Source organism: Clostridium weizhouense, assembly GCF_019431045.1.
Classification (GTDB): domain Bacteria; phylum Bacillota; class Clostridia; order Clostridiales; family Clostridiaceae; genus Clostridium; species Clostridium weizhouense.
In genome coordinates, this window is the sequence record NZ_JAHXPT010000003.1 from 1 (window position 1) to 115,343 (window position 115,343).

At 25.2% G+C, this 115,343-nt stretch carries 95 protein-coding genes, 2 other RNA genes, 2 riboswitches and 1 other annotated feature (1 of these 100 running past the window's edge); of the genes, 76 read left to right on the forward strand and 21 right to left on the reverse strand.

Annotated elements, in window-relative coordinates; translation table 11 throughout:
- Positions 1-215: 215 nt before the first annotated feature.
- Entirely contained in the window at positions 216-1,007 is a 792-nt protein-coding gene (locus KYD98_RS04555) for an SDR family NAD(P)-dependent oxidoreductase (protein ID WP_219778417.1), read from the reverse strand.
- 405 nt (positions 1,008-1,412) lie between these two features.
- Here KYD98_RS04555 and KYD98_RS18375 point away from each other — a divergent pair, with 405 nt between their 5' ends.
- From KYD98_RS18375 to KYD98_RS04610, 11 genes are all read left to right on the forward strand, one after another.
- Positions 1,413-2,378: a helix-turn-helix domain-containing protein gene (locus KYD98_RS18375; RefSeq protein ID WP_219778418.1), complete on the forward strand. Its 966-nt coding sequence runs from the start codon at positions 1,413-1,415 to the stop codon at positions 2,376-2,378.
- A 245-nt stretch (positions 2,379-2,623) separates the two neighbouring features.
- Positions 2,624-4,438, forward strand: a complete 1,815-nt coding sequence (locus KYD98_RS04565) for an ABC transporter ATP-binding protein (protein ID WP_219778419.1) — start codon at positions 2,624-2,626, stop codon at positions 4,436-4,438.
- Positions 4,431-6,179: an ABC transporter ATP-binding protein gene (locus KYD98_RS04570; RefSeq protein ID WP_219778420.1), complete on the forward strand. Its 1,749-nt coding sequence runs from the start codon at positions 4,431-4,433 to the stop codon at positions 6,177-6,179. Before KYD98_RS04565 ends, KYD98_RS04570 begins: the two co-directional genes overlap by 8 nt.
- 160 nt (positions 6,180-6,339) lie before the next feature.
- Complete coding sequence (locus KYD98_RS04575; protein ID WP_219778421.1) at positions 6,340-6,924, forward strand: DUF3990 domain-containing protein; 585 nt, start codon at positions 6,340-6,342, stop codon at positions 6,922-6,924.
- A 2-nt stretch (positions 6,925-6,926) separates the two neighbouring features.
- Positions 6,927-7,364 (forward strand): hypothetical protein, encoded by a 438-nt coding sequence (locus KYD98_RS04580; protein ID WP_219778422.1) that lies wholly within the window; start codon positions 6,927-6,929, stop codon positions 7,362-7,364.
- Positions 7,365-7,441: 77 nt separating this feature from the next.
- Complete coding sequence (locus tag KYD98_RS04585; protein ID WP_219778423.1) at positions 7,442-8,359, forward strand: LacI family DNA-binding transcriptional regulator; 918 nt, start codon at positions 7,442-7,444, stop codon at positions 8,357-8,359.
- Between the two features lie 353 nt (positions 8,360-8,712).
- A complete protein-coding gene (locus KYD98_RS04590) occupies positions 8,713-10,050 on the forward strand; it encodes a carbohydrate ABC transporter permease (protein WP_219778424.1) in 1,338 nt (445 codons plus the stop codon).
- A 13-nt stretch (positions 10,051-10,063) separates the two neighbouring features.
- Entirely contained in the window at positions 10,064-10,888 is an 825-nt protein-coding gene (locus KYD98_RS04595; protein WP_219778425.1) for a sugar ABC transporter permease, read from the forward strand.
- Positions 10,889-10,913: 25 nt separating this feature from the next.
- Positions 10,914-12,191, forward strand: a complete 1,278-nt coding sequence (locus KYD98_RS04600; protein WP_219778426.1) for a sugar ABC transporter substrate-binding protein — start codon at positions 10,914-10,916, stop codon at positions 12,189-12,191.
- Between the two features lie 85 nt (positions 12,192-12,276).
- Positions 12,277-14,133 (forward strand): glycoside hydrolase family 13 protein, encoded by a 1,857-nt coding sequence (locus KYD98_RS04605; RefSeq protein WP_219778427.1) that lies wholly within the window; start codon positions 12,277-12,279, stop codon positions 14,131-14,133.
- A gap of 565 nt (positions 14,134-14,698) precedes the next feature.
- Positions 14,699-17,194 (forward strand): MBL fold metallo-hydrolase, encoded by a 2,496-nt coding sequence (locus KYD98_RS04610; protein WP_219778428.1) that lies wholly within the window; start codon positions 14,699-14,701, stop codon positions 17,192-17,194.
- A gap of 145 nt (positions 17,195-17,339) precedes the next feature.
- Here KYD98_RS04610 and ssrS (KYD98_RS04615) read toward each other — a convergent pair.
- Positions 17,340-17,530, reverse strand: a non-coding RNA gene (gene ssrS, locus KYD98_RS04615) — 6S RNA.
- Positions 17,531-17,902: 372 nt separating this feature from the next.
- Between ssrS (KYD98_RS04615) and KYD98_RS04620 the strand changes: the two genes are divergently transcribed.
- Positions 17,903-18,838 carry an exonuclease domain-containing protein gene (locus KYD98_RS04620; protein ID WP_219778429.1) on the forward strand — a complete coding sequence of 312 codons (936 nt, stop codon included), beginning with the start codon at positions 17,903-17,905 and terminating at the stop codon, positions 18,836-18,838.
- A 255-nt stretch (positions 18,839-19,093) separates the two neighbouring features.
- Here the strand turns inward: KYD98_RS04620 and KYD98_RS04625 are convergent, their stop codons facing one another.
- The 6 genes from KYD98_RS04625 to KYD98_RS04650 all read right to left on the reverse strand — a co-directional run bounded on the left by KYD98_RS04625 (position 19,094) and on the right by KYD98_RS04650 (position 23,247).
- Positions 19,094-19,972 carry a metallophosphoesterase family protein gene (locus KYD98_RS04625; protein ID WP_219778430.1) on the reverse strand — a complete coding sequence of 293 codons (879 nt, stop codon included), beginning with the start codon at positions 19,970-19,972 and terminating at the stop codon, positions 19,094-19,096.
- Between the two features lie 44 nt (positions 19,973-20,016).
- A complete protein-coding gene (locus tag KYD98_RS04630; protein WP_258049642.1) occupies positions 20,017-20,517 on the reverse strand; it encodes a hypothetical protein in 501 nt (166 codons plus the stop codon).
- A 281-nt stretch (positions 20,518-20,798) separates the two neighbouring features.
- Positions 20,799-20,989, reverse strand: a non-coding RNA gene (gene ssrS / locus KYD98_RS04635) — 6S RNA.
- Positions 20,990-21,201: 212 nt separating this feature from the next.
- Positions 21,202-21,849, reverse strand: a complete 648-nt coding sequence (locus KYD98_RS04640) for a phosphoribosyltransferase (RefSeq protein ID WP_219778432.1) — start codon at positions 21,847-21,849, stop codon at positions 21,202-21,204.
- 298 nt (positions 21,850-22,147) lie between these two features.
- The gene (locus KYD98_RS04645) at positions 22,148-22,612 is read right to left on the reverse strand and encodes a GreA/GreB family elongation factor (protein WP_219778433.1); all 465 of its coding nucleotides are present in this window, start codon (positions 22,610-22,612) and stop codon (positions 22,148-22,150) included.
- An 89-nt stretch (positions 22,613-22,701) separates the two neighbouring features.
- Positions 22,702-23,247 (reverse strand): hypothetical protein, encoded by a 546-nt coding sequence (locus tag KYD98_RS04650; RefSeq protein WP_219778434.1) that lies wholly within the window; start codon positions 23,245-23,247, stop codon positions 22,702-22,704.
- A gap of 304 nt (positions 23,248-23,551) precedes the next feature.
- On the opposite strand from KYD98_RS04650, the gene KYD98_RS04655 reads away from it, so the two are divergent.
- From KYD98_RS04655 to scpB, 8 genes are all read left to right on the forward strand, one after another.
- Positions 23,552-23,977: a hypothetical protein gene (locus KYD98_RS04655; RefSeq protein WP_219778435.1), complete on the forward strand. Its 426-nt coding sequence runs from the start codon at positions 23,552-23,554 to the stop codon at positions 23,975-23,977.
- Between the two features lie 143 nt (positions 23,978-24,120).
- Positions 24,121-25,743: an alpha-amylase gene (locus KYD98_RS04660; RefSeq protein WP_219778436.1), complete on the forward strand. Its 1,623-nt coding sequence runs from the start codon at positions 24,121-24,123 to the stop codon at positions 25,741-25,743.
- Between the two features lie 264 nt (positions 25,744-26,007).
- Positions 26,008-26,637, forward strand: coding sequence for a stage II sporulation protein M (spoIIM, locus tag KYD98_RS04665; RefSeq protein WP_219778437.1), 630 nt, complete (start codon positions 26,008-26,010; stop codon positions 26,635-26,637).
- 150 nt (positions 26,638-26,787) lie between these two features.
- Entirely contained in the window at positions 26,788-27,666 is an 879-nt protein-coding gene (locus KYD98_RS04670) for a tyrosine-type recombinase/integrase (RefSeq protein ID WP_219778438.1), read from the forward strand.
- A 407-nt stretch (positions 27,667-28,073) separates the two neighbouring features.
- Positions 28,074-29,168 (forward strand): ComEC/Rec2 family competence protein, encoded by a 1,095-nt coding sequence (locus KYD98_RS04675; RefSeq protein WP_219778439.1) that lies wholly within the window; start codon positions 28,074-28,076, stop codon positions 29,166-29,168.
- A 438-nt stretch (positions 29,169-29,606) separates the two neighbouring features.
- A complete protein-coding gene (locus KYD98_RS04680) occupies positions 29,607-30,797 on the forward strand; it encodes a D-alanyl-D-alanine carboxypeptidase family protein (protein ID WP_219778726.1) in 1,191 nt (396 codons plus the stop codon).
- A 267-nt stretch (positions 30,798-31,064) separates the two neighbouring features.
- Complete coding sequence (locus KYD98_RS04685) at positions 31,065-31,817, forward strand: segregation/condensation protein A (RefSeq protein WP_219778440.1); 753 nt, start codon at positions 31,065-31,067, stop codon at positions 31,815-31,817.
- Complete coding sequence (scpB, locus tag KYD98_RS04690) at positions 31,804-32,409, forward strand: SMC-Scp complex subunit ScpB (protein ID WP_219778441.1); 606 nt, start codon at positions 31,804-31,806, stop codon at positions 32,407-32,409. Before KYD98_RS04685 ends, scpB begins: the two co-directional genes overlap by 14 nt.
- A 164-nt stretch (positions 32,410-32,573) precedes the next feature.
- Here the strand turns inward: scpB and ytfJ are convergent, their stop codons facing one another.
- Positions 32,574-33,056, reverse strand: coding sequence for a GerW family sporulation protein (ytfJ, locus tag KYD98_RS04695; protein ID WP_219778442.1), 483 nt, complete (start codon positions 33,054-33,056; stop codon positions 32,574-32,576).
- A gap of 12 nt (positions 33,057-33,068) precedes the next feature.
- Positions 33,069-33,632 carry a DUF2953 domain-containing protein gene (locus KYD98_RS04700; protein ID WP_219778443.1) on the reverse strand — a complete coding sequence of 188 codons (564 nt, stop codon included), beginning with the start codon at positions 33,630-33,632 and terminating at the stop codon, positions 33,069-33,071.
- A gap of 140 nt (positions 33,633-33,772) precedes the next feature.
- On the opposite strand from KYD98_RS04700, the gene KYD98_RS04705 reads away from it, so the two are divergent.
- The gene (locus KYD98_RS04705) at positions 33,773-34,645 is read left to right on the forward strand and encodes a D-alanyl-D-alanine carboxypeptidase family protein (protein WP_219778444.1); all 873 of its coding nucleotides are present in this window, start codon (positions 33,773-33,775) and stop codon (positions 34,643-34,645) included.
- 115 nt (positions 34,646-34,760) lie between these two features.
- Here KYD98_RS04705 and yaaA read toward each other — a convergent pair whose 3' ends face one another.
- Entirely contained in the window at positions 34,761-35,540 is a 780-nt protein-coding gene (gene yaaA, locus KYD98_RS04710) for a peroxide stress protein YaaA (protein ID WP_219778445.1), read from the reverse strand.
- 188 nt (positions 35,541-35,728) lie between these two features.
- Between yaaA and KYD98_RS04715 the strand changes: the two genes are divergently transcribed.
- The 5 genes from KYD98_RS04715 to KYD98_RS04735 all read left to right on the forward strand — a co-directional run bounded on the left by KYD98_RS04715 (position 35,729) and on the right by KYD98_RS04735 (position 42,163).
- Complete coding sequence (locus KYD98_RS04715; protein ID WP_219778446.1) at positions 35,729-36,718, forward strand: sulfide/dihydroorotate dehydrogenase-like FAD/NAD-binding protein; 990 nt, start codon at positions 35,729-35,731, stop codon at positions 36,716-36,718.
- On the forward strand, positions 36,715-37,992 hold the full coding sequence (locus tag KYD98_RS04720) for an FAD-dependent oxidoreductase (protein ID WP_219778447.1): 1,278 nt from the start codon (positions 36,715-36,717) through the stop codon (positions 37,990-37,992). The genes KYD98_RS04715 and KYD98_RS04720 overlap by 4 nt, the downstream gene beginning before the upstream one ends.
- Before the next feature lie 462 nt (positions 37,993-38,454).
- A complete protein-coding gene (locus tag KYD98_RS04725) occupies positions 38,455-39,516 on the forward strand; it encodes a CdaR family transcriptional regulator (protein ID WP_219778448.1) in 1,062 nt (353 codons plus the stop codon).
- A gap of 169 nt (positions 39,517-39,685) precedes the next feature.
- Positions 39,686-40,942, forward strand: a complete 1,257-nt coding sequence (locus tag KYD98_RS04730; RefSeq protein ID WP_219778449.1) for a GntP family permease — start codon at positions 39,686-39,688, stop codon at positions 40,940-40,942.
- 90 nt (positions 40,943-41,032) lie between these two features.
- On the forward strand, positions 41,033-42,163 hold the full coding sequence (locus KYD98_RS04735) for a glycerate kinase family protein (protein ID WP_219778450.1): 1,131 nt from the start codon (positions 41,033-41,035) through the stop codon (positions 42,161-42,163).
- A gap of 94 nt (positions 42,164-42,257) precedes the next feature.
- On the opposite strand, the gene KYD98_RS04740 is transcribed toward KYD98_RS04735, so the two are convergent.
- A complete protein-coding gene (locus tag KYD98_RS04740; protein ID WP_219778451.1) occupies positions 42,258-42,665 on the reverse strand; it encodes a secondary thiamine-phosphate synthase enzyme YjbQ in 408 nt (135 codons plus the stop codon).
- Positions 42,666-43,168: 503 nt separating this feature from the next.
- On the opposite strand from KYD98_RS04740, the gene KYD98_RS04745 reads away from it, so the two are divergent.
- Both KYD98_RS04745 and KYD98_RS04750 read left to right on the forward strand, forming a co-directional pair.
- On the forward strand, positions 43,169-43,885 hold the full coding sequence (locus KYD98_RS04745; protein ID WP_219778452.1) for a DNA alkylation repair protein: 717 nt from the start codon (positions 43,169-43,171) through the stop codon (positions 43,883-43,885).
- A 304-nt stretch (positions 43,886-44,189) separates the two neighbouring features.
- Entirely contained in the window at positions 44,190-44,777 is a 588-nt protein-coding gene (locus KYD98_RS04750) for a sugar O-acetyltransferase (protein WP_308462437.1), read from the forward strand.
- 116 nt (positions 44,778-44,893) lie between these two features.
- Here the strand turns inward: KYD98_RS04750 and KYD98_RS04755 are convergent, their stop codons facing one another.
- Positions 44,894-45,436: a DUF6512 family protein gene (locus tag KYD98_RS04755; RefSeq protein ID WP_219778454.1), complete on the reverse strand. Its 543-nt coding sequence runs from the start codon at positions 45,434-45,436 to the stop codon at positions 44,894-44,896.
- Positions 45,437-45,814: 378 nt separating this feature from the next.
- On the opposite strand from KYD98_RS04755, the gene KYD98_RS04760 reads away from it, so the two are divergent.
- The 5 genes from KYD98_RS04760 to KYD98_RS04780 all read left to right on the forward strand — a co-directional run bounded on the left by KYD98_RS04760 (position 45,815) and on the right by KYD98_RS04780 (position 49,023).
- A complete protein-coding gene (locus KYD98_RS04760) occupies positions 45,815-46,378 on the forward strand; it encodes a hypothetical protein (RefSeq protein ID WP_219778455.1) in 564 nt (187 codons plus the stop codon).
- Complete coding sequence (locus tag KYD98_RS04765) at positions 46,365-46,763, forward strand: GntR family transcriptional regulator (protein ID WP_219778456.1); 399 nt, start codon at positions 46,365-46,367, stop codon at positions 46,761-46,763. Before KYD98_RS04760 ends, KYD98_RS04765 begins: the two co-directional genes overlap by 14 nt.
- Positions 46,747-47,643 carry an ABC transporter ATP-binding protein gene (locus KYD98_RS04770; protein ID WP_219778457.1) on the forward strand — a complete coding sequence of 299 codons (897 nt, stop codon included), beginning with the start codon at positions 46,747-46,749 and terminating at the stop codon, positions 47,641-47,643. The genes KYD98_RS04765 and KYD98_RS04770 overlap by 17 nt, the downstream gene beginning before the upstream one ends.
- Positions 47,624-48,673, forward strand: a complete 1,050-nt coding sequence (locus KYD98_RS04775; RefSeq protein ID WP_219778458.1) for a hypothetical protein — start codon at positions 47,624-47,626, stop codon at positions 48,671-48,673. The genes KYD98_RS04770 and KYD98_RS04775 overlap by 20 nt, the downstream gene beginning before the upstream one ends.
- Positions 48,674-48,780: 107 nt before the next feature.
- Positions 48,781-49,023, forward strand: a complete 243-nt coding sequence (locus KYD98_RS04780; protein WP_219778459.1) for a hypothetical protein — start codon at positions 48,781-48,783, stop codon at positions 49,021-49,023.
- Between the two features lie 180 nt (positions 49,024-49,203).
- Here the strand turns inward: KYD98_RS04780 and KYD98_RS04785 are convergent, their stop codons facing one another.
- Positions 49,204-50,019: a TIM barrel protein gene (locus KYD98_RS04785; protein ID WP_219778460.1), complete on the reverse strand. Its 816-nt coding sequence runs from the start codon at positions 50,017-50,019 to the stop codon at positions 49,204-49,206.
- Between the two features lie 515 nt (positions 50,020-50,534).
- Here KYD98_RS04785 and KYD98_RS04790 point away from each other — a divergent pair.
- The 7 genes from KYD98_RS04790 (at position 50,535) to KYD98_RS04820 (ending at position 59,225) form a co-directional block, all read left to right on the forward strand.
- Complete coding sequence (locus KYD98_RS04790) at positions 50,535-51,245, forward strand: pseudouridine synthase (RefSeq protein WP_219778461.1); 711 nt, start codon at positions 50,535-50,537, stop codon at positions 51,243-51,245.
- A gap of 241 nt (positions 51,246-51,486) precedes the next feature.
- Positions 51,487-52,383 carry a MurR/RpiR family transcriptional regulator gene (locus KYD98_RS04795; protein ID WP_219778462.1) on the forward strand — a complete coding sequence of 299 codons (897 nt, stop codon included), beginning with the start codon at positions 51,487-51,489 and terminating at the stop codon, positions 52,381-52,383.
- 114 nt (positions 52,384-52,497) lie between these two features.
- Positions 52,498-53,838, forward strand: coding sequence for a CCA tRNA nucleotidyltransferase (locus KYD98_RS04800; RefSeq protein WP_219778727.1), 1,341 nt, complete (start codon positions 52,498-52,500; stop codon positions 53,836-53,838).
- 232 nt (positions 53,839-54,070) lie between these two features.
- Positions 54,071-54,352 carry a late competence development ComFB family protein gene (locus KYD98_RS04805; protein ID WP_219778463.1) on the forward strand — a complete coding sequence of 94 codons (282 nt, stop codon included), beginning with the start codon at positions 54,071-54,073 and terminating at the stop codon, positions 54,350-54,352.
- A 442-nt stretch (positions 54,353-54,794) separates the two neighbouring features.
- Positions 54,795-55,487 carry a response regulator transcription factor gene (locus KYD98_RS04810; protein ID WP_219778464.1) on the forward strand — a complete coding sequence of 231 codons (693 nt, stop codon included), beginning with the start codon at positions 54,795-54,797 and terminating at the stop codon, positions 55,485-55,487.
- The gene (locus KYD98_RS04815; RefSeq protein WP_219778465.1) at positions 55,465-57,720 is read left to right on the forward strand and encodes a sensor histidine kinase; all 2,256 of its coding nucleotides are present in this window, start codon (positions 55,465-55,467) and stop codon (positions 57,718-57,720) included. Before KYD98_RS04810 ends, KYD98_RS04815 begins: the two co-directional genes overlap by 23 nt.
- A 542-nt stretch (positions 57,721-58,262) precedes the next feature.
- Positions 58,263-59,225, forward strand: a complete 963-nt coding sequence (locus KYD98_RS04820; protein ID WP_219778466.1) for an alpha/beta hydrolase — start codon at positions 58,263-58,265, stop codon at positions 59,223-59,225.
- Positions 59,226-59,319: 94 nt separating this feature from the next.
- Here KYD98_RS04820 and KYD98_RS04825 read toward each other — a convergent pair whose 3' ends face one another.
- Positions 59,320-59,529, reverse strand: a complete 210-nt coding sequence (locus tag KYD98_RS04825) for a cold-shock protein (protein ID WP_219778467.1) — start codon at positions 59,527-59,529, stop codon at positions 59,320-59,322.
- Between the two features lie 475 nt (positions 59,530-60,004).
- Here KYD98_RS04825 and KYD98_RS04830 point away from each other — a divergent pair, with 475 nt between their 5' ends.
- On the forward strand, positions 60,005-61,714 hold the full coding sequence (locus tag KYD98_RS04830) for a methyl-accepting chemotaxis protein (protein ID WP_219778468.1): 1,710 nt from the start codon (positions 60,005-60,007) through the stop codon (positions 61,712-61,714).
- Between the two features lie 453 nt (positions 61,715-62,167).
- The gene (locus KYD98_RS04835) at positions 62,168-62,698 is read left to right on the forward strand and encodes a hypothetical protein (RefSeq protein ID WP_219778469.1); all 531 of its coding nucleotides are present in this window, start codon (positions 62,168-62,170) and stop codon (positions 62,696-62,698) included.
- A 185-nt stretch (positions 62,699-62,883) separates the two neighbouring features.
- On the opposite strand, the gene KYD98_RS04840 is transcribed toward KYD98_RS04835, so the two are convergent.
- Entirely contained in the window at positions 62,884-63,948 is a 1,065-nt protein-coding gene (locus KYD98_RS04840; RefSeq protein ID WP_308462438.1) for a methyl-accepting chemotaxis protein, read from the reverse strand.
- A gap of 250 nt (positions 63,949-64,198) precedes the next feature.
- Here KYD98_RS04840 and KYD98_RS04845 point away from each other — a divergent pair, with 250 nt between their 5' ends.
- The 9 genes from KYD98_RS04845 to KYD98_RS04885 all read left to right on the forward strand — a co-directional run bounded on the left by KYD98_RS04845 (position 64,199) and on the right by KYD98_RS04885 (position 73,871).
- Positions 64,199-64,936, forward strand: coding sequence for a GntR family transcriptional regulator (locus KYD98_RS04845; RefSeq protein ID WP_219778470.1), 738 nt, complete (start codon positions 64,199-64,201; stop codon positions 64,934-64,936).
- Between the two features lie 35 nt (positions 64,937-64,971).
- The gene (gene nagA / locus KYD98_RS04850; protein ID WP_219778471.1) at positions 64,972-66,108 is read left to right on the forward strand and encodes an N-acetylglucosamine-6-phosphate deacetylase; all 1,137 of its coding nucleotides are present in this window, start codon (positions 64,972-64,974) and stop codon (positions 66,106-66,108) included.
- 13 nt (positions 66,109-66,121) lie between these two features.
- Complete coding sequence (nagB, locus tag KYD98_RS04855; protein ID WP_219778472.1) at positions 66,122-66,871, forward strand: glucosamine-6-phosphate deaminase; 750 nt, start codon at positions 66,122-66,124, stop codon at positions 66,869-66,871.
- Between the two features lie 288 nt (positions 66,872-67,159).
- Complete coding sequence (gene nagE / locus KYD98_RS04860; RefSeq protein ID WP_219778473.1) at positions 67,160-68,599, forward strand: N-acetylglucosamine-specific PTS transporter subunit IIBC; 1,440 nt, start codon at positions 67,160-67,162, stop codon at positions 68,597-68,599.
- A 356-nt stretch (positions 68,600-68,955) separates the two neighbouring features.
- On the forward strand, positions 68,956-69,186 hold the full coding sequence (locus KYD98_RS04865; RefSeq protein WP_219778474.1) for a hypothetical protein: 231 nt from the start codon (positions 68,956-68,958) through the stop codon (positions 69,184-69,186).
- 407 nt (positions 69,187-69,593) lie between these two features.
- Positions 69,594-70,115 (forward strand): metal-dependent hydrolase, encoded by a 522-nt coding sequence (locus KYD98_RS04870; protein ID WP_219778475.1) that lies wholly within the window; start codon positions 69,594-69,596, stop codon positions 70,113-70,115.
- A 194-nt stretch (positions 70,116-70,309) separates the two neighbouring features.
- A complete protein-coding gene (locus tag KYD98_RS04875) occupies positions 70,310-70,690 on the forward strand; it encodes a hypothetical protein (protein WP_219778476.1) in 381 nt (126 codons plus the stop codon).
- A 254-nt stretch (positions 70,691-70,944) separates the two neighbouring features.
- On the forward strand, positions 70,945-73,134 hold the full coding sequence (locus KYD98_RS04880) for a DNA topoisomerase III (protein WP_219778477.1): 2,190 nt from the start codon (positions 70,945-70,947) through the stop codon (positions 73,132-73,134).
- 263 nt (positions 73,135-73,397) lie between these two features.
- Entirely contained in the window at positions 73,398-73,871 is a 474-nt protein-coding gene (locus tag KYD98_RS04885; RefSeq protein ID WP_258049646.1) for a hypothetical protein, read from the forward strand.
- Positions 73,872-74,059: 188 nt separating this feature from the next.
- Here KYD98_RS04885 and KYD98_RS04890 read toward each other — a convergent pair whose 3' ends face one another.
- Entirely contained in the window at positions 74,060-74,434 is a 375-nt protein-coding gene (locus KYD98_RS04890) for a phage holin family protein (RefSeq protein ID WP_219778478.1), read from the reverse strand.
- A 267-nt stretch (positions 74,435-74,701) separates the two neighbouring features.
- Here KYD98_RS04890 and KYD98_RS04895 point away from each other — a divergent pair, with 267 nt between their 5' ends.
- The 6 genes from KYD98_RS04895 (at position 74,702) to KYD98_RS04920 (ending at position 82,836) form a co-directional block, all read left to right on the forward strand.
- Complete coding sequence (locus tag KYD98_RS04895) at positions 74,702-74,890, forward strand: hypothetical protein (protein ID WP_219778479.1); 189 nt, start codon at positions 74,702-74,704, stop codon at positions 74,888-74,890.
- Between the two features lie 165 nt (positions 74,891-75,055).
- Positions 75,056-75,229 (forward strand): hypothetical protein, encoded by a 174-nt coding sequence (locus KYD98_RS04900; protein WP_219778480.1) that lies wholly within the window; start codon positions 75,056-75,058, stop codon positions 75,227-75,229.
- Positions 75,230-75,816: 587 nt separating this feature from the next.
- Positions 75,817-78,744: a helicase C-terminal domain-containing protein gene (locus KYD98_RS04905; protein WP_219778481.1), complete on the forward strand. Its 2,928-nt coding sequence runs from the start codon at positions 75,817-75,819 to the stop codon at positions 78,742-78,744.
- Positions 78,745-78,931: 187 nt separating this feature from the next.
- A riboswitch (purine riboswitch) is annotated at positions 78,932-79,033 on the forward strand.
- Between the two features lie 191 nt (positions 79,034-79,224).
- Positions 79,225-80,583: a uracil-xanthine permease family protein gene (locus tag KYD98_RS04910; protein WP_219778482.1), complete on the forward strand. Its 1,359-nt coding sequence runs from the start codon at positions 79,225-79,227 to the stop codon at positions 80,581-80,583.
- Between the two features lie 4 nt (positions 80,584-80,587).
- Entirely contained in the window at positions 80,588-81,160 is a 573-nt protein-coding gene (locus KYD98_RS04915; protein ID WP_219778483.1) for a xanthine phosphoribosyltransferase, read from the forward strand.
- Positions 81,161-81,462: 302 nt separating this feature from the next.
- Entirely contained in the window at positions 81,463-82,836 is a 1,374-nt protein-coding gene (locus KYD98_RS04920; RefSeq protein WP_219778484.1) for an MATE family efflux transporter, read from the forward strand.
- 116 nt (positions 82,837-82,952) lie between these two features.
- Here KYD98_RS04920 and KYD98_RS04925 read toward each other — a convergent pair whose 3' ends face one another.
- On the reverse strand, positions 82,953-83,393 hold the full coding sequence (locus KYD98_RS04925; protein ID WP_219778485.1) for a hypothetical protein: 441 nt from the start codon (positions 83,391-83,393) through the stop codon (positions 82,953-82,955).
- A 519-nt stretch (positions 83,394-83,912) separates the two neighbouring features.
- On the opposite strand from KYD98_RS04925, the gene KYD98_RS04930 reads away from it, so the two are divergent.
- The 3 genes from KYD98_RS04930 (at position 83,913) to KYD98_RS04940 (ending at position 91,635) form a co-directional block, all read left to right on the forward strand.
- A complete protein-coding gene (locus KYD98_RS04930) occupies positions 83,913-87,353 on the forward strand; it encodes a pyruvate carboxylase (RefSeq protein WP_219778486.1) in 3,441 nt (1,146 codons plus the stop codon).
- Between the two features lie 391 nt (positions 87,354-87,744).
- Positions 87,745-90,750, forward strand: a complete 3,006-nt coding sequence (gene pulA / locus KYD98_RS04935; protein ID WP_219778487.1) for a type I pullulanase — start codon at positions 87,745-87,747, stop codon at positions 90,748-90,750.
- A gap of 405 nt (positions 90,751-91,155) precedes the next feature.
- Positions 91,156-91,635 (forward strand): methylated-DNA--[protein]-cysteine S-methyltransferase, encoded by a 480-nt coding sequence (locus tag KYD98_RS04940; protein ID WP_219778488.1) that lies wholly within the window; start codon positions 91,156-91,158, stop codon positions 91,633-91,635.
- Between the two features lie 41 nt (positions 91,636-91,676).
- On the opposite strand, the gene KYD98_RS04945 is transcribed toward KYD98_RS04940, so the two are convergent.
- On the reverse strand, positions 91,677-92,474 hold the full coding sequence (locus KYD98_RS04945; RefSeq protein WP_219778489.1) for a histidinol-phosphatase HisJ family protein: 798 nt from the start codon (positions 92,472-92,474) through the stop codon (positions 91,677-91,679).
- 221 nt (positions 92,475-92,695) lie between these two features.
- On the opposite strand from KYD98_RS04945, the gene KYD98_RS04950 reads away from it, so the two are divergent.
- The 6 genes from KYD98_RS04950 to KYD98_RS04975 all read left to right on the forward strand — a co-directional run bounded on the left by KYD98_RS04950 (position 92,696) and on the right by KYD98_RS04975 (position 99,314).
- On the forward strand, positions 92,696-92,872 hold the full coding sequence (locus KYD98_RS04950) for a hypothetical protein (RefSeq protein WP_219778490.1): 177 nt from the start codon (positions 92,696-92,698) through the stop codon (positions 92,870-92,872).
- A gap of 285 nt (positions 92,873-93,157) precedes the next feature.
- Entirely contained in the window at positions 93,158-94,453 is a 1,296-nt protein-coding gene (locus KYD98_RS04955; RefSeq protein WP_219778491.1) for an amidohydrolase, read from the forward strand.
- Between the two features lie 118 nt (positions 94,454-94,571).
- Positions 94,572-94,667, forward strand: a riboswitch (purine riboswitch).
- Positions 94,668-94,932: 265 nt separating this feature from the next.
- Positions 94,933-95,190: a binding site (T-box leader), on the forward strand.
- Positions 95,191-95,457: 267 nt separating this feature from the next.
- A complete protein-coding gene (gene tyrS, locus KYD98_RS04960) occupies positions 95,458-96,672 on the forward strand; it encodes a tyrosine--tRNA ligase (protein WP_219778492.1) in 1,215 nt (404 codons plus the stop codon).
- 341 nt (positions 96,673-97,013) lie between these two features.
- Entirely contained in the window at positions 97,014-97,826 is an 813-nt protein-coding gene (locus tag KYD98_RS04965) for a purine-nucleoside phosphorylase (protein WP_219778493.1), read from the forward strand.
- A 283-nt stretch (positions 97,827-98,109) separates the two neighbouring features.
- Positions 98,110-98,865 (forward strand): threonine/serine exporter family protein, encoded by a 756-nt coding sequence (locus KYD98_RS04970; protein ID WP_219778494.1) that lies wholly within the window; start codon positions 98,110-98,112, stop codon positions 98,863-98,865.
- A gap of 5 nt (positions 98,866-98,870) precedes the next feature.
- Entirely contained in the window at positions 98,871-99,314 is a 444-nt protein-coding gene (locus KYD98_RS04975) for a threonine/serine exporter family protein (protein WP_219778495.1), read from the forward strand.
- 259 nt (positions 99,315-99,573) lie between these two features.
- On the opposite strand, the gene KYD98_RS04980 is transcribed toward KYD98_RS04975, so the two are convergent.
- Both KYD98_RS04980 and KYD98_RS04985 read right to left on the reverse strand, forming a co-directional pair.
- On the reverse strand, positions 99,574-101,601 hold the full coding sequence (locus tag KYD98_RS04980) for an S-layer homology domain-containing protein (protein WP_219778496.1): 2,028 nt from the start codon (positions 101,599-101,601) through the stop codon (positions 99,574-99,576).
- Between the two features lie 423 nt (positions 101,602-102,024).
- Entirely contained in the window at positions 102,025-103,374 is a 1,350-nt protein-coding gene (locus KYD98_RS04985) for a [Fe-Fe] hydrogenase large subunit C-terminal domain-containing protein (RefSeq protein WP_219778497.1), read from the reverse strand.
- A gap of 345 nt (positions 103,375-103,719) precedes the next feature.
- Here KYD98_RS04985 and KYD98_RS04990 point away from each other — a divergent pair, with 345 nt between their 5' ends.
- The 10 genes from KYD98_RS04990 to KYD98_RS05035 all read left to right on the forward strand — a co-directional run.
- Positions 103,720-104,514: a MerR family transcriptional regulator gene (locus KYD98_RS04990; RefSeq protein WP_219778498.1), complete on the forward strand. Its 795-nt coding sequence runs from the start codon at positions 103,720-103,722 to the stop codon at positions 104,512-104,514.
- 233 nt (positions 104,515-104,747) lie between these two features.
- Positions 104,748-105,425, forward strand: coding sequence for a GTP pyrophosphokinase (locus tag KYD98_RS04995; RefSeq protein ID WP_219778499.1), 678 nt, complete (start codon positions 104,748-104,750; stop codon positions 105,423-105,425).
- Positions 105,426-105,620: 195 nt separating this feature from the next.
- On the forward strand, positions 105,621-106,610 hold the full coding sequence (gene galE / locus KYD98_RS05000; protein ID WP_219778500.1) for a UDP-glucose 4-epimerase GalE: 990 nt from the start codon (positions 105,621-105,623) through the stop codon (positions 106,608-106,610).
- A 341-nt stretch (positions 106,611-106,951) separates the two neighbouring features.
- Positions 106,952-107,461 (forward strand): QueT transporter family protein, encoded by a 510-nt coding sequence (locus KYD98_RS05005; RefSeq protein ID WP_219778501.1) that lies wholly within the window; start codon positions 106,952-106,954, stop codon positions 107,459-107,461.
- Positions 107,462-107,721: 260 nt separating this feature from the next.
- Positions 107,722-108,228 (forward strand): hypothetical protein, encoded by a 507-nt coding sequence (locus KYD98_RS05010; protein WP_219778502.1) that lies wholly within the window; start codon positions 107,722-107,724, stop codon positions 108,226-108,228.
- 299 nt (positions 108,229-108,527) lie between these two features.
- Positions 108,528-109,994, forward strand: a complete 1,467-nt coding sequence (locus KYD98_RS05015) for a YfdI family membrane protein (RefSeq protein ID WP_308462433.1) — start codon at positions 108,528-108,530, stop codon at positions 109,992-109,994.
- Positions 109,995-110,005: 11 nt separating this feature from the next.
- Complete coding sequence (locus KYD98_RS05020) at positions 110,006-110,851, forward strand: GGDEF domain-containing protein (RefSeq protein ID WP_219778503.1); 846 nt, start codon at positions 110,006-110,008, stop codon at positions 110,849-110,851.
- Entirely contained in the window at positions 110,835-112,208 is a 1,374-nt protein-coding gene (locus tag KYD98_RS05025; RefSeq protein WP_219778504.1) for a DUF2334 domain-containing protein, read from the forward strand. The genes KYD98_RS05020 and KYD98_RS05025 overlap by 17 nt, the downstream gene beginning before the upstream one ends.
- A 12-nt stretch (positions 112,209-112,220) precedes the next feature.
- Positions 112,221-113,471: a glycosyltransferase family 2 protein gene (locus KYD98_RS05030; protein WP_219778505.1), complete on the forward strand. Its 1,251-nt coding sequence runs from the start codon at positions 112,221-112,223 to the stop codon at positions 113,469-113,471.
- A gap of 15 nt (positions 113,472-113,486) precedes the next feature.
- A protein-coding gene (locus tag KYD98_RS05035) for a cellulose biosynthesis cyclic di-GMP-binding regulatory protein BcsB (protein ID WP_219778506.1) crosses the window boundary here: on the forward strand, positions 113,487-115,343 show its 5' portion. The gene runs 351 nt beyond the window's last position; only the first 1,857 of its 2,208 coding nucleotides appear in the window; it begins with the start codon at positions 113,487-113,489; its stop codon lies off the right edge, out of view.

Consider the following 115,343-nt stretch of genomic DNA (forward strand, 5'->3'; position numbering starts at 1 on the left):
GTTCACTAGCTCAGTCGGTAGAGCACATGACTTTTAATCATGGTGTCCCGGGTTCGATTCCCGGGTGAGCCACCAAATTTTAAGCTTAAAGTAGAGATATAGATTTCTACTTTAAGCTTTTTTGATGTTAAGTATTATTAAACAAATAGAATAAAAAATAGGAAAATTTTATTATAATCTAAACTAAAAAATATTTTTTGGATAAAACATATCTATTATTTACCTAAAATTCTTTTAAATTGAATATATGTACCTTGAAAACAAGGCGAAACATACCTATCTTTAACTTTAAGGTCTTCAACAGATTTGATATATTCTTGAACAATAGAACTAGTATTTTTAACTTCAGTTAATTTAAAATATCTAAATTGCTTTCTTTCAAGAGAATTAACATTTGTTTTAAAGTAAGAAGATTTTTTCATCCAAGTAAATTGTTTTGATATATTTTTTTGATTAAATCCAGTTGCATAAGCACCTGGTTCTATTAAGGCTACATCTATATCAGCAGATTTTAATTCCTTAAGTTCTTCTTTTAAAGATGTAGCAATTGCTTCAATAGCAAATTTGGTAGCTGTATATGGTGAAAGAAATGGTAAAGTTATTCTTCCAACTAATGAAGATACAAAAACAATACGTCCAGAACCTCTTTTTATCATATTTTTAAGAACTCTTTGAGTTAATTCAATACTAGAAAACACATTAGTCTCAAATGTTTGTCTATATCTATTAACATCTATTTCACATACAGAGCCAGAATCACCAATAGCTGCATTATTTATTAATACATCTATAGATAAATCATCAACTAAACATCTATCATTATTAGAGAGAATATCTAATTTAAAACTTTTGAGTGGAAGATGATTTTTTTTAGATATTTTATTTAATTTTTCTGCTTGTTCTAAAGTATGAGTAGTTGCATATACATAATGTCCTTTAGAACTTAGTGCGATAGCTGCCTCTTTTCCAATACCTGTACCAGAACCTGTAATCAAAATTTTTTTCATATATTATTACCACCATTAATTTTATAATAATAGTAGTATAGACATATTTATGTAATTTTATTAATAATTTAGATAGTTGATTTATTAGTATATAAGAATACACCACTTAATGTTATTTGTAAATTTAACATTAAATGGTGTATTTTTATCTATTATATTGACAGATTATTACAACAGATATATACTAAAATTATCAATAAATAATGAAAATTATTATCAATAAATTGAACTTATTATGTTAAAAGATTGAATTTATAAATAAAAGGAGATATATAAATGAAAGATTTTAAAATGTAATCTTTATAATATTATTTGTTTTTGACTAGATTTATTGAAAATATAATTTGGATATAAAAACTATTTTAAATTTATTATATGTAATAATAAGAATTTAGATAGAAGTAGGTGATAATTATACAAGCTATTATAGAAAAATATAATTTTTTTAATTTGAACATGGAAATAAATAAAAGAACCAATTTAAAAACTATATGTAATATTAAATGTAGAGATGGATTTGGAGTTATGACATGTTATCATGTTTTCCCTGGAATAGATTTAATTTTCAATGATTTTCACTCTTATCATTGTGAAGAAGCCCATAATCTAAAAAGTGAGCTAATAGAAATTAATTATTGTCATAAAGGAAGATATGAAAGTATATTTGATGGTAAGAAATATGAATATTTAAAAGAAGGAGATTTATCATACAATATTGTTGGATCCAACTATGAATCAAGTGGATTTCCAATGGGATATTATGAAGGTTGTTCAATCTTAATAGATTATTCTATAGCAAAAAATTTTTTCTTATGTAATTATAATGATTTAAACATTGATTTGAGAAAAATGAAAAGATTATTATTTAACAATAATTGGTATTATATTGAAAAATCTAAACCTGAAATTGAAAATATTTTTAAAGATTTATATCATACACCATCAATTAATAAATTATATTTTTATAAATTAAAAGTTTTAGAGGTATTATTATTTTTAAGTAAATATAGAGATGTAAAAGATCAAGAAAAAACTTATTATTATACAAAAGAACAAGTTGATTTAATTAAGGATGTTAGAGATTCAATTTTTCAACATTATAATAAAAAAATGACAGTAAAAGAATTATCGAAAATTTATAATGTAAGTACAACCTTTTTGCAGAACGGATTTAAAGATATTTTAGGTAAAACAGTAGCAGAATATATTAGGGAATTTAGAATATATAAAGCTGCAAAAATGATAAAAGAGACCAATCAAAGTATTATGGAAATTGCATTATGTGTGGGATATGATAATCCAAGCAAGTTTGCCTCTGCATTTAAAAAAGTTATGGGAAGTACTCCACTTAAATATAGAAAAAATTTTTAATTCAAATGGATTATTTTATTTTTTTTGGAGTAGAGAATGAATAGATAGATTAGTAAAATATAAACTGTCTATAGGGATTCTAGATAATTCATATTTTATTATTAATTTATATTTTAAAAAGATGTTTATATAAATACAAACAACAAATATAACTTTAAAATGTAAGTTTTAATGATAAGCGAGAATTAAAAAAGAATATAAGTATCTATTTAAAATGTATAAGGTTATTAAAAGGAGAGGTGAATATGAAAGAAAAAGATGATGAAAAAATTAGTATATTTTCATTTGCAGGTAATTATAAATATTTAACAATATTAGGATGTATCCTGTCAGGTGTCAGTGCAATATTAGCACTTGTACCATATTTATATATATGGAAGGTAGTATATGAGATATTTATGGCATTTCCTAATATTAATAATGCGTCAAATGTTGCATATTATGGGTGGATGGCAGTAGCTTTTTCCGTTGGAGCAATTTTAATATATTTTATAGCTCTTATGTGTACTCATTTATCAGCTTTTCGTGTGGCAAGAAATATGAGAAGTCAAGCACTACATCATATAGTAAAATTACCACTTGGATATTTTACGGAGAATGGAAGTGGTAAGCTTCGTAGAATAATTGATGAAAGTTCAGGGCAAACAGAGACATTTTTAGCGCATCAATTACCAGATTTAATAGGTGCAATTGTAACTCCGATTGCTATGTTAGTACTTTTATTAGCATTTGATTGGAGGTTAGGTATAATTAGCTTAATTCCTATTCTTATATCATTTGTATTTTTAAGTAGAATGATGGGAGAAAAAATGAAATCAGCTATGGCAGAATATCAAAATGCATTAGAGGATATGAATAATGAAGCTGTAGAATATGTAAGAGGAATCCCCGTAGTTAAGACATTTGGACAAAGTATATTTTCATTTAAAAACTTTCATGATGCAATTATGAGATATACAAAATGGACAGTAAATTATACTGTATCACTTAGAATTCCTATGTGTAATTTCACTGTGGCTATTAATGGAATTTTTGCTTTTTTGATTCCAGCTGGTATTTTATTAATTGCAAGTGCAGTAGATTATAAAGCATTTTTATTAAACTTTATATTTTATATTATATTTACTCCAATTATTACAGTTATGATCAATCGTATAATGTTTATGGGAGAAAATACGATGATGGCTAAAGATGCAACCAAACGTGTTTGGAATATATTAAATGAAGAAATATTAAATGAAACAAAAGATCCACAAAAACCCAAAAAATCAACTATTGAATTCAATAATGTTTCTTTTACTTACAAAGATGCAACTAAGCCAGCAGTCAAGAATTTATCATTTAAGATAAATGAAGGATCAACAATAGCATTAGTTGGACCATCAGGAGGTGGTAAAACAACAGTTGCAAGTTTGATTCCAAGATTTTGGGATGTGAATACAGGAAGTATAACAATTGGTGGTGTAGATATAAGAAACATTGATACGAAATATTTAATGAATATGGTATCTTTTGTATTCCAAGAAACAAATTTATTTAAGGACAGCCTTTTTGAAAATATTAGATTATCAAAACCTAATGCTACAAGAGAAGAAGTGCTAAAGGCGGCAAAAGCAGCACAATGTGAAGAGATATTTGAAAAATTCCCGAATGGAATGGATACAATTGTTGGTACTAAAGGAGTATATTTATCAGGAGGAGAAGCTCAACGTATTGCTTTAGCAAGGGCAATTTTAAAAGATGCTCCAATTGTACTTCTTGATGAAGCAACAGCCTTTGCAGATCCGGAGAATGAATATCAAATACAACTTGCTTTTGAAAATTTAACAAAGGGTAAAACTGTACTTATGATTGCACATAGGTTATCAACAATACAAAATTCAGATTGCATTATGGTATTAAAAGATGGAGAAGCTATAGAGAAAGGTACTCATAGTGAGTTGATTAAAAATGATGAAACTTATGCTTCAATGTGGAAAGATTATCAAAGTTCTATTACTTGGAGAGTAGAAAACTCTTATGTTGAAAATAAGAGAGAGGAGGGAGCTTTGAATGGTTAATTATTTGAGATATAAATTTGCATTAAGTGAACAAGGGGCAAAGGATTTAATTAAGGCAAGCATTGCTTGTACTTTAACAAATATAAGTTTAATGTTTCCAATTGGAATTATATATATTCTTTTAAAGGAAATGATAGATCCTATATTAAATGGAGGAACTCCATCGTTTAATTTAGGAAAATATATAGTTCTTTCAATAGTAGTTTTAATTCTTATATTTGTATTTCAATATTTTCAATATAATAAAACATTTTTTGCTTCATATACAGAAAGTGCTAATAAGAGAATATCTTTGGCGGAACAATTAAGAAAATTACCTTTATCATTTTTTGGTAAAAAAGATTTATCAGATTTAACAACAACTATAATGGGAGATTGTGCAGGTCTTGAAACAGCTTTTTCTCATTATATTCCTGAATTAATAGGTGCTGTGTTATCTGTAATTATTGCTTCAATTGGTTTATTTGTTATGGACTATAAATTATCAATAGCACTTTTATGGGTTATACCAGTAGCATTTATAATTGTATGTATTGGTAAAGCGCAACAAGATAAGGTGAATAATATAAATAAACAAATAAAGCTTGATTATAATGATAATATTCAAGAATGTATTGAAACAATTCGTGAACTTAAAGCTAATAATAAAAGTGATAGTTATTTAAAAGAACTAGATAAAAAACTAAAAAAATCTGAAAGTATTCAAATTAAAGCAGAACTTAATACGGCAATGTTTGTTGTTTCAGCACAGATGCTTTTAAAGATTGGGATTGCAACAGTTGTATTAGTTGGAGGGATGAGTTTATTAAAAGGCGAGACGGATTTAATTACTTTTATTATGTTTTTAATTGCTGCATCTAGAATATTTGATCCACTTTCTACATCACTTATTAATCTTGCCGCTATATTTAGTACATTACTTCAAATAAAGCGTATGCAAGATATTGAAAGCCAAAAGATTCAAATAGGAACAGATAATGCAAAATATAGTGGATATGATATTTGCTTTAATAGTGTTGGATTTTCTTATAATGATGATGAACAAGTATTAAATGATGTATCATTTACAGCAAAGCAAGGAGAAATTACTGCATTAGTAGGTCCGAGTGGTGGTGGAAAAAGTACTGCAGCTAAATTAGCAGCAAGATTTTGGGATATTGATAAAGGTAAGATTACTTTAGGTGGTATTGATATTTCACAGGTCGATCCTGAATATTTGCTTAAAAATTATTCTATAGTATTTCAAGATGTAGTTTTGTTTAATAATACGGTTATGGAAAATATTCGTATAGGTAAAAGAAATGCTACAGATGAAGAGGTTATTAAAGCAGCTAAGGCTGCAAGATGTGAGGAATTCATATCTAAAATGCCACAAGGATATAAAACTATTATTGGTGAGAATGGTTGCACATTATCTGGAGGAGAAAGACAAAGATTATCTATTGCAAGAGCCTTATTAAAGGATGCACCAGTTGTATTACTTGATGAAGCAACAGCATCACTTGATGTAGAAAATGAGACAAAGATTCAAGAAGCAATTAGTGAACTTGTTAAAAATAAAACTGTTCTTGTTATTGCTCATAGAATGAGGACAGTAGCAGGAGCTGATAAGATTGTGGTCTTAAGTGATGGACATGTAGCAGAAATGGGATCGCCAAAAGAATTATTAAATAATGATGGAATTTATGCTAATATGGTAAGGTTACAAAAGAAAAGTAGTAAATGGAAGTTGATTAAATAAATATAAATAGTTGTTTTAATAGATTAAAGCACTTACCTAGGTAGGTGCTTTTGTGTTACCATTTTAAATTATAAAATATGATAGGTAATATATATAAACCTTATGTTATAATATTTATATAAAATTTGATTATAACTTTGATATTAAAGGAGAAAAATAAATGATTGTATATCATGGTAGTGAAAAAAAGATAGAAAGACCTATTAATAAAGGAAGTAGAAAAGGAACAGATTTTGGTTCGGGATTTTATTGCACAAAAAGTTTATTAATGGCAAAATCATGGTGTGCTCTTAGAAATGGACAGTATGTAAATAAATATGATTTAAATTTAACGAATTTAAAAGTTAAGGAGTACAATTTAGATTTAGAGTGGTTAATATTTGTTTGTTATAATAGATCAAACATAGATATAAGTATTAAAAATCAAGATTATGATGTGATTATAGGACCAACTGCAGATGATAAACTATATAGAACAGTGCAAAATTTTTTAGATAATGTATATAGCGTTGATGAAACATTAAATATATTAAATTGTATGAAAATTGATAAGCAAATAAATTTAGTGTCTAAAAAAGCATTAGAAAATCTTAAATTCTTAGGTGTAGTTGAATTGACATTAAAAGAGATATTTAATATAAAAGAAAATGAAATGTTAAATTTAAGTACATTAAATAATAAGGTATTTAATGCTAGAAGAACTTCAAATAAAGATGTTTATTATATTGATTTACAGGAGAAATGATTATGTGGAATATATTAAATAAAAATAGATGTGAAACAATGGCAGATATTTTTAAGGATAGTATTAAATTTGAAAAAGAATGGTTAGATGCTATTATAAAAATATTATCTTCAGATTATAAAGATTCATTAGAGGCAGGGGATTTACTTTGTTTATCAAGGGGTAGCTTATACTATATTTCTTGGATAGAGGAAAAAAATAAAATAGAAACAAGAAGATATAATGAAAAAGAAAAAAAGTATTATATGGAAGCAATGGAATGGATAGGCTATTTATTTCAAAGTTGGTATGAAGATTTTGGAATAACGGGAAAAGATTTGGTGAATGAATTAAGTGAAAAAGATTATTACTGGCTTATTGATAATTGGATTGTCCTCCATACACAAGACACAAAATATGTTTTAGAAGAAATGAAGAAAACTAGAAATTTAGAGTTTTAGTATGAAAGTATATTAAATAGTGTATTAGAGTATATAAATGGTATTCATGAAAATAATTATTTAGAAGGAGGCTTTGCATGACTAGTAGGAAAATAACATTAAAAGATATTGCAAAAGAAGCAAATGTTTCACCAGCTACAGTATCTTATGTTTTAAATTATTCAGAAAAAGAAAAAATAAGTCATGAAACAAGATTAAAGGTGTTTGAAGCTGCTAGAAAGTTAAATTATATTCCTAATATGACAGCACGTTCTTTAGCAAGTCAAAGAAGCTATTTAATAGGAGTAATTATTAATTTAAGTGAAAAAAATAGAAAGAGTAAGACTTATCAACAATATAGTTTAGTAAAAGAGATTCAAAAGAGACTTTATTCGATAGGATATGATTTGATTTTTTTACCAACAAAGGAGCTTCAAAAAGATATTCAAATTAGTCAGAAAAGATGTTTAGATGCAGTTTTTATCATAGATATGTCTTCAAATCAGCTAAAAGAGATAGTAAATCATTTTTATGTTCCGGTTATTTTTATTGATAGTTATTTGGAGGATCCTATTTTTTATAAGGTGTTAACAGATTATGAAGCTATATTTAATATGTTAAGTGATAGCTTAGAGGAAGATTTTTATGTAGTGATAGAAGATTATTCTAATGATGAACTTCTTAAAATTGTAAGAAAAAAAGTATTAGAAAAAAATATTTTTATTAATAAATTTGATAATGATTTAATTCAGTTTCTACATAAACATCAAAAGAAAAAAGGGATAATATTTGGAGAAATATTGGGCATGCAGGCAGAAAGAATTGTAGATAATAGAAATTTAGTTGTGGTAATAAACTCGGAAAATGATGTAATGCTTTTGCCAGATACTAAAAGAATTATAGTTAGTAATAAAGAAAAAGCTAAAAAAGCAGTTGAAATTATGGAGAAATTGATCAATTTAGAAAATAATGGAAATATTAAAAAAACATCATATATAAAACCGATAGAGTATTAATTAATGTATATTTGCAAGGTGTAAATAAGAATTTACACTTTTTGTTTTGTGAAAAGTTGTAAATTATTTTAACTTAATAAAAAGTATAGTTTAGAGGTGAAAAAAGATATTTTACTTAAAAAATTAAGTAGAATATCTTTTTTTATATTAAATTTTAAATATAAAAAAAGATATGGAAAAAATGTCATTTAAAAAACACTAGTCATAAAAGGCTGAAATATAAAGGGTTAAGAAGAAATGTAAATAAAAAAGTATATAAAGATAACGATTGCATTGACAAATAAATATAGGGTTGCTATAATAAATTTAACTTAAACGATTAAGTAAACACTGAATGGAAGGAAGAAGAAAGTATGAAAGGTAAAAAGTCACTTCTATTATCTTGCTTTTTATGGGGAAGTGGGCAATTTTTTATTTGCAAACAAAAAATAAAGGGGTTAATATTCTTTGTTATGCAACTACTGTTTATAGGAATTGAATTATATAGTGGGTTTTGGATTGAATGGGGACAAGGATTAGTACCTAATTTTACTATTAGATTACATGGAGGTTTTTTTACCAAAGGAATATGGGGGCTAATAACACTTGGAAAAAAGGTGGGTGGAAAATATGGAGATCATTCATCTATGTTATTAATTAATGGTGTTATAGCAAGTATATTAATTGTAATATTTCTTTTAATTTATATATGGAATTTAAAAGATGCCTATAACACAGGTAAAAATATTGATAAAACTAAAAAATATATAACATCTAAAGAGTTTTTTAAAAATTTATATAATACAAAATTTCCATATATTATACTAACCCCAATTGCTATAGTGTTTATATTTATAGTAGTTATGCCAATACTATTTTCAATCTTAACAGCATTTTTAAATTATAATAGAGATCATCTTCCACCGGGTAATTTATTAAGTTGGGTGGGATTTGAAAATTTCAAAAAATTATTTACTGTTCCAATATGGTCAAAAACATTTTTTAAGGTTTTAATTTGGAATATAATATGGACATTTGTGTCAACCTTTTCAAGTTATTTTTTAGGCGTGTTTCAAGCATTAATATTGAATAGTAAATCAATCAAATATAAAAAAGTATTTCGTACAATTTTAATTTTACCATGGGCAATACCACCTATTATTTCACTTATGGTATTTAGAAATTTATTAAATGGACAATTTGGACCTATAAATGAGATCTTAATCAATATGGGAATTATTTCAGATAAGATACCATTTTTATCAGATCCAACACTAGCAAAAATAATGGTTATAGTAGTTAATTTATGGGTTAGTTTTCCAATGTTTATGGTTATGATATTAGGAGTTATATCTAATATAGATCATAGTATTTATGATGCTGCAGCTATAGATGGTGCAAGTAAAATACAAGTATTTAAGAAAATTACTATGCCACTTATATTTCTTGCAACAACTCCAAATCTTATTATGAGTTTGGCTGGAAATTTTAATGCTTTTGGTGCAATTTATTTCTTAACACAAGGTGGTCCACTGAATTCTGAACTTCAATTTGCTGGAGATACAGATATTTTAATTTCTTGGATATATAAATTAACATTAAATCAACAAATGTATAATATGGCAGCTGTTATGAGTGTATTAATTTTTATATTAATTGGTGGATTTTCTTTTTGGAAATTTAAAAATACTGTAACATTTAAAGAACTATAGGGGGAATGCAGTTATGAAGAAAAAGATTACAACAGTGCTTTTACATTTGGAATTAATAATTATGTCGCTTTTGATATTAATTCCTGTATTTTGGATTGTTAAGTCTTCATTTAATAAAGATGGTGGACTTTCATCAGCATCGTTAATGCAAACTGAATTTACATTAAATAATTATAAGAGATTATTTTCAGAAACAAATTATGCATTATGGTTTTATAATACTTTAAAAATAGCAATTATTAGTTCAGTAGTGTCTGTAATATTAATATTAATAACTGCTTGGATTATATCAAGGTTTAACTTTAGAGGAAAGAAACAAGGTTTATTAACTATTATGATTTTATCAATGTTTCCAACTTTCTTATCTATGACAGCTATATATACTTTATTTTTATCATTAGGTTTGATTGGAAAACCTATATCATTGATTTTGGTATATTCTATTGGTGCTATTCCTTATAATACATGGCTTGTAAAAGGATATTTAGAGGGAATACCAATGTCAATAGATGAGGCTGCATATATAGATGGATGTTCTAAGATTAAAACCTTTTTTAAAATAATACTTCCAATGTCTAAGCCAATTATAACTTATTGTGCAGTATCACAATTTATGTTCCCTTGGATGGATTATATTCTACCAAATATTTTATTATCTAATGATAATACAAGAACGGTAGCAATTGGATTATTTGCTTTAATTAATGGAAAAGAAAGTATTAATTTTACAATGTTTGCAGCAGGATCAGTATTAATAGCTATACCAATTACTATTGTATTTATTATTTTTCAAAGATACTTAGTACAAGGGGTTACAGCAGGAGCTGATAAAGGTTAAGTTTAATAAGTAGTGGAGGAGAATTATGGGAAATAAAATAAAATTAATATTTTTACCATTTTTGATAGTTACATTAATGTTTTCTTTAATATCATGTAGAAATAGAGAAATACCTTTTGATGACGATGATTCACAATTAGAAGAAACATCAGAATTAAAACCAGAAAAAGGTGCAGAATTAGTATATTGGACAGATGATTTAGATTTTGGACAAGCAATAGCTAAGTCTTTTGAAGAAAGATATAAAGTAAAAGTTAATGTTCAAAAGGTTGGATTAGATTCAATGGATAAGATGATGCTAGATGGACCAACAGGTAATGGAGCAGATGTATTTATGGCTGCTAACGATAACTTTTCTAAAGGAAAAGATTCTGGAATTTTTGCTAAGATTAAACCATCAGTAAAAAAACAAGTAGAAGAAGTAACTAATGAAACAGCTTTAAAGACTGTTACTAGTGATGGTCAATTATATGGAATACCAGTTTCAATTGAAAGCTATGCTTTATTATATAACAAAGATTTAGTGAAGGGGAAACCAGCTGAAACATTTGAGCAAATTGAAAAAGAAGCTAATAAGTATAACGATAAAAATAATAATAAATTTTGGTTTTTAACTATTGCTACTGATGGTTATTCAGCTTATCCATTTTTGAGTGTAGATGGATTTAGATTATTTGGAGAAGATGGTAATGATGGAGATCATCCAGGTTTTAATACTAAAGAGTTTGAACAAGGCTTAGAAGCTATATCTAAACTTAAAAACATTATTCCAATTGATTCAGAGGATTTAAAATTACAAGCAAGTACTTTTTTAGAACAGAATTTTAAAAATGGAAAAACAGCCTATTATCCAATAGGGCCAAATGCGATAAAAGAATTAAAGAAATCAGGGGTTAATTTTGGAATTACTAAGTTACCAACTTATAAAGGAAAAGCAATGAGAGCATTTAGTGTTGTACAAAATGCACATGTTTCAGCTTATACAAAATATCCAAATGCATCACAACTTTTTGCACAGTATTTAGTTTCTAAAGAATCAGCAAGTCTTTTATATAGCAAAGCATATAAAATAACTTCAAGAAAAGATACATCAAATATAGATGGTATTAAAGATGATGAATATATGAAAGTATATGCAGATCAATTTAATAATACAGATCCAATACCTTCAACAAAAAGAATATCATATTTTTGGACAATAATGGAAAGTACATTAGGAGCAGTATTTGATGGAAATATAACGCCTAAGGAAGCAACAAAAAAAATACAAAAAGATTTTGATGCACTTGTACAAAGCGAGTAATTTTTGGAATTTTTACAGCAACTTGATTTAGTTTAAAAGTTTTTAATAATAAATAGTTATTTAAAGTAATTTTAGGAGGAATAACATGAACTTATCTTCAATAATACATGAGCCTAAAAGCTCATATTGTTATGCGTATAATAATGATACTATTCATATACGTTTAAAAACTGCAAAAAATGAAATGAAAAAAGTATTACTTTTAGCTGTGGACCCATTTAATTGGGTTCCAAAGAAAGATAACCCTGCAATATATGAATTTGAAATAGATTCTATTTTGAAAAATAAAATGGAGAAAGAGCAAGTTACAGAATTATATGATTGCTGGTTTATAGAAATAAAAGGAATTGAATGGAGAAGGCTTAAATATTGCTTTATTGTAGAAAATAATGATGAAAAATTTATTATTGGAAGTCATGATAGGATTAGGTATGAAGGAAATACAAAAGAACTTTATGATTTAAGTAATTATTTTAATTATCCATATATAAATGAAGAAGATTTATATATATGCCCAGAATGGGTTTCAGAAACAGTATGGTATCAAATTTTCCCAGAAAGATTTGCTAAAGGAAAAACTAATAGTAAAAAAGATTTTATTCCATGGGGAAACAATGAGATAGATGGTGCTGATAAGAAATTTGGTGGAAATCTTAATGGAGTAATAGATAAATTAGATTATATTAAAGAATTTGGATTTACTGGAATCTATTTTAATCCTATTTTTGAATCACCAAGTTCTCATAAATATGATACAACTAATTATTATAAAATAGATCCTGAATTTGGAGATAATGAAACATTTAAAATATTAGTAGAAGAGGCTCATAAAAGAGGAATAAAGGTAATGCTAGATGGAGTCTTTAATCATTGCGGATTTCTTCATCCTTTTTGGCAAGATGTTTGTAAAAATGGAATAAATTCTAAGTATTATGATTGCTTTTATATTTTAGATCCGTCAAAGTCAATAGTTCAAGGGGACTTGAAAAATGGATTACCAGAAGAATGTTCCAAAGAAAAATTAAATTATCGTACATTTGCTTTTACTCAAAGTATGCCAAAGTGGAACACTAAAAATAAAATAGTAAGAGATTATTTAATTGATGTAGGATGTTATTGGGTTAAAAATTATAATATAGATGGATGGAGATTAGATGTTTCAAATGAAGTTTCACATGATTTTTGGAGAGAATTTAGAAAAAAGATAAGAAGTATAAATGAAGATATATATATATTAGGAGAAAATTGGGATAATTCTTATCCTTGGCTTCAAGGTGATCAATTTGATGCGGTTATGAATTATGAATTTACAAGGCCAGTTTGGAATTTTTTTAGAGATGACAGTAATAAAGAAACTAAATACGATTTAGAAAAGTTTAAATCTTCTATTAGTAAGCTTTTAACTGATTATCCAAAGAATATAACTAAAAATATGTTTAATTTATTAGATAGTCATGATACAGCAAGAATTTTTAATATTGTAGGAAAAAATACTGAAATTGCAAAGTTAGCGTATGTTTTTATGATGACTTTTCCAGGATGTCCATGCATTTATTATGGAAGTGAAATTGGATTAGATGGTGATGAGCATTCTAATCGTAAATGTATGATTTGGGATGAAAGTAAACATAATAAAGAGTTATTTACTACTATAAAAAAATTAATTAACCTTAGAAAAAAATATAAGTCTTTTAATACAGAAAATATGAAGTGGATTAATATGAAAGAAAATTTGAATATTATTTTGTATAAGAAGTCAACAGAGAAAGAAATTTTATATGTGGTACTTAATAATTCATCTAATGAAGCTAATTTATCATTACCTGATGAAATAAAACAAACAAAATATATAAATTGTTATTCGGATGAGATATTAGAATTACAACAAAAATTATTGCTAAAGCCATATGAATTTAAATTACTGTTAAAAATAAAAAGATAGTAATATATCAAGGGGTAGTTTATACTATATTTCTTGGATAGAGGAAAAAATAAAATAGAAACAAGAAAATATAAAATTATTAGAAAAATATTAAAGCACTTACTTTGAGATGCTCTTTTTATAGTAGATAGTTAGAGTAATAAAACTGTAACTATCTAGGGAGGATATCTTAGGTAGGTGCTTTTGTGTTACCATTTAAAATTATAAAATATGATAGGTAATATATCTATAAACCTTATGTTATAATATTTATATAAAATTTGATTATAAATTTGGATATTAAAATATATAGTAAGACAATTTAAAAATGAATTAGTTGATAAACCTTTTGCAGGGAAATTAATATTAGAATTTTTGGAATATATATTTAAACCATATGCAAATGAAATATTAGAAGCTAAAGGAACTGACTATAGAGATATAATAAAATGGATATGGATAAGCATATTTTAAAAGAGTTTTTTAAAAGATATTATTATATTTAGAGAGTTAGTTGAGGTTAAAAAATAATAGGGATTTCAAAATCTTTAATTTTATAGTTTATAAAAGAAAGGAAAATGAAAATATGAAGTTGGATTTTTTAGGTGGAGCGTTAGAAGTTGGAGGAAGTTCTATATTATTAAAGATTAATAATAAAAATATACTTTTGGATGCTGGTATTAGACAAAATGCAAATAAAGACAGTATTCCTAATTTCAGGACAATTCAAGATAATGGAGGATTAGATGCTATTATTATAAGTCATGCTCATTTAGATCATATAGGATGTTTACCACTTATAAGTAATGAATATCCTAATGCTAAAATTTTTATGAATAACATGACTAAAGATTTGGTAAGGGTATTATTATATGATAGTTTAAAAATAATGAATAATAGAGAAAGTGAGATACCACTATATAGTGAAAAAGATGTTAAATTTACGCTAGATAGAATTTTTACTATAAACTACTTAGTTAGGTTTCCTATATTTGAGGATTTACATCTTACTTTTTATAATGCTGGACATATTGCAGGTGCAAGTTGTATTTATCTTGAAAGTAGAGAAGGGGCAATGTTTTATTCGGGAGATTTTTCTGTTTTTTCTCAGAAAACTGTTGAAGGTGCAAAACTTCCAAAACTTAGACCAGATGTTGCAATTTTAGAGTCTACTTATGGAGATAAACTTCACTCTAATCGTGAAGTTGAAGAAAAAGCTTTAATAAATATTGTTAATGAATGTATAGAAAATAATGGTAAAATGATAATTCCAGCTTTTGCTTTAGGAAGGGCTCAAGAGGTTATATTAATTTTAAAGAGTGCTATGAATAAAGGAAGTTTAAAAAAAGTAAAAGTATATGTAGATGGAATGGTTAGAGATATAAATAGAGTTTATAAAAATAATCCATTATATTTAAAGAATTCTTTAGGCAAAAAAATATTAAAAGGAATTGAACCTTTTTATGATGAAAATATTATAGAAGTAAAATTAAATGATAATAGAGAAGAAATATTATCAAAAAAAGAGCCTGTAGTAATAATTTCAAGTTCAGGTATGATTACAGGTGGACCCAGTGCTTTCTATGCAGAAAAAATAGCGACTATGGAAAATGGATATATAGTTATTACAGGATACCAAGATGAAGAATCGCCAGGAAAGAAAATTTTAGACTTAGCTAACGAAGAGGAAGAAGAAAGATATTTAAGTATTAATAATTTAAATATACCTGTAAAATGTACAGTTAAAAAAGTGGGTTTATCTGCACATGCTGATAAAAGCGAAATAAAAGGACTTATTGATAGGATATCACCAAGAAATATATTTTTGGTACATGGAAATGAAGAGGTTATAAAAACATTAGCAACAGAGGTATCACGTGATTTTATAGGAAGAACTTTTACACCAGAGTGTGGGGAGAGTATTAAAGTAAACATTAATAATCCTAGAAAACAATTAACAAAAAAAATTCCGTATTTAATGAATAAAGAAAGTAGAATTTCTAAAGAAAATATTAAAGAATTATGGGATTTTATTTCTAAAATTTATGAGGATAGATTGTTTACAATAGAAGAATTATTATATTTATGGAAAGGTAAAGTATCTTTTGATAATGAAGAAATAATTTATTTAAAAAATATAATTATAGATACTGTATATTTTGAAAGTGATAATAGAAGATTATTTTTATTTAAAGCTAAAAAAGAAGAAGATATATTAGAATCCTTAAAGCCAAAGCAAATCAATCAACAAATATTAATTGAAAAAGTAGAAGAGATTTTTAAAGAGTTTGAATATAGGAAGATAAGTATATTACTTCAAAATAAAGAAGTTATTTTAAATTTTGATTTTCCACAAGGGGTTGATAAATCTATAAAAGGATTAATGAAGAATTTTGAAGATGAAACATCATGGAAAATTAATATAAATGAAAAGATAAATAATGGTTCTGCAGAAATACTTATTAAAAAGTCGATTAATCCAAACTATATAAAAAAGATATCTTTTTATCCTGATAAATTTTATGTTGAAGTTTTTTTAAACTGCAAAAATATGTATGGAAAAGAAATATGTGATGATTTTCAAGAAAAAACAGGTTGGAAGCTTCTTATAACAGAAGAGGGAGAGAAAAGTGAAGTAGAAGATAAAAATAAAGTTTATTTTCAAGTTTCTGATTGCCCAATGATGGAACAAAATAATGCATTGCAAGCTATTGATAAAGCATTCGAAGAAGAAATACATAAACCATATAAAAAATGTATAAAAAATAACGAGAATGGAAAATATTTGGAACTTGTATTTATATCACCTAAAATTGGAGAAAAATTTTCAGAAAAATTAGGACATTTATCTAAGGAAACAGGATGGACAATAGCTTTATCAGATAAGGTTAATCAAGCAGAAATTATTAATATTTTAAAATTACTTTGTGATAAATATGATATAAAATTAAAAAAGAATCCATCATATCTTGGAAATATGAACTTTTTGATAACATTAACTGAAGAAATAGAAAATTTTAAAAAGTTAAAAGAAGAATTTGAAAAAGTTTCAGGATGTGTTTTAAATTTAAAATATAATTAATTTATTTTAAATTAGAGTTTGCCTATAAATAAATTTTAGCTAAATTAAGAATATATATGTTAAAATTTAAATCTTAAATAAAATAACATATAACTTAAAAAGCCAATGCTTAGTATTATTAAGCATTGGCTTGAATTTTTTAAAATTTATATCCAAAATACCGATACTCTAATTTTGACACCTATCTCTCGATAGGTGGGTGTTCTCACAGATATTTCAATCATCTTCAATGCCGTAAAAGGACTCACTTGAAAGTACATTTCCGTATCTAAATATTGAACTCCCGAAACTTAGCTGTAGGTTCAAAATAAGAGCCAGCGAATATTCTAGAATGTGTGAAGAAAACTATTTGTAAAACAGTTACTCTTTGTTGTGAGATTATAATAACATATTTAAATTCTATATACAAGAGATATATAGGTGGTAATTTAAAGGCGAAATTCATAATTTATTTATTAAATTGGATAGATTTTTAATAATAATCTATATGTTTACATTAAGTTGTAATTTGTAAGATATTATTTATATTTTAGGCTATGTTTTAAATAGATATTGAAGATCCTATATATTATACTTAAGTCATACATACAGATTTGAAGATAGTATTAAGGAAATAATGATATAATTAACATATAAGTAACTATTACAAAAACTATAAAAATTATTTTTTATAGTTAGAGAGGATTTGAGGAAAGAGGTAAAAAAAGAATGAATTTCGTAGCAATAGATTTTGAAACTGCAAATGAAAAAAGAAATAGTCCATGCTCTATAGGACTTGTTGTTGTAAAAAATGGTGAGATTATAGAAAAAGTACATCATTTAATAAAACCTAAAGAAATGAGATTTATGCCAATAAATATTGGAATTCATGGAATAAGACCACGTACGGTTGAGAATGAATTAGAATTTGATAAAGTATGGGAAAAAATTAAGCATTATTTTAATGATAATTTAGTAATAGCCCATAATGCTTCATTTGATATGTCTGTATTAAGAAAAACTCTTGAACTCTATAATATAGAAACACCAAGTTTTGAATATATATGTACAATGAAACTTTCAAGAAATTTTTATAGTAATCTTGATAATGCAAGGCTTAATACAGTAAATAATTTTTTGGGATATCAATTTAAGCATCATGATGCTTTGGCAGATGCAATGGCATGTAGTAATATTTTATTAAATGTATCAGAAGAATTAAAGTCAAAGGATATTAATGAAATATCAAGATTAGCTGGAGTAACTTTAGGATATGTAAATGAAAGTGGATATAAGCCGTCTTCAACTAAAGGGAGAATTTTTGAAAGATCTAATAAACAACCTTCAAAACAGAATGGAAATATAATGGACAATCTTAATTTTACCGCGTTTAAAGACGAGGTTGTTGTATTTACAGGTGGATTAGCTTCTATGACAAGAGATGAAGCAACAAGATTAGTAAGAAAGCTTAGCGGTACTGTTGGAAGTTCTGTAACAAAGAAAACAACATGTTTAGTGACTAATACAAAGGATATAGAAGATTTACATAGAGAAGAAATGAGTAATAAGCTTAAAAAGGCAGTAGATTTAAAGAAAAAGGGACAAAATATAGAGTTTTTAAATGAAGAAGCATTTTTGAAAAGATGTAAAAAGAATGTGAGTTGAATTTTTAAACGTCATTTCAAAATGTATTTAATAATTTAGAATGAGTAATTTTTATAAATAACTTAAAAAGCCAATGCTTAATGACTTTAAGCATTGGCTTGAAATTTCTTAAATATATATAAAATATCGATACTCTGATTTTGCCACCTATCTCTTGATAGTTGGGTATTCTCACAGATATTTCAATCAATCTTAATGCCGTAAAAGGACTTATGTGAAAGTACATTTTTTTATTTATATATTTAACTCTAAAAATTAATAAGAAGTCTTGTCTATTTTAAATTCATCAAGTTTTTTACCTTTTGAGCTTATAGCACATACTTTTATAGAAGCTGAATATATATCTACGACTAGAAAATGATACACAGCAATAGGGGGTACTATAACTCCTTGTTTACTTTTATATTTATCACGAAGTTTTTCACCGCCACCGCCTGCAATTACTTGAATAACATCTTTTTTATAGGCAAACAATTCATTACTAAATGAATTGTTAATTATTCTTCTAGAATAATTATGTTCATGTCCAGAGAAAACTATATCTATATCATATTTATCAATTATTCTCCAAAAACAATCTCTATCTTCAGGATATAAATCAAGGCAGTGACCTAAATGAGCTCCTGTAGGAAATGCTGGTGAATGTACAAAAACAAATTTATTTTTCTTATATTCTGAGGCTTTTTCTTCAAACCACTTAAATTGTACTTTATCAATTTTGTGTGTTGATCCATAATGAAAGGCATTAAGTACTATAATTCTAGTATCATCAAAATCTATATAATAAACTGTTTTATTATATCCATCAAGAAATTCGCTAGGGTTTAAATCATTATAAACATTACTAAATATTTTTTCAAATTTATCATCTATTGGCTCTATATTAACTTCATGGTTACCTACTACAGGTATTAATGGTTTATCTGGATGATATTTTTCTATTAAGTTTCTTAATTGGTTTAATTGAAAGGTTAGTACTTCTTCTTTACAACTTCCAGCCACAGTATCTCCACACATTACAATAAATTCAGGTTCGGGATCTAATTTACATGTTTGGCTCATTATTTCTTTTAATACTTTTTCATTTATACCATTTTTTTTGCCTTTTGAGTCACCAAAAATTATAAATCTCATTTTTTTCTCCTCTCATAATAGTAATGGATTAATTTAATGATGATTTATTTAGAATATTTTAACCATTTAGTATAAATATCAGGTCTGTTAGTTTTTACAAAATCTAAGAATTGTTTTTTATAACCAAGCTTTTGTAAGCTTTTAATAATTAAATATGGATATATAGTTTTCTTTTTCAGAGCTCTAGCAGTATCGATGAGTCTTATTTCATCTGATGAACTTAGGAAAATATGAAATGGAGCTGCATCTAATCGAGAATAGCCTACTAAGTTCATAGCTTCATAAATTTCAATAATCTTATTTGAAATATTTTCAGTAAGGGAATGTGTTGATAAGTATTTATCTAACTCAATACCATCTATATATTCACGTATAATATAATCTTCACCAAACGAATAAAGTCTTGGAAAATGAGAATCTATTTGAGCCATAGCTAAAGTTTCTATTTCATCATGGCAAATTTGTTTTCTTTTAAAAATTTTTATACATTTATATGAGTCAATTTTGTATACCTTACCTTGAGTTCCAGCACCTAAAAATTCCAAGTGTTTTATATTGAATCCAGCATATAATTTAATAATAATCACCTGATCAAATAGTAATACAAGATTAATATATGACTAATAGCATTATTTTGATTTAATATATTTATATTTAATTTTTAATTAAAAACAAGATGAGATGTTTAAATAGACAAGAACAACATTTATATTATGTTAGATATGATGTTTATAGCAAGTTTAAAAGTATTGATTAATAAGTTAGAGTTTAAATAATTTAAAAAGCCAATGCTTAACATTATTAAGCATTGGCTTGAAATTTCTTAAATATATCCAAAATATCGATACTCTGATTTTGACACCTATCTCTCGATAGGTGGGTGTTCTCACAGATATTTCAATCAATTTCAATGCCATAACAGGACTTACTTGAAAGTACATTTCCATATCTAAATATTGAACTCCCGAAATTTAACTGTAGGTTCAAAATAAGAGCCAGCGAATATTCCAGAAAGTATAAAGAAAACTATTCGAAAAACAGTTACTCTTTGTTGTGAGACTATAATAACACATTTCAATTTTCTATACAAGGGATATATTAATGGTAATTTAAAGGCAAAATGTATAATTAATTTATTAAATTAAAAAAATATTTATTATAGAAATTATTCTTAAAATTATAACAGTTAAAAAATTTAGTGGAGATTTTTTAGAGTTATAGATTTGAAATTATTTATTACAACTATACTTTTTTAATTCATTTATTACATTAAAGATTTCTTCATCAGTAGTTTGTTCAAAATTTTCATAATATGAACCTACAGCATAAAAATCATATGGAATAAATAAACAGATAACTTCATCGACAATCTTTTCTAACATAGAAATTGTATTTTGCGGTGCTATTGGTATAGCTAATATGATTTTTTTTGCATCATGTTTTTTTATTGATTTTATAGCAGCTTGTATTGTAAAACCAGTTGCAATTCCATCATCTATAATTATTACTGTTTTGTTTTTTACATCAGGAAAGTTTTCATTACCTTTATATTTATTTAATTTTTTTTTAATTTCATCTATCTGTTGAAACATTTCATTTTGTATATATTCTTTAGAGATGTTTAACATATCTATATATCTTTCATCAAGAAGATATGTTCCGTCTAAAGATACAGCACCAATGGCAACTTCTTTATTATAAGGTAAACTAATTTTTCTTGGAATAATCAAATCCCATTCAAATTTGAATTTTTTAATAGTTTCATATGCTGTTATTATTCCACCTCTTGGAATAGCAAGAACTATAGGATTTTCATCCTTAAATTTTTTTAGATTTATAGAAAGTTGTTCTCCAGCATCTTTTCTATCTATAAACATATTATCAACTCTTTCTCTTAATATATAGATTAGTTTGATTTTAATTTATAAAATTATTCTAGAAATATTATTTTATGAATATGCAATAATGTATTTAAATAATTAATATGGATTATATAAAATAAATAAAGGAATGTCTCAAAAACATCTTTATTTACCATATTTAAACAAATGTTGATATTAAGTATAATGGCAAATTCTTCTGCCCATGAGCTTTATACTTAATATGAACTTTTTTATATAGTATATTGATTTTGAGACAATCCCTTTAAAATTAGAGTAAATTATTAAGATATACTTATAAAATTTCTAAAATTTCTACTGTATATTTCTCCTCTGGAGCAATAACTTCAACTATGTCACCTTGCTTTTTGCCAGCTAAAGCTTTACCTAAATCAGATTCTATACTTATTTTCATATTTTCTGGATCTAAATCCATAGTAGTTACTAAAGTTATGATGTCTTCAAATTCATCTTCTACAAATCTAATTTTAGCTTTACTATTAATACCTAATGTTGATGTATCTATATTATTATCATCTATTACAGTTGCCGTTGAAATCATAGTTAATAAATATTGAATTCTATTATCATTTTCTCTATAGTTCCTACAAGCTTCTTTATATTCTGCATTTTCAGACCTATCACCATGTGCAGCTGCTACTAACTTTTCTTTTGCTATTTCAGCTCTTTTTACGGTCATTCTATAGTCTAATTCCTCTCTTAATTTTTTTATATTTTCTTCTGTTAGTATATTATTCATAAAAAATTAAACCTCCCCTAACATGTGTTATATATAATATTATATAATATATAGAAAAAATAAAAGTCATTTAATATATTTAGTATATTTTAATAGTCATCATCTTCGTAGTGAGCCCAACAAAATTGGTCATCAGCTAATTTTTGTACTTTCTCTTTTCCTAAGGATATTTTATTTTCTATATATAATGCTTCATCTTCAAATATGCAATTTAAGTCCATATCTTCACACCAACGGAATTTAGCATATAGTATTAATTCTTCAATAGATATTCCTGCACATCTTATCACATCTTCAGTTAATTCTTCAAGTTCAATTTGAGCATTTAAAAAATTATAATCAGTTTGTCCAGTAAAATATGAAGTTCCTTTTTTTATAATATTATCTGAAGCTTCTATTCCTGTTGTGGAAAATCTGATGATTGGTTTATAAGACCAAGAGTATTCGTAAGAAAGTAAATTTAATTCATTTGAAGGAATAGAAACAAATTCTAAATCGTTTGTACCTTCATCAGAAAAAATATGTATTGAAGCACATATTTTATTACTTAAATTTAATAAATTCTCTTTTTCTTCTCCTTCTTTAAAGCAAAACCAAGCATCTGAAAAATGTTCATTTGTAATATATATATTCATTTATAATCACCTCATAATAATATAATTTAACCATATAAAAAAATAATAAATCAAATATGTTAAGAATATTAGCGTATTATTTTTTATGTTTTAAATAGTTTTTAAACACTTATAATTATATACTAAGTTAAATATTATGTAAGTATATAACTAATTATTTAGAAAAAAATAGTATTGACATACTAAATATAAACCTTTACCATATCAATATAACATATAATAATCCTAATTATACCTAAAAAGTATAATTATTAAATTTGACTTGTCATTATCAATAGAAGATAAATCAAAGGGGAGATGTATTATGGATAAAGGGAAATATATTGAGGAAATTCGTAGAGCTATGATTAGAGATTTTGAAGAAAAAGAAAGTTTTACGTTAGATGAAGGGGTTAAGGCAATAAAAGACTTATATAGTGTAAGAGAAGATAGTGAAGTATCTAATGATATTATAAGCTCTATAGAGAATACTATTAATACCATTGCAAAGAAAATAGGAATCAATAAAGTTACAGTTAGTATTTTTAAGTATAAAAATGTTAGAGATAAAGTAACTATAGATGAAAATATGGTACTTTGGTATGATGGTTTTGAACGTATAGGAAAGGCATCAGGAATAAAGAGTATAACAGAAAAAACAGTGGATAATGTTCAAGAAATACTAATAGAAAAGATTAATGGAAGAGCTATAAGAATAAATGATAGAGCTTTTATTTTAGGATGGGAATAAATTAAGTATATGAAATTAATCTTATATTTTAAATTATTGTTGATATTTTAGTTGTAGATTAAAATATCAGCAATAATTAACAAAAAGAAAACTGGAATCGATACCGAAAATAAAATTTTTATATAGAAGGGGATGTTAATAAGATGATATGGTTTGTTATAATAGTTTTTATTATAGTCTTAATAGTGGGAGGAAAAACATATTCTAAGTCAAATACTAATCAAAAAAGTAATCAAGAAAAAAATAAAGATTTAGAAACTTTTAAGATAAATAAGATTAAAGAAGGAAATTTAAACAAAATAGAAGAAAATTCAAATAAAGAAAAAGATAATAAAACAATGATGCAATATTTTGAATGGCATTATCCTAATGATGGTTCTCTTTGGAATAAGCTTAAAGAAGAATCAAAAGAACTAAAGGGGGTAGGAATTACCTCTTTATGGATACCACCAGCATATAAAGGTGCAAAAGGAATAGATGATGTTGGATATGGTATATATGATTTATATGATTTAGGAGAATTTAATCAAAAAGGTACTATAAGAACTAAGTATGGAACAAAAGATGAATATATATCAGCTATAAATGAAGCACAAAAAAATGGTATAGAGGTTTATGCTGATATAGTATTCAATCACAAATGTGGAGCAGATGAAAGTGAATTAGTAAATGCACAACTTGTTGATAAAAATAATAGAAATAAAATTATTGAAAATTCTAAAGATATTAAAGCCTTTACTGTATTTAATTTCCCAGGAAGAGGAGAGAAATATTCTTCTTATAAATGGAAAGCTAGTGATTTTACAGGTGTTGACTTTGATGATTTAAATAAACATAAAGGAATTTTTAAATTTTCAAATAAGCAATGGTCTCAGGATGTAGATAATGAAAATGGAAATTATGATTTTTTAATGGGTGCAGATATAGATATGGATAATCCTAATGTGATTAATGAACTTAAAGCATGGGGAGATTGGTATATAAAAGAAACTAACATAGATGGAATAAGGTTAGATGCAATAAAACACATAAAATTTGATTTTTTTAAGGATTGGTTAGATCATGTAAGAATGACTAGTGGTAAAAAATTATTTGCTGTAGGAGAGTATTGGTCTGGAGATATAAATAAACTTAAATATTATAAAGAGAAAGTTCAAGATAGTATGTTACTATTTGATGTTCCTCTTCATTATAAATTTTTTGATGCAGCAAACTTAGAAAGTGAATTTGATATGAGAAGTATTTTAAGAGACACTTTAGTAGAATATGATGAAAAATGTGCTGTTACTTTTATCGAAAATCATGATACACAACCAGGGCAATCACTTGAATCTTGGATAAAATCATGGTTCAAATTATTATCATATACTTTTATATTAACAAGAAAAGAAGGCTATCCTTGTGTTTTTTATGGTGATTATTATGGAATACCTGAAAAGAAATTTCCGGGTTTTAAAAAAGAACTTGATGTGATTTTAAAAGTAAGAAAAGATTATGCTTATGGAATTCAACATGATTATATAGATGATAAAAATGTTATTGGATGGACCAGAGAAGGAGATGATTTTCATGAAAACTCTGGAATAGCTGCATTAATTTCTAATGGAAGAAAAGATAACAAAACTATGTTTATTGGAGAAAAACATTCTGGAATGGATTTCTTTGATATATCAGGTAATATTAAAGAAAAAGTAGTTATAGATGAAAAAGGATATGGTAATTTTAGTGTGAATTCTAAATCATATTCTATTTGGATTAAAGAATAAATATTTTTTAAGTTAAAGATGACTAGATTAAAAGTCATCTTTTTTAATTTTATATAAAATTAAAAAATTATTCATTAGAAGTTATGAAATATTAATAAAATATAACATAGTAATTTTATTCTATAGTAAGCAATTATCTGGATTATAAAGGTTCTTAAATAAAAATCGCAAAATTTTTATTAACATACATAAAATTAGGTTCTATGAATAATTTTGGAATATTAAACATAGTATAAAGTAGAGTAACTTGAGGAGGAATAAGAGATGAATTTTATAATAAATAAGCTCGGTGAAACCTTTAGAGATAAAAAAGTATACTTTTTTATGGTACTTATAATGTTTTGTTTAGGAATATCCTTTGGTCTTTATGTAGTTAAGTATATGAGTCCATCAAATAGAAATGATCTGGTGAGTTATTTTTCAAGTTTTACATCTTCAATAGGGGATAACCCTGTTAATTATGAAAATTTGTTATTTAATGTTATAAAGAAAAATATATTATTAATAGTACCTATATTTATATTAGGTTTAACTTTTTTTGGTATGCCATTCATATTAATTTTAGATATGTTAAAAGGATTTACACTTGGGTATACATTTTGTTTTATAATGACAACATTTGATGGAAAAGGTATTGGACTAGCACTAGCATCTGTAATTCCTCAGAATTTAATATATATTCCTTGCTTTATAGCATTAAGTGTTATAGCATTAGCTATGTCTACTCAAAGATTTAAAGGGAAATTTTTAAAAAGAGCAAATACCAATGATCCATTCTTAAGTTTTATAGGAAACAAACTAATAATAATATTAGTACTATTTATGATAGGAGTATTGGTAGAAACTTATGTATCACCTAACTTTGTGAAATTTGTGGTTTCTAAATTTTATTAAGAGATAAAGGATAAGATACATGTTTTATTTATTATTTCTTTTATGTGCTTAATGTAAAAAGTTATAAACTTAAGATATAAATCATGGTAAAGAGGGAAAAAAGATAATTTTGTCGAATAATAATCATAATCAATGGTATAGGAGAGAGTAATGATAGATATTATAAATAATTATAAAGAATATTTATTTAACAGTGGAAAAAGTGAAAATACTATATATGCTTATGTAACGGATGTGACATTGTATCTTAAGTTTTTAAATAAAAAGGGTATAGATGTATTTAAAAGTGATGATTTAACAGTATTAGCATATATACAACATTTATTAGAATCTGGTAAATCAGAAAGATCTGTAAATAGAATAGTAATAAGTCTTAGAAGTTTTTACTCATATTTGAAAGGTGAATCTTTAATTAAAGAAGTTCCAAAGATAGAATATAAGAGTTCAAAAAATAATAGGAAGCTACCACAGATTTTAACTATTGATGAAGTGGACAAGATAATAAGAACAGTAGAAAAAGATTGTCCTAAAGGAATACGTGATAATGCATTACTAGAATTAATGTATGCAACAGGTATGAAGGTATCTGAGCTTATCTCTTTAAATGTAGACGATGTAAATCTTGAGTTACATTTTGTAAGATGCACTGATAGTAAAAATTATGAGAGATTGATACCAATAGGAAGAAGTGCTTGTAGAGCACTAAATGAGTATTTAAGTATAAGATATAAAATTGCAGAATGTGGAGTACAAAATTTATTTGTAAACTTAAATGGACATAAACTAACAAGACAAGGAATTTGGAGAATAGTTAAAGAATATTCTAAAAAAGCAGATGTGGATAAGGATGTAAACTTAAACACTTTTAGACATTCATTTGCAGTTCACCTTCTTCAAAATGGTGCAAATGTAAGAGCCGTACAAAAATTATTAGGAAATCAGGTATTAACATATATGGATACTTATTATGAAATCATTAATAATGATAAAATAAACTTTATATATATGAATACTCATCCTAGAGCTTGATTTCATGTTATTTTTTTAGAAATTTATTAAAAATAAAACTTAAATAAATTCAGTAATGGTGGTATATGGATTGATTTCTATGTTCTGCCATTAATTTTTGACTTAAATTACATAAGATAGTAAAATTATTGAGGAAAAGATGTGAAATGTGTAGTATTTGAGTTAGGAGGCAAAATGTAATGAATGAAAAGTGGTATGAACAAGTTTTTGTAACTGCATTATTTTTATAATTAAAAACGTACTAGATCGTAAAAAATGATAAACATAATTTTTAGAAATAAGATTTATAAAGTAAAAAAGCAATAGATAAAAATTAAATATATTTATCATTTATTGAATTATACCAGATTAAATGGTAAAATAATACAAGAAAATATAAAAATTGTACAAATGAGAAGGAGAATAAGATGAAAACTACGAAAAAGTTCTTAAGTTTATTATTAGTATTACTAATATCGATGTTTTCAGTAGGATGTGGGCAAACAAAAACCAAACAGAATACTAGTCAAAATGATTTAACAAATCTAAAAATACATTATATTGATGTTGGACAAGCTGATTCAGAATTAATTCAAATTGATGGAAAGAATATTTTAATAGATGCAGGATGTAATGATAATAAAGCATTGAATTATTTGAAATCTATTGGAGTTAAGAATTTAGATTATGTAATAGCAACTCATCCGCATGAGGATCATATAGGTGGAATGGCTACTATAATAAATAACTTTAATATTGGAGAGTTTTATGCTCCAAAAGTTACTCATACAACTAAGACTTTTGAAAAAATGATAAAAGCTCTTCAAAGTAAAGGGGCAAAGATTACTGCTCCAACTGTAGGAGATACATTAAATATAGGAAATTCAACATTGCAATTTTTAGCACCTAATAGTAGTAAATATGAAGATTTAAATAATTATTCTATAGCTACAAGATTAAAGTATGGAAATAAATCATTTGTTTTTACTGGAGATGCTGAAGCTTTAAGTGAAAATGAAATATTATCTAAACAATTAGATATAAGTGGAGATGTACTTAAATTAGGTCACCATGGAAGTCATTCTTCAACAAGCCAAGCTTTCTTAGATAAAGTTAATCCAAAGTATGCAATAATTTCTTGTGGTAAGGACAATGACTATGGACATCCACATAAAGAAACAATGGATAAACTAAATGCTAAAAATATAAATGTATTTAGAACAGATTTAGAAGGAACTATAATAGCAACTTCAAATGGGAATGATATTACATTCAATGTAAGTCCACTAAATAATAAATCAAATATATCAGGAAGTAAAGAAAAATCAACTATATCAAAGAATAATAATGATTTAACTACAAATGAACCTGTACAAGAAGAAAAAATTGTTTATTGGACAAAAGGAGGAAAATCATATCATTATGATAAAAATTGCAAATCACTTGCTAAAAGTAAAGAAGTTTTAGAAGGTTTTGCTTCAAGTTGTCCTAAAACAGATCCTTGTAATAATTGTGTTAAATAAATATATTAAAGCAAGCTCAATAATTATTTTTAGAGGTAGATTAGATGTTAAAGTTTAATCTACCTTATTTTTTTATGAATATAAATACTGTTTTAAGGTTAATATTATTTTTAATTTTATTAAAAAATAGTATTTAGTGATAAATATTTTAAACTTAAGTTATTTATTATATAGTATGTTGAAATATGATTTTTAAAATAAAATTTTGAATTTAATCTGGAATTATATTTAACAAGCTAATTTAAATAAATGTAAAATTTAAATTTCAATATATATAGTATTAATGCTAACTTTAGTATATAGATTATATATCTATTGTAAACTAAACATTGAAATTTTTTAAAGAATAAAAAAATTATTAAATCTTTGGTGATTTTAGATTTTATTATCATATTATTTATCCTTTTGGTAACACTAATTCTGAAAGGAGGAAGAATGATGAAAAATAATATGAAAAGATTTATATCTTTTGCTTTAATTTTAATTTTTACAGTATTATTAGTTCCAATAAGTTCTGCAAAGGCAACTACATTAAAAGATGAGGATAAATCTGAGGGTATGAATGTTGAAGCCAAATCAGCTTTATTAATTGAACCCAATACAGGAAAAGTGCTTTATGAGAAAAATCCAGATGAAAAATTTGCTCCAGCATCTGTAACTAAAATAATGACAATGTTACTTACTATGGAAGCAATAGATAGTGGAAAAATGCAACTAGATGATAAGGTAACTTGTAGCGAAAATGCGAAAAAAATGGGTGGAAGCACAATGTTACTTGATACAGGAGAAATAAGAACTGTAGAAGAACTTTTAAAAGGCGTAGCTATAGCTTCAGGAAATGATGCAGCAGTTGCATTAGCTGAATATATAGCAGGAAATGAAGCCGATTTTGTTGTATTGATGAATAAGAGAGCACAAGAGTTAGGAATGAAAAATACAACATTTAAAAATTGCAATGGGTTGCCAGCTGAGGGACATTTATCAACAGCTACAGATATAGCAATAATGTCTAGAGAATTGTTAAAGCATCCAAAAGTATTAAAATATACAGGAACTTATATGGATTCTATTTCAGAGGGAAGAAAATCTCCAATTGAACTAGTAAATCATAATAAATTAGTTAGATTTTTTGAAGGCTGTGATGGATTAAAGACTGGTTTTACTAGCGAAGCGAAATATTGTATTTCTGCTACTGCAACTAGAAACGGAGTAAGAATGTTAACAGTAATTATGGGTGCTCCGACATATAAAATAAGAAATAGAGATGCAGGAATATTATTAAATCATGGTTTTTCAAAATATGAGGGTAAAAAAGTAGTATCAAAAGATGAAGATGTAGAAAAAGTGCCTATGAATAAACAAGGAGATAAATTCTTTATGGCAAAAGCAAAGGATGACTTAACAGCAGTAATACCTAAAGGTAGTAGTGCTGAATTAACTAAGAAAATTGTTATTGATGAATTAAAACCAGAATATAAACAAGGCGAAATCGTTGGTAAATGTGAAGTCTACTTAGGAGAAGAAAAAGTAGGAGAAATAGACATATATTCTGATAGAGATATTAAAAAAGGTAATATATTTGATAACATTAAGTATAATATTAAGAATTTATTTGAAAAAGGCGTATAGAATAGATGTACATAGAACGTGGATAGATTAAATTAAACTGCTTCTGTCAAGTAAACAGAGGAAATAATAAAAGATTATGCTGCTAAGGTATGCTTCCTATATTCAATAGGATACATACCTTTTAATTTTTTGTAATCTTTTTGTATTATATTAAGCAATATAGTTGATTTTTAACTAATAATCTTGTTTAAAATCTATATAATTGTTATTATGTAAAGAAGAGAATTAAAATAACAGATATCCATGCTGTAAAAGGTGGGTGAATATATGGATTTTCCTAATATTAGGATTAAAAATTTTGAAGGACCATTTGATTTATTACTTCATCTAATAAAAAAAAATCAAATGGATATTTATAATGTAGAAATATCAAAAATAACAAATCAATATTTAAAATATCTTGATGATATGAAAGTTATGGATTTAGAACTTACTTCTGAATTTATTGTTGTAGCAGCTACATTAATTGAAATAAAATCTAAACATTTATTGCCAAAATCTAAAAAAGAAGATGAAGAGGAAGAAGATCAAGAAAAAAATCTTCTTGAGAAACTCATAGTATATAGAAAAATAAAGAAAGCGGCAGAATTTTTCAAAGAAAAGCATATAAGTTCAGGAGAATTGTATACAAAAAAGCCTGAAATAATAGAAGAAATTAAAATCCCTGAAAGTAATGAGGATTTACTTAAAAATTTAACTCTTTTGGAATTATATAATATGTACAATAATCTTTTAGAAATTTATAATAATAAGCGAAATACAGCGAATGTAATTCAAAAGAAAATATTTGTTGATAAGTATAAAATCGAAGATAAAATGGATCATATATTACTTTTATTAAAAGAAAATGAAGTAAACAGATTTTCAGAAATAATGGCTAAATGTGAATGTAAGTTAGAATGCATTGTAAGTTTTTTAGCATTACTTGAAATGATAAAGTTAAGGAAAATTAAGGTATACCAAAGCAATAATTTCAATAACATAATAATTGAAAGGAGAGACGAGGTTGAAGAAGAATAGTACATTACAAATTCAATTTATAGAAGAGTTTACGAAAAAATCTTTAAAATCAGCAATAGAAGCATTATTATTTGCTAGTGGAGAACCATTAAGTTTAAAAGATTTATCAATTTACCTTGAAGAAGAAAAAGAGGCAGTTGAATCAGTTATACATGAAATGATTGAAGAATATGAGAAGCAAGAAAGAGGTATAAAGCTTATTTTTATAAAGGGATCGTATCAATTAGTTACTAAATCAGAAAATAGTAATTATATCCAAAAACTTTTAAAAAAGAGTAAAAGACAATCATTATCACAGGCATCATTAGAAAGTTTAGCTATTATAGCATATCAACAACCTATAACAAGAATTGATATCGATGAAATAAGAGGTGTAAAATCTGAAAGTGCTATACAAAGATTAATAGAAAGAGAACTTGTTAAAGAAGTAGGAAGATTAGAAGTTCCAGGAAGGCCTATATTATATGGCACAACAGAAGAATTTTTAAGACAATTTGGAATTCAAGACTTAAAACAACTACCATCATTAGATTTTTTTGCAGAAGAAAATTCTCAATATAATATTATTGATGAAGAGTTTAATGAGGACTAGCTAAATTTTAGGTATATGAAATAAAATAATAGATCAAATAGACGAGCATATTGATTTATCATTATTTTAAAATATATATTATATATTAAAATAGGTGTACTGAATTCAATCAGTACACCTATTCCATGTTAATGTGTATGAAATTAAAAAATTAGGAGTTATTTTTAATCAGATGTAGTATCATTAGAAGAAGGGTTAATTTCTTCTGTAATATCTACATCGATATTAGTAGTATTACCAGATTTATTATTTTTATTCTTTTTTCCTACATCTTTTATTAAATCTTTTACAATATCTATAACTTGAGGAACGGTATCAACAATTCTATCATAAGTACAATCTTGATCAACTGGTAGCATTCTTACCCCATCATCTTTAACAACTAAGAATGCAACTGGTTTAACAGAAACTCCAGCACCAGAACCACCACCAAATGGAAATTTTGATTCTTTATTAGCATTTTGTTGTAGTGTAGAGTATTCTGCACCCCCTGATGCAAAACCAAAACTTAATTTAGAAATAGGTATTATATAAGTACCATCTTTTGTTTCAACAGCATCACCTATTACTGTATTTACATCAATCATATCTCTAAGATTTTCCATTGTACTTCTCATTAAGTTCTCAACAGGTTGTTCATTTGTCATAATATTACCCTATTAAGGGTCCACCTCCTTTGAATAAATCATACATTTAAATATAATGATTAATATATTTATAATGTTTGCAATTGAAAAGAATAATATACTTGAAATTTCAAATTTTACTAAAATTTTATCTTTAAATACAGGATTTATATTAAATTTAAATTTATTTGTTTTAAATAATATATTAAAAATAAAATATATTATAGGACATGCTTGACATAATATACCATATGAAATTGCGGTATTTGCTGCATCGCCAAGTGAATAATATAAATTTCCTGTTAAATTAACAAATGGTTTGAATTTTGAATTATAAAGTTTATTAATTAAAAATCTTTTATTTATTTTTTTAAATAATTTAATATGACTTTCTTTTGATGGCTTCTTTTTATCTTTTTTATTAACAGTTTCTTTTTTTTCTAATTTAACATCATGTGTAGTCTTTTTTTTTGACAAAATAATAATTTTATATAATTTTATATAATAATCTTCATCTGAAAAGTACATACTAATTTTTAAAGGAAAAGGTATTAATATAATTAATAAAATTATTAAGCAAATAAAAAATAATTTCATAAATATACCTCCAACTGTTATACATTTTATAAGTATTGACAGATTATCTAAAAATAAAACCATTTTTTTTATAAGTATAGGTTTAAAAATTAACTTTAAAGGAAAACTAGGATTAAATAGTAATTAAGAAGGTGAGTATTATGAGAAAAATTATCAAAAATAATATAATAGTGTTATTAATTAATATTATTATTATTCAAATTTTCTCAACGACTGTTCAAGCAGATAATAAAATAAAAAATAATTTTAGAGTTAATGCAAGATGTGCAATTGCTTTAGATAGGGATTCAGGTCAAGTCCTTTTTGAACAAAATGGATATGAAATAGTACCTATGGCGAGTACCACTAAAATACTTACAGCAATTATTGCTATTGAACAAGGTAAGTTAGATGACAAAGTAACTATAAGCAAAAAAGCTGCAAGTATTAGAGGATCTAAGGTGGGGTATAAAGCAGGAGAAGAAATTGCATTAAAAGAGTTAGTATTTGGTCTTATGTTTAAATCAGGAAATGATGCAGCAATAGCTATTGCAGAATCTTTAGGAGGTTCAATAGAAGGATTTGCTGAAATAATGAATCATTATGCAAAAGGAATAGGAGTATTAGATTCACATTTTGAATCACCACATGGATTAGATAGTAATTCACATTATTCATCAGCATATGATTTAGCCATATTAACATCTAAAGGAATGCAATATGATTTATTTAGAGAAATTGTTGGAAGTAAACAAATTTCAAAAAATAAATATAATTTTACAAGAGATTATAATAATATAAATAAAATACTTTGGCTTATACCAGGAGCAAATGGGGTAAAAACAGGATATACAGGTGGAGCAGGTAAATGTTTAGTTTCATCTATTAATCATAATGGTAAAGATATAATAATAGTTGTTTTAAATTGTACAGATAGATGGAATCAAACACAAAAAATATATAATCATGTTTTAGAAACAGTTGCGTTTGAAAATCATAATGTTAAAGAACTTGTTTATGGAAATTTTAAATAACATATAAGATAAGATGTAATGCTATTGAGTTTTAATATTATTATATTTTAAATAAGATAAAAAATCAGGAAGCTTTTTTGCTTCCTGATTTTTTTAGTTATATTTTAGAATTTAATTATTCTTCATTATGTCTTGTAAAAACTAAATCTTCATTATTTGAGAGATTTTCATCAAATTTATATCCTTCTAAATCAAATTTTTTTATATTATCTACATTATTAATTTGATTTTTCATTATAAATGCAGTCATAAGACCTCTTGCTCTTTTGGCTTTTATAGATATTATTTTATATTCACCATTTTTATATTCTTTAAATATAGGAGTTACTATTTTTATATTAGGATTTAATTTTTTTATATCTTCTATTGATTTAAAGTATTCGTAAGAAGCAAGGTTAACTAATATATTATTTTCTGTTTTTGATATGTCTTTTAATATTTTATTTATTAATTTATTATCCCAATACTCATATAAATTTTTATAGTTATTAAATATAAATTTAATTCCCATTTCTAACCTATATAGATTTATTCCATCAAATGGATTTAAAAGTCCATAAAGTCCAGATAAAATTCTTAAATGTTCATTTGTATAAAAAAAATCTTCCTCATTAAAACTTCCAACATCTATACCGTTAAACACATCTCCTTTAAATGCAATTAAACATTGTCTTGAATTTTCTAAAGAGTCAGTCCATTTTTCAAATCTATCTTTATTTAATGTAGCTAATTTATCACTTATTTTCATAAGTTTTGATAAAGAAAATGAATCATATTTTTTCAATTCATTTACTAAAATCTTAGCTTCTCTTAAAAATTTAGGTTTTGTCATTGGTAAATTCTTATTTGTTTTATTAAAATCCAAAGTTTTAGATGGAGAAATTATCACTAACATTATTTTACCTCCATGTAATGTCTTTTTATAACATTATATATTATTTAATAATTATTTTCTATATGTTTAGTTTATAATTATTAAATTTTAAGTCTAAATAAGAGAATTTTGTCATACATTATTTGTATCAAAATAATTTCAAAATTATAAATTATTATTGAGGAGCAATTTTACCAGAAGGAGATAGAATGATAAAAGAAGCAATAGATTGCATCGATGCTGGAACAGAATATTGTCCGTGTAAGCTTGCTGAATCGGGAGACTGTTTATTATGTTCGCAGTTACAAGGAGAATGTTTTTGTGATTGCTTAAATTGGAAGGGGGTTTGCATATATCAAGAATTATTTAACAATGGCAATAAGGCTAAAGAAGGTAGAAAAAGTTATACATGTGCTGTTAAAGAAATAACTAATTTTAATAAAGAAGTTGTTATGATTAAATTTGAAGCTCCTCATAAATTAGCTTTAGATTTAGTTAAGCCAGGTAGTTATATATTTGTTAGAACAAACGAAAATGCTTATTTTGATATTCCAATTTCCATTATGGAATCGAATATAGAGACTAATATAATAACAATATTAATAGAGATTAGAGGTGTAAAAACTAAAAATGTTTTAAATATTAAGGAAGAAGATAACATAGTAATTAGAGGACCTTATTGGAATGGTGTATTTGGAATTAAAAATATACTTGCTCAAAAAGGAGGTAAATCATTAGTACTTGCAAGAGGAATAGGAGTAGCTCCAATGATGCCTGTAATACGGAAATTAATTGCACAAGAAAATGATGTTAATGTGGTGATTGATAGAACCCCATTTAAAGATAATTTTGCTAGTAATCTTTTAGAAGAATATTCAATAAAATCTAAAGACTATAATTTATTAGAAGCTGGGAAATTATCAGATTATTGTAAGGTCATTATTAAAGATGCATTGAAGGAAGGCGTTAAATTTATTCATATAGCTGGTGCTGATATTTTAACTTATAACGTTATAGAATATTTGGATAATTTAAATAGACAAGATGTTTTATTATCTTGTTGTAATAACTTTAAAATGTGTTGCGGAGAAGGGGTTTGTGGTGCTTGTACTGCAAGATTTTCTGGTCATAGAGTAAAAAGATTCTGCAAAGAGCAGTCTGATCCAAGGAGTATATTTGAAGGGAGAAGATTTATATGAAGGTTGTTATTATTGGTGGAGGTTGGTCTGGGTGTGCCGCAGCAATCAGTAGCCGAAAAGCTGGAGCAGAAGTTGTTGTAATTGAGAAAACTGATCTTTTACTCGGATTAGGTAATGTTGGTGGAATAATGAGAAATAATGGAAGATATACAGCTTCCGAAGAACTTATTGCTTTAGGTGCAGGTGATTTAATAAAAATTTCAGATAAAGTAGCAACACATACTAATATAGAATTCCCAGGTCATAAACACGCCACTTTATATAATGTAAATATTATTGAAGGAGAGGTTAGAAGATATTTAGAGACATTAGGCATAAAAATATTGATTGAAAGTAGAGTTAATGACGTTAAATTTGATGGTAATAAACTTCATGGTGTATATTTAAGTGATGATACGTACATTGATGGAGATGTATTTATTGAAACTACTGGTACAACTGGACCAATGGGAAATTGTTTGCGTTATGGTAATGGATGCTCAATGTGTGTATTAAGATGTCCAGCTTTTGGTCCTAGAATAAGTATTAGTGAAAGATGTGGTGTTTCTGATATTCAAGGTGAAAGAGATGATGATGTACTTGGTGCATTTTCAGGTTCTTGTAAACTTGCTAAAGAAAGTTTATCAGAAGAAATTAAAAATAAATTAGATAAGGATGGTGTTGTAGTTTTACAAATTCCTAAAGAAGATGTTAATTATGGTAAACTTAGTACTAAAGTTTGCCAACAATATGCATTAAAAGAATTTGCTGAAAATGTGGTATTGTTGGATACTGGACATGCAAAGCTAATGACTACCTATTATCCATTAGAGAAATTAAGGAAAATTAAAGGATTAGAAAATGCTAAATATGTTGATCCATATGCAGGAAGCAAAGGTAATTCAATTAGATATCTTTCCGTTGCCCCTAGAACTAATGACTTAAAAGTTGTTGGAGTAGATAATTTATTCTGTGCCGGAGAAAAAAGTGGACTATTTGTAGGTCATACTGAAGCAATTTGCACTGGTTCTTTAGCTGGACATAATGCAGTTAGATTAATAATGGGAATGCCTCTTCTTATACTTCCGTCTTCTATTGCAATTGGAGATATTATAAGTTTTGCAAATGAGAAAGCTAATACAAGAGAAGGTAGAAAAAACAGATATACATTTGCTGGAGCTGGTTACTTTAAGAGAATGCAAGAATTAGGACTTTATACAACAAATATAGATGAAATACAAGATCGTGTTAAGAAAGTTAATTTGGACAATATATTTGAACAAAAACTATGTTAAAAATTAGATAAAAATTAGGAAGTATTTTAAACTTCCTGATTTTTTATTATATTATGGAATAATGTAAAAGAAGTTAATATTAATAACAAATAAATTAAATAAATTTCATACTAAATATTAATAAAATTAGTATGAAGACAATTATAGTGATAATTTATATAATAAAGAGTGTAATATATTCATAAATTAAAACTAGAATAATAAACTAAAATAATATATAATAAGCACTTACTTAAAAATAAGTAGGTACTATAATTGTTGAAATTATTATGTATATAAATTCCAATAAAGTTTATTCATTAATTAATCAGTATAGTGAAGAATTTATATAGAAAATTTATTATATATAATTCTAATTTTATAGTAATAATATAGACATTTACTTTTTATAAAAATCAAATAAAAAATATAAATTTATTAACTTAGTTACAACATATGCAGTATATGTTTTAAGGAGGATATATGTTAAGTAAAAAGTTAGCTCAAAATATAGTCGATAAGATGATGGAAGTTATACCTTATAATGTAAATATAATGAATAACAAAGGGATAATTATTGGGAGTGGAGATTCATCGAGGATAGGTAGCATACACGAAGGTGCTGTAGATGCTTTAGATACAAAAGAGACAGTTGAAATCTTTGAAAATCATAAATATACAAAGCCAGGAGTTAATATTCCTATATTTTTTAGAAATGAAGCTGTTGGAGTCATAGGAATAACTGGTTTGCCAGAGATAGTTAGACCATTTGGGCAACTTGTTAGTATAACAGCAGAACTTTTAATAAGCCAAGAATATTCAATAAATGAACATATTATAAAACAAAAATTAATAGAAGAGTTTATATATGAATGGATAAATAATAAGGAGTATAGTGAAGAATTTATTCAAAGAGGAAATTCTTTAGGAATTGATGTTAATAATGAAAGAATAGTAACTGTAATTCATCATGAAGATAAACAAGAAAAAAAAGTTAAATCTTTGATTAAAAAATTTCTAAAAGATGGTGAATATAGTATTCATATATCATCAAATAGAATTGCCTTAATATTATTTTATAATAATTATACAATTAACAGAATTAATAGGTTTAAAGAACAAGTAGAAAAAGTAGATATTAAAATAGGGATTGGAAGATTTAATAAATTTATCATGTACTCTTTAATGGATGCTGTAAATGCTATTAATATAGGCAGTAAACTGTATAATGAAAAAATAATATATGATTATAAAACTATAAAATTTTTTCATGAGGTAAAGTCTTTATTAAACAGATATGATGGTGATAATATTATTAAAAAAATTTCAGATGAGGGAAATGACAAAGAACTTTTACAAACTTTTTTAACACATATGGAGATGAATGGTGAAAAAGTGAAAGTCTCAGATTCTATACATATACATAGAAATACCTTAAATTATAGATTAAATAAAATTGAAGAGTTAACTAATTTAAGATTTGATAATTACTTAGAATTATATCAATTAATAACAGCTTATATAAGATATAAATTAAATTCTTAGTTATAAATATAAAGATTTTAAAATAACTTTTGTGCATTTGAACAATAATTTAGGTGTGAATTTCGTTTACAACATAATGAATTTATATTCTATATCATATAAAATAGTAAACGTTGTTAATGACAGTAAACGTATTAATTAAAAAATACATGATATGGAGGATATAAATATGGAAGTTACAGTTACAGCATTAGGTGCCATAATTGCATTAATTATCGCAATTATATTAATTATTAAAAAAGTTCATCCAGCATATGGTTTAATACTTGGTGCTTTAATAGGTGGTCTTATAGGTGGTGCAGGCTTAACAGGCACTGTAAATTTAATGATGGCTGGAGCAAAAAATATGATGCCAGCAATATTAAGAATACTTACAGCAGGAGTTTTAGCAGGAGTTCTTATAAAATCAGGTGCAGCTGCTAAAATTGCAGAAACTATTGTAAGTAAAATTGGTGAATCCAAAGCATTAATAGCTTTAACGATAGCAACTATGGTTTTAACTATGGTAGGTGTATTTATTGATGTTGCAGTAATAACAGTTGCACCTATAGCTTTAGCTATAGCAAGTAGAGTAAAATTAAGTAAAACAGCAATTTTAATAGCGATGATAGGTGGAGGAAAAGCTGGTAATATAATGTCACCTAATCCAAATACTATTGCAGTATCTGATAATTTAGGAGTTTCATTAACTAATGTTATGATGGCAGGAATAATACCAGCTATATTTGGGGTTATTATTACTTGCATAATTGCAAAAAAATTAAAAAGTAAGGGAAGCTTTGTAAAAGAAGAAGACTTAACTCAAGAAATAGAAGAAAAACCTAATTTTCTTCCTGCAATTATTGGACCATTAGTTGCAATAATATTACTTATGCTAAGACCTATAGCAGGAATAGCTATAGATCCATTAATAGCACTTCCAGTTGGAGGGATATGTGGAGCACTAGCTATGGGAAAAGTTAAAAATATTAGTGAATATGCTACGTTTGGTCTTGGAAAAATGAGTGGTGTTGCAATACTTTTAATTGGAACAGGTACACTTGCAGGAATAATATCAAATTCAGGATTAAAAGATGTAATAATTCAAGGAATTAATACATTGGGATTGCCAAGCTTTGCTTTAGCACCAGTATCGGGAGTACTTATGGCGGCAGCAACAGCATCTACAACATCAGGTTCAGCAGTTGCTAGTTCTGTTTTTGGAGCAACAGCTATAGAGCTTGGAATATCATCTCTAGCAACTGCAGCTATGATGCATGCAGGAGCAACAGTGTTAGACAGTTTGCCACACGGAAGTTTCTTCCATGCAACTGGTGGTAGTATAAATATGGAGATGAAAGAAAGATTAAAGCTTATTCCTTATGAAGCCTTAGTTGGATTTACAATGACAGTAGTGTCAACGATAGTATTTGGAATAATACTTTAATATATTCAAAGAAGAATTAATAAAAATCCCATTTAAATAATAGATAAGAATAAATAAAAAAATTTTAGAATAGTAGAAGGAGTTAATGACATGAAGTTTGTGTTGGCACCAGATTCATTTAAGGAAAGTATGACATCTAAAGAGGTATGTGAAGCTATGGAAAGGGCTATTAAAAGACTTATTCCGACTGCCGAATGTATAAAAGTACCTATGGCTGATGGGGGAGAAGGAACAGTTGAAGCTTTGGTGGAATCTACAAATGGTAATATATATAACTTAGAAGTAACAGGGCCTTTAGGTAATAAGGTTAAATCATATTTTGGTATTTTAGGAAATGGTACTACTGCGGTTATTGAAATGGCAACTGCTAGTGGAATACAATTAATTAAAAGAGAAGAAAGAAACCCATTAATAACTACAACTTATGGTACAGGGGAACTTATAAAAGCAGCTTTAGAGAAGGGTGTTAAGCACATTCTTATAGGAATTGGAGGAAGTGCAACTAATGATGGTGGTGCTGGTATGATTCAAGCTTTAGGTGGAAGACTTTTAGATAAGAATGGAAAAGAAATTTCATTTGGTGGTGGAATGTTAAAAAATATAGAGACTATAGATTTATCAAATTTAGATAATAGATTAAAAGATATAACTATAGAAGTAGCTTGTGATGTAACAAATCCATTAGTAGGAGAAAAAGGTGCATCAGTTATCTTTGGACCACAAAAGGGAGCAACAGCAGAAATGATTAAAGAATTAGATAATAATTTAGTCCATTATGCAAATATAATAAAAAAATGTTTAGGAAAAGATATTGCATATGTTGAGGGTGCAGGAGCAGCAGGCGGACTTGGTGCAGCATTATTAGCATTTTTAAATGGTGAATTAAAAAGAGGCATTGATATTGTTATAGAACATACTAATTTATCTGAAAAAGTTAAAGGCGCAGATTATCTATTTACCGGGGAAGGAAGTATAGATGATCAAACTATATTTGGAAAAACTCCAATAGGGGTTGCTAAAGTAGCTAAAAAGGAAAATTTAAAAGTTATAGCCTTTGCCGGGCGAGTGGGCAAAGGGGTAGGAATTTTATATCCAGAAGGAATTGATGGAATATTTTGTATTTTAAATAAAGTAACTACATTAGATGAAGCTTTAGAATTTGGAGAATATAACTTAGAAAAATGTGTAGAAAATGTAGTTAGAATAATTAATTTGAAATAAATGTATTTAAATATTTAAAAAGCAACATAAACTTTATAAAAAATTATAAACTATAAAGAATCCAGCACTTGAGATGATGCCAAGTGCTGGATTTTTATCCTTGAAGTATTTTCACATAAAAGTGTCTATTTTTAGGTCCATCAAATTCACAAAAATATATGCATTGCCATTGACCTAATATTAAATTCCCATCGTTAAGAATGAATGAATGAGAAGCTCCCATAATAGAAGATTTTATATGAGAATGTGAATTTCCTTCAAAATGTCTATAATTCATATCATAAGTAGGAAAATTCTTTTCAAATCTATAAATTAAATCTATGACAACATCAGGGTCTGCATTTTCATTTACAGTAATTCCTGCTGTAGTATGTGGACAATAAACTAATACAATTCCATTTTTAATATTGCTAGATTCAATATCATTTTTTATGTATGGAGTTATATCTACAAGTGTTTGTCTAAGATTTATTGATAAAGAATGAGTAAAAAAATTGCCCATAAAGTAACCCTCCAATTAAAATTTTATGCATTCATATAAAAAATTATATATTAATAACAAAGATAAATTGTTTTGCAAATATATATATTATAACATAAATTTACGAAAAATAATATTTTATGACATAATTTAACAATAAATAGTTAAATATAAATTGTTTGGTTTAAAATTATATTAATTTAATCATATTCCTTTATTTTGGATAAAGATTTCAATATAATTAAAAGTTAATAAAGAAATACTGATAATTATTAATAGTAGTTATAAATTACCAAATGAACTTATGTAAATATTTTTTACAATTTATGATTTGATTATAAAATAAATTACATTTTAATATATAGAAAGTTATAATCTGTTAAGTATGTATTCACTCATTAGTAGGTTTTTAATATTTTGATAATAAGATATAAGAGTATTAGTTACAAGAATAATTTGATAAAATATATATTATAGCATTATGCATAGTATAAATATAGAAAAGTTAGGGAGAAAACTTGATAATGAACATAATATGTGAAACATGGACAAAAGACAAATACGATGAGTTTATTTATTATTTAAAAAAACAAAGTGATAAAAAATATGCAGAATTTCATTCTAAACTAATAAAAGATTCTTCAAAATTATTAGGTATAAGAGTACCTATCTTAAGAAAAATAGCTAAAGAAATAAGTAAGGGTAATTATAAAGAGTTTTTAAGCTTTTGTGGATCAGAATATTACGAGGAAGTAATGCTTGAAGGGTTAATAATAGGAGAAATAAAGGTTGATTATAATGAGTTTATAAATTTTGTAGATAACTTCATATGCAAAATAGATAATTGGGCAATTTGTGATAGTTTTTGTAGTGGATTAAAGTTAGTGAAAAAATATAAAAAAGAATTTTGGGTTCATTTAGATGAATATTTAAATTCTGAAAATCCATGGAAAAAAAGAGTGGCTGTTGTTATTATGCTTGGAAAATATTTAGATGAAGAATACTTAAAAGGAGTATTAGAGCGTTGTAATAATATTAATAGTGATCACTATTATGTAAAGATGGGCATAGCTTGGTTAGTAGCAACTTCGTATTGTAAATTTCCTAAAATAACTCATAATTATCTTTTAGAATGTTCTTTAGACGATTGGACATATAACAAAGCTCTTCAAAAAGCATGTGAATCATATAGACTAGAAAAAAGTCAAAAAGAAGATTTGAAAAAACTTAAAAGAAAATAAAAAAATATATGTATCATAAATTTGCGATGTGAATTCTTTACTATACTGATAATTTATAGAATTTATAAGTATAGTAAGAAAGTTATATTAATGAGTAAAATTTATTGAAAGTTATATACATAATATAGAGTATAGTTGTTTAAATATTACTTGTTAAATGATTTCAGAAATATATGGAGTATTTTGGAGTTTGAATAGTTTTATATAAATAAAGTATAATTATTACCAGATATAATTATAAAAGTAAAATAAAACTATATTTAAAAATAATTTAGATTGACTTAAAAATTAGGAGGGCAAAATGATGAATTTAAGAGAAAAAATGTGTTCAGGTAAAATGTACAATGATTATTCAGAAGAATTGGTTGAAGCAAGGAAAAGAGCAGTTCTTTTAACTAATAAGTACAATCAAAGTTTTGGAGAACCAGAAGAAGAGAGAATAAAATTTTTAGATGAACTTTTAGAGAAACATGGGAAAAATACACATTTTGAACCAGATTTTAGATGTGAGTTTGGTTTTAATATTACAGTAGGAGATAACTTTTTTGCAAATTTTGATTGTATTATTTTAGATTGTGCAAAAGTAACTATTGGAGACAATGTGTTATTTGGACCAAGAGTTGGGATTTATCTAGCTAATCATGCAGCGATAGCTGAAGAACGTAATGCAGGCGCTTGTTATGCAAAGCCAGTAACTATAGGAAATAATGTTTGGGTTGGTGCTGGAGTTAACATAAATCAAGGTGTAACAATAGGGGATAATACTATAATTGGTTCTGGAAGTGTTGTTACTAAAGATATTCCAGCTAATGTTATTGCTGTTGGTAATCCATGTAAAGTATTAAGAGAGATTACAGAAGATGATAGAAGTGATTATTTAGAAACTTTATAAGACATTAAAAATAATATTGGTATTATAAATTGGAAAAATAATTAAAAATTAATATTTTTTATATATTAAGTAAAGAAACTATCTCAAAATATTTAAGATTTTGAGATAGTTTTTTATTAGGTTCCATATTTATTAGTAGTAGAATCTTTAAATATAGGATATTTTGGAGGAATAAAAGTAAACACAGTAAATATGAATGCTAGTGATAATAATATAAATAGTGATATAGAAAACATTCTATTAGATGGAATGATATTTTCATATACATAGATAGAGATTAATTGAGAAAATGTTATTGATAAAAAAAACGAAAAAATGTCCCATATAACTGAATGAATATTGAATGCTCCTGTACTAATATAATAAAAACTAAGAATAAAAAAGATGGCAAGTAAAATTGAAATTGCTAATGAAATTACATATGTTTCTAAATTAAATTTGTTAAATTTATTAAGTATACAGCATTGAATTATTCCCCATATAAGTATAGGATAAAAAGCTAGCTTTAAATGTTCCCATACACTTTCATTTACAGGAGAAATTATTCCTATCAGAGTGATATTTCCACTTAATGTATAAATGAAATGAAACAAACAACCTAATAAGAATATAAAAGGTATACCAATAATAATCCAATTAATAAAATCAATATTTTCCATAATGAATACTCCTTAAATATAATATCAAGATATTATATAAGACATTATGGAAATTTATTACTATAATATTCATTGAGACAAAATAGTACATTTTATTAAATGAGCCTTTAATATATATAAATAATCATATGTTGCACAATTATTCATAAAATACGTTTGGAAAGGGTGCAGGATTAAAAAATCTACTATTTACAGTCGTTTAGGGATTTTTTATTATTTGTAATAAAGAAATAGATATTACTTTACTTAAATTATATAATTATAATATATGTTGTTAAGAAAAGATTAAGAAATTACTAATATTTTAATAAGCAATGATGGCTTATAATGGAAGTGTACTATATGAAGTAATACACTTAATACAAGGAGGTAATTAGTATGAGAAAATCAACGTTAATAGTTGCTTTAGGATTATTTATTGTTATAACAGGACTACTTTGTATTAGTTCTGAAAATAAAGTATATCAAAAAGAAAGGTATTTTAATAATCCAACAGAAATACTTGAACAATTACAAAATAATAAACTTATAGTTTTTAATCAAAAAGGAGAAGAACAAGAAAGTAAACAATTTAGTGAATGTCTATCTTTAAGAAAAAGAATTGCAGGTTCACAAATATATTATGAAACTATAAGTAATATAAAATTGCAGGAATTAACAGACAAACAAAAAAAAATTATAGAGGATAATTATAAAAACTCTATAAAAAAAATTAAAAACTATGGAGAAAAAAATAATATTCAGGCAGTTAGATTTACAGCAGATGTTACACGCCCTATATATACTTATAAGTCAGATGTAGAACATTCTGACATAAAATCTAAAGTAATAGATATGGTTTTTGTAGACGAAGGTGAAGGAACTGTAATAGACTATTTTATAGAATCATCATTGGACGAAGATAACAATATAGAAGAGGGAAAGAATAATGTTAAGGGTTGATCCAAGGAGTAGTACTCCTATTTATGAACAAGTAGAACTTAGAATTAAAGAACTTATTTTAAAAGGAGCTTTAAAACAAGGAGAAAAATTACCTTCTGTAAGAGAATTATCTTCAATGTTAACTATAAATCCTAATACTATTAGTAAGGCTTATGGAGAACTTGAAAGAGATGGAATAATAGAAACATTAAGAGGAAAAGGCACATTTGTAACACAAAATTTTAAAGGAATTATAGATGAAAAAAGAATTGAACAGATCACAGAACAATTAAAAAATATAATTTTAGAAGCTAGTTATATATCTATAAGTAAAGAAGAGTTTATTTCTATAATTGAAAAAATATTTAATGAACTAGGGGTGAAAAAAAGTGATTCAAGTAAATAATTTATCTTTTATAATAGATGAAAAAGAAGTTTTAAAAGATGTAAATTTACAAATAAAAGAGGGGAAAATATTTGGAATAATAGGTCCTAATGGTGTTGGTAAAACTACATTACTTAGATGTCTTAGCGGAATCTATAAACCTACTAATGGACAAGTTATTTATGATGGGGATAGTGTTTATGACAATCCTACTATAAAAGAAAAGATAGGATTTGTATCAGATGAAAATATATTCTTTTATAGTTTTAAGGTAAATGAACTTTTAAAATATTATAAATATTCATATGAAAATTTTGATAGAGATAGATTTGATGAATTAAATGAGATATTTAAAATACCATTAAATAAATTTATATTTCAATTATCTAAAGGAATGAAAATGAGGTTATCATTAATGATTGCTTTTTCTATTAAAGCAAAGTATTTAATTTTAGATGAACCAACATCAGGTCTTGATGCAATAATAAAAAATAAACTTTTAAAAATATTTGTTGATGAGGTTGCAAAACACAATATAAGTATAATAATAAGCTCTCATCATTTAGGAGAGCTAGAGAGAATATGTGATGAAGTAGCTATTTTGGATGAGGGAACAGTATCTTATGAAAATTCTATTGATGATATGAAAAAGAAAATTAAGAAAATACAAGTAGCATTTGATAAACCAACTTATGAAGAAGATTTAAATTTAAAGGGTATAGTTAAAATTTCTAAGATAGGAAGAGTATTTACTATTATAACTGATGATTTTGGAGAAGAATTTTTAGAAGATTTAAATAGATTTAATCCTTTGTTTATAGAAGAAATAGATTTAAGTTTAGAAGATATCTTTATTTACAAGGTGGATAAGGAGGATAATAATGAAAAAATATTTAAATAAAGCATTGCTTTATTATTGGTTTAATTCTACAAGAACAATGTTACTATTAGGAATGTTATTATGGGGATGTTTTGCAAATGGAATATTAAATAGCTTATATTATCATGCTATGAATAAGTTAGCAGCATTAGAAGGAAATGATTTTTGCACTGCTGGATTAGAACAGTATTTTATTTTAGGAATAATATTTTTAGGGATTTATTTTATGGCATCAGGAATAAATAAACGAAATACCAATATGTTTTTATCAAGTGGACCATATACAAAGCAACAAATAAAATATAATGAATTAATATGTTTTTTTATTACTTTAGGAATGTTTGTTTTAACATATATTTATATAGGAATAACATTTTATATTAGAAATAAAGAAAGATTAAGTATTTTAAACGGATATTCAACAATTTTAACGGTTGAGGTTATAAAAATCAGTATATTTGGAATAATTGGGATATTATTCATGCTTATTATAGATTCATTATTTTCAAATAATACAATAAGCGTAATATTCATGATGGTCTTTCCAATTTCTTTTATATGTTGTATATTACAACGAATAGCTAGATATGTATATATATGGAAGGAAAATGTAGTACAAAAAGAATTTATTCCAGTGGATATAAGAAATTCAAAGTTTCATGCTTTAATTGATACCTGGGTTGAGGTTAGCGAAATTAGAATGAGAAATGTACTTATGGGAGTATGTATATTGTTGATAGTTATAGGAATTTTGCTTGTTATATTAAATATATGTCAAAGAAAAAATTCATTAGAAACTAATATTAAGTTTTTTGCATCTAAATGGAGTGAAAAAGTAATAACGGTTTATTTAGCTGTAGTATCAGGTATTATTATAAATGGATTAATATTTAAAGATTATAGTAACAATCTTTATTGTTATGGAGAACCTATTAAATTAGAAATAAAAAAATTTATTACGATATTAGGAACAGACGTGGTAATATCTGCTGTTTTAGGGATAATATCTTATATTATAATAAAAAAGCTATTAAAAAAATTCTCATATTAATTTAAATCTAACTCCTAAATTAAAGTATAGTTTATTAAAAATATAAAGAACATAAAATATAATTTTTGAATAAGATATACTAAACTAAGGAATAGGAGTTGGTAAACATGTCAAAGAAATGTTGTGACTGTTGTAAATGTTGTTGCAATCCATGCTGTGATCCATGCTGTAACCCATGCTGTGATCCATGCTGTAACCCATGCTGTAATCCATGTTGTTGCAATACAGGATATGGTGGCGGTGCAGGATTTGGTGGCGGATTCTTATGGATATGGATAATATTACTTCTTTTCGGAGGCTTCGGTGGAGGCTTTGGCGGAGGTTGTGGAGGCGGCAGAGGATTCTGGTAGACCACAATTTTATAGATTAGAATAATATAAGCATATACTACAAAGTCACTTTGTTGTAAGGAATAGAGGCGTTAAAAGCCTCTATTTCGCTTCTATAAAAAGATTCTAGTTTTTTTATTAAACTAGAATCTTTTTATAGAAGGGGATATTTAATTTATAATATATTATAAAAAGAGATCTTTATAGAGAATTATAAGTGCTTTTTAATAATAATGCATCATTTTCTAAGATTGGACTTTCGCAAATTATACATCCTCTAACATCATAATTCTTAAAAGCTTTTAAACAGTCTTTATAATTAAAATCACTTTCTAATAAGGGAAGATGATTTCTTTCTCCTTTTATACTATAAGCAATTCCTGAAATATGAACATGCAAGTCATTTAGAGCTTCTCTTCCAAGATTCTCACCTATTTCTTCAAATATTCTTTTAAAATCATCATAATTTTTTAATGAACCATTATATCTTGCATGTATATGTGAAAAATCAATGCAAAGTTTACAGGTTTTAATATCTTTACATATTGATATTAATTCACTTAAATCTCCAAATTGAGTCCCTTTTCCAGTAGTTTCCAATCTGTAATCAACGCCGAAATAAGGAAGCTTAGATAAGTTTCTTTTAATTTCATTTAATGTATATTCCTTAGATGATTTTAAATAAAATCCAGGGTGAAATATTAAACTTCTACCATTAACAGATTTTAGAGCTCTAGCACCATTTTCTATTCTTTCTAAAGACTTTTCTTTTTTCTCGTCTTCTTCTGCATTTAAATTAATAAAATAAGAACCGTGAGCTGAAAGATATATATTATTTTTTTCTTTTGCCTGAATAATAGAATTTCTATTTTTATCAGTTACATTAATACTTCGAACAAAAGGCAACTCCATTGCATCTAATCCGATATTATGCAAATATTCTATTCCTGTGCTGTATGTGAATTTTTCACCTTTACCTAAAGGTAATCCTGATATTCCAAATAACAATTTATCCATATTTAATGTATCCTTTCTTTGTAAAAATTAAATTTATTTTTAATATCCATTAAAGTTAAAATTATGGTATAGTTATTAATGCGATATTAAAATTAGATATAAGATTGTTTATAATAAAATTAAATCATAAAAACATAAAGAGATTTATATGTTCTAATTAAGTTAATATATTTATACTCTTTTATATAATTTTTATTATATAATTTTTATACAAAATTATATATTTAAATTAGCACTATCTAGTTAGGATTATATATATTTTAAGTAATAGGTGATATTTTTAAATATAGTCTAATTTATAAAGATGATTATATTATAATACATAGCTTGAATAAAAGATATTAATTAATAAAAAATAATTATTATTTCTTAATATTTAATCAATTGTATATAAGTGTCAATAAAAGTTATTAAAAGATAATAAAAAATATCATATGCTTTAAGTTAATATTGATATTATAATATAAAGAAAACTAATTTGGAAAAGAAAAATACATTTTGGAGTGATTAAATTTATGGAAGAAAGATTACAAAAATATATGGCAAGTTGTGGAGTAGCATCAAGAAGAAAGTGTGAAGAAATAATTTTAAATGAAGAAGTTAAAGTTAATGGAGTTTTAGTAAATGAACTTGGAGTAAAAATTGATCCCTTAAAAGATAAGGTTGAATATAAAGGTAATATAATAACTAAAGAAGAAAGAAAAGTATATATAATGCTTAATAAACCAGAAGGTTATATAACTTCAGTTAAGGATGAAAAAGGAAGAAAGACGATTTTAGATTTAGTTCATGTTAAAGAAAGAATCTATCCTATTGGAAGACTAGATTATGATAGTTCAGGATTGATAATTTTAACTAATGATGGAGACATATATAATAAAATAATTCATCCAAGAGAAGAACTTATAAAAAAATATATAGCTGTAGTAAAAGGAAAAATATCATCAAGAGATATAGAAACATTCAATACAGGAATAGATATTGGAGGATATAAAACAGCACCAGCTAATCTTAAAGTTTTAAATTATGATAAAGGACTTTCAACAATAGAAGTTTCAATTCACGAGGGGAAAAATAGACAAATAAGAAGAATGTGTGCTGCAATAAATCATGAAGTAATATCATTAAATAGAATTTCTATCGGAGATATAAAATTAAAATACTTAAAAAAAGGTGATTGGAGAGAATTAGATAAAGAGGAGTTAGAGTATATAAATAGATTCTAAAAAAATATAAATATTATAGATATATATTTTGTAATAATAATTAATTAATACATTAAAGAACTGTATATTATTTTGTTGAAGGTTAAATTAAATATATATTAAATGAAAGCATAGAAATGAAAACTTGCATAATTGTAAATTTTATTCTTAAAAAAACTACATATTTCTTGAATATATAGCTATAAGATGATAGAATTTAAGTTGAAATTATTCAATTATATAATGATAGGGTGAGAAGTAAATGGATGATATAAATAATGAAGAGATTAAAGATTTGATGAGGTTGATTCAAATTAAGTTTTCTAAATTAAGTAAAGGTCAAAAATTAATAGCTGAATATATCTTAAAAAACTATGACAAAGCAGCCTTTATGACAGCGGCAAAGCTTGGAGTATCAGTAGGAGTATCAGAATCAACAGTTGTAAGATTTGCTAATGAGTTAGGATTTTCGGGGTATCCTAAATTGCAAAAAGCTCTTCAAGAACTTATAAAAAACAAATTGACAACTGTTCAAAGATTAGAACTTCAAAATGATTATTTTACTGATGGAGATGCATTAAAAGGTGTTCTTAAGTCTGATATGGAAAATATCAGAGCTACATTAGAAAAAATAAATCATAATGTATTTGAAGATGTTGTTAAAAGTATATTTGAAGCAGATAAAATATATATAATTGGACTTAGAAGTTCAACAGCATTAGCTGAATTTTTAGGATTTTATTTAAATATAATACTTCAAAATGTAAGAGTTGTTAGTTATGGAATATCTGATATTTTTGAACAACTTATAAATATAGGAGAAAGAGATTTAATTATTGGTATAGGTTTTCCAAGGTATGCAGCAAAGACAATTGATGTATTAGATTTTGCACAAGGTAGAGGAGCAAAAGTTGTTGCATTAACAGATAGTTTACTTTCACCTTTAGCATCTAAATCAGATTATGCATTAATAGCTCAAAGTAATATGGCATCATTTGTGGATTCTTTAGTAGCACCATTATCAGTGATAAATGCATTGATTATTGCTGTTGGAATGAGAGAAAAAGATGTGATATCTAATACATTTGGTAATTTAGAGCAGATATGGAAAGGTTATAATGTGTATTCATATAATAATAGAAATGTAGATGATGATTAATAAAAAGATCTTGAAGAGTTTCTTCAAGGTCTTTTATTCTTAGATGGTATCTTAATTTAGTATTAAAATATATTTAAATAAAAATGTTCTAATAAAAGAGGGTGAAAAATAATGATAAATTTAAAAATTAATATTCCTAAAAATGTAAAAATTATATTGGATAAGCTTATGAATAATGGATATGAAGCTTATATAGTTGGAGGATGTGTTAGAGACTCTGTATTAGGTAAATCTCCAAAAGATTGGGATATAACAACAAAGGCTAAACCAGAAGAGGTAATAAATTTATTTGATAATGTAATTTTAACTGGTATTAAACATGGTACAGTTACAGTTATGATAGATAAAGAAGGGTATGAGGTTACAACTTATAGAATAGATGGAGAATATGAAGATGGTAGACATCCAAAGAAGGTTGAATTTGTATCTGATTTAAGAGAAGATCTTGCAAGAAGAGACTTCACTATTAACGCTATGGCTTATAATCCTAAAAATGGATTAGTTGATTATTTTAATGGTATAGATGATTTAAATAAAAAAATAATAAAAACTGTTGGAGAACCTAAAAAAAGATTTTGTGAAGATGCATTAAGAATGTTAAGGGCAGTTAGGTTTTCAGCACAATTAAAATTTAGTATTTCAAATGATGTATTATTATCTATAAAAGAATTAAAAAGTAATATTAATAAAGTATCAAAAGAAAGAATAAGAGAAGAGTTTAATAAAATATTAATAAGTAATGCTGAAAAAATTGAAATTTTAAAAGAAACGGGACTTTTACAATTTATAATTCCTGAATTTGTAAAAACATATGGTTTTGAGCAAAATAATCCTTATCATATATATAACCTATATGAGCATAGTCTTATAGCTACAAAAGAAATAGATAATGAGTTACATTTAAAATTAACTATGTTATTACATGATTTGGGAAAATTATATACAAAAACAACAGATAAAAATAATATTTCTCATTTTTATAAGCATGCAATAGAATCTTCTAATATTGCAGAAAAGATATTAAAGGATTTAAAATATGATAATGCTACAATAAAACAAGTTGTTACTTTAATAAAGTATCATGATTGTACATTAAATACTAAGTTGTCAGTAAAGAAAATGCTAAATAGAATAGGAAAAGACTTATTTGAAGATTTAATAAAAGTAAAAAGAGCAGATATATTGGCTCAAAACCCAATATATAAAAAAGATAGGTTACTAAATTTAGTTAAAGCTAAAAATGAATTAGAAAAAATATTAGAGAAAAATGAATGCTTTAATTTAAAAGATTTAAGAGTTAATGGGAAAGATTTGATTGAAATAGGATTTAGCAAAGGTAAAGAAATTGGAGAAGTATTATCTTATTTATTAAATATAGTTATAGAAAATCCTGAATTAAATAATAAACAAAAATTGTTAATAATTGTAAAAAATAGATTTTTAAATGTTAATTAAACAAAAAATAGTGTTTTTATTAAATTTTATATTTAGAAATTTAATAAAAAGAATTAATCATAATATGTAATTAAGCTTAATAGTATTACGATATAAAAAAATAAAAGTAAAAAACAACAATTAAGAACATAAACTTATAAAAAATATATTTTATATTATAGATCATTTTATTTTATAACATATTAATGGGTTAGATATATTAATTATAAATATGGGAAAGAGGTATGAATTTATGGAGAAAGTAATTAATTATATGGAAATTTGGGTAAAAGATCATATGGAACAACAACTGAAACAAAGTGATATATGCAAATGTGAAAAATGTAAAAGAGATATTTATGCACTTGCACTTAACAATCTAAAACCTTATTATGTTGTGACAAATAAAGGTGAAGTAATGGCTAAATTAAATACTATGTATCAACAATTTGAAACAGATATAACTATAGAAGTTGAAAAGGCTATTGAAATAGTAAAAAAATCTCCTAGGCATGATGATCATAAGGAGTATTAAAGATATAATGTTCTGTTTTAAGTGACTCATAATATTTGTATTATAAACAAATTTATTAGTATCAGGTAAAACTTGTTTTTAACTAAAAGTTAGAATTGTTATATATTAAAGAAGTCCTCTGCCTGAGAGATTACAGGTTTTATAATTACTTATGAGATAAAGTTAATTCAAATTTCAGTTCGTTCTTATAGAGCGATATTAATACTATTTAAAAAAATATTCAAATATGAAAATAAAAATAAGCTGATTTAAGATTATTTAACTATAATTTTAAGTTAGCTTTTTCTTTCGAAATTCTTAATAATTTGAAGAAGTGTTTTGTAAGATTTGTATTTTAATATAAATATAGGGTAAATTTAAAAGCCTAAAAGGATTATATTTTCTATCAACTAATAAAATATGGTAAAATTAACATGAATTTGAGATTATTAAGGAGGAAAAAATGAAAAATTACAATATTTTAGTTGTTGATGATGATAAAGCAATAACTGAAGCGATAGAAGTATATTTAGTTAACGAAGGGTATAAAATTTTTAAGGCTTATGATGGTATACAAGCATTAAAAATTATAGATGAGCATGATATACACCTTGTTATATTAGATATAATGATGCCTAATATGAATGGAACTAGAACAACTGTTAAGATAAGAGAAGAAAAACAGATTCCCATAATAATGCTTTCAGCAAAATCTGAGGATACAGATAAGATATTAGGTTTAAATTTAGGCGCAGATGATTATATAACTAAACCATTTAATCCACTAGAACTTATAGCAAGGGTTAACTCTCAGATAAGAAGATATACTAAATTTGCTCCTTTAAAAGAGGATAATAATATACTTACAGTAGGGGGGATAGAATTAAATAAGGAAAGTAAAGAGGTATTTGTAGATGGTGAAAATGTAAGGTTAACACCATTAGAGTTTAAGATTTTGACTCTTCTTATGGACAATCCTAATAGAGTTTTTTCTATTGAAGAGATTTATGAAAGAGTTTGGAATGAACCTGCGTATAACAATGTTGATACAGTTACTGTTCATATAAGAAGAATAAGGGAAAAGATAGAAATAAATCCTAAAGAACCAAGATATTTGAAGGTGGTGTGGGGAATTGGATACAAAATTGAAAAATAATAAGAAATTTAAAAGTGCTAAATTATTAGTTTTACTTTTATGTATTGTTATGTTGCCTTTTTTTATAGATAAATCATATAATTTTATTATATCTCAACAAAATAAGTACACTGAAGAATTTTTAGTAGATACTATGACTCAGGTATCTCTCTCAGCAAATGATATGAATTATTATATTAATCAATCAGATGGGAGTTTAAAAGAGGAAGCTATACAAAATCAAATAAAATACTTAGAGAATGTTGATAAGGGCTCTTTAAAAGATGTTGATAATGAAATTAAAAGCTTTATGTTTGACTATAGAGAAAATGATGATTCACAGGAAGAATATGAAGAAAAAGGTGTAAGTTTAGAACATAATGAATATTACAATGGATTAGTATATAGAAAAAGTGACTTAGAAGAAAAGCTTAAACAAGGTGATGAAAAATATAGAGAAGACGGAATAAAGGAGATACAAGACCATTTAGACGATAAATATGCAAATCTTGCAGAAAACCCAAATATAGAATATTATATAGAAAAAAATGATGATGAAGAGCCTATAACAAACATTAAAGGTGAATCAAAAGATGAAATTATAAGTGATACTAAAAATAATTATAAGTATTATATGATGTTTTTGGAAATTAATCATAAAGTTCCAGAACAAATTAATGTTTCAAACAATCTAACAAAATCTCTCAATGATACAAATGATTTTCATAGGTTACAAAATCTTTATAATAATAAACAAGTTATTGTTAGAATAGCAAATCCGTTGAAAAGTAGTGATGACTTAGCTAATATAATTAATCAAAAAAATAAAAGGAATTTTATTGGATATACTTTTTGGGGGTTAACTTTATTAGATGTCTTTATAATTTTTATTTTAATATTAAAGTATAGAAAAAATTTATATTTAATATTAAAAGATAATTTTATAACAAGAGGATATAGAAAACTATTCATTGAGATAAGATGTTTATTTATTCTAATAACTATAGTATGTTTTAATATATTAAAGCATAGAATAATGGATATGTTTTATGGGATTAATTTCATAGATTTCTGGTTGATATTTTCAATATTTATTTTTTTAGTATATTTAGTTTTATCAGATATAAGAAGTTTATATTTCTTAAAGAAAGAGGGAAATATAAAAGATTATATTTGTAAAAAATCTGTACTTTATAAATTAAAAGATTTAATGAAAGAAAGTTTTTTGATAAAATCAACTTCTTCAAGATTAATAATATCAATAGCAGTATTTGTTATTTATGTTGTTATAATATTTATGCAAGCATATTCAATGGGTGACTATGGATGGCCACATTGGTCTAGACCATATGAAATTTTATATTTAACACCTAGCATTGTATTTACACTATTTATAATAGGATATTTATTCTTAATTGCAAGAAATGTTAATAAAATAAAAATCGGTACAGATAATATATTAAAAGGAAATTATAATAATAAAATTGATGTAAAGGGAGCAATAATTCTTAAAGATATAGCAAATAATATTGTGAATATAGAAGAGGGATTAGACAAAGCCGTAGATAAGGCTGTTAAAAGTGAAAAGATGAAGGGAGAATTAATTACTAATGTATCACATGATTTAAAGACACCATTAACTTCTATAATTAATTATGTAGATCTATTAGATAAAGAAAATGTTTCAGAAGAAGATAAAACTAAATATTTAGAAATTCTTAAAGAAAGATCATTAAGGCTAAAAGTTTTAATAGAAGATTTGTTTGAAGCTTCAAAAGCGGCATCTGGAACTTTAGAATTAGATATGGAAAATTTAAATCCAGTAGCACTTATTAGACAAACCATAGGTGAATTTGAGAATGAAATAGAAAAATCTAAATTACAATTTATAAAAAATATACCTGACCAAAAGCTTTCTATATATGCTGATGGAAAAAAAACATTTAGAATATTTCAAAACTTAATATCCAATATACTTAAGTATTCTATGAAAGGATCTAGAGTGTATATTGAGGTATTTGAAGAGGAACAATATATATTAATAATATTTAAAAATATATCAGAATATCAAGTTAATTTTACTGAAGAAGAGATATTAGAAAGATTTAAAAGAGGAGATAGTTCAAGAACCACAGAAGGATCAGGTCTTGGATTATCAATAGCAAAAAGTTTAGTGGAATTACAAGGTGGAGAATTTACTATTACTATTGATGGAGATTTATTTAAGGTTTCAGTACGATTGAAGAAATCTTAACTTAAAATTTATAAGAGATTTTAAACAATATTAATTCTTATATTTATAAATTTGTTACAACAAAAGATTATCTTAAAATATTATTATGTATTTGAGATAGTCTTTTGTTTTTGTACATAAAATTTAATAATATCATAATGAATGATAAGAAAATTTCTTTTGAGAGATAAACTTTATGTTAGAGAGTTGTATTTGTATAAAAGATTATAAAGTTTTTAAAAAAGGTGAAAATATCAATATGAAGTTGAGAGATATGTTTTAATATTTCATATTGATAATGGACTAGTTACAATAGATGAAGGGTATTTTTATAGGTATTTTAAAGATTATAAATAATAAAAAATCTATATAAGAAATATAAAAAATAGATAGAAGATATAGCTTATGATAAATAATATTTTTAAATATAGTAGACTCATTTTGAGACAGTAAGTATAAAATATGATAATATAATAACAAATACAGTTTAAATAATATGATCAATATACTGTAACAATATATTGATCATTGAAGAAATTAAATAATAGGAGATAAAGATAACAATGGAAGAGAAGATGATACTAATAATACCTATTTTATTATTAGTAGTTTTAATTTTACTTATATTTGCAGGAAATTATTTTTATAATTTTTCAATTAATCCCCATACAACAAAAGATAAAATTTTTGATAATAGTAAAAATAAAGGGACTGAAGTTGTTAAAAAAGATGAAACTAGTGGTGAAGATAAAAGTGAAGAAGAATGGATTATAAATACATCAAATTATCAAAGTATTTATATAAAATCATTTGATGGTTTAAAGCTTCATGGGTATCAAATATTAAATAATGAATATTCTTATAAATGGGCTATTGTTGTTCATGGCTACACAGGTGAAGCACTGAGAATGGGAAGTAGAGCAAAGGCTTTTTATGAAATGGGATATAATATTATAATACCTGATTTAAGAGCTCATGGTAAAAGTGAGGGAAATTATATTGGTATGGGATGGCATGATAGAAAAGATATCATTGAATGGATTCAGTATATAACAAATAAAGATGAAAATTCTAAAATTTTATTATATGGTATTTCTATGGGCGCAAGCACTGTTATGATGACATCTGGTGAAGAATTACCAAGTAATGTTAAAGCTATAATAGAAGATTGTGGATATACATCAGCCTGGGATGAATTTTCATATCAATTAAAAAATATGTTTAAACTACCTAAATTTCCAATTATGCATGCTTCAAGTATTATTACTAAAATGAGATCAGGTTATTTTTTAAAAGAGGCTTCTTCAATAAAACAAGTTAGTAAATCAAAAACACCTATATTGTTTATTCATGGTGAAGAAGATAAATTTGTGCCATTTTTTATGTTGGATAAGGTATATAATGCAGCAAAGTGTGAAAAAGAAATATTAATAGTAAAAGAAGCTGGACATTGTAAGGCTCATAAAGTTAATCCAGAATTATATTGGAATACTATAAAGAAGTTTATAAATAAATATATTAACTAAAAAATTAAATATTTAATTTTGAGAATTTGGCTATGTTTTAAATTATGTTGATATCAAATAAAACATAGCCTTTTATTTATAGGTATTTACAATTCTATAATTTGTGTATGTTTATTGCCATAGGACCTTTTTCACCTTCTTGTACATCAAAGGTTACATTTTCTCCTTCATGAAGGCCTTTTTCAGGACCACTTTTTTTGATTTGTGAATGATGTGCAAAAACATCATCTCCAGCATCACATGAAATAAATCCGTATCCTTTTTCCATATCAAACCATTTAACTATTCCTGTTCTACTAGACATATATATCTCTCCTTAAATGAATTTTTCAAAAATAGTATTTGTAGAAAACATACTTTTTATTAATTTAAGATTAAGATTAAGATGTAAATAATTCAAAAATAACATGATAAAATTATACTAAATTTAAATGTTTTATAAAAAAATTACAAAAATAATAAATTTAAAAAATCTATTTACAAAATATGAAGTGATTATGTATACTATTATTTACAATATAATACAAGAATTTCTTATAATTTATCTAATTGCTTTAATTTTTTATATTATTTTATACTTTTATACATATATTCTATAATTAATTTAAAAATATTAAAAATATAAAAAAACAAAAACTTGAATTGAGAAAATAGTCTGGAAATTGTTTTTTGGAAATCTTAGAAGTATGATAAATGTATTTAAATTATTCTACATGTTAATTAACTTAAAATAAGAATTCAAAAATCTAAATTTTTACTTATAGTAAGGGGTTAGGCAAATGTTAAAAACAATAAAAAACAAATTAATTTTTTTAGTACTTACTTTTGTAATTACTATTATATTTATGGGTATTTATTCTATAAAGGTTTTAAATAGTGTAAATCAAAAATCAACTTCTATTTCACAGAATTTTGTTCCAGGAATTATATGTTCAGAAGAAATAAATACAATGACATCAGATTTTAGATTGATGGAATATAACCATATTGTTAGTAAAGATATGGAGAATATGACACAAAAAGAAAAAAATATGAAAGAAAAAAATGAAGAAATACAAAAGTATTTAAAACGTTATTTAAATACTGTAGAAACTGAAGAAGATAATAAATTATTTAATATTATTGTAGAACAGTGGGATAAATATTTGGAGTTGAATAAGAAAGTAATTAGTTTAAGTAGAGAACTTAAAACTGATGAAGCAATGAATATAATGCTTACAGAATCAAAAGATGCTTTTAATAAAGCTTCATCTTCTTTATTAGAATTAGTTAAATTAAATCAAGAAATGGTTAAAGAGACTAGCTTAGAAGGAGACAAACAGTATGAGAAGACTATGAAAGTAAATATTATCATAATAGTATTATTAGGAACATTAAGTATAGTTATAGGAGGACTTATAATTAAGTCAATAAGGAGATCTTTAAATATATTAAAAGAAGAGTTAAATGATTTATCAGAAAGAGGAGGAGATTTAACTCAAGAAATAAAAGTAGATTCTGAGGATGAAATAAATGATCTTGCTAAAAGTTTAAATAAATTTATACAAAATTTAAAAGGTATTATTGGAACAGTTAATAAAAGCTCAGATGATATTGAGAGTGTTGTAGATGTTATAAAAGGTAATGTTACAAATTTAAATTGTGATATAGAGGAAGTTTCATCAACTACACAAGAACTTGCTGCAAGTATGGAAGAAACAGCAGCTTCGGCTGAAGAAATGTTAGCAACATCTCAAGAAATAGAACAAGCTATTTGTTCTATTGCACAAAAATCTCAAGATGGTGCAGTTAAAGCAGGGGAAATAAATAAAAGAGCAGAGAATACAAAAATAAATGTACAAGCTTCACAGAAAAAAACAAATGAGATATTTAAAGATACAAAATTAGAACTTGAAGAGGCTATAAAATCTTCAAAAGTTGTTGAAGAAATAAATATTTTATCTGAGTCAATAATGCAAATAACATCACAAACTAACCTTCTTGCACTCAATGCTGCGATTGAAGCTGCCAGAGCGGGAGAAGCAGGAAAGGGATTTTCAGTTGTTGCTGAAGAAATAAGGAAACTTGCAGAACAATCAAAGGAAACGGTAATAGAAATACAAAGTATAACAGGAAAGGTGACAGAATCAGTTAATAATCTTTCAAATAGTTCAAATAAATTATTAAAATTTATGTCTGTAGAAGTGGATTCTGACTACAGAAATATGTTAGATGTGGCAGAAAAGTATAGTAAAGATGGCGAATTCATTGATAATCTTGTAACAGAATTTAGTTCAAATTCAGAAGAACTTTTAGCCTCAATACAAGATGTAATTAGTACTATAGAAGGAGTTGCCCAAGCTTCGAGTCAAGGTGCTGGAGCTACTACAAATATTTCAAGTAATATATTACAAGTTAATGATAAATCAACGCATGTCCTAGAACAGGCATTAAAGTCAAAAGAAAATGCTCAAAATCTAAAGAAAGAAATTTCTAAATTTAAAATTTAAAATTTATTATACAATAAAAATTTTATTAATAGTTGTGAATTTTAAAATGCTGAAAGCTAGATTTCAGCTAACTTTCAGCATTTTTAATTCTATTTAACTACTACAGTAAGTAATTTATATGTATTTATTTTTTAACCGAATAATGTTAATATATGATTTCCTATAAAATTTATAAATGTATTAATTTAATAAAAACATATATTTTTTTATGTAAAATTAATAAATATAAAAAATAATTCATACAAAACCTTTTTTGTATATATATTTATAGTAAGGCGTATTCAAAAAACAATAAAGTAGTATGTTTATTTATTTTATATCATACTACGTTACCATATTTAGCTAATGTTTTGTATAAACATATTCCTTTATTTGCTACAAAACGTACAATGTATCTTTAATCTATTATTTACTTTTATATGCCTAAGAATATTAAAAAAGTAGGGTGTTTTTATGGATGAAAAAACTAATAGTTTATATTTAATTTTACAAGAAGAAAAAAATAATATAGAAAATTTTAAAAATATGATTAAGATAAAAGGTGAATTAACAAATAGAATTTCTATTGTTACAAGCGAATTACTAGATATAAAAAATGACCTCAATATTTTAGAGAAAAACATTGAGGATGAATTAGTAAAAATAGAAACTATAGAAGATAAAATAAGAGAAATTACAAAAACAGAAATTATAAATAAAGCAAATATACTGGTTGACATATTAAAACATAATTTGCCTAAGGAAATTAACGGGGAAATATTATATGACAGTAAACAAGATGAATATGAACAAGTAATAAACCTAATGAAAGATGATGATATAATTGGAGAAATAGTAATATATAGTAGAAATTATGATAACCTAAAAATAAAGGTGAAATTTTGGGAGCCAGTAAATAAAGAAGAAGAGTTTACAATAAAACAAAAATACAGAATATATAAAATCATATCATTTATTAATACTAATTTAAGTTATGATGAATAGGAATAGTCACTCTTTTGTAAACGATACAAGGATTATATTAATAAATATAAAAGAAATACTTATTTTTATATTAACGATAAAAACTAGGTATTTCTTTTAATTTTGATTATGTTTTAAAATAATATTGATTAAAATCTAATTAGAATCAAATTTTATTTTAACTTTAATATTAAAATAAATGTATATTAAATTTTAAATTTTGATATTTGATTATTAAATTGTTTTATACTTTCTTTAGATTTTATTACTTCTTCCATAATTATATTAGATTTTTCATTTATATTTGCTACATTCTGAGCAATATTTGAGGTTCTGTCTGCTCCTTCATTTGAAGCCATAGATACATGTCCAATTGTATCTGTTACTTGTTGAAGTGAAGATAAAAGTTCCTCAGATGTGGAGCTGAATTCTAGTACAAGGTTACTCACAAATTCAGCATCATTGCTATATTTACCTTCCACATTTAACATTGTACTATAATCTTTTTGTACATCTTTAGAGACAAAGTTTAACAAGTCATTAGAGCTAGTTGATAAATCATCAACTGATACCACAACTTTTTGTGTTATATTTTGTATTTCAATAACTGTATTTTTACACTCTTCTGCAAGAGTTCTTATCTCATCAGCAACAACTGAAAAACCACGACCAGCTTCTATAGCAGCATTTAAAGCTAAAAGATTTGTTTGAGTTGATATCTGCATTATTGATTCAGACAATACAGTGATTTGTTGTACTATTTTTGAATTCTCTATTGATATTTCTAATTTATCTTTAGTTTGTGAAAAAACATTTAAACTTTTTTCTTGTAAATTATTAACATTTACTTTAGTATCTATTGCCCTTTTATTTATTTCAGAAGCTTCTATAGCACCTTCTTGAGCTTTTTTTGATATAGAGTCAACAGCTTTTTCTATTTCATTTGCAGTTGCACTCATTTCTTGTGCCGATGCAGCAGTTTCTTCCATTCCAGCTGATAATTCTTCTGTAGTTGAGGATACATCTTCTATATTTTGGTTTAAATCATTTATATTATGTGAAATCGTGTTAACTATTGTTTTAATATTATTAGATTCTTCTTTTACATTACCAATAAAAATTTTTAATGAATTTTGCATATCATTTATTGCATTTGAAATTTCGCCTATTTCATCTTTTCTTTTCATAAATTTTTTAGCAACATTCATTGTAAAGTCCCCTTTAGCTACACGTTTTAATTGTTTTACAGAAAAAGCTAATGGAACTGAAATAGATCTTTAAATAGTAAAAGTTACTTCGTAACCAATACATACAATAATAAAAAATATTAAGAAAAATATATAAATTTATAAAAAGATTTTTGAAAATGTTTTTATTTTTCTTTTTTAAGATTAAAAAGAATAAATAATATTAAAATAATTAAAAATAATAGTTGACTATGAAAACGATATGCTATATTATATTGGTATAGACCAATTGGCATATACCAATTGGCATATACCAATCAAAGGGCGTGAAGTGGTGCAAAAAATAGATAAAACTTTAAATATACCTTTACACATTCAATTGTCTATGATTATTAGAGAAATGATAGAATCTGGAGAACTGTCGGAAGGACATTATTTAATGCCAGAGAGGGAAATTTGTAAAATTCAAGATCTTAGTAGAATGACTGTAAATAAAGCTATATTAAACCTTGTAAATGAAGGTTTATTAGATAGGAAGCAAGGAAAAGGAACTTTTGTAGCTTATAAAAAGAAAAAATATAAATTTCAAAAATTATTAGGCTTCACTGAAGTAATGTCTCAAAAAGGATTTAAAGTAAAAAACAAAATTTTGAAATTTGAATTAAGTACTCAAAATCATAAAATAAGGGAAAGATTAAAAGCGAAAGATGAAAATGAATTAATATATAGAATTGAGAGAGTTAGATATATAGATGGTGAGCCTTTTGCATTAGAAATAGTTTATATATTAAAAGATATGTGCAAAGATTTAACAGAAGAATTAGTTAAAGAAAATTCTTTATATAAATTGTATAGAGAAAGGTATCATCATAAAACTAAAAGAGCAGAACAAGTTATAAAACCAGTAATGATAAATAAATATGAATCTCAAGTTTTAAATCAAGATTTAAATTCATTAGCACTTAAAATAGATAGAGTAGTTTTTACAGATAAAGAAGAAATAATGGAATATACAAGTTCAATATTTTTAAGTGATAAACATGAATATGAAATAGTATTACACGAAAGTTAAAAATAAATTTTTATTATAAGAAGGGGTGAAAATCTATGAAAGCTTTAGTAAATGGAAAAATAATAGTGAAAGATAAAATTTTAAGTAATAAAGTATTAGTTTTTGATAAAAAAATAATTGATATATGTGAAAATGTTCCTGAAAATTGTGAAGTTATTAATGCAAAAGGAATGATTATATCGCCAGGTCTTATAGATATACATATACACGGTAGTTGTAATGCTGATACTATGGATAAATCAATAGAATCTATTAATACTATAGCTTCTGGAATATGTAAAAATGGAGTAACATCATTTTTACCAACTACTATGACTATGAGTAAGGAAGATATATATGAAGCACTTAATGTTTTAAGAGAATCTATGAATAAAGAAAATCATGGTGCTAAGGTACTTGGGGCTCATATGGAAGGACCTTTTATAAATGCTATTTATAAAGGTGCACAAAATGAAAAATATGTATTAAAACCAAGTTTTGAGTTTATAAAAGAATATACAGATGTTATAAAGATAATTTCATATGCTCCAGAATTAGATGAAGAGTTTAATTTTACCAAACAAGTAAAAAGAAGCACTGATATTAAATTATCAATATGTCATACTAATGCAACTTATAAAGAAGCAGATGAAGCTATAAAACTTGGAGTATCGAATATAACACATCTGTTTAATGCAATGACGGGTTTAAATCATAGAGAACCAGGGGTAGTAGGAGCAGCACTTATAAGCGATACTTATTGTGAAATTATAGCAGATAAAATTCACGTAGATAAGAATTTATTTGAATTTGTATTAAATAACAAAGGAAAAGATAAAATAATTCTTATAACAGATAGCATGAGAGCAGGATGTATGAGAGATGGTAAATATGATCTCGGTGGACAAGATGTATATGTTAAGGATGGAGCAGCTAGATTACAAGAAGGAAACTTAGCAGGAAGTATTTTAACTTTAAATAAGGCAGTTTATAATTTCTTTGAAAATACAAATTTAGAAATTAATGAAGCTATATATATGGCATCATTAAATCCAGCAAAGTCTATAGGAATAGATGATAAAAAAGGAAGTTTAGAAATAGGAAAAGATGCTGATATAGCAGTATTTGATGAAAAAATGGAGTGTTATCTTTCAATATCAGAAGGAAAATATATATTTAATAAATTAAATTAGAAGGAGTAAGATTATGAGAATATTAGTTTGTAAAAATTATGATGAAATGAGTAAGAAAGCAGCCCAAATGATATTAAGTCAAGTAACATTAAAGCCTGATTCAATACTAGGACTTGCAACAGGAAGTACACCAATTGGAATGTACAAAAATTTAATTGATATGTATAAAAATAGAATAATTGATTTTTCAGAAGTTAAAACTTTTAACTTAGATGAATATTATAAATTACCTGTAGATAATGATCAAAGTTACCATTATTTTATGGATGATAATTTATTTAATCATATAAATATTAACCGTGAAAATATTAATATACCTAATGGTATGGCTGAAAATATAGAAGAGGAATGTATTAGATATGATGAAAAGATAAAAAAATCTAATGGAATAGACATACAAGTATTAGGTATAGGTAGAAATGCTCATATAGGTTTCAATGAACCAACTGTAAACTTTGAAAAAAGAACTTATGTTGTAGAGTTACAAGAATCTACTAGAATGGCAAATTCAAGATTTTTTAATAGTTTAGATGAAGTTCCTAAGAAAGCTATTACAATGGGAACAGGATCTATATTTGAAAGTAAAAAGATTATGCTTTTAGCATCAGGAAAAGAAAAAGCAAAAGCTATATATGATACAATTCACGGAAAAATAACTCCAGAAGTGCCAGCTTCAATACTTCAACTTCATAATGATGTGGTAGTAATATTAGATGAAGAAGCAGCTTCTTTATTAGATACAAAAGAGTATAAATCACTATAAAATTTAAGTTTTACAATAGTGTTGATGTTGTAATAAACATTTCAAGCAATAGAATTTATTTTAAAATCTAAAATATGTTTTACCAAGTATATTTTAAATAAAAATTACAATAACTAATTATATTATAGTATTTAATTAAAATAGAATTTTTTATAAAAACTTTATAAAAAATTATAAATGTATTAACTGAATTAGAAAATATTGAAAAGATAATTTGATATATTAATTTTATTATATTACAACATTAACATTACAAAATAATTTTATAAACTAAGGAGGAAAAATATTATGCTTAAATTTTTACAACGTATAGGTAAATCACTAATGCTTCCTATAGCATGCTTACCGATTGCAGGAATTATGCTTAGAATTGGTCAACCAGATGTAATCAATGCTTTGAGTTTTATACCATTTTTAAAAACAATATTACCTTTCTTTGCTTCTGCAGGTGGAGCATTGTTTGATAATTTACCATTGTTATTTGCTATCGGTGTTTCAGTTGGATTATCTGATGACCAAAATGGTGCAGCAGGATTAGCTGGAGTTATAACTTACTTAACGTTAACTAATGTAACTAAGCAATATTGGAGTATGAACTATACACCTGAAGTTGCAGCAACTTTAAAAATATCGTTTTTAGGAGGTATACTTGCGGGTGTTATAGGTGGACTTTCTTATAACAAATTTAGAGGTGTAAAATTACCAGATTCTTTAGCATTCTTTGGAGGAAGAAGATTTGTTCCAATTATGGCAGGATTGATTGCATTTATAGTAGCAATACCACTTGGGATGATTTGGCCTTCAATCCAAAATGCTTTAAGCGGTGCATCAGCTGGAATCGCAGGAATGGGTGCGATAGGTGTTGCATTATTTGGTATATTTAATCGTCTATTAATTCCAATAGGACTTCACCATGTTCTAAATTCTTTCTTCTGGTTTCAATTAGGAGAATTTAATGGTGTTACAGGAGATTTAAGCAGATTTTTCCAAGGAGATCCAAATGCAGGACATTTTATGGCTGGATTCTTCCCAGTAATGATGTTTGGTATGCCGGCTATAGCACTTGCAATATATTTTGCGGCTAAAAAAGAAAAGAAAAAAGAAGTTGCAGGTATGCTTATTTCAATAGCTCTTACAGCATTTTTAACAGGTGTTACTGAACCATTAGAATTCTTATTTATATTCTTATCACCATTTTTACTAGTAGCACATGCTTTATTAACAGGTTTATCTTGTTTCATAGTAGATACTATGGGGGTTTTACATGGATTTACATTCTCAGCAGGTTTTATAGATTATGCATTAAATTTTAATTTGGCAACTAAACCATTATTAATATTAATAATAGGATTAATAATAGGTGCACTTTACTTTGTAATATTCTTAACATTAATAAAAAAATTAAATTTACCAACTCCAGGTAGAGAAGAAGATGATGATGATGAATTTACAGAAAATGAATCTTTAAATTCAGGAAATGATAATGTTTATGCAAAATATATAGAGTACCTAGGAGGAAAAGAAAATATATTAAAGGTTGATAATTGTGCAACACGTCTAAGATTAGAAGTAAAAGATTCAGCTTTAGTAGAAGATAAAAAGTTGAAATCTGTAGGAGCTAGAGGGGTAGTAAGATTAGATAAATCTAGCGTTCAAGTTATAGTAGGAACAAATGTTGAATTTGTTGCAGATGGGATTAAAGACTTAATGAGAAATAAGCAAAAATAGTTTTAATAGATTAAATAAAAACATATAATGTTTTGGTAACAAATAAATTCATAAATAATATTCTAGATCTAACTGTTTCAGAAAATGATATAGAAACAATTAATTAAACTTAGAAGAACTCTTATTATAATCGTAGCATTTATAAAAAAGCTGAATACTATAAAAGTATAAGGCATAATCAAAAAATAACAATTCCATATAATAAGCCTATTTTCCATTATACTGAGTCAGCAGATTGTCTAATAGGTATGCTATGAGATCAATCTGCCTCCTTGCTTAATGAAAAATAATCATGGCATTTTGGATCGGTTATTTTCCTTCATATGCCTAAAAGAAAACTCTGTAGGAGGTAAAAAATGAACGGTTATGAACTAATAATGAGAGTTCAACAAAAAATGCAGGATCCTAAATTTGCAGAAAAGTTTAATAAGGCAGTAGTAGAACTTAATAGTATACCAGGTCTCCAACAAGAAGTACTAAAAATAGCACAAATACAAGATGAGAAAAAAAGAGAAAAAGCTATGGATAGGTTACCAAATAAGGCGAAAAAGGCTGTTAAAGAAGTTTTAAGAATGTTAGAAGCTTAGGAAGTATTTTAAGATAATATAAAATATATAGACTTGTTTAATTGATAAAAAAGAGTTTAACATTAATAAGGATAAGCTGCTTAAATATCTACATAATTAAATTAGAATTTAAGCATAGTTTGTAAAATGATATTATATAAATTTGATAGACAGAATTAAATCATTAAATATAAATATTAACTTAAAAATAACTAAATTTAAGAAATACCCTATAGAATATAGATTATTTTATAGGGTATTTTTTATGCTTTAATACTTTATATTATTTTAACAGTTTCTTTTATATATAATAATTAAAATTTTGGTTAAATAGTGAATATATAGTATAATATACGATATGATAAAATTTAAGGCTCATTTAAATTTAATTCATGAGTCTAAACAAAAGAGAAATAGGAGTACAAAAAATGAATTATAAAACTCATATAAATGGAGGAATTTTAGCAAGCCTTTACATAACTTCTCAAATACATAATGTTGAATTATTACATACGGCTATTTTTATAGGGGGTTCAATGCTTGGTAGTCTACTTCCTGATATTGATCATAGAAGCAGTTATATTGGAAACAAAGCTAAACCAGTATCAAGAGTTATAAACAAATTAGCTGGTCATAGAAAGTTATTTCATTCGCCACTACTTTATTTGATTTTGTATTTTATAGCAGATATTTTTATATTAAATAAGTTTGGAATTAGTTTTAATAAAGGTTTGTTTTTAGGAATAATGTCACATTTACTCTTAGATAGTTTTACTATAGGGGGATTACCATGGTTTTATCCAATTAGTAAAAAGAGGTTCTCTATAGGAAAAATAAAGACAAACAGTCAATTGGAATTTACTTTTTGTGGAATTTTAATCTTTATAAACATATTAATATTATTAGATTTACTTAAGATAACATCTATATTTACGTTTACTCAAGGATAGAATGTATCATGTTGCATTAATAATTTTAATATATTGAAGAATATTAAAGTATATTAATAAATATTATTATAAAAACGGTAAATATATAGGATAGATTTTTATTATATATGTTTAGAATATAAAAATCTATTTGATATATAGTTATTTCACTATTTTACTGTACATTTTAAATAATTATAAGAGGAAGATATAAAATGAATAAAGAAAAAAATAAATTTTTTATATACATTCCGTTAATTGTATACTTAATACTTATAGCAACATATATATATGCTTATAATAAGTCTTCAAATATATTTTGGGTTGCATTCATAATAGAAAGAGTTTTTTCGTATTTTTATACTGAAAAAATTACTAATTTATTAGATAACATAGAATGTGAAAATAAATCTGAATTTGGATTAATAGTTATAGTACTTATTTTGATATTTATAGGTTTAGGTTTAATTATTTATATAGGTTTTAATTATCCAACATTATTTGTAATTCTAATTATAGGAGAAATAATCGATGCTATATTCAATAAAATAGCTTATATATTAACTGAAGATGAGAATATTGAAAAATTAAAATAATATAAAATATAAATGGGCTGTCTCAAAAGAATTTTTAAGTATTTGAGGCAGCTTTATATTATTCGGTTTATGAAATCTAGTTTATAATTTAGCAAGATTTAAAATTGGTCTTAAATAAAGTTTTTGATGCATATGTTTATTATGCTATAATAAACTGTACAATGCAAAAATAGAACTTTTTTAAATTTATATTTTATATTATAGAATATTTAAAAATATTATTAGAAAAGTTCTTTTGAGAAAAGGAGAAAAGAATGAGTAAAATTCTTGTATTAGCTGAAAAGCCTTCAGTGGGTAGAGATTTAGCGAGAGTATTAAAATGTAATCAAAATAAAGGTGGATATATAGAAGGAAATAACTATGTAGTTACATGGGCATTAGGTCATTTAGTTACATTACTTGATCCTGAAGGATATGGAGATAAATATAAAAAATGGAGCATGGAAACACTTCCTATGTTGCCTAAAAATATGAAGCTTACAGTTATTAAAAAGACAGGAAAGCAATTTAGTGAAGTTAAAAAGCAAATGCTTAGAAATGATATTAGTGAATTAGTTATTGCAACAGACTCTGGAAGAGAGGGAGAACTTGTTGCAAGATGGATTATAGATAAGGTAGGGTTTAAAAAACCTTTAAAAAGATTATGGATATCATCTCAAACAGATAAAGCAATTTTAGATGGATTTAAGAATTTAAAGCCAGGTTCTGCTTATGATAATTTATATAAGGCAGCCCAAGGAAGAGCAGAAGCAGATTGGCTTGTTGGACTTAATGTAACAAGAGCATTAACTTGCAAATATAATGCTCAATTATCAGCAGGAAGAGTTCAATCACCAACTTTAGCCATGATTGTTCAAAGAGAAGAAGAAATAAGGAATTTTAAACCTAAGGATTATTATACTATAATAGCTAAAAATAATAATTTATCTATGGAATGGGTAAATAATGATAATAGTAATAGAACTTTTAATGAAGAAATAGCTAAAAAAATAGTAACAAGTTTAAGAGGAAAAGATGGAGAAGTTTCTGAAATAACTCAAAGTAATAAGAAACAATATGCTCCAGCTTTATATGATTTAACAGAGCTTCAAAGAGATGCAAATAGAATATTTGGATATTCAGCAAAACAAACATTATCAATAATGCAAAGACTTTATGAAAATTATAAAATTTTAACATATCCAAGAACGGATTCAAGATATATTACAAAAGATATAGTTCCAACTTTAAAAGAAAGATTAAAAGCAATTTCAGTAGGTAATTATATGGCTGCTGCAAGTCAAATCTTAAAGGGGAATATACATGCAAATAAAAGTTTTGTTGATGATTCTAAGGTGTCAGACCATCATGCTATAATTCCAACAGAACAAAAAGTATCTTTAGGTATGCTTAGCAAAGAAGAAAAAAATATATATGACTTAGTTATAAAAAGATTCTTAAGTGTATTATTACCACCTTTTGAATATATTCAAACTTCAGTTAATATTAAAGTAGGAAATGAGAATTTTAGAGCTAAAGGAAAAGTTATAAAATCTAAAGGTTGGAAGATGGTTTATGATAGAGAAAATGATATTGAAGAGATAAATGAAGAAGGTACATTAAAAGAACAAGTACTTCCTAACTTATCAAAGGGGGATACCTTAAAGATAAACTCTTTAGAGATTAAAAATCATAAAACTAAAGCACCAGCAAGGTTTAATGAAGGTACATTACTTTCTGCTATGGAAAATCCTCAAAAATATATTAAAGTAGATAAAGAATCTGCAAAAACATTAGGAGAAACAGGTGGACTTGGAACAGTTGCAACAAGAGCTGATATCATTGAAAAACTATTTAATTCATTTGTAATAGAGAAAAAAGGTAAGGATATATATCCAACTTCTAAAGGTAAGCAACTTATAGATTTAGTTCCTAAAGATTTAAAATCACCACTTCTTACAGCTAAATGGGAAAAATCATTAGATGATATAAGTAAAGGTAAAGAAAATGTACATAATTTCATTTCAAATATGAGAAACTATGCAACTGCATTAGTTCAAGATGTTAAATTTAGTAATGATAAATATGTTCATGATAATATGACAGGTAAAAAATGTCCTCAGTGTGGTAAATACATGTTAGAAGTTAAAGGAAAAAATGGTGTAATGAACGTATGCCAAGATAGAGAATGTGGTTATAGAGAAAGTGTATCAAGAATCACAAATGCTAGATGTCCAGAATGTAAGAAAAAATTAGAATTAAGAGGACATGGAGAAGGTCAAATATATGTTTGTCCGGGAGCTAATTGTAATTTTAGAGAAAAAGCATCTCAATTTAAAAAGAGATTTAGTAAAACAGGAAAAGTAGATAAAAGAGAAGTTAATAATATAATGAAAAAAATGAAAAAAGAAGCAGAAGAATTTAATGATAATCCATTTGCGGCACTTTTAAAAGACTTTAAATAAGTTTTCAATATATTATAAAGCTAAGATGAAAATAATAACTGTATTTAGAAACATAAATTTTTAAATACAGTTATTATTTTTGCAATATTTATTAATTAAATGAATATTTTATAATATAAATAAAGTTTTTCATTTAACTTATTAGATTTTAATTTATTTAAGAATTATATATACGATGTATTATTTGTATTAATGTTATTGAGATTTCCTATAACATCTAATAGATATTTAGAACTTATTTAGCAATTTTGGAGGCAAGTGTATTGAAAATTTTAAATTCAAGCACTAAAAAAATTAATAGTAAAAAACTTACTAAAGATTATAATATTTATACTCCTGATATAGTAAAAAAATATAAGTCTACATTTAAAGTTCTACTTAAAATGACAGATGATAGAAATCATACTTTATATATAATGTATGGAAAGGTGAAAAAGTGGTATGAAGATGAGAAAAATTTAAATATTGTTATGGAAAAGATTCATATTAAAACAAAACTTGGATCATATTTAAGTGGTGGATGTGGTATTGAAGCATCACTTTTAGCTAATTTAACGGCAAGTGGAGTTTTTGCTTATTCTATTAAATATATTAAAAATTTTAGTCCTTTAGCATTGTTTTGTTATTTAAGCTGGGTAACTATTTATGGAATTACTGTATTATGGAGAGAAGATAATCAGGTAGAAATGTATAATATGTTTTTAGAAGTATTGAATGAATTAGAAAATAAATTTTAAAAATATTACCACTAGTAGAAGAAGTTATTTTTTATTGTATATATTTTTTGTTATACCAAGTATAGTTTTAAGTTTTGTAGGATATTCTAATCTTAAGAATATAAATAAAATAAATAATAAACTTGATTAAATTTAAAAATAGGCAACATTGAATAAATCAAAGTTACCTATTTATATATTAAAGAATTTTACATTGTTCTAGTAGGAAATATAGCATCCAGTACACCAATAACTATTGCTGATAATATAGCTCCCATTATAGATACACTCATATTAGGAACCAAAAATTGAGTCAAATATATTATTATAGCAGCAACAAAGAATCCTTTGATACCTTTTCCAAAAGGAGATGCATCAACACCCATCAATAATTCTATTACGTAGTCTAAAACACTTATTACAACTGCTGCTAGTAATACTGACCATAACCCACTAATAGAAAAACCAGGAGTTAGAAATGATGTTATTGATAAAACAATTGCAACCAATACCATCCTTCCAAACCATTTTAATATACTACCATTGTGTGAATGTTCTCTTGAGTGATATTCTTTATGCACCATTGTAAAGTACCTCCTTTAAAATAAGTTTTACATGAACATAATATATCATGAACATATTATTATTGTGCTCATATTTTTTATTATTATAATTAGATATATTAATAAAACTTAGTTTTTTAATTGGAAATAATACTAATTCATTCTTATAGTTTAATTAAAGAAATATAATAAAGGAAGCTTTATTTTATGTAATATATTAGTAAGGGTTTATGCGAATAAAACTCTATTTTCTACACAAAATACTACTGTAGAAAGGATGTGTTTAATATGTATAGACCTAAAAGATGTTGTAGTGAAGAAGAAAAGAATGTCAAGCGTTATAATGGAGAAGGATATCATGAAATTGGAATGGCTTCAGATCATTCAATGGAAGATTTAGCATCCAATCCTTTAACTGAAAATTATCATGTTAAAGGATTTAATGATGTTGCAGGAAAACGATCTGATTCTAATTAATAAAAATAAATAATATAAAATTATTTATTTAACCTGAGAAAGTATATTATATTGCTGATTTTTAATTTGATTTAAATGTTAATATTCAACAACTAGTTTTTCTTAAGTAAAATTTCTTCAAAAATATTTTACACAATCTATTTGTGAAGAGAGGAAGTGTTTCTTATGAATAATGGAAATTTAAATTGTTGTCATAGAACTAAGAATCAAAACCAAGAAGCAAAGACAACTTCAAAAAAATCAGCAGTATGTAATGATTGGACATCAGGACAACAAAATTATGATATCGCAGAAGCAAGTAAAAGACATAAAAAAACTGCTACTAATAACCAATGGTAATCTTGTTCTAAATGAAAACATCTACATTTAGAATATAAACTTTAAACTTATTCCTTTCAAAAGATAATAAATTTTAAACTTTTTATATAATATATCAAACAAAAATTTTTGCATTAGATAAATATTATTTTCGACCTAGAAGTTTATACTTTATAGGCATTTAATTTATATCTGAAATTGCAAACAATTGTTTATTATTTTAACTTTAAAAGTAAAAAATATTAAAGAGAATGCTTAGTTAATAAGAAATAAAATATTATTAAATAAATAATTTGATAATATAGTTTGATGCTAAATATAGTAAAGTAGATTTATTATTTTGGAAACCTCTAGAGGCAATCAATATATTGTTTCTAGAGGTTTTTTATTATAATTATATTTATTTTGGGAAAATTTTTAGTATGATATAATTCTAATATATATCTAAAAGAGATGAGTTATAATAAAGTGTGCTAATTAATATAGATCTTAAAATATGTATAAATATTATTACTCACAGTATAGTAAGCAACTTGTATGGAAAATTTATGATATATATGATTCAATAAAATAAATTTTATAATTAAGTTAACAAATAGGAGCAGAAAATGATAAACAATTTGAATAGTATTTTAAACAATGTAATATATTTAGACATTGAAACTACAGGATTAGATGAAGAAAGTTGTGAGATAATAGAAATTGGTGCCGTTAAAATTAAAGATTCTTTTATTACAACGTATAATACTCTTATAAAGCCAAAAGAAAGAGTTCCTATAAGTATATATAAGCTTTGTGTTGGTTTAAATGAAGATGATTTATTAAATGCTAGAAGCTTAGAAGAGATAAAAAATGAAGTAGTAGAATTTTTAGAAGATTTACCATTAATATGTCATAATGGAGGTTTTGAAAAGAAGTTTTTATCATATCATATTCCCAAAATTAAAAATAAAATAATGGATTCTATGGAACTTGCAACTATTTTAGAACCTTGGAGAAAAGAATATAATTTAGATTATTTAATTAAAAATGTAACTAATTTAGATAAAAACGAACTTCATAGAGGTCTTGAAGATTCAATAGATACTTTAAAAGTTGTAAATGCACTTCTTTGTAGACAATGGGTTAGGGAAGAAAATACAAAATCTAAAAAGTCATTATATAATATTATTAATAAAGAATATGAATTTTTAAAATCTTGGAACTGGAAAGAACACCTGTTAAAACCAATTTTATTTAATCCGGAGGAATATTCATATGTAAATTATGAAGAAGAGAAAAAAGATGAAATTAAATTAAATAAGATAAAAATAGATTATGATAAGTTTGAAGAGTTATTGATAAATGAAGATATATGGAATAATGGTGGAGATTTTGGATATCAGTATAGGGAAGATCAGAAGAATTTTTCAAAAAAGATAAGAGAAAACATTGAAAACGAAGAAAGAATATTTATAGAGGCACCAACAGGTAGTGGAAAAACATTTGCATATTTACTTATAGCATTAACAAAAGCGTATATAAATAAGAAAAATAAAAAATTAAATGATGCAAGTTACTTTATTTCAACCAATACAAAAGAACTTCAAAATCAGCTTATTGATAAAGATATACCAATGTTACTTAAAAAGTTAGGTCTATATGGAAAATTGAACTATGGAGCCATGAAAGGTAAAGGCAACTATATTTGTATAGATAGATTAAATAAATGTGATCAACTAAAGGAGAGTAAAGAAGGAAATCTTACAGATTTATTTTTAAGAAGATTATGTGCAGAAGGAAAACACGGAGATATAGAAAATATAAGTTTTTGGGCATATAATCATTATGAAATTGAAAAATATTTAAAGTTAATAAACTGTGATAATGATTCATGTAATTTAGATAAATGTGCAAAACCCTGTTATCTAAGAAAAAGATATAATGAACTACCAAATGAAAATATAACAGTAATCAATCATTCTCTACTAGCATGTTATCCTTATTCTGAAAAGAAAAAGATAAATCATTTAATAATTGATGAGGCACATAATCTTATGGAGAAATGTTATGATTTCTTTTGTGAAGAATTTTCATCTTTTGATTTTATAGAATTATTAAATCAAATAGAAAAAGGACATCCGAGTATTTATATGCAACTTAGAAATTTAAATGCTGAATTTGGATATAGAGAAACTATAGAATTAGATAAATTAAAATATTTAGTAGAAGATATTAATACTAATATATTTATTTTAATAAATGAATTTAGAAGAATGAATCTTGTTGAAGGAAAATATAATTTTGTAACAGAGTTCTTCTTACCTAGAGAGGAATTAAAAGCTTCAATGGAAGCTTTATCTATGCAAATATCAAATTTAAAAGAAAGTATATATAGATTATATAAGGTTTTAAATGATTATGTTAAAAATATTACACTAGAAGATGAAACTAATGGTGATAAGGATTATAAAAATTTATCAGAATACATAAAAAAGATAAAAGATACTTTTGATATATGTGATAAATTTTTAGAAAAGAGCACATTTTATGCAAAAGAACTTGAAATAGAAGTAGATTACAATGGGTTTATAATAAGGAATATACCTTTAAATGTAGGAGAATTAGTTAATGAGCATATGTTAAAAGAAGTTAAAAGTACTACTTTTGTATCAGCAACATTAAGAATAGAAAACTCTTTTGAAAAGATAAAAAAACATTTAGGTCAGGAAAATTCAAAAGATTTTATAATTCCTCCAACATTTAATTTGAAGCAAAGAACTAAAATATTTGCATTAAATGATATTGGCTCATATGATAGTCCAAATTATATAAAGAATATTGGTGAATTTATATTTAATACAGCTAAAAAGTTAAATGGACATATTCTTGTATTATTTAATAGTAATCAAAGAAAACAAGAGGTATTTGAAGAATTGGATTTATTAACTAGGGGTACTAAAATAGAAGTTCATACTAATAGAAAGGCTATTCCAGCTTTAAATGATAAAAATAGAATAGTTATAGTCTTAGGAGGGCAAGGTTTTTTTGAGGGGATAGATGTGGCTGGAGAAGGATTAACTTGCGTAATGCTTGATAAACTTCCTAATCGAAGTATAGAATATCCTATTTTAAAGGCGATAACTACTTATGAGAATAGAAAATATCAGGATGTTAATTACCCACAATTATGTATAAAACTTAAACAAATATATGGAAGACTAATTAGAAGTAATTTTGATTATGGTTATTTTATAATATTAGATCCAGGTAAAAATGCCAATACAATAAGAAATATAGAAAGAGATCTTGGAGGACCTGATATTCAAATATCAGGATGTAATAGAGTGTTGGGTTATATGGATTATGATTATGGAATTTGGAAAAAGTATAATTTAAGTTTGCTTTTAAAAGATATAAAAAGTAATGAAAGAGATATAGAAAAAGATTTTAATAATGAAGCTAAAAAGCATAAAATGTTTTGGGAATTTTTAGGTATAAAAGACAATCAATGTTATTTTAGAAATATAAATTATAATTTAAAATCTAAATCGTAGATTATTGAAATTATTTTATCTTAGAGAATAATTTTAACAAAAATAAGATAATTATATTATAGAAATAATTAAAACTGATAAAAAAACTATAGAAATATTGAATAATAAATATTAAACATAATATTTATATATAAAAATTATAAAAAAAATTATATGTTTGAATAAATAATTTTTATGTGATATAATTTCAACAACCATACAAAAGACTCGTATATTTCCGATAATATGGTTGGAAAGTTTCTACCTGCTAGCCGTAAATTAGCAGACTACGGGGTATTGTTATAATTTTAGATGTAATTATTTATCTAGAAATGCAACACCTCAATTTTTATAATTGAGGTGTTTTTTTTATTCTTTAATAAATTACAAAAGTTAAAAGTTTAGCATAGCTATTTTGTTCCTTATAAAGTATTAGAGGTATTTATCAATAATTACGATGTCTTAAGTATGAGTATACAGTTACAAAGGGGGATAAAAAATATGCAATTAACTAAAAGCGAAGAATATGGATTAAATAATAAAATCCATGTAAAAGATGAAGATGATATACAATTACTTTATGGCATTGATGATAAGCCAAGCTTAACTATGCAAATTTTATTAGGTTTACAAAATATATTTGCAGCATTTGGAGGAATTATCGTAGTACCATTAGTTATTTCGAGTGTGTTAGGATTTGATTCAGCTACATCTACAGCACTTATGAGTGCAACAATTTTATCAGCAGGTTTAGCTACATTCATTCAATCAAGGGGAATAGGCCCGGTTGGAGCTAGAGTGGCATGTATAATGGGAACAGATTTTACATTTGTAGCCCCTTCAATAGCTATTGGAAGTGTTTTTGGACTTCCAGGGATATTAGGTGCAACAATATTAGGAGCATTTGTAGAAGTGATTTTAAGTTTTCTTATAAGACCATTAATGAAGCTATTTCCACCATTAGTTACAGGTACTGTTGTGTCTTTAATAGGGCTAACATTACTTCCGGTATCTATGGATTGGGCAGCAGGAGGGGTTGGATCACCTCAATATGGAAGCTTGATTAATATTGCAATAGCAATGGTTGTACTACTTGTTACTTTGATTTTAAACAGATATGGAAAAGGACTAGTAAGTAGTGCTTCTATTTTAATTGGAATGATAGTAGGTTATATTGTATGTATTCCTTTTGGAATGATAGATATGACTTCAGTTAAAGAAGCAAGTTTTTTATCATTTCCTAAAATATTTTCATATGGAGTAGTTTTTGATTGGAAAGTAGTAGTACCATTTATACCTGCATATTGTGTTGCTACTATAGGAACCGTTGGGTGTTTAAAAGCAATAGGAGAAGTTTCAAGAACTAATATGGATGATAAGAAAATTGGTGCTGGTGTTTTATCAGATGGTGTTGGAAGTATGCTAGCAGGTATACTTGGAACATTTCCTAATACTTCGTTTAGTCAAAATGTTGGATTAATACCTTTGACTAAAGTAGCTAGTAGACATGTTGCTGTAATGGCAGGAATTATGTTGATGATTTTAGGATTTTTCCCTAAATTTGCAGCTCTTATAAATATAATGCCACAACCTGTGTTAGGTGGAGTTGGTATAGTTATGTTTGGTACTGTAGCAGCATCAGGAATAAAAACTTTAAGCAAAGTAAAGTTAAATAATCGTAATTTATTAATAGTTGCAACGTCGCTTGGATTAGGTGTTGGAATTACATTTAGACCAGAATTTATAGGACAACTACCTGAAGGATTAAAAATGTTATTTGCATCAGGAATTTCAACAGGAACAATTGTAGCTTTAATTTTAAATTTAATATTAAAAGAAGAAAAAAGTGAGGTAGAATAGAAAGATGGAAAGTTTACATAAACGTATATTAGAAGAAGGAAAAGCATTATCAGAAAATGTATTAAAGGTTGATTCATTTTTAAATCATCAAGTAGATCCAGATTTAATGTATGAAATGGGAACATATTTTAAAAAGTATTTTGAAGCACATAAAATAACGAAAATATTTACAATAGAAAGTTCAGGTATAGCGCCATCTGTTATGACGGCAATGCAAATGAATTTACCTATGGTTATATTAAAGAAGCAAAGTTCTAAAATATTAAAAGGCGATGTATATCAAACAACAGTACATTCATTCACTAAAGATATGAATTATGAATTAACACTGCAAAAAAAATACATAAATGAAGATGATAATATATTAATAATAGACGACTTTTTAGCTAATGGTGAAGCTGCTTTAGGTGCAGCTAGATTAGTTGAAGGAGCAGGAGCAAAAGTTGGAGGAATCGGAATTGTAATAGAAAAATCATTCCAACCAGGTCCTCAATTATTAAAAGAAAAAGGGTATGATGTATATTCTTTAGCAAGAATAGCTAAACTTGGTAAGGGAAATATAGAATTTGTAAAATAATAATTGTATTGATTGTTAGATAAAGTACATAAATAAAAAATATATATAACATAGAAGCTATCTCAAATACATAAATATGTTTTTGAGATAGCTTCTTTTTATTATGCGAGGAACTTATATATAAAAATTATTATATATGATTCTAACCGGATAATATTAATACATATATTTATTTCATGTGCCTTAAATAAAATATCATAAATATACTAAGTTAATTAGAAAAAATAAGTATTTTATGATAGTATGTTACATGGAATTAAAGAAATTAAAATTTAACTACGTACGATAAAGGGGGAGGAATAATGACAGTTACAAAACATTTAAATAATATTATAAAAGATAAAGCATTTATTACTAAAACTATGGCAATTGCGATTCCAGTAATGTTGCAAGCTTTGCTTAATACGACTTTAAATCTTGTAGATACTATGATGATTGGACAATTAGGGGAAAGTACCATTGCAGCTGTAGGACTTGCTAATAAAGTATTTTTTGTATTTACATTATTATTATTTGGAATTGTAAGTGGTTCTTCAATATTAACTGCTCAATATTGGGGAAAAAAAGACATCTTTAATATAAGAAGAGTTTTAGGAATGTCTTTAATTATTGGGTTAGTAGGTTCAATTATATTTGTTGTTCCTAGTTTAATATGTCCTAAAATGGTTATGAGAATTTTTACACCAAGTGGAGCTACAATAGGAACAGGAGCAGCGTATTTATCAATAGTTGCACTTAGCTATCCATTAACAGCAGTGACAAATGCATATATATCGCTTTTGAGAGCTGTAAACAAAGTAAAAGCACCTGTTGTAATAAGTTTATTTTCAATCAGTATTAATGTAATATTAAATTATATATTAATATTTGGACATTTTGGAGTATCAGCATTAGGGGTTAGAGGAGCTGCGATTGCAACATTAGTTGCTAGAAGTTTTGAATGTATATCTATTTTATTAGTTGTATATTTAAATGAAGGTCCAGCTGCCGCAAAACTAAAAGAACTTATAAATTTTGATAAACAATTTATAAAGATGTTCTTTATTACTGTATCACCAGTAATTGCAAATGAATTTATATGGGGATTAGGTGTTACTATGTATTCTTTAGTATATGGAAGAATGGGAGACGGAGCGGTTGCAGCTATTACAATAACACAAACAGTAGAGCAAATAACATTTGTTATGTTCCAAGGGATTAGTGCAGCTACATCTGTTATATTAGGAAATGAATTAGGAGCAAATAAATTAAAAAAAGCAGAAGAACATGCAAAATATCTTATTACATTGCAATTTATATTTACAATAATAGTAGGAGTAATATGCTTTTTTAGCAGATGGCCATTAATTAAATTATTTACTGTAACAGACTTAGTAGCAATGGATATTAGTAAATGCTTAATAGTGTTTATATTATATTTGCCATTTAAAATGTTTAATATAGTAAATATTACAGGAATATTAAGAAGTGGAGGAGATACTAAAGCTGCACTATTTTTAGATTTTACAGGAGTATGGTTTATAGGGATACCATTAACATATTTAGGTGGAATAGTATTTAGCCTACCTATATATTGGGTATATGTATTAGTTTTAGCAGAAGAAATATATAAATTTATTTTAGGAACTAAAAGATATAAACAGAAAAAATGGGTTAGAAACATTGTTGATGTATAAATCGTATTTATAGATAAAAAAGATGTTTCAAAATAGTATTAATATTTTAGTATAAAAAAAGTTTCTAAGTTCTAAAAAAGTTTTGTTTTTAACTTGAACTTACAAACTTTTTTTTATTATTCTGAAGTTATTTTCTCCATATATTTACGATTAAAACTATTATTAAGTACTTTATATGTTTTATAAAAATCACTATCATTATAAATAATTAAGTACTCTTTACCAAGCGTATAAATATATAAATTATTTTTACCACTTTCATAAATACATATTTCATAAGAACCTTTAGTTCTATTTTTTGATGTATCTCCAGAATATTCAATAAGTTCTACATTGGAAAGATTAGATAAAATACTTTCTATCTGATTTTTATCTTCAATATAATTTTCAGTTCTAGAATTAATACCTCTAATATAAAGTTTGTTTATATTTTCTTTATCACAATGAACAGAGAAAATATTACCAAGAGTTGTGTTTTTAGGATGAAAGTAATATAGCAAAAAAATTGCTAAAATAATTATTAATATAAATAGAATATACTTTTTGAAATTTTTCATATAGTATCTCCTTGCATAATAGATTTTATTTCTATTTAATTATATCAATTTAATTCCATTAATAAAATAAATTTACTATTATCTAAATAGTTTAAAACATTCTTTATAATAATAAGCAATTAAGTATATTAATTAAGGTTAATACAGAAAATAAGTTTTAGATATAATTATAATTTTACTTATATAATATTACGAACTTTATTAAAAATAAAAAATTTATTCTACAATATATTTAGATTAGATATTTAAATATATATTTTATATTAAAGTACTGATATAATAACTATTAAATAATATATAATTATATATAAAATGACATAAATAATATTATAAATAAAAATAAATAACGAATATTAAGTGTTAAATTGCAAGGAATGTGCTATAATTTGTATATTATTATTTAATTAAACATAAGATTGGTTTAATAATGATTTAAACTATAATTTTTATATTTAGTTTATTTGTAATTATAAATTATATTAATAACTAAATTAAAAAGCGTTAAAGGAGTGTATTTTATTGGGGAAAAAATTTAAAAGAGTATTAGTTGCTAATAGAGGAGAAATTGCAATAAGAATTTTTAGAGCTTGTCATGAACTAGGAATAAGAACAGTAGCAATATATTCAGAAGAAGACAAACGTGCTCTTTTTAGAACTAAAGCTCATGAAGCTTATCAAATTGGTAAAAATAAAGGACCTGTTGAGGCTTATTTAAATATTGATGAAATTATAAGTCTTGCATTAAAGAAAAATGTTGATGCAATACATCCAGGATATGGATTCTTATCAGAAAATGCTGAATTTGCAAGAAGATGTGAAGAGGCAGGTATAGAGTTTATAGGTCCAACATCAGATATGATGGAGCAAGTAGGCGATAAGATCAAATCAAAAATAGTAGCGAAAAACGTTGGAGTTCCAGTTATACCAGGAATTGAAAAACCAATAATAGATGAAGAAGAAGCAAAGAATGTTGCAAATATGTGTGGTTATCCTGTTATGATAAAAGCTGCTGCTGGTGGTGGCGGTAGAGGAATGAGAATAGTAAGAAAAGAAGAAGAACTTATAGAAGCTTTTAAAAATGCTAAAAATGAAGCTAAAAAAGCTTTTGGTATAGATGATATGTTTATCGAAAAATACATAGAAGGACCAAAACATATTGAAATTCAAATTCTTGGAGATAAACATGGAAATATAGTACATCTTTATGAAAGAGATTGTTCTATTCAAAGAAGGCATCAAAAGGTTATAGAAATTAGTCCAGCATTATCTTTAACAGAAGAAAAAAGAAAAGAAATATGTCAAGATGCATTAAAAATAGCTAAACATGTAAATTATAGAAATGCAGGAACTTTGGAATTTTTAGTAGATATGCATGGAAATCATTATTTTATAGAAATGAATCCAAGAGTACAAGTAGAGCATACAATTACTGAAATGACTACAGGAATAGATATAGTTCAAAGTCAAATTTTAATAGCACAAGGGTATGAATTAAATTCTAAAGAAATAGGAATATATTCTCAAGATGATATAAAGCCAAGAGGGTATGCTATTCAATGTAGAATAACAACTGAAGATCCATCAAATAATTTTTCTCCAGATACAGGAAAGATAGATGTGTATAGAACTTCATCTGGATTTGGAATAAGACTCGATGGAGGAAATGGATTTAGTGGAGCTGTAATTAGTCCATATTATGATAGTTTACTTGTGAAAACAACCTCATATTCTAGGACATTTGAAGATGCAGTTAGAAAATCTATACGTGCTATTAAAGAAACAACTATTACAGGAATTAAAACTAATGTAGATTTTTTAATAAATGTATTAAATAATGAACAATTTAAAAAAGGTGAATGCGATACTAATTTTATATCAGAAAACCCTCAATTATTTGATATAAATCCAAGAACTGATTCTGAATATAGAATTTTAAAATTTACTGGAGAGAAAATAGTAAATGAAACTAAAGGAATAAAAAGAGAATATGATGTTCCTGTAATTCCTAAAATAAAAACTTTAGATGGATTAGCTGGAACAAAGCAAATATTAGATTCAGAAGGTCCAGAAGGAGTTGTAAAATGGATTAAAAATCAGAATAAACTGTTACTTACTGACACTACTATGAGAGATGCACAACAATCTCTAATGGCAACTCGTGTTAGAAGTAGAGATATGATAAATATTGCAAAGGCAACAGCTAAATATGGAAATGATTTATTCTCACTTGAAATGTGGGGTGGAGCTACATTTGATACTTCATATAGATTTTTAAAAGAATGTCCATGGAAAAGACTTGAAGAATTAAGAAAAAGAATACCTAATGTTATGTTCCAAATGCTTATTAGAGGAGCAAATGCTGTAGGATATAAAAACTATCCTGATAATGTTATAAGAGAATTCATAAAAGAATCTGCTGATAGTGGAATAGATATATTTAGAATATTTGATTCTCTTAATTGGCTAAAGGGAATAGAAGTATCATTAGATGAAGTATTAAAGTGTAATAAGGTAGCAGAGGTCGCTTTATGTTATACTGGAGATATTTTAGATACTAATAGAGATAAATATACACTTAAATATTATGTAGATAAAGCTAAAGAAATTGAAAAGATGGGAGCACATATCTTAGCTATAAAAGATATGTCAGCATTACTTAAACCTTATGCTGCTAAAAAGCTTATAAAAGCATTAAAAGATGAAATTTCAATACCAATCCATCTTCATACACATGATACTACAGGTAATGGTGTAGCAACTGTTTTAATGGCAGCAGATGCAGGAGTAGATATTATTGATACAACATTTAATAGTATGTCAGGACTTACAAGTCAACCAGCGATGAATTCTATTGTTGCAGCACTTGAAAATACAGGTAGAGATACAGGTATTGATTTAGGGAAAATTCAAAAAATATCTGATTATTGGAATGCTGTAAGACCAGTTTATGATCAATTTGAATCAGATTTGAAATCAGGAAGTGCTGAAATTTATAAATTTGAAATACCAGGTGGACAATATTCAAATTTAAAACCACAAGTTGAAAGCTTTGAACTTGGACATAAATTTAATGATGTTAAAAAGATGTATAAAATAGTAAATGACATGCTTGGAGATATAATAAAAGTTACTCCTTCATCAAAAATGGTTGGGGATATGGCTATATTCATGGTACAAAATGACTTAACTCCAGAAAACATATATGAAAAGGCACAAAATATGGCTTTCCCAGATTCAATAGTATCATATTTTAAAGGAATGATGGGTCAACCAGAAGGTGGATTCCCAGAAAAACTTCAAAAACTTGTTTTAAAGGGAGAAGAGCCTATAACAGTTAGACCAGGAGAATTATTACCTTCAGAAGATTTTGATAAAATAGAAAAATATTTAAAGGAAAAATATAAATATAATCCATCAAAGAAAGATTTATTAAGTTATGCATTATATCCAGATGTATTTGAAGAGTTTATAAAATTTGTATTAGAATATGGTGATGTAAGCAGAATGGGAAGTGATGTGTTCTTCCATGGATTATCAGAAGGTGAAACAAGTGAAATTGAAGTTGCTGAAGGTAAAACAATGATTGTCCAATTGATAGAAATAGGTAAATTAGACAATGAAGGATACAGAACTTTAGATTTTGAAATAAACGGAAATAGAAGAGAAATTAAAATAAAAGATAAGACTGAAAGAGCTACAAGTGCTTTAAGTTTAGATAGCATATCTAAAATGGCTGATCCTTCAAATAAATTAGAGATAGGTGCAAGTATACCAGGCAATATTATTAAGATACTTGTTAAAGAAGGGCAAGAAGTCAAAGAAGGCGAAAGTCTAGTTATTATAGAAGCTATGAAAATGGAAACTAATATTGTAGCTACTAGTGATGGTACTGTTGAAAGTATTTTTGTAGAAGAAGGTCAACAAGTTAAGACTGGTGAGTTATTAGTAAAATTAAAATAATTTTCGTATATAGTAAATTCTTTATATGATACCTCTTATATATTTATATAATGGAATAAACTTTAATGAAATTTATATATTTAGAATAATAAAAAGGCTATCTCAAATACATAATTAATATGTTTTTTGAGATAGTCTTTTTAAATTTTTTCTATAAGTTCCTAATTATACTAATAAGTAAATACTATTTATAAATATTCTAAAATTTATATTAATGAAGAAACTTTATTGAAGATTACATATAATTTTATATAAAATATACAAATAGGATATATACTTAATTTAAAATATTTATAACATAATCGAAAATTTGTAAAAAATTACAATATTTAAAAACTATAAAAAATGATACAATCTAAATGTAAATATTTACAGAAGAGAGGTATATATTATGAAAAAAAATAAGAATTTTATAGCAAGTATGTTGGTAATATTGTTTATGTTTACAATGATTCAAATACCAATTAATAAAGTACAAGCTAGCGAAACAAATGATACAGTTTATCTAAAGATAAGATATAACAGAGTGGATAGAGATTATAATGATTGGAACGTATGGTATTGGGAAAAAGACAAAGAAGGAAAAATGGCTACTTTTAGTGGAGAAGACATTGATGGAAAGTTTACAGTTATAAAAGCTGATAAGAAAATGAATCAATTATTTTTTATTATTAGAAAAGGTAATTGGGATGAAAAAGCTACTGGAGATGAAGTAATAGATTTAAATAATGGAGATAGAGAAATTATTATAAATCAAGAAAAAAAAGGAGTTAATAGAGAAGATAAAGAACTTAATAGACATTATAACAATATAAAATTAAATTTACATTATTGTAGAAATGATAAAAACTATGATTCATGGGATGTATGGTCTTGGTGTGATGACAATGATGCAAAAGGCTATCAATTTACTAAAGAAGATGAATATGGTAAGGTAGCAGAAATTAATAAATCAAATGAAAACAATAAAAAAGAAATATCTTTTATAATAAGAAAAGGTGAAGATAATTGGACATCTAAGGATATAGATAAAGATAGAAGTATAGATTTAGCATATGCAAATAATAAGGGAGAAATAAATGCATATATTCTTGATGGTGATGAAAAGGTTTATATGAATATTGATGATCAAGCAAGAAATAGAATAACTTCTTTGAAAATTGATTCAATTAATGAGATTAATTTTAAATTAAATGTTGAAAATTTTAATGTTGAAAATTTTATTTTAAAGGAAAATGGTATCGTTATCAGTAAGGATTTATATTCTATTGATCTTGATAAAAGTGGAGTAAAAGGTAGCATTAAACTCAAAAAAAATATAGATTTAAAAAAGATATACTCTTTAGAGATTCCTGGTTATGGAATGAAAAATGCTGATTTAAGAAAAGTATATGAAAGTAAGGAATTTGAAAATTTATATTCATATGATGGAAATTTGGGAGCAATTTATAATAATAATGAAACAAACTTTATTTTATGGGCACCAACTGCAAGTGATGTAAAGGTAGCTCTTTATGGAAAAGATGGAAAATCATATTGTTCACCAGTTGAAAAAACATTAGATATGATTAAAGGTGAAAATGGAATTTGGACAGCTAAAGAAAATGGAGATTTAGATGGAGTTTATTATAATTATTTAGTAACTATCAATGGAAAAGAAAATGAAGTTACAGATCCTTATGCAAAAGCAGTTGGAGTGAATGGAAATAGAGGAATGGTAGTTAATTTAGAGTCAACAAATCCATCTGGATGGGAAAATGATAAAAGACCAGAACTTAAAAATCCAACAGATGCTACAATTTATGAAATGCATATTAGAGATTTATCTATAGATGAAAATTCAGGAATTAATTTGGAATATAGAGGAAAATATAAAGGTGTTTGGCAAGATGGCACAACAATTCCAGATGGAGATATTAAAACAGGAGTTGCTCATTTAAAAGAATTAGGAGTGAATACTGTTCAATTAATGCCAAGTTTTGATTATACATCAGTGGATGAAACTAAACTTAATGTACCACAATTTAATTGGGGATATGATCCTCAGAATTATAATGTTCCAGAGGGTTCATATTCATCCAATCCTTATGATGGAAAAATTAGAATAAAAGAGTTTAAAGAAATGGTAAATGAACTCCATAAACAAGGCATAAGAGTTATTATGGATGTAGTTTATAATCATACTGATTCAAGCCAAAATTCAATGCTTAATTTAGCTGTACCAGATTATTATTATCGTCAAGATGCAGAAGGAAATTTTTCTAATGGTTCTGGTTGTCGTAGTGAAGTGGCATCAGATCGTTCAATGGCTAGAAAACTTATTATTGATTCAGTTAAATATTGGATAGAAGAGTATCATATTGATGGATTTAGATTTGATTTAATGGCAAATCATGATATTGAAACTATGAAACAAATAAGAAATGAGTTAGATAAAATTGATAAAGATATATTAATGTATGGAGAAGGATGGGCTGGTGGCCCATGTGCATTACCAGAAAAGAAACAATCATTAAAAATTAATGCATCTGAATTTGGAAAAATGCAAATAGGTATGTTTAGTGATGATATAAGAGATGGATTAAAAGGAAATGTATTTAATGATATTGAACCAGCATTTATTAATGGACAACCAGGATTTGAAGATTGGGTAAAATTTGGAATAGTGGGATCAACTAAACATGATAATATAGATTATGGAAGAGTAAATTATTCAAAAAAACCATGGGCAAATGAACCTTATCAAGCAATAAATTATGTATCATGTCATGATGATTTAACTTTATGGGATAGGCTACAAACTGTTGAACCTAATAAATCAGATAAAGAATTACAAGATATGAATAAGATTGCAGCAGCAGTTGTGTTTACATCACAAGGTATTCCATTTATTCAAGCAGGAGAAGAGTTTGCCAGAACAAAAGTTAATGAAGATGGAAGTCTTAATAAAAATAGTTATACGTCTTCAGATGAAGTTAATAAATTAGATTGGAATAGAATAGAAAAATATAGAAATTTATATGAATATTACAAAGGGTTAATTGAACTAAGAAAATCACATAAAGCTTTTAGAATGGGTAAAACTGAAGATATTCAACAAAACCTTAAGTTTTTAGAAAAAGGAAAAGATTTCAATGAAGATAATGTTGTTGCATATACTTTAGATGGTAAAGCGGTAGGTGATAACTGGGGGAATATTGCAGTTATATTCAATTCAAATTCAAAACCAGTTGAAATAACTTTACCAGATAATAATTGGACAATTGTAGTGAATAAAGATAAAGCAGGAGTAGAAGGATTAAGTAAAGTAGAAGGCGGAAAAATTAGTGTACCAGCTAATACATCTTATGTACTTGTTGATACAGAAAGTTATGAAGAAAATAATAATGTAAAATAATTAAATAAGAAATATGTGAAGAGATTGCATTAAAATATAAATTTAAAAATCAAATGTATCTGCTTCACATATTTTTATGTATTTTTCAGGTAAATATGAAAAATATCTAATCATTATATACTCGTTTTCACAAGCTTTTCATAGGTATATCTTAAGATATGCACTCAGATAAATATATAAATTGACACTTAATAAAGTTTGATTTATTCTTAGGTTGTATATGTGCTTTAAGGCAAGAATAAATAATGATATGCAAAACCATTATTTTTGCACTAGGTTTGGAAAGGGTGAATAGTTAAACCTCCAGATTTTTCTCACATACGTTTGAAAACCTAGATGTGTAAAAATAGACAGTTCACAGTGACTTTGGTGTTTTTTTTATATGTTATAAAAGGAGATGATAGGATGAAAAACATATTTTTTTATCAAACAGAGATTGGGGAAATAGGAATTGCTGAAAATGGAAATGCCATTACAAATCTGTATTTTAAAAGAATAGAATTAATAGATAATTTTAATTTGGCAGAAACTAAGCTTATAAAAGAAGCATACTCTCAATTGAAAAATTATCTTTTAGGAGATATAAAAAAATTTACATTGCCACTTAATCCTGAAGGAACTGATTTTATGAAGAAGGTTTGGAATTCATTAACGCTTATTCCATATGGTCAGACTTGTACATATAAAGAAGTTGCAAAATCTACTGGTAATGAAAAGGCATCAAGAGCAGTAGGACTTGCAAATAATAAAAATCCAATTCCTATTTTTATTCCTTGTCATAGAGTAATTGGAGCAAATGGTAAATTAGTTGGATACTCAGGTGGAATAGATATAAAAAAATATCTTTTAAATTTAGAAAGAACCAATATAAAAGATATTTTTTAAAAGTATAGATTTATGCTGTTTTATAAAATTAATAGAAAATATTATAATTTTATAAATTCAGGTTTCATTTTATTAAATCTGCAAACATATTTAAATCCAATTTCTCTAAGAACATCATGAACATATGGAAATTCAGTTGCAATTTGAGAAGTAATATGAGAATCAGATCCAACAGTAATTATTTCTCCACCTAAATGCTTGTACATTTTAAGTATGTTTGTAGAAGGTGTTAAATCAGGTAATTTGTATTTAAATGAAGAGGTATTAAGTTCAATACCTTTACCATTTTCAATAACCTTTTTTAATATTGATTCTAAATAGTCATTAAATAAACTATCATCTAAAATAGTATCATAGTTTCCATATCTTTTAATTAAATCAACATGTCCTAAAACTGAATAGTCTATAAAAGAATTAACAATATTTAATAGAGTTTTATAATATCCTTCATATACTTCAAATTGAGTTTTACCTTTATGAAAGTCTCCAGTACATAATTCAAATCTATCTATTGTATGTATTGAACCAATAACAAAGTCTAAGTCATGTTCATGAATTTCTTTAGAACATTGTTCTAGAATATGACTTTGAAGTCCCATTTCGATACCTTTTTTTATAGAAATTTTATTGGAATATTTATTTTTATAGAATTCCAATTCTTCTAAATATTTGTCATAATCAATTTTTACATTAGGATTTCCAAGCACATCATAATCTATGTGATCGGTAAAACAAATTTCTTTAAGTCCTAATTCTATTGATTTTTTTATCATATCTATCATGGGTGTAGTTGAATCTGCTGAATAATGACAATGCATATGGTAGTCAGAGTAAGACATATACAACCCCTCCTTTATGTATAATTTATATATTAATTATACTCCGTATAATTTTAATGTCTACAATAAGGGCGAAGTCTTAAGTTATATTATATATTTTAAGTAAATTTAGCATATTAATATAGATGTATTATTATTAATTTCTTTAATGTGCCTTAAAATATAATTTATGTTATAATGTTCAAGTAAATTTAACATAATTATTAAAAGGAGGAGATATTATGTTCACTAAGGATGAACTTTTAGTTATTGAAGATGCATTAAGAATTGCAGATGAAGAATATATAAAATTATTAGATGAAAACAAAAATAATAAGAATAGAATGGTTGCTTACAACAGAAAGCAAAAAAAATTATGGTTGGTTCAAAATAAACTTAAAAAACTTTTAAAAGAATAATAATAAAATCAGGCATATGAAAGAAAATAAGAGTTTAAAGAGGAAGTATATATTATTCTGCGTAAGATAAAGAAATCAGTTTAGTTAATAGAGAATTATTAGCTAAATTTGTTGATGCAAAATAGATTAGTATACTAGTATATTGTTTTTTGATTTGTCTTAATCTAAAAGTATAAATTTAAAATAACAAAAAATGTTATTGAAATATTTAATTTTTTTTGTTAATATAATTAAAATTATAAGTAGCCGCTACCGCAAATAAAAAAAGAAATGAGGATACTTATTATGTTATTTAAAAATATTACAATTATTAATGAAAATTATGATGTTATTAAAGATACCAATGTATTGGTTCAAGGAAATAAGATTAAGTATATTGGATCAGAAATACCTAAAGCTTATAATGGTGAAATATATGATGGAAAAAATAAAGTAGCGATGCCAGGTTTTTTCAATACTCATTGTCATGTCCCTATGACATTACTTAGAGGATATGGAGAAGGTTTGCCATTACAACGTTGGTTACAAGAAAAAATCTTTCCATTTGAAGCTTTACTTACTGATGAAGATTGTTATTGGGGAACTTTATTAGGAATTAGTGAAATGATTAAAAGTGGAGTTGTATCATTTACTGATATGTATTCTCGTCTTGAAACTTTAGTACAAGCTATTGAAGAAACAGGTATAAAAGCTAATATTTCAAATTCATATCTTAAATTTGATGATAATGAAGATTATTTTAAGGATAGATCATATAAAGATACTGAATTTATTAGAAATTATGTAAAAACATCTGTGCATGATCGTATACGAGGAGATGTTTCTATTCATGCTGAGTATACTTCAACAGAAAAAGTAGTTAGACAAATTTCTGAATATTGTAATGAAGCTAATATGAATATGCATATTCATCTTTCAGAAACAGCAAAAGAACAACAAGCTTGTAAAGAAAGACATGGTTTAACACCAGCAGAATATTTCTTTAAATGTGGAACATTTAAAAATAAAACAACAGCAGCTCATTGTGTTTTCTTAGAAGGTGATGATTTTAATATACTTAAAGAAAATAAAGTTACAGTGTCACATTGTCCAACAAGTAATTTAAAACTTGGAAGTGGTATAGCACCAATAAAAACAATGTTAGAACATGATATTAATGTTACTATTGGAACAGATGGTGCAGCAAGTAATAATAATCTTAATATGTTAGAGGAAGTTAATCTTGCAGCATTATTACACAAAGGAGCTAATAATGATCCATTATTTTTAGGACAAAAAGATATATTAAAGATTTCTTGCTTAAATGGTGCTGCATCACAAGGTAGAGAAGAGTGTGGATGCATTAAGGTTGGTAATAGAGCAGATATCATTATATATGATTTTGATAAACCTCATATGCAACCAGCATTTGATGTATTAGCAAACATATTTTATTCTGCACAAGCAAGTGATATATGTTTATCAATGATAGATGGTAATGTTGTATATAAAAATGGTATTTTTACTAACATAGATATGGAAAAAGTTTATTATAATGTAAATAGAATAAAAGATGAGAAACTTAATTTATTAAAGTTATAGTTTAAAATTAATATATTTATTAAATATAATATTTATATTAAGTTTTTATAGTACCATTTAACATTATTAATAATAAATAAAACAAATTTGGCGGTAGCGAGAGAATAAAATATAATCATTAAAATGTGTAATATTAACTTATATAAGTTCATAATAGGTTGAACGTTTCTACCAACTACCTTAATAGTTGATTATAAGTTAATCCTTTTACGGGATTACTATATTCAATTTTAGGGTAGTTGGTTTTTGCATTTAAATTAACTATCAAATATATAGTAAATTAACCGTAAAATACTTCAAGATTGTATTTTAAAATAATGTTAATCTGCAGTATATGAGGTATATTATAAATAATACATGGGAAATAATAACTTTTACTTGACAAAAAAATGTTACTTAACTATAATTATAAATAATTTAATATATATCGCATAACTAAGATTTATAATTTATTATATTTCGGAGTATGAGATTTTCAATAAAAAGCAATGAAAAGAACAAGTAGAGATTAGTTAAACCAAACAGAAAGTTACCGGTCGATGAGAGGTGCATGGATACTGATTTTGAATACATCTTAGAGCTTCAAACTGAAAAGAAATTTTCTAAGTAGGTGATGACGGTTCCCTGCACCCGTTATAGTGCTAAAGTATAACCATATGTGGCGTACTTGAAGAGGTTAATTATGTGAGTGATTAATAAATTAGGGTGGTAACACGAGATATACTCTCGTCCTTTATATATAAAGGACGAGAGTTTTTTATTCTTTAAGGAATCATATTATTAAATAATATGAGGATAAATTCTAAAATATTTTAAAGTTATGATAAGTACCCCTAAAGAATAAAAAATAATCATATGCCGCACCATTATTCCTGCACTATGTTTGGAAAGTGTGCATGGCTAAAAAATCCATGTTCCATAGTCACTTAGCGACTTTTTTTATTGCATATTGAATCTTATAGAGCTTGCTTATATAAAATTTAAAATATAAGGAGTTAAAAGATATGAAAAAAACAATTGATGAACAAATTAAAATTATATCAAAAGGAGCAGCAGATATTATAAGTATTGATGAATTGAAAGAAAAACTTATAAAATCAGAAAAAGAAAATAAACCATTAATAATTAAACTAGGATTAGATCCAAGTGCTCCAGATATACATTTAGGGCATGCTGTTGTTTTAAGAAAAATAAAACAAATGCAAGATTTAGGTCATAAGGCTGTTATTTTAATAGGAGATTTTACAGGTAAAATAGGAGATCCAACAGGTAAATCAAAAACAAGAAAACCATTAACTCAAGAACAAGTTTTAGAAAATGCATTAACTTATCAAAAACAAATTTTAAAAGTATTGGATAAAGAGAAAACTGAAATCAAATTTAATAGTGAGTGGTTATCAAAGTTAAGCTTTGAAGAAGTATTAAAGTTAGCTGCAACAACAACTGTTGCTAGAATGTTAGAAAGAGATGACTTTAAAAATCGTTATAGTAATAATGCACCTATTGGAATCCATGAGTTTTTTTATCCTTTAATGCAAGGGTATGATTCTATTAAGCTAAAGGCTGATATAGAATTAGGAGGAACAGATCAAACGTTTAATATTCTTATGGGAAGAACTCTTCAAAAAAATATAGAAATGGAGCAACAAATAGCAATATTTATGCCAATATTAGAAGGTTTAGATGGGATTGAAAAAATGAGTAAAAGTTTAGGTAATTATATTGGTGTAGATGAAAAAGCTGAGGTAATGTTTAAAAAGGTAATGGAAGTTCCAGATAATCTTATTATAAAATATTTTGAATTAGCAACAGATGAACATCCAGATAGAATTGAAGAAATAAAAAAAGAATTAAAAGAAGGAAAAAATCCAAGAGATATTAAGTTTCAATTAGCAAAAATTATTACTAATTTATATCATACAGATAAAGAAACTAAGTATGCTATTGACTACTATGAACAAGTCTTTAAGCAAGGAAGTTTACCTCAAATAGTACCAGAATTAACAGTGTCTTCAGAATGTGATACATTAAAAAAAGTTGGAACAGTTCTTGTGAAAAATAGAATAATAGACTCTAATAATGAATTTAGAAGATTAGTAAATCAAGGTGGTGTCCAAATAAATAACCAAAAGGTAACTAATTTTGATAATACTCAAATAGAAAACGAAGATATAATTAAAATTGGTAAAAAGAGGTTTGTTAAAATAATAAAGTTATAGTATATTATTTTACAGATTATAAGATTATATATAATATAGATATCTATTAGTTATTAATCAAAGCATAATATAGATTTATTTTTGGATATATTGTAATATATATGTAATTAATTTATAGTCTAAAAGTTATTTCTAATTATGATTTCTAGTATATATGTGATTAAAATTTTTCTTAATACATTAATATATATAAGAAGTATAAGAATTTTAAAAAAGCAAATAAAAGTTATTTATTTTAATGATTTTTTATATATGGAATTATATATACTATTTTCTAATAGATATTAACTTTGAACTATAAAATTAACTTGTAATTAAATATAGAAAATGGAGGGAATTTTATGTACGATAAAATAATGGAATCTGTAGATTACATAAAGAGCAAAGTAAATAGAGAACCTAAAATTGCAGTAATATTAGGTTCAGGTTTAGGTGATTTAGTTAATGTAGTTGAAGATACTGAATATATATCTTATGAAGATATTCCTAATTTTCCTGTATCTACAGTAAAAGGTCATGAAGGAAAGTTAGCATTTGGTAAAATTAATGGCGTAGAAGTGTTATTAATGCAAGGAAGATTTCATTACTATGAAGGATATACAATGAAAGAAGTAACATATCCTATATATGTAATGAAAAAATTGGGAATAGAAAAGATTATTGTGACAAATGCTTGTGGTGGAATAAATACAGATTTTGAACCAGGAACATTAATGATTATAAACGATTTTATAAACCTTTTTGGAACGAATCCTTTAATAGGATTAAATGATGAAAGATTAGGAACAAGATTCCCTGATATGTCAGAACCATATAAAATAGATCTTATCGATAAGGCTAAGAAGGTTGCAGACGAATTAGATATAAAATATAAAGAAGGCGTTTATGCAGGATTTATGGGACCATACTATGAAACTGCTGCTGAAGTTAGAATGATAGGAAGACATGGAGCAGATGCTGTTGGTATGTCAACGGTACCAGAAACAATAGTAGCTAATTATTTAGGAATTGATGTGTTAGGAATAGCATGTATAACTAATATGGCAACAGGAATACAAAAAGTTAAACATTCACACCAAAGAGTTGTAGAAACAGCTCAAAAAGCTTCAGCAAATCTTTGCAAGTGGGTATCAAAAGTTATAGAAGTAATGTAGTATTATATAGCTTGATTTTTAGGATAAGGTATTGTAGAAAATATAATGCCTTATCCTAATTTTACGTTTTGAAACAAGGGATTTTTATTAAATAGAATTTATAGATTAGAAAAAAGATAATTAAAGATATTTTATATAATTTTTATAAATATAGTATTTCTTTAATTAATAGTATTTAGTTAGAAACGTATTTATAATAAATATTTATTGATATAAGTCTCTTAATTGCTATATTATTATATAGAAGTATAAAATTTGTATTATTATAATTAGGGAGCTTCTTATGGAATTGAAAAATGTAATTGATATTGCACTTACAGCAGGAGAAATATTGTTAGCTAATGGTGCTGAAACATATAGAATAGAAGATACAGTGGTAAAAATATGTGAAGCTTATGGTTTTACAGGAGAATGTTTGTCAATGTCAAATGGTCTTTTGTTATCAGTAGAGCAATCAGGAGTTGATAAGGTTACTTCAATGAAAAAAGTAAATAAAAAACATGTAGATTTATATAGAATAGAGTTAATAAATTCATTTTCAAGACAAATTTGTGAAAAGTCATTATCATATGAGGAGGCTAAAAAGATATTAGACGATATTAAAAAGGCTCCTAAGTTTACTTTATCTGTAAGAATAATGGCGGCATGTATGACAGGATTTATTTATACACTTTTCTTTAATGGGTCTTTATTAGATGGAATCTCATCTATAATAATATGTTTAATTACATACGTAATACTTGAAAAGATTTCAGAATTGGGATTTTTTCAATTCTTGGAGTTTTATTTGTCAGGATTACTTATAGGAGGGGGGAGTATATTATCTGAAATGCTCATTAGTTCAATTAATAAACATAATGTAATTACAGGTGCAATAATGATACTTCTTCCAGGTGTTGTTTTAACAAATGGAATAAAAGATATTCTTTATGGTGACTTTTCATCTGGTGTTGCAAAATTTTTTGAGGCTATGATTGTTATTATAGCGGTGAGTGCAGGAATAGGTACATCATTAATTATTTATTTGAAAGGAATGTAATTTATATGTTGATTAAAATGACAATGCTTGCATTTTTAGGAAGTGTATTTCCAGTTATATTATTTAATATTGATAGAAGAAAAATAATATGGACAGGAATTGCCGGTGCTTTTGGATGGATAATTTATAGTATTATTTTTGAAATAACAAGTAGCCAGGTAATAAGTTCATTTTGGGGAGCTTTTGCTGTAAATATATATAGTGAATTTATGGCTCGTAAAAAAAAGACTCCAGCATCAATGTTTTATATACCAGGTATATTTCCATTAGTACCAGGTATAACAGCATATAGTACTATAAGTTATATTGTTGAGAATAATTTTAATGATGCTTTAAATAAAGGTATACTTACATTATCAATTGGTGGTGCAATTGCATTTGGAATTATGTTATCATCTACTGTTGTTAGGTTTATATCGAAGTTAAAATTTAAGTGGTCAAGCAATTGATTTTTAAAACTGATATGTATTAAAATAAATTTACTATATTAAAACAAAAAAATTAAAGCTATCTCAAATTATATAAATATGTTTTTGAGATAGCTCTTTTAAATTATGGTTTATAATTGCCGATGTTTTAAGTTAATATTTATAATATAAAAATTACTTTAAAGCATAGTATAAATGTTTTAATTAAGTTAAAGATATAATGTTTTATAGAAAATTATATCCTTAACTAATAATATCTAGTTAGAAGCATATATTATAATTAATTTTGCATTAGTAAATTATAAATAATTTGTGCTGCTTCTGCATTGGTAACATTATTTTTAGGATTAAACTTACCTTCATTATCTCCATTCATTATATTAAGTGAAAAACATATAGCAGCATAGCCTTTAAAGTTTTCATCAATCTCATCTTTAAATGGATTAACAAATACTTTTGAATGTAGTGCTATTTTTTCATATTTTAAATATCTTACTATTAATTTAGCTATTTCTTGATTTGTAAGTAAGCTGTTTGGAGATTTTTCTTCTTCTTTAAGTATATTAGTGTTAATTAACATATCATAAAATTCATCATCATTATAAAAATTTTGAGTATGGGAATATAAATATCTCAAAAAATTAATTTGTGTGATGTTACTATCAGGATTAAATTGTTCTCCTTTAAGATAATATCCATTCTCTAAAAGATGCGTTATTGTTTTTTCACACCAATGTCCATTTATATCTGTATATTGTGGTATTTTAAAATCTTTATATATCTCACCATTAAAATCTAATCTGTTTCCATTTATAGGATCAATAAGATGAAATCCACTTAAATCTATAAAATCATATACTAAATAAATCTCATTCTTATTATTAATAATGTATTTTAATCCAAAATTTTGATTAGTATTAACCTTATCAAAAGCTTCTTCTTTAGTTATAGCATTATTAATATCAGGAAAAGTAACATTATCATACCAGACGTTGCTATATTGAATAATATTACCTGTATCTTTATCAATTACAACTCTTAAAAAATTATCTATAAAAGCAATGCCATTTACTTGACGAATAAAATCAAAAGAATATTGTCTAATATCATTAGAGGCATTATCTAATATCAAATCTGTAGCTGTATCATATTTTGTTTCAGAAAATTTATTAATAGCTACTTCTTTTAAGAACTTTTCTGCAATATTTTTAGCTTCATCTTTTGATAGATTTTTGTTTTGTAAATTGTCATTAGAATATGAATTAAAAGCTAACAATTCACCAGATTTTGCATCTATTTCACCATACGCATTATCAGACATCATTTGCCATACATATTGATTGGATATATTGTTCTTATTTAAATAGTTATTAGTTAATTTTATATTGGGTAAATATTTTTTTAAGATATTTTCAGCTTCCTCTTTTGTAATAATTCCGGAAATATCTTTTATAGCATCATTTTCTTCTTTTGTTAAAGTATCTAAAGTTTCATTAATATTATTTACTTTCCCCTCTCTATAAAGTGGATTAATATTATTTTTATAAATAATATCTCCAGATTTTGCATTAATAGCTAAGTTATTTGTATTATCTATAGAATATGCTGGAAATATATTTAGTTTATTTTGTTTATAATCATAATAAGAATGATATTTTAAATTAAGACCTATTTTTTCAATATAATCTTTTTTTGCTTGTTCATAATTAATAATATTATCTAAAGAAGGATATTCAAAATTGCTTTTATCAGGTTTTGAGAAATTAAATTGTGTAACTTCATTAGTGTATTTATTTACGTTTATATTAACAAAAATAAAATCAGTTGGTAGATCATTTGCAAATTGTTTATATGTGAATGAATAATTATTATTTGATGTATCATTATCATGTGTATTAACTTTTTTCATAGAATTTGCATATGAAGGGAGTGCTTTTAATAGAAATTCTTCTGCTGAATGTTGAGCTTTTTCTTTAGTAATTTGTGAAATGCCTGTAAGAGTATCTTCATTACAAGATTTATAATAATTATATAAATTACCATTTTCGTCAATTGATACTGAGATATTTCCTTGCTTTCCTCCTTTTTCAGCCCAATTAAGTTCTAATAATTTAGTTGTTGTATCATTGTGGATTATAGAATGAGAAAAGTTTGTATAACTTTCAGGAATATTTACTATATTTTTAGCTTTTTCGATAGCTTGTTCAAGATTTTTGCTATCATTTTCCGTTGCAAATGCTTTAGTAAAATTCATAGAAAATATTAGCATTAAGGTTAAAATAAAACTTATAAATTTTTTTAGTTTCATTGATAAACTCCTTTCTTAGAAATAGTTAATAAAATTTTAGGCTATGTTTTAAGTGAATGTTGATATTGTATTAAAACATAGCGAAATTTAAAAATGAGGTTTGAGAAAAATTACAAAATTTAGTTAATATTATATTAACATTATTATAACAATACTTCTACTAAAAAGAAGTATTGTTATAATAAGGAATATAAAATAATAGACTCAAAAGCGTTGTATATGCTATATAAGATAAGAAATTACTTTATTTAATCGAGATATCAGTTAAATTTATTGACACAATATTATTCAAAATAGATGAGTAGATCAGTCTATTACTTCTTTGATGCATAAACTTATGAACTTATATAAAAAATTAATAAAGACTATCCCCAATATATAAATAATTTTGAGATAGTCTATTTATTTAAATTTATAAGAATTTTAAAATTTACGTTCAAATATAGCTACTTTTTCTTCATCTTTAAAATCATCTATTGAAGATATATCAAGTTTTTCTAAAACATCATTAATAGTCTGACTATGAAGAGGGACTTTAATAGATGAATCATAAGCAAATTCATCAACTGCCGTTTTGCCCTGTGTAGGAGGTATAATAGCTTTAGGTCCACCTACACATCCACCAGGACAGCCCATACCTTCTATAAAATTAGCATCAACTTCATGTTTCATAGCTTTTTCAAGAATTTCCTTACAATCTTTAACTCCATCAACCTTAATAGGTTTGAAATATTTAAATTTTTCTGGATAAAGTTCTTCTATAGTTTCAGAAACAGCAGTTGAAACACCACCAGTTCTTGCATATAAACGTCCACCACGTGATGCATATTCAATAGAAGGAATTCCTTTAAGTTCACTAGGGTTAATATCTAATGCTTTAAATATTTGATCAACTTCTTGGAACGTTAATACAAAATCTATTATTCCAGCTAAATCTTTTTCTTTTGCTTCAGCTTTTTTTGCAATACATGGTCCAATAAAAACTACTTTAGCGCCTTTGTTTAATTTTTTAATAATTCTTCCTGCAGCAATCATTGGAGATACTGAAGGGGAAAGATCAGGAACAAGATCTTTATAAACTTTTCTAAGCATTCCTACCCACATAGGGCAACAACACGAAGTAATCATTAAATCATTAGGACCATTGACATGTTTATCAAATTCTACAGATTCTTTTATTGTAAGAATATCAGCAGCAAAAGCTACTTCAATCATATCAGTAAACCCTAACTTTATAAAAGCAGCTCTTAATTGATCCATACTAACATCATCACCAAATTGCCCGGAAATAGCAGGTGCTACAGCAGCAATAACAGTTTCATGTTCATTTATTAAATTCATTACAGGAATAAATTCAACTTTGTCTAGAATTCTTCCATTTTTACATGCATCTACACAAATTCCACAATGTATACAGCGATCTTCATCAATACAAGTTGATTTGTTTTTAGTATCATAATATATAGCATTAAAAGGACATGCTAATTGACAAGTAAATTTTTTATTTTTATCAGGATTACAATTAGAATTATAACATTCAAGTTTTTCAACTATTCTTTTATTAACTGTATATTGGGTTATTGCTTTCTTTAAATTATAAACATAGTTATTATCAAATTTTATATCAACTCCACATAGTGATGTTATAATTGCAAATGTTTCTTGTGGAGATGTTTTATGACAAACCATTATACGCTCAAGTGTTTCATCAAAATCTCCATGATAATATGATTGAACTAATGTATCAAATAAATCAGAATATTTACTATTCATTAATATACCTCCAATTAAATCTAATAAAAAGATATTCTTTTAATTTATAATTAGTATGGATTAATTTATATAGAATAATACAATATTTACACTTATAACATTTAATTATTTTTTTATATCTAATTAAAAGAAAGGCTTAAAAATAAGATGTTTTTTGTTATAAGAATCTATATAAGGAATATTTATAAAAATTATAATCTTTTAAATTTATAATATATACATTTTTAACTAGATATGATTAATATAAAACATATCTAGTTAAAATTTTTATTGACTTTAACGTAACGTAAAAGATTATACTTAAATTAAGCTAGCAAAACAAACTAATGATTTGGAGGGGTAAGTTTGCTTAACATAGGAGAATTCTCAAAAATATGTGCAGTTACTACAAGAACATTAAGACATTATGACGATATAGGTTTAATAACACCTAACATGATTAATAAAGAAAATGGATATAGACTTTATGATATATCTCAAATTAGAGACATGATTTTTATTAAGAGGCTTAAAGAATATAACTTTTCTCTTGAAGAAATTAAGGAAATTATTTCAACTAATGATAACGAATTTATGCTTAATAAAATAATTAATAAAAAACTACAAATACAGAATATAATTAAGCAATTTAATGATATAGAAAAACAGATAACAGAAGATATAACAAATTTAAAGAAGGGGGTTGATATTATGTCATTTATAGATAAGATAGAAGTTAAATTAGTTGAAACTCAGGATATGAATATTCTGAATTTAAGACAAAGGATGAATGTAGAAGAATATGGTTATTATATTGGTAAGTTATTTGAAATAGTATATTCTAACCATTTTAAAGTGGAGGGATGTCCAATGTCAATTTATCATGATAGTGAGTTTAATCCAGAAGATAATGATACAGAAATAGCACTTCCGATAAAAGAAAATAATAAATTTACAAGAATCTTAAAAGGAAATACTTGTGCTATGACAACTTTTGTTGGACCATATTCTAAACTTAATGGGGCTTATGGAAAGTTAACTGAATGGATTGAGAAAAATAAATATGAATTTATTGATGCTCCATATGAAAAATATATAAAAGGGCCAATGGATGGAGGAGATATTATAACAGAAATATATTTTCCAATAAAAAAGAAATAATTAGGATAAATTAATATAACTTTTAAAGTATAAAAGAATTATATAATATTTAAAAAATTTTGTAATAACCTATTTTGAAAATGTTTTTAAAATAGGTTATTGTTTATTTATTACATGTTAATTTTATATTAGCATGTAATAAATAATAAGAAGTTATTGATTTTTATGATGTATATGTTAACATATCAATTGAAGAAAGATTCGGATAAACTATCAATTGTGAAGGTGAGATAATGAGCGAAATAAGAGATGATGATAAAATATTTTTTGATGGGGAGCACATAAGTATACCCACGGAAAATATAGAAGAAAAATTGGATGAAGTACAAGAGATTTTAATGATTTATAGTTCTGCAATAAAAGAAATTAAGACTAAACTTGATATTTTAGACTTTGAATTTAAAACTAGAAGAAAAAGAAATCCTATAGAATATATGAAATCTAGAGTTAAATCTCCGAAGAGTATATTAGAAAAACTTAAACGTATGGGGTTTAATGTAAATATTAAATCAGCTAGAGAAAATTTAAATGATATAGCAGGTGTAAGGGTAGTGTGCTCATTTGTTAGTGATATATATGAACTTGCAGACATGTTAAAGGGTCAAGATGATATTAAACTTATTCAAGAAAAAGATTATATTAAAAATCCAAAGCCAAATGGTTATAGAAGCTTACATTTAGTTTTAGAGATACCTATATATTTTTCGGATCATGTAGAATATGTTAAGGTAGAAGTTCAAATAAGGACTATTGCAATGGATTTTTGGGCAAGCTTAGAACATAAATTATATTATAAAAAAGGTGAAATAACTCCTAAACATATAAGGGAAGATCTTAAAGAATGTGCAGATGTTATAGCAGCAACAGATTTAAAAATGCAAGAGATACAAAAAGAAGTAGAAAAATTATAATTAATTTACTTAAAACATAGAATAAAATAAATTAAAAATATCTTAACATTACTTGAATTTTAAAATATATGGTATAATTATACTTGATTTCAAAATTTATAGTTTTAAATTAAAAACAGTTTATATGCTTAATAAGACTTACAAAAGATTAAAAAATATAAATATATAGATAAAGTAAAAGAAATGAGGTTTTTTATGAGTATTTTAGTTTTAGGTGGTGCAGGATATATAGGATCTCATGCCGTAAGCCAATTAATTGATAAAGAATATGATGTTGTAGTTATAGATAATTTATTAACTGGACATGAAGAGTCTATTAATAAAAAAGCAAGATTTTATAAAGGAGATATAAGAGATATCGAATTTTTAAGAGATGTTTTTAGAAGAGAAAAGTTTGATGCAGTTATTCATTTTGCTGCAAATTCTTTAGTTGGCGAATCTATGACAGATCCAATTAAGTATTTTAATAATAATGTATATGGAACACAAATATTACTTCAAGTTATGAATGAATTTGATGTTAAAAATATAGTATTTTCATCAACAGCAGCAACTTATGGTGAGCCTAAAAAAATTCCAATAACTGAAGATATGGAAACTTGTCCAACAAATCCATATGGTGAAACAAAGCTTACTATGGAGAAAATAATGAAGTGGTGTGATAAAGCATATGGGACAAAATATGTATCACTTCGTTACTTTAATGTAGCGGGGGCAAGAGAAGGTGGATATATTGGAGAAGATCATAACCCTGAAACACACTTAATTCCAATAGTACTTCAAGTAGCATTAGGAAAAAGAGAGTTTATAACTATATATGGTGATGATTATGATACTGAAGATGGTACATGTGTAAGAGATTATATACATGTTGAAGATTTAATTGAAGCTCATATTTTAGCTATGAATTATTTAATAAATGATGGAGAAAGCAATATTTTTAATTTAGGAAGTAGTCAAGGATTTTCAGTAAAAGAAATAATAGAAACAGCAAGAAAAGTAACAAAGCATGCTATTCCAGCTAAGATTGGAGAAAGAAGAGCAGGAGACCCAAGTAAATTAGTTGCATCATCAGATAAAGCTAGAAAAGTATTAGGTTGGAATCCAACTAGAACTAATACAACTAAAATAATAGAAGATGCATGGATGTGGCATAAAAATAATAAAGATGGATATGGGAAATAACATATCTTGCAATTAATATCAATGTTTGATATAATTTTAACGGATTAAATTTAATATAGTCAGTTCGAAAGCCTCCTGACTTTAAATAAAACTACGGTTAATAATTAATGAATAATTAAGAGTTTTTATACACATTTGTAAAAACTCTTATGTTTGTTGTGTTTTATTATCGTAGGATTTTTATCCTACGATTTTTTTATTTTTGGAAAGTTATATAAAAAATATAGTCTAAAGAATAAAAAGAAAACATATTTACTTATATTTAAAATATAAGCTTTGTTTATTTAAAGTAGTGTTTTGAAGAAACTGATTGTAATAAATAATTTTAGGAGGAATTTTTAATGAAAAATGATAAAACAACAAAAAGACTGGTTAGAACAGCAATTATAGCAGCACTTTATGCGACGTTAACTATTGCTTTGGCGCCTATAAGCTATGGAAGTTTGCAATTTAGAATATCTGAAATTATGGTATTATTAGCATTTTTTGATCCTTTTTACATTGTGGGTCTTACACTTGGATGTTTTATTTCTAATATACTAGGACCTAATGGAATGCTTGATGTTATATTTGGAACTTTAGCAACATTTATTAGTGTTATCTCTGTTTCTTTAACATCTGTATATATTAAAAATAATAAAATTTCATTAATTATAGCATCTTTATGGCCAACTATATTTAATGGTTTAATTATAGGATTTATGCTTAATCATATTTTAAAAATACCATTACTTTTATCAATCGGAGAAGTAGCAATAGGAGAATTTGTTGTTGTAACTATACTAGGTATACCAGTATTTAAATTAATAAATAACAAATATAAAGGTTTATTAGTGGTGAAGGAAATTTAATAAAATAAAATACGAAATGATCTTTAGAAAAATTTTAAAAACAAAACATAAATTTTAGAGTATTACTTTTAAATTTACAATTAAAAAGTATTTTTATTATCAAAATACATGAATTTTGAGTATTATAAATTGATAAATATATATAAAACATATTATTAATATTTATTTTAGAAAAATATTAGTAATAAAAAAATATATAATACAAATAATAATAAATAATCAATTTATAAAACGTAATATACTTATATTGAGGTGATTATATGAATTTGTTAACTAAAAAAAGATTTAATAATATTAAACAAGAATTTAGTAGTGGAAATTATAATTTACAAACAATAAGATGGTTAATTGCTGAAATTAGAAATACAATATGGGATATTGATAAAGAAGAATTTGAAAAATTAATTAATATACCTATTACTATATTAAAACAGGATGCATGTATTGAAGAATATGAATTATGGGAAAAAGAAAATAAAGATTATATCTTAAAAAATTTATCTTATTTTGAAGAAAAATATTTTTTAGATTTAAAAGCTAAAATATATTCAGAAAAATATTCTATTAATGATATGATAGAGACACTAGAATACATTAATGAAAACTTTAATGAACTAAAAGAAAAGTATCATGGAGGAATAGAAATACCTTTAAGAAATATAGAAATAGTTTTTAAAAATTTAAAGTTATTAAAAGAAGATGAGTTTATTTCAAATAAAAAATTATTTATTCAACCTATAGAGGATATATTGAACGAAGTTTCATAATAGTATAAAAATGGGGGTGTATTATTGAATGAATTATCATTCTGATACATCCTTTTTTCTTTATAAAATATAACTGTAAAGAAAAAAGGATAACTTTTAGAATATATCGTTTCAGAAATATGGTAGTGATTAAAAAAATAAAAAATAATTATATTATAAAAGATATTATTAGACTTATATAAAATTAATTTTAGATAATAATATACATAAAATAGTATGGTTGCAACATATTTAAAACTGTTAAAGAAAATATTATTTAAAATTTATATAATATGTTTTCAAAGAAGGTGTAAAATTTAGTGAAAAAATGTATATTAAATTATAAATTACATAATAAATTAATAAATATAAATTTTCCTGTTTTAGCATCTGTAATAGTTTTGATTATAGGAATTTTAACATTATTTATAAATCCTATCATAGGTATGGCAGATAATGGAGGATTTTATAAAGTTATAAATCAAAATGGGTTGTATAACTTAAATGAAAATAATAATGAAGTGTTTTTGGGATACTTTATAAAAAATTATGGTATATGTAAATATAATAATGACTATGAAAATTTAGGAATATCAACTCAATCAATATTCATAAAAACGGCTATCTTTTTAGATATGTTCTTTACCAAAGATTATATTTTAGATATTAGATTTATGGCAGCTATATTTTTAATAATTCAATCAATAGGAATATACTTGTTAGTAAAAACATTAATTAATAAAGTACATAATATTAAAGATAAATTAATTATTACTTTAATTGTAATTTTAATATTGTGTGATACGGGATACATGGCATATTACAATTCTTTTTATAGTGAAGGAGTAGAGATAAGTTGTTTCTTATTAAGTATAGGACTTCTGATGTACATGATAGAATTTAACAAATTTACTTGGTATAACATAATATTTTTTGCTATTTCATCATTTTTATTTTTTGGAACAAAAGAACAATTAATTCCAATAGGTATTTTTATATCATTTATATTTATTGTAATAGGGAGTTATAAAAATAATATTGCAATAAAAGTATTAAGTATTATTTTATCAATAGTATTTATAATAAGTTCTATTGTATTTTATAATTCAAATCAGGGAAATTTAAAGTATACAAACAGATATCATGCAATGAATAGAGGAATTTTATTAAATCAAAATGATGCAGATGATATTTTAAAATATTTTAAAATAAATCCTCAATACTCTTTATTAAAAGAAACTAATTTTTTTGAAGAAATAAAGTTATTAAATCCATATGATGAGTTTTTAATAGATGAGTACTACAATAGATTTCCATTAAATAAAATTTTAGAATATTATATAACTAATCCTGGTATGTTTTTTAATATGCTTAATATTGGGTTTGATAATTCATATTCAATTAGACCTCAAGTTATTGGAAATTATGAAAAAGTTCAGAATAAAGCTTTTGGAGAAAAATCTTATTTTTTTGCATTATGGAGTACATTTAAAGAGAAATTTATACCTAAAAATATATTAGTTACTATCATTACAATAAGTATTTATTTATATATTTCTATATCAAGATTTATAAGAGGGAAAAAATTTAATGATAATAAGTTGGTTTTTAAAGAAGAAGCTTATTTTTATATATTTTTAACAGGTTTATCTCAGATAATTATTTCAATAATAAATGTTGGAGATGCAGATTTATCAAAACATGTATTTATGTATAATATGGCTTTTGATTTAATTTTTATATATATGATTAGTTTATTTTTAGAAAGTAAAAACGGAAAGTCATAAGGTGATTGAAAATGAATGTAGAAAAAAAGGTAGATATTTTAATAACAATTTTAATAACATATTTTTTTATAATTTGTATTAGTTTTAAAGTACTTCAAATTAATGAAAGTTTTGAAAATTATTTAATGCTTACGATTGTAATGATAATTGCAGTAATAAGTTATTATGTAAATGTTACGCTTTCACTAATACTTACATTGATAACTGATTTTGCTTATATGAGTTTTAAGTTATATTTAAGTATTTCAAGTAATATTGGAATTGAATTTAACACTTATTACTGGGTTGTAATAATACCTATTACAGCCTTAATAGTTTCTTTACTTTCAAAAAATACATTATTACTGCAACATAAAGCACAAACTTTAGAAGAAGAAAATTCAACACTTGTAATGATTGATCAACATACAGGAATAAGAAATTATAGAGCTCTTATGACAGAATTACCTATTTATACAAATATAAGCAAGAGGCACAAATTACCATTGACCTTGATTATGGTTAAAATTAAATTTGCAGATAAATTAAAAAGAATTTTAGGCAGAAAAGGATATATGGATTTATTAGTTAAAGCATGTGAGATTTTAACAAAAGCACTTAGAGAAGAAGATGTTAAGTATATAATAAATGAAAGTACATTAGTATTTATAACAATTACAGATGAAAATGGAGCTGAAATTGTTAAGAAAAGATTTAGAGAGAATATAAGCCAAACTGATTTTGTAGATTATTCATTATATAAACATATAAAATTAGATATTCAAATGGGTTCATATACATTAGATGAATCTATTACTGATTCTATGACTTTATTAAGACTTGTAGAAAGGGAAGTAGAATATGATATACAAGAATAATCTATTTAAACATATAGTACTAATTTTAATATTAGTTTTTATATTTATAAATAGTTTATGCTTTACAAATTTAACTTATGGTGATGAGTATGAGGATAAGGTATTAATTTTATATGATTCATATAAGCAGTATGGGAATAAAGAAAATATTTTGAATAATATAACTAAAATAGCCTTATCTACTGGGATGAAAGTTGATATTATAAAGTTAAAAGCTTATAGAGGAAAAGATTTATCAGGGTATAAAGGGATATTTATATTATGTTCAACTAAAAATAGTTTTAATAATTCTATAAAGAACAATTTATATAATTATAATAAACAAATTTTTTGGTTTGGAGAAGATTCAGAAATTAATTTTTTTAAAAATAATAGTATAGAATATATACATCATTTAGAGTTTAATGAGGATAAATATAGAGAAATATATAATTTGATTTATAATTTCTTTAAAAAAGAAGATTATTATAAAAATAAAGTATATTTTTGCTTAGATGAAGTTACTCCATTTAATGATTTAAACGTTCTAATAGAAGAAATAAATTATTTAAAGGAATGGGGAATACCATTTTTCATACAAGTAACTCCGGTTTTTGAAAATAAAAATTTACCTGCAATGAATAGGTTTACGGAGGTTTTAAGATATGCACAGTCAAATGGTGGAGAAATTGTTTTAACTATGCCTTATTTAGATAATTTAAATATTAAGAAGGATATATTAACTAAAAAAATCGAAGAAGGATTTTTAAATTATATAGATTATTGGGTATATCCAATAGCATTTAGTATACCTGATTACTGGTTATATAGAGAAGACTTTAAATCACTATTAGAAAAGAGTAATACATTATTATTATCCTCAAGTAATGACTTAAAAGTTTTAGAATTTGATAGTTATTCAATTTTTGATTATAAAAATATAATTGAAAAAGTTAGTTTTGATAATGAAAAAAATAGATTTTTCAATGAATTAAGCAATAATGTAGCAATAAGTGTGAGTAGTAAATTATCATTTGATGATTTTAAAAAAAGTGTAAGTATACTAAAAAATAGGGATATAGACTTTAAAAGTACATATAGTATAAACAGTAATATAAAAATTGAAAATATGAATATTATAAGTAATCAACAAGGAATATTTTTGAATAATAAAAATGTATCTCAATCAAGGTTTATTGATAATAAAGAATATATGTATTCTTTATATGGAGAACAAAATGAAAATAATAATAAAGTAAATATAAATTTACGTTTAACTAATAAGATATTAGAAATAAGTACATTTGTTGTAGTAATAATTTTTATAATAATCGTTTTAATTAGTATAAAAATTGATAGGAGAAAATTCTTCAAATAGGGAGAAATAGGAATGAACGTATTTGATTATATGGCAATATATTCACTTAGTGTAATATGGATAATAATTTTTATAAATATTATTTTGGTTATAGCTGGATATGTTTATTATTCTAAAATACATAATAAATATATGAAGAAAACATTAACATATTATCCAACTGTATCGATTATGGTACCTGCACATAATGAAGCAATTGTTATAAGGAAAACAGTAGAATCATTATTAAATTTAGATTATCCACATGATAAATATGAAATTATAATCATTAATGATAATTCTAGTGATAATTCTGCTGAAATATTAAAAAATATTAAAAAAAGTGTTCCAGATAGAAACTTAATAATAATAAATACAGACAATATCATTGGAGGAAAAGGAAAATCAAATGCTCTTAATATTGGTCTTAGTAAAAGTAAAGGAGATATACTTGCAATTTATGATGCAGATAATACTCCAGATTCAAAGGCGTTAAAGTATTTGGTAGAAACATTATTAGAAGATAAAAATTTAGGCGCAGTTATTGGTAAATTCAGATGTAGAAATAAAAATAGAAATTTATTAACTAGGTTCATAAATATAGAGACATTAACATATCAATGGATGGCACAAGCAGGAAGGTGGAATTTATTTAACTTATGTACTATACCAGGAACAAACTTTGTTGTTAGAAGAGATATAATGGAAAGTATGGGTGGATGGGATACAAAGGCTATAACAGAAGATACAGAAGTAAGTTTTAGAATTTATATGATGGGATATAAAATAAAATTTATGCCTCTTGCAGTAACATATGAACAAGAACCAGAAACGTTAAAAGTATGGTTTAAACAACGAAACAGATGGGCAAAAGGCAATACTTATGTTGTTATTAAAAATTTCAAATATTTATTTAAAAATGGTTTTGGAGTTACAAAATTTGATATTTTATATTATACTATGATTTACTTTTTCTTCTTATCAGCTAGTGTTATTTCTGATGGACTATTTATACTAGGTATTGGACAAATAATCCATATAAATATTACTGGCTATGGATTGATATTATGGATTATGGCATATTTAGTATTTAATCTTTCTATAATGATAGCAATATCAACTGAAAAAGGAGAGTTAAACTTTAAAAATATACTTGTTATATCGATAATGTATTTTACTTATTGTAAGTTATGGGCTATTGTTGCAGTTATGGGATTTTATAATTATTTAAAGGACTTATTATTAAAAAAAGAAACAAAGTGGTATAAGACTGAGAGATTCTAATGAGGTGATATAAAAATGAGTAATCATAAAAAAAGACTTTTTTTAATTTTATTGATTATAATTATTATAAATATTATACCTTTAAGAGTAAAAGCAGAAACTATTAAGAATTCAAACAACATAGAAAAAGAATTTAATATTAAAAAATATAATCTTGGTAATGATGTATCTTTTAAAGGGGTATTTTCTAGTCATAGTTGGTATTTTAAGATTAATGAGTGGTGGAATGTGAACTCGGTTTATACAGAAATTAAGTTCTCACTAAATCAATTATTAGATAAAGAAACATATCTATTAATTTCAGTTAATAATAAGCCTTTTTATTCTCAGAAAATATATTATGATAACAAAAGTGAAGTTCAAAATATTAAAGTTAATATTCCTAAAGATATGATTGTTTATGGAAGTAATGAATTAAAGGTTGAAACTTATTCAAGAATTTCAGATTTACCATGTGTAGATGACGTTAATACTGCTAATTGGATTGTTTTAAAAGGTGACTCTAATATAGATGTAAATTTTAATAATATTCTAGCAGATAATAATATATCTAATTTTCCTTATCCATATTTGAAAGAAAATAATGAGGATAGCTCTTCAACATGTATAGTTATACCTAATGATTATACAGATGGTGAATTAAGTGCGGCATTACTTTTAAATTCATATTTTGGAAAAATATATGATAATGGTGATTTTAGAGGGAAGATCTATAAATATGATGATTTTATTGATCAAGGAGTTTATAGTGGAATTTATATTGGAAATTATGAAAATTTACCAAGTGAAATAAGTTTTTTAAGTGATAATAAAGAGAATTGTACTATAAAAACAATAAATTCACCATATATAAATAAGGAAAATATGAAAATGTTATTAATTGTAAGTAATGATGATAATAATTTAATAAAAGCTATTAAAACACTTATGAATAAAGAATTAGTTTATCAACTGGAGAGTGATATTTTTATAGTTGATAAAAGTTTAGAAGAAGAAAATAAAATCTTAGATGAAAGTGAAAAAATAACTTTTAAGGATATGGGATTTAATGAATTAAATTTAAAAGGAGAATTTAGACGAAGTGCTACGTTAAATTATAGTTTACCTAAAAATAGAAAATTAAGTTCTGGAGACAAAATAAAAATTTTTATGAGATATTCTCAAAATTTGGATTTTGATAGAGCTTTAGTGACAATTTACATAAATGAAACGCCTATAGGAAGTAAAAAACTTGAAAAAGAAAAATGTAATAATGATGAATTAGAATTAGTTATACCAGAAGATATTAAAGAAAGTAATTATATGAAATTTAAGATAACATTTGATTTAGAAATTCTTAACTCATATTGTGAAAAAAGACAAGGAGAAATGCCATGGGCATTAGTGAGTAATGAATCTTATTTATATACAGGATTAAATAATGTTACAAATTATTATTTTTCTAATTATGGAAGTCCATTTATTAAAGATAGAATGTATAATGATACATTAGTAATATTACCAGATGATTTAACATCCGAAGATTTAACTGAAATAGGAAAAGTTTTTGGTTATTTAGGAAAAGATCTACATTACAATAATGGAAATTTAAAAGCTATAAGAAATTCAAATTTAAAAGGTGAAGAAAAAGAAAATAATATAATAATTTATGGAACTCCTGAAAAAAATACAATTATAAAGAATTTAAATAATTATTTATGGTTTAAATTTAATGATACATATTCAAAGTTTATATCAAATGAAAAATTGTTTTTAACTGATCCATTTTCAAGTAAAATTTCAGTATTCCAATTAGATGTATCTCCATATAATTCTCAAAAAGCTATGCTTATAATAACTTCTCCAAATGAAAAAATATTGAGAGATTCATTG

Coding starts and splice junctions, on each gene's coding strand:
- KYD98_RS04555 (WP_219778417.1), bottom strand. CDS start 1,007: ATGAAAAAAATTTTGATTACAGGTTCTGGTACAGGTATTGGAAAAGAG.
- KYD98_RS04565 (WP_219778419.1), top strand. CDS start 2,624: ATGAAAGAAAAAGATGATGAAAAAATTAGTATATTTTCATTTGCAGGT.
- KYD98_RS04570 (WP_219778420.1), top strand. CDS start 4,431: ATGGTTAATTATTTGAGATATAAATTTGCATTAAGTGAACAAGGGGCA.
- KYD98_RS04575 (WP_219778421.1), top strand. CDS start 6,340: ATGATTGTATATCATGGTAGTGAAAAAAAGATAGAAAGACCTATTAAT.
- KYD98_RS04580 (WP_219778422.1), top strand. CDS start 6,927: ATGTGGAATATATTAAATAAAAATAGATGTGAAACAATGGCAGATATT.
- KYD98_RS04585 (WP_219778423.1), top strand. CDS start 7,442: ATGACTAGTAGGAAAATAACATTAAAAGATATTGCAAAAGAAGCAAAT.
- KYD98_RS04590 (WP_219778424.1), top strand. CDS start 8,713: ATGAAAGGTAAAAAGTCACTTCTATTATCTTGCTTTTTATGGGGAAGT.
- KYD98_RS04595 (WP_219778425.1), top strand. CDS start 10,064: ATGAAGAAAAAGATTACAACAGTGCTTTTACATTTGGAATTAATAATT.
- KYD98_RS04600 (WP_219778426.1), top strand. CDS start 10,914: ATGGGAAATAAAATAAAATTAATATTTTTACCATTTTTGATAGTTACA.
- KYD98_RS04605 (WP_219778427.1), top strand. CDS start 12,277: ATGAACTTATCTTCAATAATACATGAGCCTAAAAGCTCATATTGTTAT.
- KYD98_RS04610 (WP_219778428.1), top strand. CDS start 14,699: ATGAAGTTGGATTTTTTAGGTGGAGCGTTAGAAGTTGGAGGAAGTTCT.
- KYD98_RS04620 (WP_219778429.1), top strand. CDS start 17,903: ATGAATTTCGTAGCAATAGATTTTGAAACTGCAAATGAAAAAAGAAAT.
- KYD98_RS04625 (WP_219778430.1), bottom strand. CDS start 19,972: ATGAGATTTATAATTTTTGGTGACTCAAAAGGCAAAAAAAATGGTATA.
- KYD98_RS04640 (WP_219778432.1), bottom strand. CDS start 21,849: ATGTTTATAGATAGAAAAGATGCTGGAGAACAACTTTCTATAAATCTA.
- KYD98_RS04645 (WP_219778433.1), bottom strand. CDS start 22,612: ATGAATAATATACTAACAGAAGAAAATATAAAAAAATTAAGAGAGGAA.
- KYD98_RS04650 (WP_219778434.1), bottom strand. CDS start 23,247: ATGAATATATATATTACAAATGAACATTTTTCAGATGCTTGGTTTTGC.
- KYD98_RS04655 (WP_219778435.1), top strand. CDS start 23,552: ATGGATAAAGGGAAATATATTGAGGAAATTCGTAGAGCTATGATTAGA.
- KYD98_RS04660 (WP_219778436.1), top strand. CDS start 24,121: ATGATATGGTTTGTTATAATAGTTTTTATTATAGTCTTAATAGTGGGA.
- spoIIM (WP_219778437.1), top strand. CDS start 26,008: ATGAATTTTATAATAAATAAGCTCGGTGAAACCTTTAGAGATAAAAAA.
- KYD98_RS04670 (WP_219778438.1), top strand. CDS start 26,788: ATGATAGATATTATAAATAATTATAAAGAATATTTATTTAACAGTGGA.
- KYD98_RS04675 (WP_219778439.1), top strand. CDS start 28,074: ATGAAAACTACGAAAAAGTTCTTAAGTTTATTATTAGTATTACTAATA.
- KYD98_RS04680 (WP_219778726.1), top strand. CDS start 29,607: ATGAAAAATAATATGAAAAGATTTATATCTTTTGCTTTAATTTTAATT.
- KYD98_RS04685 (WP_219778440.1), top strand. CDS start 31,065: ATGGATTTTCCTAATATTAGGATTAAAAATTTTGAAGGACCATTTGAT.
- ytfJ (WP_219778442.1), bottom strand. CDS start 33,056: ATGACAAATGAACAACCTGTTGAGAACTTAATGAGAAGTACAATGGAA.
- KYD98_RS04700 (WP_219778443.1), bottom strand. CDS start 33,632: ATGAAATTATTTTTTATTTGCTTAATAATTTTATTAATTATATTAATA.
- KYD98_RS04705 (WP_219778444.1), top strand. CDS start 33,773: ATGAGAAAAATTATCAAAAATAATATAATAGTGTTATTAATTAATATT.
- yaaA (WP_219778445.1), bottom strand. CDS start 35,540: ATGTTAGTGATAATTTCTCCATCTAAAACTTTGGATTTTAATAAAACA.
- KYD98_RS04715 (WP_219778446.1), top strand. CDS start 35,729: ATGATAAAAGAAGCAATAGATTGCATCGATGCTGGAACAGAATATTGT.
- KYD98_RS04720 (WP_219778447.1), top strand. CDS start 36,715: ATGAAGGTTGTTATTATTGGTGGAGGTTGGTCTGGGTGTGCCGCAGCA.
- KYD98_RS04725 (WP_219778448.1), top strand. CDS start 38,455: ATGTTAAGTAAAAAGTTAGCTCAAAATATAGTCGATAAGATGATGGAA.
- KYD98_RS04730 (WP_219778449.1), top strand. CDS start 39,686: ATGGAAGTTACAGTTACAGCATTAGGTGCCATAATTGCATTAATTATC.
- KYD98_RS04735 (WP_219778450.1), top strand. CDS start 41,033: ATGAAGTTTGTGTTGGCACCAGATTCATTTAAGGAAAGTATGACATCT.
- KYD98_RS04740 (WP_219778451.1), bottom strand. CDS start 42,665: ATGGGCAATTTTTTTACTCATTCTTTATCAATAAATCTTAGACAAACA.
- KYD98_RS04745 (WP_219778452.1), top strand. CDS start 43,169: ATGAACATAATATGTGAAACATGGACAAAAGACAAATACGATGAGTTT.
- KYD98_RS04750 (WP_308462437.1), top strand. CDS start 44,190: ATGAATTTAAGAGAAAAAATGTGTTCAGGTAAAATGTACAATGATTAT.
- KYD98_RS04755 (WP_219778454.1), bottom strand. CDS start 45,436: ATGGAAAATATTGATTTTATTAATTGGATTATTATTGGTATACCTTTT.
- KYD98_RS04760 (WP_219778455.1), top strand. CDS start 45,815: ATGAGAAAATCAACGTTAATAGTTGCTTTAGGATTATTTATTGTTATA.
- KYD98_RS04765 (WP_219778456.1), top strand. CDS start 46,365: ATGTTAAGGGTTGATCCAAGGAGTAGTACTCCTATTTATGAACAAGTA.
- KYD98_RS04775 (WP_219778458.1), top strand. CDS start 47,624: ATGAAAAAATATTTAAATAAAGCATTGCTTTATTATTGGTTTAATTCT.
- KYD98_RS04780 (WP_219778459.1), top strand. CDS start 48,781: ATGTCAAAGAAATGTTGTGACTGTTGTAAATGTTGTTGCAATCCATGC.
- KYD98_RS04785 (WP_219778460.1), bottom strand. CDS start 50,019: ATGGATAAATTGTTATTTGGAATATCAGGATTACCTTTAGGTAAAGGT.
- KYD98_RS04790 (WP_219778461.1), top strand. CDS start 50,535: ATGGAAGAAAGATTACAAAAATATATGGCAAGTTGTGGAGTAGCATCA.
- KYD98_RS04795 (WP_219778462.1), top strand. CDS start 51,487: ATGGATGATATAAATAATGAAGAGATTAAAGATTTGATGAGGTTGATT.
- KYD98_RS04805 (WP_219778463.1), top strand. CDS start 54,071: ATGGAGAAAGTAATTAATTATATGGAAATTTGGGTAAAAGATCATATG.
- KYD98_RS04810 (WP_219778464.1), top strand. CDS start 54,795: ATGAAAAATTACAATATTTTAGTTGTTGATGATGATAAAGCAATAACT.
- KYD98_RS04820 (WP_219778466.1), top strand. CDS start 58,263: ATGGAAGAGAAGATGATACTAATAATACCTATTTTATTATTAGTAGTT.
- KYD98_RS04825 (WP_219778467.1), bottom strand. CDS start 59,529: ATGTCTAGTAGAACAGGAATAGTTAAATGGTTTGATATGGAAAAAGGA.
- KYD98_RS04830 (WP_219778468.1), top strand. CDS start 60,005: ATGTTAAAAACAATAAAAAACAAATTAATTTTTTTAGTACTTACTTTT.
- KYD98_RS04835 (WP_219778469.1), top strand. CDS start 62,168: ATGGATGAAAAAACTAATAGTTTATATTTAATTTTACAAGAAGAAAAA.
- nagA (WP_219778471.1), top strand. CDS start 64,972: ATGAAAGCTTTAGTAAATGGAAAAATAATAGTGAAAGATAAAATTTTA.
- nagB (WP_219778472.1), top strand. CDS start 66,122: ATGAGAATATTAGTTTGTAAAAATTATGATGAAATGAGTAAGAAAGCA.
- nagE (WP_219778473.1), top strand. CDS start 67,160: ATGCTTAAATTTTTACAACGTATAGGTAAATCACTAATGCTTCCTATA.
- KYD98_RS04865 (WP_219778474.1), top strand. CDS start 68,956: ATGAACGGTTATGAACTAATAATGAGAGTTCAACAAAAAATGCAGGAT.
- KYD98_RS04870 (WP_219778475.1), top strand. CDS start 69,594: ATGAATTATAAAACTCATATAAATGGAGGAATTTTAGCAAGCCTTTAC.
- KYD98_RS04875 (WP_219778476.1), top strand. CDS start 70,310: ATGAATAAAGAAAAAAATAAATTTTTTATATACATTCCGTTAATTGTA.
- KYD98_RS04880 (WP_219778477.1), top strand. CDS start 70,945: ATGAGTAAAATTCTTGTATTAGCTGAAAAGCCTTCAGTGGGTAGAGAT.
- KYD98_RS04890 (WP_219778478.1), bottom strand. CDS start 74,434: ATGGTGCATAAAGAATATCACTCAAGAGAACATTCACACAATGGTAGT.
- KYD98_RS04895 (WP_219778479.1), top strand. CDS start 74,702: ATGTATAGACCTAAAAGATGTTGTAGTGAAGAAGAAAAGAATGTCAAG.
- KYD98_RS04900 (WP_219778480.1), top strand. CDS start 75,056: ATGAATAATGGAAATTTAAATTGTTGTCATAGAACTAAGAATCAAAAC.
- KYD98_RS04905 (WP_219778481.1), top strand. CDS start 75,817: ATGATAAACAATTTGAATAGTATTTTAAACAATGTAATATATTTAGAC.
- KYD98_RS04910 (WP_219778482.1), top strand. CDS start 79,225: ATGCAATTAACTAAAAGCGAAGAATATGGATTAAATAATAAAATCCAT.
- KYD98_RS04915 (WP_219778483.1), top strand. CDS start 80,588: ATGGAAAGTTTACATAAACGTATATTAGAAGAAGGAAAAGCATTATCA.
- KYD98_RS04920 (WP_219778484.1), top strand. CDS start 81,463: ATGACAGTTACAAAACATTTAAATAATATTATAAAAGATAAAGCATTT.
- KYD98_RS04925 (WP_219778485.1), bottom strand. CDS start 83,393: ATGAAAAATTTCAAAAAGTATATTCTATTTATATTAATAATTATTTTA.
- pulA (WP_219778487.1), top strand. CDS start 87,745: ATGAAAAAAAATAAGAATTTTATAGCAAGTATGTTGGTAATATTGTTT.
- KYD98_RS04940 (WP_219778488.1), top strand. CDS start 91,156: ATGAAAAACATATTTTTTTATCAAACAGAGATTGGGGAAATAGGAATT.
- KYD98_RS04945 (WP_219778489.1), bottom strand. CDS start 92,474: ATGTCTTACTCTGACTACCATATGCATTGTCATTATTCAGCAGATTCA.
- KYD98_RS04950 (WP_219778490.1), top strand. CDS start 92,696: ATGTTCACTAAGGATGAACTTTTAGTTATTGAAGATGCATTAAGAATT.
- KYD98_RS04955 (WP_219778491.1), top strand. CDS start 93,158: ATGTTATTTAAAAATATTACAATTATTAATGAAAATTATGATGTTATT.
- tyrS (WP_219778492.1), top strand. CDS start 95,458: ATGAAAAAAACAATTGATGAACAAATTAAAATTATATCAAAAGGAGCA.
- KYD98_RS04965 (WP_219778493.1), top strand. CDS start 97,014: ATGTACGATAAAATAATGGAATCTGTAGATTACATAAAGAGCAAAGTA.
- KYD98_RS04970 (WP_219778494.1), top strand. CDS start 98,110: ATGGAATTGAAAAATGTAATTGATATTGCACTTACAGCAGGAGAAATA.
- KYD98_RS04975 (WP_219778495.1), top strand. CDS start 98,871: ATGTTGATTAAAATGACAATGCTTGCATTTTTAGGAAGTGTATTTCCA.
- KYD98_RS04980 (WP_219778496.1), bottom strand. CDS start 101,601: ATGAAACTAAAAAAATTTATAAGTTTTATTTTAACCTTAATGCTAATA.
- KYD98_RS04985 (WP_219778497.1), bottom strand. CDS start 103,374: ATGAATAGTAAATATTCTGATTTATTTGATACATTAGTTCAATCATAT.
- KYD98_RS04995 (WP_219778499.1), top strand. CDS start 104,748: ATGAGCGAAATAAGAGATGATGATAAAATATTTTTTGATGGGGAGCAC.
- galE (WP_219778500.1), top strand. CDS start 105,621: ATGAGTATTTTAGTTTTAGGTGGTGCAGGATATATAGGATCTCATGCC.
- KYD98_RS05005 (WP_219778501.1), top strand. CDS start 106,952: ATGAAAAATGATAAAACAACAAAAAGACTGGTTAGAACAGCAATTATA.
- KYD98_RS05010 (WP_219778502.1), top strand. CDS start 107,722: ATGAATTTGTTAACTAAAAAAAGATTTAATAATATTAAACAAGAATTT.
- KYD98_RS05020 (WP_219778503.1), top strand. CDS start 110,006: ATGAATGTAGAAAAAAAGGTAGATATTTTAATAACAATTTTAATAACA.
- KYD98_RS05025 (WP_219778504.1), top strand. CDS start 110,835: ATGATATACAAGAATAATCTATTTAAACATATAGTACTAATTTTAATA.
- KYD98_RS05030 (WP_219778505.1), top strand. CDS start 112,221: ATGAACGTATTTGATTATATGGCAATATATTCACTTAGTGTAATATGG.